The 115343-nt window shown below is 67.2% G+C and carries 98 protein-coding genes (2 of these 98 cut by a window edge); 47 read left to right on the forward strand and 51 right to left on the reverse strand.

Annotated elements, in window-relative coordinates; genetic code table 11:
* Both L1O03_RS08305 and L1O03_RS08310 read left to right on the forward strand, forming a co-directional pair.
* On the forward strand, nt 1-1043 hold the 3' portion of the coding sequence (locus L1O03_RS08305; protein ID WP_236119315.1) for an NAD(P)/FAD-dependent oxidoreductase. Its footprint begins 73 nt before the window's first position; 1043 of the gene's 1116 nt are visible here — the last part of the coding sequence; its start codon lies beyond the left edge, outside the window; it ends in the stop codon at nt 1041-1043.
* Complete coding sequence (locus L1O03_RS08310; RefSeq protein ID WP_236119316.1) at nt 1037-2023, forward strand: arsenic resistance protein; 987 nt, start codon at nt 1037-1039, stop codon at nt 2021-2023. The genes L1O03_RS08305 and L1O03_RS08310 overlap by 7 nt, the downstream gene beginning before the upstream one ends.
* On the opposite strand, the gene L1O03_RS08315 is transcribed toward L1O03_RS08310, so the two are convergent.
* Nucleotides 2020-3465 carry a DHA2 family efflux MFS transporter permease subunit gene (locus L1O03_RS08315; protein ID WP_236119317.1) on the reverse strand — a complete coding sequence of 482 codons (1446 nt, stop codon included), beginning with the start codon at nt 3463-3465 and terminating at the stop codon, nt 2020-2022. The two genes, L1O03_RS08310 and L1O03_RS08315, sit on opposite strands and share 4 nt — an antisense overlap.
* A gap of 137 nt (nt 3466-3602) precedes the next feature.
* Nucleotides 3603-4568 carry a pantoate--beta-alanine ligase gene (locus tag L1O03_RS08320; RefSeq protein ID WP_236119318.1) on the reverse strand — a complete coding sequence of 322 codons (966 nt, stop codon included), beginning with the start codon at nt 4566-4568 and terminating at the stop codon, nt 3603-3605.
* Nucleotides 4569-4597: 29 nt separating this feature from the next.
* Here L1O03_RS08320 and hypE point away from each other — a divergent pair, with 29 nt between their 5' ends.
* Nucleotides 4598-5710, forward strand: coding sequence for a hydrogenase expression/formation protein HypE (gene hypE, locus L1O03_RS08325; protein WP_236119319.1), 1113 nt, complete (start codon nt 4598-4600; stop codon nt 5708-5710).
* Nucleotides 5711-5755: 45 nt separating this feature from the next.
* On the opposite strand, the gene hypF is transcribed toward hypE, so the two are convergent.
* Entirely contained in the window at nt 5756-8119 is a 2364-nt protein-coding gene (gene hypF / locus L1O03_RS08330; protein ID WP_236119320.1) for a carbamoyltransferase HypF, read from the reverse strand.
* Nucleotides 8120-8147: 28 nt separating this feature from the next.
* Between hypF and L1O03_RS08335 the strand changes: the two genes are divergently transcribed.
* The 6 genes from L1O03_RS08335 to L1O03_RS08360 all read left to right on the forward strand — a co-directional run bounded on the left by L1O03_RS08335 (nt 8148) and on the right by L1O03_RS08360 (nt 14145).
* Nucleotides 8148-8531, forward strand: a complete 384-nt coding sequence (locus L1O03_RS08335) for a hydrogenase maturation nickel metallochaperone HypA (RefSeq protein ID WP_236119321.1) — start codon at nt 8148-8150, stop codon at nt 8529-8531.
* A 14-nt stretch (nt 8532-8545) separates the two neighbouring features.
* The gene (hypB, locus tag L1O03_RS08340) at nt 8546-9340 is read left to right on the forward strand and encodes a hydrogenase nickel incorporation protein HypB (protein ID WP_236119322.1); all 795 of its coding nucleotides are present in this window, start codon (nt 8546-8548) and stop codon (nt 9338-9340) included.
* Between the two features lie 117 nt (nt 9341-9457).
* Nucleotides 9458-10666, forward strand: a complete 1209-nt coding sequence (locus tag L1O03_RS08345) for a hydrogenase small subunit (protein ID WP_236119323.1) — start codon at nt 9458-9460, stop codon at nt 10664-10666.
* A gap of 2 nt (nt 10667-10668) precedes the next feature.
* Complete coding sequence (locus L1O03_RS08350) at nt 10669-12414, forward strand: nickel-dependent hydrogenase large subunit (RefSeq protein ID WP_236119324.1); 1746 nt, start codon at nt 10669-10671, stop codon at nt 12412-12414.
* Nucleotides 12411-13580: a Ni/Fe-hydrogenase, b-type cytochrome subunit gene (cybH, locus tag L1O03_RS08355; RefSeq protein ID WP_236119325.1), complete on the forward strand. Its 1170-nt coding sequence runs from the start codon at nt 12411-12413 to the stop codon at nt 13578-13580. Before L1O03_RS08350 ends, cybH begins: the two co-directional genes overlap by 4 nt.
* The gene (locus tag L1O03_RS08360) at nt 13561-14145 is read left to right on the forward strand and encodes a HyaD/HybD family hydrogenase maturation endopeptidase (RefSeq protein ID WP_420830321.1); all 585 of its coding nucleotides are present in this window, start codon (nt 13561-13563) and stop codon (nt 14143-14145) included. Before cybH ends, L1O03_RS08360 begins: the two co-directional genes overlap by 20 nt.
* A 42-nt stretch (nt 14146-14187) precedes the next feature.
* Here the strand turns inward: L1O03_RS08360 and L1O03_RS08365 are convergent, their stop codons facing one another.
* From L1O03_RS08365 to L1O03_RS08380, 4 genes are all read right to left on the reverse strand, one after another.
* Nucleotides 14188-14997: a hypothetical protein gene (locus L1O03_RS08365; RefSeq protein WP_236119327.1), complete on the reverse strand. Its 810-nt coding sequence runs from the start codon at nt 14995-14997 to the stop codon at nt 14188-14190.
* Nucleotides 14997-17579 carry a TNT domain-containing protein gene (locus L1O03_RS08370; protein WP_236119328.1) on the reverse strand — a complete coding sequence of 861 codons (2583 nt, stop codon included), beginning with the start codon at nt 17577-17579 and terminating at the stop codon, nt 14997-14999. Before L1O03_RS08370 ends, L1O03_RS08365 begins: the two co-directional genes overlap by 1 nt.
* Nucleotides 17580-17644: 65 nt before the next feature.
* The gene (locus L1O03_RS08375; protein WP_236119329.1) at nt 17645-18412 is read right to left on the reverse strand and encodes an MspA family porin; all 768 of its coding nucleotides are present in this window, start codon (nt 18410-18412) and stop codon (nt 17645-17647) included.
* Nucleotides 18413-18554: 142 nt separating this feature from the next.
* Complete coding sequence (locus L1O03_RS08380; protein ID WP_236119330.1) at nt 18555-18890, reverse strand: hydrogenase maturation nickel metallochaperone HypA/HybF; 336 nt, start codon at nt 18888-18890, stop codon at nt 18555-18557.
* Between the two features lie 87 nt (nt 18891-18977).
* Between L1O03_RS08380 and L1O03_RS08385 the strand changes: the two genes are divergently transcribed.
* The 4 genes from L1O03_RS08385 to hypD are packed head-to-tail and all read left to right on the forward strand — an operon-like array spanning nt 18978 to nt 21778.
* Complete coding sequence (locus L1O03_RS08385; RefSeq protein ID WP_236119331.1) at nt 18978-20111, forward strand: nickel-dependent hydrogenase large subunit; 1134 nt, start codon at nt 18978-18980, stop codon at nt 20109-20111.
* Between the two features lie 14 nt (nt 20112-20125).
* Nucleotides 20126-20419, forward strand: coding sequence for a HypC/HybG/HupF family hydrogenase formation chaperone (locus L1O03_RS08390; RefSeq protein WP_236119332.1), 294 nt, complete (start codon nt 20126-20128; stop codon nt 20417-20419).
* Nucleotides 20382-20648, forward strand: coding sequence for a HypC/HybG/HupF family hydrogenase formation chaperone (locus tag L1O03_RS08395; protein ID WP_236119333.1), 267 nt, complete (start codon nt 20382-20384; stop codon nt 20646-20648). The genes L1O03_RS08390 and L1O03_RS08395 overlap by 38 nt, the downstream gene beginning before the upstream one ends.
* Nucleotides 20645-21778 carry a hydrogenase formation protein HypD gene (hypD, locus tag L1O03_RS08400; protein WP_236119334.1) on the forward strand — a complete coding sequence of 378 codons (1134 nt, stop codon included), beginning with the start codon at nt 20645-20647 and terminating at the stop codon, nt 21776-21778. The genes L1O03_RS08395 and hypD overlap by 4 nt, the downstream gene beginning before the upstream one ends.
* A 99-nt stretch (nt 21779-21877) precedes the next feature.
* Here hypD and L1O03_RS08405 read toward each other — a convergent pair whose 3' ends face one another.
* The 5 genes from L1O03_RS08405 to L1O03_RS08425 form a co-directional block, all read right to left on the reverse strand.
* Complete coding sequence (locus L1O03_RS08405; RefSeq protein WP_236119335.1) at nt 21878-22357, reverse strand: DUF6985 domain-containing protein; 480 nt, start codon at nt 22355-22357, stop codon at nt 21878-21880.
* A 486-nt stretch (nt 22358-22843) separates the two neighbouring features.
* Entirely contained in the window at nt 22844-23698 is an 855-nt protein-coding gene (locus L1O03_RS08410; protein ID WP_236119336.1) for a hypothetical protein, read from the reverse strand.
* Between the two features lie 255 nt (nt 23699-23953).
* Nucleotides 23954-25534: a lysine--tRNA ligase gene (lysS, locus tag L1O03_RS08415; RefSeq protein WP_236119337.1), complete on the reverse strand. Its 1581-nt coding sequence runs from the start codon at nt 25532-25534 to the stop codon at nt 23954-23956.
* A gap of 44 nt (nt 25535-25578) precedes the next feature.
* The gene (locus tag L1O03_RS08420) at nt 25579-26751 is read right to left on the reverse strand and encodes an aminotransferase class I/II-fold pyridoxal phosphate-dependent enzyme (RefSeq protein ID WP_236119338.1); all 1173 of its coding nucleotides are present in this window, start codon (nt 26749-26751) and stop codon (nt 25579-25581) included.
* Nucleotides 26748-27458, reverse strand: a complete 711-nt coding sequence (locus L1O03_RS08425) for a 6-carboxyhexanoate--CoA ligase (protein WP_236119339.1) — start codon at nt 27456-27458, stop codon at nt 26748-26750. The genes L1O03_RS08420 and L1O03_RS08425 overlap by 4 nt, the downstream gene beginning before the upstream one ends.
* A 164-nt stretch (nt 27459-27622) precedes the next feature.
* Here L1O03_RS08425 and L1O03_RS08430 point away from each other — a divergent pair, with 164 nt between their 5' ends.
* The 4 genes from L1O03_RS08430 (at nt 27623) to L1O03_RS08445 (ending at nt 31051) form a co-directional block, all read left to right on the forward strand.
* Nucleotides 27623-29368: a carbon starvation CstA family protein gene (locus L1O03_RS08430; RefSeq protein WP_236119340.1), complete on the forward strand. Its 1746-nt coding sequence runs from the start codon at nt 27623-27625 to the stop codon at nt 29366-29368.
* A gap of 3 nt (nt 29369-29371) precedes the next feature.
* Nucleotides 29372-29635: a cory-CC-star protein gene (locus tag L1O03_RS08435; RefSeq protein ID WP_236119341.1), complete on the forward strand. Its 264-nt coding sequence runs from the start codon at nt 29372-29374 to the stop codon at nt 29633-29635.
* Nucleotides 29626-30606: an ArsA family ATPase gene (locus tag L1O03_RS08440; protein ID WP_236119342.1), complete on the forward strand. Its 981-nt coding sequence runs from the start codon at nt 29626-29628 to the stop codon at nt 30604-30606. The genes L1O03_RS08435 and L1O03_RS08440 overlap by 10 nt, the downstream gene beginning before the upstream one ends.
* Nucleotides 30607-30835: 229 nt before the next feature.
* The gene (locus L1O03_RS08445) at nt 30836-31051 is read left to right on the forward strand and encodes a hypothetical protein (RefSeq protein ID WP_236119343.1); all 216 of its coding nucleotides are present in this window, start codon (nt 30836-30838) and stop codon (nt 31049-31051) included.
* A gap of 50 nt (nt 31052-31101) precedes the next feature.
* Here L1O03_RS08445 and L1O03_RS08450 read toward each other — a convergent pair whose 3' ends face one another.
* The 11 genes from L1O03_RS08450 to dacB all read right to left on the reverse strand — a co-directional run bounded on the left by L1O03_RS08450 (nt 31102) and on the right by dacB (nt 40833).
* Nucleotides 31102-31731 carry a hypothetical protein gene (locus tag L1O03_RS08450; RefSeq protein ID WP_236119344.1) on the reverse strand — a complete coding sequence of 210 codons (630 nt, stop codon included), beginning with the start codon at nt 31729-31731 and terminating at the stop codon, nt 31102-31104.
* A complete protein-coding gene (locus L1O03_RS08455) occupies nt 31728-32714 on the reverse strand; it encodes a DUF6779 domain-containing protein (protein WP_236119345.1) in 987 nt (328 codons plus the stop codon). Before L1O03_RS08455 ends, L1O03_RS08450 begins: the two co-directional genes overlap by 4 nt.
* A gap of 79 nt (nt 32715-32793) precedes the next feature.
* Nucleotides 32794-33261: a DUF3180 domain-containing protein gene (locus tag L1O03_RS08460; RefSeq protein ID WP_236119346.1), complete on the reverse strand. Its 468-nt coding sequence runs from the start codon at nt 33259-33261 to the stop codon at nt 32794-32796.
* Nucleotides 33258-33743 carry a 2-amino-4-hydroxy-6-hydroxymethyldihydropteridine diphosphokinase gene (gene folK / locus L1O03_RS08465; protein ID WP_236119538.1) on the reverse strand — a complete coding sequence of 162 codons (486 nt, stop codon included), beginning with the start codon at nt 33741-33743 and terminating at the stop codon, nt 33258-33260. The genes L1O03_RS08460 and folK overlap by 4 nt, the downstream gene beginning before the upstream one ends.
* Nucleotides 33743-34120 (reverse strand): dihydroneopterin aldolase, encoded by a 378-nt coding sequence (gene folB / locus L1O03_RS08470; protein WP_236119347.1) that lies wholly within the window; start codon nt 34118-34120, stop codon nt 33743-33745. The genes folK and folB overlap by 1 nt, the downstream gene beginning before the upstream one ends.
* Complete coding sequence (gene folP, locus L1O03_RS08475; RefSeq protein ID WP_236119348.1) at nt 34113-35009, reverse strand: dihydropteroate synthase; 897 nt, start codon at nt 35007-35009, stop codon at nt 34113-34115. Before folP ends, folB begins: the two co-directional genes overlap by 8 nt.
* Nucleotides 35006-35581, reverse strand: coding sequence for a GTP cyclohydrolase I FolE (gene folE, locus L1O03_RS08480; protein WP_236119349.1), 576 nt, complete (start codon nt 35579-35581; stop codon nt 35006-35008). The genes folP and folE overlap by 4 nt, the downstream gene beginning before the upstream one ends.
* Nucleotides 35574-37931 carry an ATP-dependent zinc metalloprotease FtsH gene (gene ftsH / locus L1O03_RS08485; protein WP_236119350.1) on the reverse strand — a complete coding sequence of 786 codons (2358 nt, stop codon included), beginning with the start codon at nt 37929-37931 and terminating at the stop codon, nt 35574-35576. Before ftsH ends, folE begins: the two co-directional genes overlap by 8 nt.
* A 12-nt stretch (nt 37932-37943) precedes the next feature.
* The gene (hpt, locus tag L1O03_RS08490; protein ID WP_236119351.1) at nt 37944-38531 is read right to left on the reverse strand and encodes a hypoxanthine phosphoribosyltransferase; all 588 of its coding nucleotides are present in this window, start codon (nt 38529-38531) and stop codon (nt 37944-37946) included.
* Between the two features lie 44 nt (nt 38532-38575).
* The gene (gene tilS / locus L1O03_RS08495; RefSeq protein ID WP_236119352.1) at nt 38576-39502 is read right to left on the reverse strand and encodes a tRNA lysidine(34) synthetase TilS; all 927 of its coding nucleotides are present in this window, start codon (nt 39500-39502) and stop codon (nt 38576-38578) included.
* A 5-nt stretch (nt 39503-39507) separates the two neighbouring features.
* Nucleotides 39508-40833: a D-alanyl-D-alanine carboxypeptidase/D-alanyl-D-alanine endopeptidase gene (gene dacB / locus L1O03_RS08500; RefSeq protein WP_236119353.1), complete on the reverse strand. Its 1326-nt coding sequence runs from the start codon at nt 40831-40833 to the stop codon at nt 39508-39510.
* A 133-nt stretch (nt 40834-40966) separates the two neighbouring features.
* Here dacB and L1O03_RS08505 point away from each other — a divergent pair, with 133 nt between their 5' ends.
* Nucleotides 40967-41443 carry an inorganic diphosphatase gene (locus tag L1O03_RS08505; protein WP_236119354.1) on the forward strand — a complete coding sequence of 159 codons (477 nt, stop codon included), beginning with the start codon at nt 40967-40969 and terminating at the stop codon, nt 41441-41443.
* 40 nt (nt 41444-41483) lie between these two features.
* Here the strand turns inward: L1O03_RS08505 and L1O03_RS08510 are convergent, their stop codons facing one another.
* Both L1O03_RS08510 and L1O03_RS08515 read right to left on the reverse strand, forming a co-directional pair.
* A complete protein-coding gene (locus L1O03_RS08510; RefSeq protein WP_236119355.1) occupies nt 41484-42488 on the reverse strand; it encodes a hypothetical protein in 1005 nt (334 codons plus the stop codon).
* Nucleotides 42489-42525: 37 nt separating this feature from the next.
* Nucleotides 42526-43347 (reverse strand): hypothetical protein, encoded by an 822-nt coding sequence (locus tag L1O03_RS08515; RefSeq protein WP_236119356.1) that lies wholly within the window; start codon nt 43345-43347, stop codon nt 42526-42528.
* Between the two features lie 495 nt (nt 43348-43842).
* Here L1O03_RS08515 and L1O03_RS08520 point away from each other — a divergent pair, with 495 nt between their 5' ends.
* The 3 genes from L1O03_RS08520 to L1O03_RS08530 all read left to right on the forward strand — a co-directional run bounded on the left by L1O03_RS08520 (nt 43843) and on the right by L1O03_RS08530 (nt 45890).
* Complete coding sequence (locus L1O03_RS08520) at nt 43843-44430, forward strand: GNAT family N-acetyltransferase (protein WP_236119357.1); 588 nt, start codon at nt 43843-43845, stop codon at nt 44428-44430.
* Between the two features lie 45 nt (nt 44431-44475).
* A complete protein-coding gene (locus L1O03_RS08525; RefSeq protein ID WP_236119358.1) occupies nt 44476-44775 on the forward strand; it encodes a rhodanese-like domain-containing protein in 300 nt (99 codons plus the stop codon).
* 122 nt (nt 44776-44897) lie between these two features.
* Complete coding sequence (locus L1O03_RS08530; RefSeq protein WP_236119359.1) at nt 44898-45890, forward strand: Abi family protein; 993 nt, start codon at nt 44898-44900, stop codon at nt 45888-45890.
* A 279-nt stretch (nt 45891-46169) separates the two neighbouring features.
* Here the strand turns inward: L1O03_RS08530 and L1O03_RS08535 are convergent, their stop codons facing one another.
* Genes L1O03_RS08535 through L1O03_RS08550 form a run of 4 tightly spaced genes read right to left on the reverse strand, consistent with a single transcriptional unit; the run spans nt 46170 to nt 62285 of the window.
* The gene (locus L1O03_RS08535) at nt 46170-48479 is read right to left on the reverse strand and encodes a 3'-5' exonuclease (protein ID WP_236119360.1); all 2310 of its coding nucleotides are present in this window, start codon (nt 48477-48479) and stop codon (nt 46170-46172) included.
* The gene (locus L1O03_RS08540; RefSeq protein WP_236119361.1) at nt 48480-54746 is read right to left on the reverse strand and encodes a DEAD/DEAH box helicase; all 6267 of its coding nucleotides are present in this window, start codon (nt 54744-54746) and stop codon (nt 48480-48482) included.
* A 12-nt stretch (nt 54747-54758) separates the two neighbouring features.
* Nucleotides 54759-59309, reverse strand: a complete 4551-nt coding sequence (locus L1O03_RS08545; protein ID WP_236119362.1) for an Eco57I restriction-modification methylase domain-containing protein — start codon at nt 59307-59309, stop codon at nt 54759-54761.
* A 3-nt stretch (nt 59310-59312) separates the two neighbouring features.
* Entirely contained in the window at nt 59313-62285 is a 2973-nt protein-coding gene (locus L1O03_RS08550; protein ID WP_236119363.1) for a DEAD/DEAH box helicase, read from the reverse strand.
* Between the two features lie 1012 nt (nt 62286-63297).
* Between L1O03_RS08550 and L1O03_RS08555 the strand changes: the two genes are divergently transcribed.
* Nucleotides 63298-63567: a hypothetical protein gene (locus L1O03_RS08555; RefSeq protein WP_236119364.1), complete on the forward strand. Its 270-nt coding sequence runs from the start codon at nt 63298-63300 to the stop codon at nt 63565-63567.
* Between the two features lie 11 nt (nt 63568-63578).
* Here the strand turns inward: L1O03_RS08555 and L1O03_RS08560 are convergent, their stop codons facing one another.
* Nucleotides 63579-63935 (reverse strand): hypothetical protein, encoded by a 357-nt coding sequence (locus tag L1O03_RS08560; protein WP_236119365.1) that lies wholly within the window; start codon nt 63933-63935, stop codon nt 63579-63581.
* Between the two features lie 321 nt (nt 63936-64256).
* On the opposite strand from L1O03_RS08560, the gene L1O03_RS08565 reads away from it, so the two are divergent.
* Nucleotides 64257-68198 (forward strand): Pls/PosA family non-ribosomal peptide synthetase, encoded by a 3942-nt coding sequence (locus L1O03_RS08565; protein WP_236119366.1) that lies wholly within the window; start codon nt 64257-64259, stop codon nt 68196-68198.
* A gap of 65 nt (nt 68199-68263) precedes the next feature.
* Here the strand turns inward: L1O03_RS08565 and ppk2 are convergent, their stop codons facing one another.
* The 4 genes from ppk2 to groL all read right to left on the reverse strand — a co-directional run bounded on the left by ppk2 (nt 68264) and on the right by groL (nt 72016).
* Nucleotides 68264-69163, reverse strand: a complete 900-nt coding sequence (ppk2, locus tag L1O03_RS08570; protein WP_236119367.1) for a polyphosphate kinase 2 — start codon at nt 69161-69163, stop codon at nt 68264-68266.
* 190 nt (nt 69164-69353) lie between these two features.
* On the reverse strand, nt 69354-69590 hold the full coding sequence (locus L1O03_RS08575) for a hypothetical protein (RefSeq protein ID WP_236119368.1): 237 nt from the start codon (nt 69588-69590) through the stop codon (nt 69354-69356).
* A gap of 40 nt (nt 69591-69630) precedes the next feature.
* On the reverse strand, nt 69631-69885 hold the full coding sequence (locus tag L1O03_RS08580) for a hypothetical protein (protein ID WP_236119369.1): 255 nt from the start codon (nt 69883-69885) through the stop codon (nt 69631-69633).
* Between the two features lie 487 nt (nt 69886-70372).
* Nucleotides 70373-72016: a chaperonin GroEL gene (gene groL, locus L1O03_RS08585; protein ID WP_236119370.1), complete on the reverse strand. Its 1644-nt coding sequence runs from the start codon at nt 72014-72016 to the stop codon at nt 70373-70375.
* A 207-nt stretch (nt 72017-72223) separates the two neighbouring features.
* Here groL and L1O03_RS08590 point away from each other — a divergent pair, with 207 nt between their 5' ends.
* From L1O03_RS08590 to L1O03_RS08625, 8 genes are all read left to right on the forward strand, one after another.
* Nucleotides 72224-73549 (forward strand): dipeptidase, encoded by a 1326-nt coding sequence (locus L1O03_RS08590; RefSeq protein WP_236119371.1) that lies wholly within the window; start codon nt 72224-72226, stop codon nt 73547-73549.
* 197 nt (nt 73550-73746) lie between these two features.
* On the forward strand, nt 73747-74253 hold the full coding sequence (locus L1O03_RS08595; protein WP_236119372.1) for an acetyl-CoA acetyltransferase: 507 nt from the start codon (nt 73747-73749) through the stop codon (nt 74251-74253).
* 69 nt (nt 74254-74322) lie between these two features.
* Nucleotides 74323-77247 (forward strand): Na+/H+ antiporter subunit A, encoded by a 2925-nt coding sequence (locus L1O03_RS08600; RefSeq protein ID WP_236119373.1) that lies wholly within the window; start codon nt 74323-74325, stop codon nt 77245-77247.
* Entirely contained in the window at nt 77241-77735 is a 495-nt protein-coding gene (locus tag L1O03_RS08605; RefSeq protein ID WP_236119374.1) for a Na(+)/H(+) antiporter subunit C, read from the forward strand. Before L1O03_RS08600 ends, L1O03_RS08605 begins: the two co-directional genes overlap by 7 nt.
* On the forward strand, nt 77728-79302 hold the full coding sequence (locus tag L1O03_RS08610) for a Na+/H+ antiporter subunit D (RefSeq protein ID WP_420830323.1): 1575 nt from the start codon (nt 77728-77730) through the stop codon (nt 79300-79302). The genes L1O03_RS08605 and L1O03_RS08610 overlap by 8 nt, the downstream gene beginning before the upstream one ends.
* Nucleotides 79299-79799, forward strand: coding sequence for a Na+/H+ antiporter subunit E (locus tag L1O03_RS08615; protein WP_236119376.1), 501 nt, complete (start codon nt 79299-79301; stop codon nt 79797-79799). Before L1O03_RS08610 ends, L1O03_RS08615 begins: the two co-directional genes overlap by 4 nt.
* A gap of 5 nt (nt 79800-79804) precedes the next feature.
* The gene (locus L1O03_RS08620; protein ID WP_236119377.1) at nt 79805-80080 is read left to right on the forward strand and encodes a monovalent cation/H+ antiporter complex subunit F; all 276 of its coding nucleotides are present in this window, start codon (nt 79805-79807) and stop codon (nt 80078-80080) included.
* Nucleotides 80077-80445: a monovalent cation/H(+) antiporter subunit G gene (locus L1O03_RS08625; RefSeq protein WP_236119378.1), complete on the forward strand. Its 369-nt coding sequence runs from the start codon at nt 80077-80079 to the stop codon at nt 80443-80445. The genes L1O03_RS08620 and L1O03_RS08625 overlap by 4 nt, the downstream gene beginning before the upstream one ends.
* Here the strand turns inward: L1O03_RS08625 and L1O03_RS08630 are convergent.
* Genes L1O03_RS08630 through L1O03_RS08640 form a run of 3 tightly spaced genes read right to left on the reverse strand, consistent with a single transcriptional unit; the run spans nt 80428 to nt 82522 of the window.
* The gene (locus L1O03_RS08630) at nt 80428-81546 is read right to left on the reverse strand and encodes a glutamate--cysteine ligase (RefSeq protein WP_236119379.1); all 1119 of its coding nucleotides are present in this window, start codon (nt 81544-81546) and stop codon (nt 80428-80430) included. The two genes, L1O03_RS08625 and L1O03_RS08630, sit on opposite strands and share 18 nt — an antisense overlap.
* A complete protein-coding gene (locus L1O03_RS08635) occupies nt 81543-82298 on the reverse strand; it encodes a LytR C-terminal domain-containing protein (RefSeq protein WP_236119380.1) in 756 nt (251 codons plus the stop codon). The genes L1O03_RS08630 and L1O03_RS08635 overlap by 4 nt, the downstream gene beginning before the upstream one ends.
* A 5-nt stretch (nt 82299-82303) precedes the next feature.
* Complete coding sequence (locus tag L1O03_RS08640; RefSeq protein ID WP_236119381.1) at nt 82304-82522, reverse strand: DUF3263 domain-containing protein; 219 nt, start codon at nt 82520-82522, stop codon at nt 82304-82306.
* A gap of 15 nt (nt 82523-82537) precedes the next feature.
* On the opposite strand from L1O03_RS08640, the gene L1O03_RS08645 reads away from it, so the two are divergent.
* Genes L1O03_RS08645 through cls form a run of 3 tightly spaced genes read left to right on the forward strand, consistent with a single transcriptional unit; the run spans nt 82538 to nt 85746 of the window.
* Complete coding sequence (locus L1O03_RS08645; protein WP_236119382.1) at nt 82538-83491, forward strand: N-acetylglutamate synthase, CG3035 family; 954 nt, start codon at nt 82538-82540, stop codon at nt 83489-83491.
* A 10-nt stretch (nt 83492-83501) separates the two neighbouring features.
* Complete coding sequence (locus L1O03_RS08650; RefSeq protein ID WP_236119383.1) at nt 83502-84266, forward strand: exodeoxyribonuclease III; 765 nt, start codon at nt 83502-83504, stop codon at nt 84264-84266.
* 7 nt (nt 84267-84273) lie between these two features.
* Nucleotides 84274-85746 carry a cardiolipin synthase gene (gene cls / locus L1O03_RS08655; protein ID WP_236119384.1) on the forward strand — a complete coding sequence of 491 codons (1473 nt, stop codon included), beginning with the start codon at nt 84274-84276 and terminating at the stop codon, nt 85744-85746.
* On the opposite strand, the gene L1O03_RS08660 is transcribed toward cls, so the two are convergent.
* Nucleotides 85735-86886: a multidrug effflux MFS transporter gene (locus tag L1O03_RS08660; RefSeq protein ID WP_420830327.1), complete on the reverse strand. Its 1152-nt coding sequence runs from the start codon at nt 86884-86886 to the stop codon at nt 85735-85737. The two genes, cls and L1O03_RS08660, sit on opposite strands and share 12 nt — an antisense overlap.
* A gap of 179 nt (nt 86887-87065) precedes the next feature.
* Between L1O03_RS08660 and L1O03_RS08665 the strand changes: the two genes are divergently transcribed.
* The gene (locus L1O03_RS08665; protein ID WP_236119385.1) at nt 87066-88187 is read left to right on the forward strand and encodes a Na/Pi symporter; all 1122 of its coding nucleotides are present in this window, start codon (nt 87066-87068) and stop codon (nt 88185-88187) included.
* Here L1O03_RS08665 and L1O03_RS08670 read toward each other — a convergent pair.
* Genes L1O03_RS08670 through L1O03_RS08680 form a run of 3 tightly spaced genes read right to left on the reverse strand, consistent with a single transcriptional unit; the run spans nt 88184 to nt 90362 of the window.
* The gene (locus tag L1O03_RS08670; RefSeq protein ID WP_236119386.1) at nt 88184-88933 is read right to left on the reverse strand and encodes an ABC transporter permease; all 750 of its coding nucleotides are present in this window, start codon (nt 88931-88933) and stop codon (nt 88184-88186) included. The two genes, L1O03_RS08665 and L1O03_RS08670, sit on opposite strands and share 4 nt — an antisense overlap.
* On the reverse strand, nt 88933-89853 hold the full coding sequence (locus L1O03_RS08675; RefSeq protein ID WP_236119387.1) for an ABC transporter ATP-binding protein: 921 nt from the start codon (nt 89851-89853) through the stop codon (nt 88933-88935). The genes L1O03_RS08670 and L1O03_RS08675 overlap by 1 nt, the downstream gene beginning before the upstream one ends.
* Nucleotides 89850-90362, reverse strand: coding sequence for an NUDIX domain-containing protein (locus L1O03_RS08680; protein ID WP_236119388.1), 513 nt, complete (start codon nt 90360-90362; stop codon nt 89850-89852). Before L1O03_RS08680 ends, L1O03_RS08675 begins: the two co-directional genes overlap by 4 nt.
* 36 nt (nt 90363-90398) lie before the next feature.
* On the opposite strand from L1O03_RS08680, the gene L1O03_RS08685 reads away from it, so the two are divergent.
* From L1O03_RS08685 to L1O03_RS08700, 4 genes are read left to right on the forward strand one after another with little or no spacing between them, the layout of a single operon-like run.
* Nucleotides 90399-91691 carry an MCP four helix bundle domain-containing protein gene (locus L1O03_RS08685; RefSeq protein WP_236119389.1) on the forward strand — a complete coding sequence of 431 codons (1293 nt, stop codon included), beginning with the start codon at nt 90399-90401 and terminating at the stop codon, nt 91689-91691.
* Entirely contained in the window at nt 91691-92638 is a 948-nt protein-coding gene (locus L1O03_RS08690) for a glutamate ABC transporter substrate-binding protein (protein ID WP_236119390.1), read from the forward strand. Before L1O03_RS08685 ends, L1O03_RS08690 begins: the two co-directional genes overlap by 1 nt.
* On the forward strand, nt 92635-94860 hold the full coding sequence (locus tag L1O03_RS08695; protein ID WP_236119391.1) for a serine/threonine protein kinase: 2226 nt from the start codon (nt 92635-92637) through the stop codon (nt 94858-94860). Before L1O03_RS08690 ends, L1O03_RS08695 begins: the two co-directional genes overlap by 4 nt.
* An 11-nt stretch (nt 94861-94871) precedes the next feature.
* A complete protein-coding gene (locus tag L1O03_RS08700) occupies nt 94872-95852 on the forward strand; it encodes a YeiH family protein (RefSeq protein WP_236119392.1) in 981 nt (326 codons plus the stop codon).
* Here L1O03_RS08700 and L1O03_RS08705 read toward each other — a convergent pair.
* The 6 genes from L1O03_RS08705 to pta form a co-directional block, all read right to left on the reverse strand.
* Entirely contained in the window at nt 95849-97531 is a 1683-nt protein-coding gene (locus tag L1O03_RS08705; RefSeq protein ID WP_236119393.1) for an AMP-binding protein, read from the reverse strand. The two genes, L1O03_RS08700 and L1O03_RS08705, sit on opposite strands and share 4 nt — an antisense overlap.
* 28 nt (nt 97532-97559) lie before the next feature.
* Nucleotides 97560-100673, reverse strand: a complete 3114-nt coding sequence (locus L1O03_RS11620) for a cytochrome P450 (RefSeq protein WP_236119394.1) — start codon at nt 100671-100673, stop codon at nt 97560-97562.
* Nucleotides 100674-100694: 21 nt separating this feature from the next.
* A complete protein-coding gene (locus L1O03_RS08715) occupies nt 100695-100865 on the reverse strand; it encodes a hypothetical protein (protein WP_236119395.1) in 171 nt (56 codons plus the stop codon).
* Between the two features lie 27 nt (nt 100866-100892).
* Nucleotides 100893-101798 carry a GDSL-type esterase/lipase family protein gene (locus L1O03_RS08720; RefSeq protein WP_236119396.1) on the reverse strand — a complete coding sequence of 302 codons (906 nt, stop codon included), beginning with the start codon at nt 101796-101798 and terminating at the stop codon, nt 100893-100895.
* A gap of 386 nt (nt 101799-102184) precedes the next feature.
* On the reverse strand, nt 102185-103387 hold the full coding sequence (locus L1O03_RS08725) for an acetate kinase (RefSeq protein ID WP_236119397.1): 1203 nt from the start codon (nt 103385-103387) through the stop codon (nt 102185-102187).
* Nucleotides 103384-104772 (reverse strand): phosphate acetyltransferase, encoded by a 1389-nt coding sequence (gene pta, locus L1O03_RS08730; RefSeq protein WP_236119398.1) that lies wholly within the window; start codon nt 104770-104772, stop codon nt 103384-103386. Before pta ends, L1O03_RS08725 begins: the two co-directional genes overlap by 4 nt.
* A gap of 181 nt (nt 104773-104953) precedes the next feature.
* Here pta and L1O03_RS08735 point away from each other — a divergent pair, with 181 nt between their 5' ends.
* Both L1O03_RS08735 and L1O03_RS08740 read left to right on the forward strand, forming a co-directional pair.
* Complete coding sequence (locus L1O03_RS08735; RefSeq protein ID WP_236119399.1) at nt 104954-106321, forward strand: FAD-dependent oxidoreductase; 1368 nt, start codon at nt 104954-104956, stop codon at nt 106319-106321.
* A 34-nt stretch (nt 106322-106355) separates the two neighbouring features.
* On the forward strand, nt 106356-106823 hold the full coding sequence (locus tag L1O03_RS08740) for a GNAT family N-acetyltransferase (protein WP_236119400.1): 468 nt from the start codon (nt 106356-106358) through the stop codon (nt 106821-106823).
* Here the strand turns inward: L1O03_RS08740 and purT are convergent.
* The 3 genes from purT to thiE are packed head-to-tail and all read right to left on the reverse strand — an operon-like array spanning nt 106780 to nt 110080.
* Nucleotides 106780-108000, reverse strand: coding sequence for a formate-dependent phosphoribosylglycinamide formyltransferase (gene purT / locus L1O03_RS08745; protein ID WP_236119401.1), 1221 nt, complete (start codon nt 107998-108000; stop codon nt 106780-106782). The two genes, L1O03_RS08740 and purT, sit on opposite strands and share 44 nt — an antisense overlap.
* A 6-nt stretch (nt 108001-108006) precedes the next feature.
* On the reverse strand, nt 108007-109296 hold the full coding sequence (locus L1O03_RS08750) for an adenylosuccinate synthase (protein ID WP_236119402.1): 1290 nt from the start codon (nt 109294-109296) through the stop codon (nt 108007-108009).
* 49 nt (nt 109297-109345) lie between these two features.
* The gene (gene thiE / locus L1O03_RS08755; RefSeq protein ID WP_236119403.1) at nt 109346-110080 is read right to left on the reverse strand and encodes a thiamine phosphate synthase; all 735 of its coding nucleotides are present in this window, start codon (nt 110078-110080) and stop codon (nt 109346-109348) included.
* 69 nt (nt 110081-110149) lie between these two features.
* Between thiE and thiO the strand changes: the two genes are divergently transcribed.
* Genes thiO through L1O03_RS08785 form a run of 6 tightly spaced genes read left to right on the forward strand, consistent with a single transcriptional unit; the run spans nt 110150 to nt 114889 of the window.
* Nucleotides 110150-111331, forward strand: coding sequence for a glycine oxidase ThiO (gene thiO / locus L1O03_RS08760; protein ID WP_236119404.1), 1182 nt, complete (start codon nt 110150-110152; stop codon nt 111329-111331).
* Nucleotides 111332-111344: 13 nt separating this feature from the next.
* Nucleotides 111345-111557, forward strand: coding sequence for a sulfur carrier protein ThiS (gene thiS / locus L1O03_RS08765; protein ID WP_236119405.1), 213 nt, complete (start codon nt 111345-111347; stop codon nt 111555-111557).
* Nucleotides 111558-111559: 2 nt separating this feature from the next.
* A complete protein-coding gene (locus L1O03_RS08770) occupies nt 111560-112363 on the forward strand; it encodes a thiazole synthase (protein ID WP_236119406.1) in 804 nt (267 codons plus the stop codon).
* Nucleotides 112360-113550 (forward strand): molybdopterin-synthase adenylyltransferase MoeB, encoded by a 1191-nt coding sequence (gene moeB, locus L1O03_RS08775; protein ID WP_236119407.1) that lies wholly within the window; start codon nt 112360-112362, stop codon nt 113548-113550. The genes L1O03_RS08770 and moeB overlap by 4 nt, the downstream gene beginning before the upstream one ends.
* Nucleotides 113551-113560: 10 nt before the next feature.
* Nucleotides 113561-114484: a diacylglycerol kinase catalytic domain-containing protein gene (locus tag L1O03_RS11540; protein ID WP_268914227.1), complete on the forward strand. Its 924-nt coding sequence runs from the start codon at nt 113561-113563 to the stop codon at nt 114482-114484.
* A gap of 33 nt (nt 114485-114517) precedes the next feature.
* On the forward strand, nt 114518-114889 hold the full coding sequence (locus L1O03_RS08785) for a PRC-barrel domain-containing protein (protein WP_236119408.1): 372 nt from the start codon (nt 114518-114520) through the stop codon (nt 114887-114889).
* Here the strand turns inward: L1O03_RS08785 and L1O03_RS08790 are convergent.
* A protein-coding gene (locus tag L1O03_RS08790) for an FUSC family protein (protein ID WP_236119409.1) crosses the window boundary here: on the reverse strand, nt 114886-115343 show its 3' end. The gene runs 724 nt beyond the window's last position; only the last 458 of its 1182 coding nucleotides appear in the window; the start codon falls outside the window, past its right edge — the gene reads right to left on this strand; it ends in the stop codon at nt 114886-114888. The two genes, L1O03_RS08785 and L1O03_RS08790, sit on opposite strands and share 4 nt — an antisense overlap.

Raw genomic sequence — 115343 nt, forward strand, 5'->3', positions numbered from 1 at the left:
GCCAGGCCGTCGAGGATATGACGGTCGGCGTCGTCGAAGCCGGGGAGATCGGGGAGAGCTTCACCCGCTGGCATCACTCGCAGTCCATGCTCACCCCGTCCTTCACGACGAATGGCTACGGCGCGGTGGACCTCAACTCCATCCACCCCCTCACCTCCCCTGCCCATACCCTCCACACGGATTACCCGAGCGGGGAGGAATACGCCCTCTACCTGCGCTCCCTCGCGAATTACTTCGAGGTGCCCGTCCTCACCCAGACAGAGGTCACCGGCGTGGAGGTCGATGAGGATGGCATCTTCCGGCTGAGCACCTCCCGGGGGCCTGCCGCCTCCCGGCACCTCGTGTGGGCGGCCGGGGAGTACCACCAGCCGCTGCTGCCCGGCATCCCCGGCCGGGACCTCTGCCACCACTCCTCCACCCTGCACGCGTGGCGACGCCACTCGGGCCGGGTCGCGGTGATCGGCGGCTACGAGTCCGGCGTAGAGTTGGCCTGCCATCACGTCGCCCAGGGCGCAGAGGTGTGGCTTCTCGACGCCCACCGCCCCTGGGAGGACCAGACGGCCGACCCTTCGATCTCCCTCGCGCCGCGCAGCCGCCGGCGTCTGGCCGAGGCCTCCCACACCGGGCTCCTCCACCCCATCCCCCACGACGCGGAGCTGGTCAGCCGCGCCGACGAGGGCTATGAGCTGCAGCTCGATGATGGCTCCACCCTCCGCGTGGACAACCCGCCCATCGCGGCGACGGGTTATGGGGCGGGGCTGGGGCCCATCGCGCGGCTCTGCGAGCGTCGAGAGGACGGATGGCCGCTACTCACCGAGGATGACGAGTCGACCATCACCCCGAATCTCTTTATCAGCGGCCCGATGGTCCGCCACGGCAACCGGCGCTTCTGCTTCATCTATAAGTTCCGCCAGCGCTTCGCGTACATCGCGGGGATCATCGCCGGGCGGCTCGGCCGCGACGCCAGCGGGCTGGACCTCTGGCGGGAGCACGGGATGATTATCGATGACCTCAACTGCTGCGGGACGGAGTGCGCGTGCTAGCTCTCCTCCAGCCGCTCGCCATGGTCCTCGGCTGCCTGGTGGGCTGGTTCTCCCCGGCCGCGGCGGGGGTGGCCGGCAAGCTCGTTGATCCGCTCATTCTGCTGCTCGTGCTCAGCCTCTTCGCCTGCCTCCCCCGGCGCCCGCGCGACGACGCCTCGCCCGCCGCCCATCGGCCGCGGCCCCGGATCATGCTCATCGCGTGGGTGGGCAACTTCGTGCTCATCCCGATCGTCGCGGCGCTGGCAAGCCTCGCGCTGTGGCGGGCGGAGGCGGACATTCGCCTGGGCGTGGCCATCTACATGCTGAGCCCCTGCACGGATTGGTTTCTCGGCTACACGCGGCTCGCTCGCGGGGACACGGCCACGGGCGCGGCGCTCATCCCGATCAACATGGTCACCCAGCTGCTGCTCTACCCCGTGTGGCTGTTCCTCTTCGGCGGGTTGAGCGTCGGGACCATCCTCGGGGAGATCCTTCCCACGCTGGGGGAATGGTTCGTCCTGCCCGCGGTGATCGGGTTGGGGCTGCGGCTCATCCCGGGGGTCGGGCGTGTGGCGGACCGGCTGGTGCCGTGGATTCTCGCGGCGCTCGTGTGCTGCGTCATCGCCGCAAATGCGGAGATCATCCTTCAGCATCCCGCGCTCTTCGGGCTCGTGCTGGGCGTGGTGTTCTGCTTCTTCGTGCTCATGTACCAGCTGGGGAAGGCGAGCTTCCGGGCGCTGCGCGTCGACTACCCGGCGGAAGCCCTGCTCACCATGACGACCTCTGCCCGCAACGCCCCACTCATGTTGGGGCTCACGACGGCGCTCCTCCCCGACCGCCCCCTCGCCCACGCGGCGCTCATCCTCGGCATGCTCGTCGAGTTCCCCCACCTGGCCGTCATCACGCGGCTCCTCCTGCGCCGCCGGCCCGGCTCAGAAGCACGAAGCGCCGCGGAGAACCTCCCCCGCGGCGGCATCAGCGCAGCTCAGGCGCCCCGCTAGGCGGGGGTGTTCGCCGCCTCCTCCTGGTCCTCCGGGCGGCGCACCCAGAGGGTCAGCAGCAGCACCACCACGGTGAGGCCCCCGCCCACCGTGAAGGCCATCTGCGTTCCGAAGGAGAGGAGCCCGGCCGGGTCCTCGATCCCCCGGTTCGCGGCCATGGACTGGCCCAGGGTCATCATCGCGATGAGCAGCGCCGTGCCGGCCGCGCCGGCCAGCTGCTGCAGTGTGTTGAGCACCGCGGAGCCGTGGGAGTAGAGCTTCTCGGGCAGCACGCCGAGGGCGGCGCTCATCATCGGGGTCATGACGAAGCCCATGCCCACCGCCATGATGACGTGCGCCACCACCACGAGGGGCACACTCCCCAGCGGCGCGACCAGCACAAACGCCCACACACCGAGGCAGAGCAGCACCGCGCCCGGGATGGCAATCGGCCGCGGGCCGCAGCGGTCATAGAGCCGCCCGATGAACGGGGAGACCACGCCCTGCAGCAGGCCGCCGGGAAGCACCACCAGCCCGGTGACGAACTCCGACACACCCAGCGCGCCCTGAAGATAGAGCGGGATGACCATCGCCGCGCCGATCAGCACGCCGAACCCGCAGAGAATCGCAGTGAGCCCCAGCGCGAAGTTGCGGTACGTGAGCACGCGGAGGTCAAGGAGCGGGCCGCGGCCGTCGAGAAGGCGACGCTGCCACCACGCAAACACCGCGAGCGCGAGGACCCCCACCACAGCGCACACGATGGGCGTCGGGTTGCCGGACTGGAGCGCCGCGCTCATGGAGGACAGCGCGTACACGAGCCCGCCGAAGCCCACGGCTGAGAGCAGCACGGAGAGGATGTCGAGGGGCGCGCGCTCGGTCTCGCCGACGTTGATGAGCAGCTTCGCGCCACCCACCCCCACGATGAGCGAGAGCACCACCATGATCCAGAACAGCCAGTGCCACGTCGCAAAGGACAACACAAAGCCGGAAAGGGTGGGGCCGACGGTCGGCGCGACGGCAATCGCCACGGAGATGATCCCCATCATGGCGCCGCGTCGGGCGGGCTCCACCACCGTGAGCACCACCGTCATGAGCAGGGGCATCATCATCGCGGTGCCGCAGGCCTGGAGAATACGGCCGGCCAGCACGACGCCAAAGGCCGGGGCCAGCGCCGCCACGAGAGAGCCGATGAGGAAGAGCCCCATCGAGAGGAAGAAGATGGTACGCGTGGGCAGTACCTTCTGGATATAGCCGGTGACCGGGATGATCACCGACATCGTGAGCATGAAGCCGGTGCTCAGCCACTGGGCGACATCCGCCGTGATGGAGAAGTCTGACATCATCGCCGGGAGGGCGACGGAGAGGACAGTCTCGTTGAGAATCATGACCGTCGTGGCCACCACGAGGCAGCCAATCAAAGAATTCGCATGCCGCTGGTCATAGGCGGTGTGTGCATTCCCCATGCGATCCCCTTTCCACTATTCAGGTATCAGCTTCTCCCCGCCGCCGGGCGAGGAAACTTGCTTAGTGTAGAGGATTTATCGGGGCGCTCGTAAATCGGCGATGCGCCAGGCGACTCCGCACCAGCCCGCGCCGGCCCCTAGCGGCCTTCCCGCTCCTCCCGCTCGGCCTTGGCGGCGCGCACTCGCCCCTGGAGGGAGCGCAATTCCGCCCACTCCTCATCAGAGATCTCCGGGTCCAGGCCCGCGGCCTCCAGTGCGGTGCGGGCAATCTCCCGCTCCCGATCCATCAGAAGGATGCCGACGCTATCCTCCACCCGCTCCCCCGAGGCGCTGAGCTCCACCTCGGCGAGGAGCCGACCCTCCGTGGCCCCCTCTGCCAGCGGGCCCAGCATGGGGTCCAAAAGTAGGAGCGAGCAGAGTTCCACCCCGGGCGCCGCCTCCACCGTCTCCTCCACGGTGCGCAGGACGGCGTCTGCGCCCTCGCTCGCCACGAAGGCCCCCGCCGTGAGGGCAGCCGACAGCGCCACCGCCGCCTCCCGTTCAGCCGGGTCCAGGCCCATGAGCGTGGTGCTGAAGGGCAGGCCGTCGCGATCCCGAATGACGGGGATGGCGTGGAGAGTCACGGGGATAGCGAGATCCGTGATCATGGCCTGCGCCGCGATGAGCAGGCGATAGTCCCGCTCCCCCAGCACCAGGTCCGTGCACCCGCTGCCCAGCACCAGCCGCGCCAGCGCGGTGAGCTGCGAACGCCCCACCCCCTCGAGCGGGCTGTGCACCTCGGTGCGCGGCTCCCGCGCGGGGGCGCTGAGCAGCACCTCGACGCCCGCGCGGGACAGGGCCTGGGCCGCGTCCTCGATGGCGCTGTCTGAGCTGTCGTCGTCGAGCCCCCGCCACAGCGCGGCGATGACGAGCGCGCGGGGAAGGGAGGCGGCGGCGCGCACGGCCTCGATGTTTCCCGCGTGGCACGGCAGGCCGAGGGGCACGAGCACGACGGGCCGCCCGGTGGAGCGGATGGCGTGGCTCAGCTTCGCGACCTCCGTGAGGGAGGAGTAGCGGTTGAGCTCGCCGGGGCGGAAGGCGTTGGGGTTCTCATTCTCACTCACGCGGCCAGCATAGCGATAGGCTCGGGGGCATGGATCCGAAGAATCGCCTCAACGAGGACGTCCACCGCGTGCACAGCAACATCGAACGGGTGCGCAGCCGCGCGCCGCGCCTCAAGGATGAGCGGGTCACGCTGGCCCACGGCGCGGGCGGAAAGGCCTCGGCAGCCCTCGTTGAGCAGGTGTTTGTCTCCGCCTACGAGTCGGCGGAGCTGCGGCAGGCGGAGGACGCCGCCCTCCTCACGTTCCCAGGCAGCCCCGGGGAGGGGGACGACGGCAGCCGCATCGCCTTTTCCACGGATTCCTATGTTGTTGACCCCCTGGAATTCCCGGGCGGATCCATCGGGGACCTGGCGGTGAACGGGACGGTCAATGACCTCGCGGTGTCGGGGGCGCTGCCGGAGGTGATCTCCGCGGCGTTCATCCTCGAGGAGGGCCTGGAGATCGCAGTGCTGCGCCGCATCGTGGCGGATATGCACGCCGCCGCGGAGAAGGCCGGGGTGCGGATCGTCACGGGGGACACGAAGGTCGTGCCGCGCGGGCATGGGGACGGCGTGTACATCACTACTGCGGGGATGGGGCGGATTCCCGCCTCGGTGCAGCTCGACGCCCACGGGCTCCAGCCGGGCGACCGGATCCTCTGCTCCGGCCCCATCGCGGACCACGGCATGGCCGTCATGATGGCCCGCGGGGACCTGGCGATCTCGGCACCCATCGAGTCCGACACCCGCGCGATCAACGGGCTCACCGCCGCGCTGCTCGACGCCGCCCCGCACACCCGCTGGATGCGCGATGCCACCCGCGGCGGGGTGGCCACCGTCATGAACGAGTGCGCGCAGCTCTCGGGCCTAGGCATCGTGCTGGAGGACCAGCACCTTCCCGTCCGCGACATGACCCGCGCGGCCTGTGACATGCTGGGCATCGACCCGCTCTACGTCGCCAACGAGGGCACCTTCCTCGCGGTGGTCCCCGCGGAGGAGGCCGACGCCGGCCTCGACGCCCTCCACGCCGCCGGTGCCCCCGAGGCCTGCGCGGTGGGGCGCGTGGCGGAGTCCCCGGCGGCGCAGGTGGCCCTGGTCACGGGATTCGGTGGGACGCGGATGGTCGACATGCTGGTGGGTGACCCCCTCCCCCGCATCTGCTAGCTGCGCGGCTGCGCGGCCGCGCACCTCAGCGCACCTCAGCGCACCTCAGCGCAGCGCCGCCCGCCCGGCGAGCACCTGCCCCAGGCTCAGCCCGCCATCGTTGGGCGGCACCACGCGGTGGGTGAGAAGCTCGATCCCGTGGCGGCCCAGGACCTCCCCCAACAGCCCGATGAACAGCACATTCACCGCGCAGCCGCCGCTCACCCCCACCACACGGAGCCCGGCGCGCCGGGCTGCCTCCTCCAGCTCCCGGGCGCAGTGCGCGGCGATCCCGTGGAGGAACGTCCACGCCCGCTCTGGCGCCGGGGTGCTGGGGGGCTGCTCGTGGAGAAGCTCGCGGAGGGCGTCGGGGATGGAGCGGGCGCGGCTCGGGCGGCGTTCGCGCGCGGCCGCCGCCTGGGCTTCGAGGAGCATGGGCGCCTGTCCTTCGAAGGTTTGCTCGTCGACGAGGCCCAGTGCCACGGCCGCGGCGTCGAGAACCCTGCCCAGGGAGGTGCAGGCCACGGCCCCCGGCGGCCAGCGCTGCCCCACTCGGGGTGGGGCGTCGAGCTGCGCGCGGAGGAGTTCGGCTTCGGGGCGGCGGAGGACGTCGAGCGGGGGCGGCTCGATCCCCCACGCACGGCACTGCGCGAGCAGGAGTCGCCAGGGTTGGCGGATCGCGCGATCCCCGCCGAGCAGCGGAAACTCCGGGATGAGGGGCTGGCGCTCGCAGCCGCGCCGGGAGGGTTCGACGCGGAGAAGCTCGGCGCCCCAGATCGCGCCGTCGGTACCATAGCCGGTCCCGTCGAGGACGGCCACCACCGCGGGCTCCTCCCCACGCCCGTGCTCGGCGAGGAGGCTGAGCGCGTGGGCGAGGTGATGCTGGACGCGCAGGAGGGGGACGTCGTGTTCGGCGCAGTAGCGCTCCGCCCAGGTGGTGGTGGCGTAGCCGGGGTGGAGGTCACAGACGAGGAGCTCGGGGCGTTCGCCGCGCAGCTGCTCGTAGACGCGCACGGAGCGCTCGAAGGACTCCTGCGTCCGCAGCGAGCCCATGTCCCCATGATGGGAGGAGAGGTGTGCAAGATCATCGATGGCCAGCGCACACGTGTTCTTCAGCTCCCCGCCCACGCCGAGCACCACCGGCCCGCTGTCCCAGGGCTCCGGCAGGGGGACGGGCAGCGGGGCATAGCCGCGGGCTCGACGGACGGGAATCGGCTGCCCACCCGGCCCGCCGGCGCGGAGCACCGAGTCCTCCACGGGCAGGTGGATGCCGCGGTCGTGGAGGAGGAAGCCATCGCAGAAGGGGCGCAGGCTCGTGCGCGCGCGCTGCTCATCGAACTCGATGGGCTCCCCGCCCGGGTTGCCGGAGGTGACGACGAGCGGCCGGTCAAGCGGCGGGTCCAGGAGAAGATGGTGGATGGGGGTGTAAGGCAGCATGATGCCCCACTCGCGCAGGCCCGGGGCGATCTGCGCGGCGGCCTGGGCCTTCCCCGTCGTGGCGCCGGCGATTCGCTCCAGGACCTCCGGGCGCAGCGGGGCGAGGAGGATGGGGTGCGCCGGGGAGATGAGCAGCTGCGCGTCGGCCTCGCTGAGCTGGGTCAGGGCGCGGGCACCCTCGACGTCCGGGACCATGAGCGCGAGGGGCTTATCGGGCCGGCGCTTGAGGCGGCGCAGGCGCGCGATGGCCTCGGGGCGGGCGGCATCGCAGAGGAGGTGGAAGCCGCCCAGCCCTTTGAGAGCCAGGATGCCGCCGTCCTCGAGGAGCCGGCGGGCCGCGGCGAGGGCCGGCTCGGTGCCTTCGATGACGCCGCCGGGCTCCCCCGGCTCCCCGCCCGGCTCCCCCGGCGCCTCAAACCACAGCCGCGGCCCGCAGTCCGGGCAGCTGATCGGCTGGGCGTGATAGCGGCGGTCCTCCGGGTCGGTGTATTCGCGCTGGCAGGAGGGGCAGAGCGGGAAGACGCGGAGGGTGGTGTTCGGCCGGTCATAGGGCAGCGCCTCAATGATGGATAGCCGCGGGCCGCAGTGCGTGCACGTGGTGAAGGGGTAGCGGTAGCGCCGGTTGGTGGGGTCGCGCATCTCGGCGAGGCACTCCGGGCACGTGGCCACGTCCGGGGGAATCAGGGTGCGCTGGCCCGGCGCGTGCGCGGAGGCCAGGATGCGGAAGCCCTCCGGGGCGGGGCCGGGCGGGGGCGCGATGGGGTGCTCGTCGGCGGACAGGACGTGAGCTAATGGGGGGAGCTCGCCGAGGAGGTCGCGGCGGAAGGCGTCGAGCTGCGCGGGCGTGCCCCAGGCGAGGATCTGCACCCCGGTGTCGTCGTTGAGGCAGGTGCCGCGGATCCCGTGGCGACGGGCGATGCGCGCGACGTGCGGCCGAAAGCCCACCCCCTGGACCACCCCGCGCAGCCGCAGCTCACGCACTTCCCGACACATGCCCCCGATGATAGTTAGGCTCGACACCGTGCATGAAGTGGCGCTCTCCGAGCAGGTGGCGGCGGTGGCCCGGCGGGCGGCCGGGGGCCGTCGGGTTCACAGCGTGCGGCTGCGGATCGGGGCGCTGCGGCAGGTAGTGCCGGAGCCCCTCGCCTATGCGTGGGAGTTCACCACCGCGGGCACGAGCCTCGATGGCGCCACCCTCGATGTGGAGTGGGTGCCCGGGCGGCTGCGCTGCCCCGCCGGGCATGAGTCCCTCATGCAGGGGGAGTTCGACGTCCACTGCCCCCGGTGTGGGGAGGTCGCTCGTATCATCGGCGGCGAAGAGTTCACCGTGGTGGATCTCTCCGTATCAGACAGCTCGGGCAGCCCCGACAGCACAGGCAGACCGGCCCCCGAGGAAGACGCATAGGAAAGGCAGGCGCCATGGGACGCTTCCATCGGCACGACGACGGCACAGTGCACGAGCACCATCACCACGATCACGAGCACCATCACCACCCCGAGCACGATCACGGGGACCACTCGGGCTATGAGACCGGCCGCGAACGCATCAGCGTGCTGGAGGACATCTTCCACGAAAATGACCACCGCGCCGCCGAAAACCGCGCGGCCTTCGACGCCCACGGGATTCACTGCGTCAACCTCATGAGCTCCCCGGGCGCGGGGAAGACGGAGCTCCTCGCGCGCACGCTCGACGCCCTGCGAGGGCGGGTGCGCGTCGGCGTCGTCGAGGGTGATATTGAAACCTCCATGGACGCGGACCGCCTGGCCGGCCTGGGCGCCCAGATTTCGCTGCTCAACACGGGGAATGGCTTTGGCGGGGAGTGCCACCTCGACGCCCCGATGGTGCACCGCGCGCTCGAGGGGCTTGACCTGGACACGCTGGACCTCGTGCTCATCGAGAATGTCGGGAACCTCGTGTGCCCGGCGGAGTTTGAGGTCGGCGAGCACCGCAAGGCCATGGTCTACTCCCTCACCGAGGGCGAGGACAAGCCGCTCAAGTACCCGGTGATGTTCCGCTCGGTGGGGGCCGTCGTCATCAACAAGATGGACCTGCTGCCCTACGTCGGCGCGGACCTCGAGCTCTTCACCGCGAACCTCCGCAAGGTGAACCCCGAGTGCGCGATCATTCCGCTCTCCGCGAAGACCGGCGAGGGGCTCGACGCCTGGCTCTCCTGGCTCACCGGCCCGCTGGAGGTGACCCAGGCCGCTCAGTGAAGCCTCGCCTCCCCTTCCCGAATATGGGGATAACCAGGAGTTTTATCGGGATTTAAGAAACTCTCAGGCTGTTAGGCTGAGCGGTGTATCACCCATCTGTCAGAGGGATGCCGAGCTATGAGCCTGGGAGAATATTGGAGGTCCGGGAACCTCCGGGATAACCTCATTGCCCGCGGAGTTTCCCGCCGCGATTTTATGAAAATGTGCGGGGCGTTGGCCTCGGTCTATGCGGTGGGATCGCCCGCGCTCGCGGGGGGCTTTGAGGCCCAAGCCGAGGAGATCGAGCAGAAGCTCGGGGACGTCAGGAAGCCGAACGTCGTGTGGCTGCAGCTCCAGGAATGCACGGGCTGCATGGAGTCGGTGCTTCGCTCGGGGGGAACGACCATCGAGGAGCTCGTCCTCAACCTGCTGAGCGTGAACTACAACGAGCTCGTCATGGCGGCCGCCGGGCACGCGGCAGATCACGCGATGGAGGAGATCAACGCCGCCGAGCATATCCTCGTCGTCAATGGCTCGGTGCCCGTGAAGGAGAACGGGATTTACTGCATGATCGGCGGAAAGACGGCGGAGCAGGTGCTCCGGGAGGCCGCCGAGCACGCGAGCGTCATCCTCGCGGTGGGGGCGTGCGCCGTGTACGGCTCGGTGCAGGCCGCGAAGCCCAATCCCACCGGGGCCGTGGGCGTGGATGAGATCATCACCGACAAGCCGGTCATCAATGTCTCGGGGTGCCCGCCCATCGGGGATGTCATCACCGCCACCATCACCTACCTCCTCACCCACGGCAAGCCGCCGGAGGTGGACGCCGAGGGCCGCCCGCTCTTCGCCTACGACCAGCGCATTCACGATTCCTGCCCGCGCCGCGCCCACTTCGACGCCGGCCAGTTCGTCCGCTCCTTCGACGACGAGGGCGCCCGCAATGGCTGGTGCCTCTACAAGGTGGGCTGCAAGGGGCCCTCGACGTTCAGCCCCTGCCCCATCATCCAGTGGAACCTGCGCAGCGGCTGGCCGATCGGGCAGGGCCACCCGTGCATCGGCTGCACGGAGAAGGACTTCTTCGATCGCTTCACCCCCTTCTACGATGTGCTCCCGCACGTCCGAGGTATCGGCATTGAGTCCACCGCGGAGAAGGTGGGCTGGGGGCTGCTCGGCACGGCAGCGGCCGGCGTCACCGCGCACGGTGTGGTGACGCTCGGGCGCACGATCCCGGTGCGCGGCCGCAGACACGAGGATGAATCGGGGGCGCTGCTCGCCGCCTTCGGCGATGAGGTACCGACGGCCCAGGAGAACGGGGAGCAGCACCCCGCCCCGCGGAAGGAAGAGGACTGATCATGGCTGAGCGTCTTGTCGTCGACCCCATCACCCGCATCGAGGGCCACCTGCGCATCGAGGTGGAGCACGAGAACGGAACCATCACGGACGCCTGGTCCGAGACCACCCAGTACCGCGGGATTGAGACCATCGTGGAGGGCCGCGACCCGCGCGATGTGTGGGCCTTCGTGGGCCGGATCTGCGGCGTGTGCACCGGCACGCACTCGGTGGCCAGCGTCACCGCGGTGGAGGATGCCATCGGCTCGGAGCCGCCGCGGCAGGCGCGGCTCATCCGGGACATCGTCAACGCCGCGCAGGAGAGCCACGACCACGTCGTGCACTTCTACCACCTCCACGCCCTCGACTGGGTCAATGTGGTCTCCGCGGCGAAGGCGGACCCACAGAAGGCCGTCGAGTTCGCCCATTCGATCGGCTCGAAGTGGAAGGGCAATAGCGTCGAGCGCTTCACGGAGGTGAAGAAGACGGTCGAGGGGCTCCTTGACTCGGGGCAGCTGTCCATCTTCACGGGCGGCTACTGGGATCACCCGGATTATCGGCTTCCCCCGGAGGCCAACCTCATGGCAGTGTCCCACTACTTGGACGCCCTCCAATTCCAGCGCAGCATCATCCGCATTGTCACGGTGTTCGGCGGGAAGAATCCGCACCCGAATTACCTTGTGGGCGGGATGGCCTGCTCCATCGACCCCGATAAGTCGGAGACGTTTAACCAGGTCAACCTCGATAACATCCAGGCCTGGGCGAAGGAAATCCGCGAGTTCATCGAGGGCTGCTACCTCCCCGACGCCCTCGCCATCATGGGGGTCTACAAGGATTACTTCGATATCGGCCGCTCCTCGGACACCTTCCTCGCCGTCGGCATGGCCGGCGCTACCTACGCGGGCAGCCCGTCTGGCCAGCCCGTCTCCCGCGTCCACCCGGAGGTCCGCCCCGGGGTCATTCTCGACGGCGACTACTCCGCCCTCCACGAGGTGGATGCCGAGAAGATCCGCGAGTACATCTCCTCCGCGTGGTTCAGCTATGGCGAGGGCAAGGACTCCGAGGGCCTGCACCCCTCCGTCGGGGAGACCACCCCCACCTACACCGGCCCGCAGCCGCCCTACACCTGGCTCGGCGACGCGAAGGACGGCCGCTACACCTGGTCCAAGGCCCCGCGCTACGACGGGCGGGCCACGCAGGTGGGGCCGCTCGCGCGGGTGCTCGTCGCGTATCTCCAGAAGGAGAAGACGACGAAGAAGCTCGTCGATAAGGCGCTGGCCTCGTTGAAGATTTCCGTCCCCCAGCTCAACTCGACGGGCGGGCGCACCCTCGCCCGCGCGGTGGAGGCCGTCACGACGGCGGAGGCCCTCTGCGATCACCTCCTCCCCGAGTTCATCGAGAACCTCGCCCAGGGGGACATCGACGTCTTTGACCCCAACCGCTGGGAGCCGGACTCCTGGCCCGAGGACTGCGAGGGCTTCTCCATGATCGAGGTGGCCCGCGGCTGCCTCAGCCACTGGATCCACATCACCGACGGCGCGGTCTCCAACTACCAGGCAGTGGTGCCCACCACCTGGCTGGCCGGCGGCCGGGACCCCCAGGGCCAGCGCGGCCCCTATGAGGAGGCGCTGCGCCAGCATCCGCTCGTCGACCCTGATCAGCCGCTCGAAATCCTGCGAACCATCCACTCCTTCGACCCGTGCATGTCCTGCGCGGTCCACGTCCTCAACCCGGAGGGCGAGAAGGTGTACGAGGTGATGACCCCATGACAGCCCCGGTCGACGCCCTCGTCGTGCGCCCCGTCCGCGCCTACTCCGCGAGCCGCCTGAGCTCCGGGGAGTTGCTGCGGCTGGCGGCCGCCGTCCCGGACGCTGAGAGCACAGACCCCGTCGATTCCGCCCTCCGCGCCTCCCTCCGCGCGAACGCGCCGGACCTCTCCCCGGCGGTCCCCTCGGAGTTCTCCCCGGCGAGCGCGGAGCGCCGCTACTCGCTGGCCCTCGCCGAGGGGCAGCGCATCATGCGCGGAGAACTCGAGGATGTGCTCGAGCGCTCCACGCTCAACGCGAAGGAAAGGTCCGCGCTGGTGCGCCACGCGCGAAGCCATCGCCGACGCGGGCAGCGCCTGCTCGGGGTGGCCACCGCGCCCGAGGGCAGCGAGGAGTTCACCCTCCAGGGCTTCATCGCCCTCGCCGTGGAGAGCCGCGCGAAGGCGGAGCGTCGAGCCTCCCACAACCCCACCCAGTGGGTGCGCGTGCCCCTGTGGCCGCTCTCCATCCGCATCCTCCACTGGCTCAACGTGTTCTTCATCGTGACGCTGTCGGTGAGCGGCTACTACATCATGAACCCCTCGTGGTTGCCGGCGCCGGCCCCTATTCCCGACGGCAGCGGCTACTTCTTCGGCTGGGTGCGGCTCATCCACGTGATCGCCGCGGTGGGCTGGCTGGCGATGGGAGCCGTCCGCGTGTGGCTGTGGATCTTCTCCCGCCACAAGCAGCTGCGATGGCGAGCCATGTGGCCCCTCGATTCCCGGGAGTCCTTCCGCGGCCTGTGGGGAACCATCCGCCACTACGCCTTCCTGGACCGCGAGGGCCCGCTCTACATCACCCACAACCCGCTCCAGCAGCTCTCCTACACGGGGCTCTACGCCTTGTGCATCATCCAGATGGGCACCGGCCTGGCACTCTACGGACTGTCGAACCAGTACAGCGGTTTCTGGCGGGTGCTGTCCTTCCCGGTGCACTGGATCGGGGTGCCGGACACCCGGCTCATTCACGCCCTGCTCATGTACGTGATCTGGGCTTTCGTCATCATCCACATCTACCTGGCAGTGCGCGCCGACACCCTCGAACGCCACGGCGGCGTCTCCTCCATGATTAACGGCGCGGTCTGGCTGCGCCGAGGCGCCCAGCCGCTCGATGGGCCGCGCATTGACTGAGCCGCACACCCCCGGGTCCGGGGGCCGGCGCCATATCACGGTGCTGGCCGTCGGCAACCCGATCCTTCACGACGACGGCACCGGCCAGGCCATCCTCGCCGCACTCCGCGGCCAGCCGGAGGACACATGGATGCCCGACGCCGCCGGCCGCCGAGATGGTACCGCGCGGGAGGCGGGTGTGGCTGATTCCCTGCCGGCGGGGGTCCAGTGCGTGGACGGGGGAATCTCCGGGATGGAGCTCCTTCCCGTGCTCGAGGACGCCACCCACCTGCTCCTCCTCGACGCCATCGCGGGAAAGGAACCGGGCGAGGTGGTGGTTCTCACCGGCGATCAGCTGCCGAGGCTGCGCGAGGCCTCCCTCTCCCCGCATCAAGTGGGGCTGCTTGACCTGCTTTCTGCGGCACGGCTGCTCGGGGCGGAGCCGGAGGAGGTGGCCGCGGTGGGGATCGTCCCCGAGCGCGTGGACCCCGGAGTGGGGCTCAGCCCAGCGGTGGCCGCCCGCGTCCCTGAAGCTGCCGCCCGAGCCCAAGAGATCCTCACTGAGTGGGCAGGGGACGGGGAGTAGACCTGCTGGGGGGCGGCTGCGGATGGATCTTCGGGGCGAAAGCTACCGCTCCTTCTTGCGCTCAGCGATGGCCACGGCAACCTTGTCCATGAATGTGAAGATATCAACGTTCAATCCATGTGCCAAATTCTTAAAATAAGGAGCATCGTAGCCAATAAACCAGGCATCATCATTAACGGTAGACCTGAAAATAGTCCAATCGTGCGTGATATACTTGTTTATATTTTCCCGCGTGCGAGGCAGTCCTCTGGAATCTATGAAAGCCAAAGAAGTCTCTTCCAGATACCGTTGCTGTTCCGGTTTATATAATGACTTATGCACGTTCCAGTTATACGGCTGCATATCCAACCCACCGGGACACATTCCAGAGGACAATACATCGCAATCTAAGACGCGACCAATACTTAACAACCAGTCGAAAACGATTTCCTTCAGTGCATCCTCAAAACGGCTATACGCACCAGAACCCACAACTTCCTCTTCCCAGTCACTCAACTCATGAGCTCCAAAAAGACCGACCGGCCCAGGACGAATCGCATAATACGAACCACACACAGGACCAGTTGCCCCAATCGCCAAACAATCCGGCTCCGGAAAAATCTGAAAACCAGGAATAGTCTCCAACCGAAACGCACTCGCAGGCAGATGATCCCGCAAATACTCACACGTTCGAACCACCAAAGACAAATCCTCCGACGTCCATGCTACCTGAAAATCAGGTACAGTTCGGCCCTCATCACGATAATTCTCAAACCTAGCAAGTCTCGCCTGAGTGTTCTTATCCAGCACCGGATTACTTCCCGGCAACATAATTTCAATCTTTCGCGGATCAAAGTCATTACACACCATCATCACTTACCGCCTTTCATCTGCTTCCATATGGTTTCTAATACACCAGCAATTTCACGATCATCAAGCTCGCGGAATATCTTAAAATTAAATATTTCCTTAGCAGATCGTATACCAATCTCTCCTGTCATGGGGTGCGGCCCTTCGAAAAGGTACTGCGGGCCACCACCAGGCTGAGCATGATCTTTCGCCACCTTACCCTCGATAATCACCCAATCATCGTCCAACTTTGACGGATCCACCAACTCATACACATGATACTCCTGCGCCAAATTATGGGCAGGCATCGCCAGATCCTTAAAAGGCACACCAGGATCCGTAAAATTTGTGCCACCAGGATACCCAATCCGAGCAAACAACTTCCCCGCAGGAACCTCAGACAACAACCTCCTCACCGGAGGCGGATCAGCAGCAAAACCACGATCCACATCTTCTCGCCACCGCGGCACAACCTTCTCGCCTTCATCAAAGGCAAGAGGATACCGAGCCAGCGGATCACGCCTCAAATACGTCTGCGCATACTCAAGCTCGCTCAAAGCACGCCCATGCTCATCCACCCCAAACGGCTTAGACCCAGGAGGAAGAAACAAATCATTACGCAAAAAATGATCTACAGCTTGCGGATTAGGGTACTCCTTCCACACACCACTATCCGGAATAGTTAACACCACACCCCGAACTGGCGCAGGCTTTTTATCAACAGGCACCGGCACAGTTCGCGGCACATCCCCACCGGGCGCTTCAACATCCGTGACCGGATGCTCCCGTACAGGACCACTATGCTCGTGGCGACTAGGCGCAACTTTATCACCAGAAACAGGCCGCGTCGGCTCTAGTCGCTCAACACGCCGTGCTCCACCTTCCAAGCGATCAGTCTCACGAAGCGACCGCCCAACACGCCTGCCAACACGCCCTACACGCGATACAGACTGAACACCTTTACCCCCATACACCAAACCAAGGATGTTCGTGCCCGCCTTGCCAACACCTTTGGCATACTCACCACGAGCAAACTCATCCCACGCAACAGTGTCTTTACCTAACTGTTTCCACGCCTGACCAACACTGACCGTGTCACTAGCCCCCACCAAAGCACCCGGACCCTCTTTCCACGATTCCGCCACACCAGGACCATCATCAGCACCCATCCCCACTAACGGAGCCGTGCCCTCAACAGTCTGCTCACCGACTTCATACACACCGTCCCCAACATGCATCCCCACCTGGCCGGTCCTCGCTACACCACGAACAACCTTGCTATCCGACTTGGAGTAATGATCAACAGCAACCTGTGACGCAACACGCGCCTGGGTATGCTTCCGCCCAACCCAGCCGGCCCCCTTTCGCACACTGGTTTTCACACCATGGGCCACACGCTTCGTACCATGCCACGTCTTCTTCGCAACGTTTTTCGTTCCACCCCATACCTTCGAACCAGCATTCTTCGTCTTCTGCCACCACGAAGGCTTCTCCTCATCCGGATCCGCCAGCACAGGGAACACCGTCTTCTCGGTAGGCACGATGACCTGGGTGATACCACCACGGGCATCGTCAACAACATAATGAGTCTCCACCAGACGGCCGGCAGCATCCACCGCCCACGGCGCCTTGATTTCCGACACCACCTCACCAGCAGCATCAACAACAACCACCCCACCCTCAGGAGTGGATTTCATCTGCCCACCAACAGGGACATCCACCTTGAAAAACTGTTCCCGATCAGAATCTGAATCCTCTAAAAGCACCAGGCTCTGCCGACGCCGATTCGACCACGGAATCACCATCCGCCACACCCGGCCCCGCCGGGCACCGACCACACCAATCCCACACATCACCGCCGCAACAGCAAAAAGCGCCGCCACAATACCAAGCAAAGCTTTCTTCCACCCAGAAAAACGCGCACTCCCAACAACCCGGCTCTCATCATTGTTGCTGTCCCCACCGGGAGGGGAAGGCACCTCTCCTTGCTTAGAATCCGGCGCATTTTCTAACGAGGAAGAACCACTCTCCCTACTATCAGCACCCACACTATCGTCATCACGCCTGGAATCACCGGATACGACAACATCATCAGCACCTTGATCCTGAGATGAATGTTCCCCTAAAGGCGCAGGGGACTCTTCTCTGCGCATTTCAGGTTCCGCCGCCGGCGAAGGCGCATGAGTGCTGACACCAGAACCATACTTTTCCTGATTCGCCTCAACACGCCGCCGCCGCTCTTCCTGCCTTTCACGAAGCCCCGTCCGTGGAGACCCGACCCGCATATCATCGGCATAACGATTCGGGACATCAAACCCGTGATACTCCCGCCTCGCCCCACCAGCATCCGGCAGATCAACTTGCGGGGGATCATCAGGGACAGGACCACAAATATACGGCGCTGGATTCGGCGGGATCGCACCAACATGGCCCGGATGGGTTGCAAGATAAAGATCTTGCCATTGCTTCTCCCTGGCAGCTTTCTCCCTCTCACACCGGGCAATATCCTCCGCAGTAGGCTCCTTTGCCTCTACAACCTCGGCACCAATACCGCCGACAAAAACAAGCCCAGCAATCCAAGCCAACTCCAGACACCGGATACACAATCTCGTCCGCACGATGACCCTCTACAACCACCAACTACCGTGAAACCACCCCGTTACTGCACCACTTAACGAATCCGCTGCGGATCCCCGTACACAGTGATCGCATCCATCGAGGTCGCAGACGCCGTGTGAACAGTCGCATAAGAACGAACACTCACCGGCCCAAGGCACCCATGAATCTGGATGTCCGCCCCTTCAAAACCACCAGCAACACGCTTATACCCCGGATCGATTTGCTTATCCACCAACACCACATTGGTAATCGCACCCGGCTCAAGATGAGCAGACACCGTAGGGGCAACCTCAGCCTTCCCATCTACCCCCACTTCAGCCTTCCCGCGAGCATCAGCAGAAACATCAACACCCTGCACATTCGGAAGCTTCACGCTCACACTCGGACCAGCTTCCCCACCCAACCGCATCGTCGGCGAGGAGCCCAACGCCCCAGCAAGCTCCGCATCAACACCACCAGGAATACTCACCCCACAACCGATCTGATACCCAGCCTCAAACGACATCGCATCAAGTTCAGGCTCACCTTGACCATCAATCCACGCACGGAAATTCATACTCCCATACGTTTGCCCAGTCGTGACAGAACCATCCAACGCCGGAGCAAGAAAAACACGCTCCCCCGACTTTTCCACATGCAACCCCCACCCATCACTCGTCGTCTTATGCACCCCACGATCAGGCTGAGAAACCTCGCCACCCCACACCGGCAACGGCCACGGCAAAAAATCAACCCCGGCAGCACCCGCCACCGGCAACCCACTCACACACACTCCCGCAGCAACACCCACAGCCACCAAAGCACGAGCAAACGACTTCACAACACATACCCTTCTCTCAGAATCCAAACAGACCCCGATTAAGGTACTCTCATTTTCAACTTAAAGAGAAACTACATGACTGTCATTCTCATCACACCATTGGTGATAGTCTGGCTCCCAGTCGCAGTCTTCTCAAACCCCCTCATTCCACATCCACGAAGGTCACCTGGAATTCCCTCCCGTGCCGAAGGTCGGCGGTCGGCGTCCCGCAGACGGGGCAGGTGAGCGCAAAGAATTCGTCGATCTCGCGCTCGCAGCCGCAGCTCGGGCACCAGACGGCCGCGGGGATCTCCGTGACCTGGAGCTCCGCACCCTCGCAGACGCTGTTCTGCCGAGCCACCGGCCACGCCCCGTCGAGGGCCTCGGGGATGACTCCGCTGCGGCTGCCGACGTCGAGCCCCACACGCAGCACGGTGCGCCCCTGCGCGACCCCCTCGACGGCGTCCACCACGCCCCGGAGCAGGCTCAGTTCATGCATGCCCCTATTATGCGCGCCCCTCCCTTCCACGTATACTGAGCTGCGAAAACACCGTGGTGAGCGGGCCGAGAGGACAGTGATGAGGCCATGCCAACCGTCAGCGTCGGGCAGAGTATCAACCCCTTCGGGGTGGACGTGTGCGTGGAGCCGGGGCCGCGGGCCTACCTGGATCTCGGGGCGCTGCCGCGGCTGGAGCCTTCCCTTCTGGGTTCGCCGGTGGCGGAGGTGCCGACGATCGTCAAGCGCCTCTGCGGCATTTGCCCCACCCCACACCACCTCGCGGGCATTCGCGCGCTGGAGTCCCTGCTCGGCGGCGTGGAGCTGACCCCCACCGCGCACGCCGTCCGGGAGCTTCTCCACCACGGCAGTGTCATCGACACGTTCGCCCCGCGCCTGGTGGGCGTGGACCGTGAGCTCGCGATCCTCGCCCGCCGCACCGGCACGCTGCTGCTTCGGGCCGCCGGCTGCCCGGGCCACTTCCCGGATGTGGCCGTCGTGGGCGGGGTGCGCGCTCCCGCCGACTCCGCCCTGCTCAAGGAGGCCGCTCCCCTTCTCGACGAGCTCACCTCCGCGCTCTCCGCCCCCGGCGTCTCCGCTGAGCCGCTGCGCGCTGAGCCCTGGCCCGAGGGAGTGGACCTCAACCTGGAGCCGGGTCCGCTCGGCACGGAGGTGGTCGTGCGCGGGGCACCGGAGCCGCTCCGTTTCCCCGTCGAGGAGTGGCCGGAGCGCGTCCGCGAGTCCCGCCCGGGCTCCGCGGACTGCCGCCCCGATGTGCGGGTGGGCTCCTGGTACTACCCGTGGCGCACGGGCCCGGCGCTCAGCGAGGCGGGCGCAGGCTTGGGTGCGGTGCGCGCCAGCTGCGAGGCGCTCCGGGGTCTTCTCGCGCGCGCGGAGCTGTATGGGGATGAGGTGGGTGTCGCCCGGGATGTCGCGGAGATTCGGCCGAGTGGCGTGGGGGTGGGCGTCGTCGAGGGCCCGCGGGGTCTTCTCGCGCACGTGTATGAGGCCGAGGAGGGCACGCTCGTGGGGTGCCAGATTCTCACGCCGACGGCGCAGAACGCCGCGTGGCTGGAGTCCCTGCTCACGCAGGCGGTGGCCGCGGGGGCGGAGCCGGCGGCGCTCGAGCGGGCGATCAGGTTAGTGGACCCTTGTCTGCCGTGCACGCATGCCCCGGCTGGCATGATGGAGGTACACATCCACGAACAATCTGGGAGGCGTTGACGATGTGCCTCGGCGTGCCAGGAAAGGTGCTGCGCTGCCAGCCGGCGGGCGGCCCGCTCGGCATGGCTGAGGTGGATGTTGAGGGGGAACATCGCAGCGTGTGCACGGCCTACACCCCGGAGGTGGGGGTGGGTGACTGGGTGCTCATCTCTCACGGTTTCATCATGGACGTGCTGTCCGAGGAGGACGCCCAGGAGGTCCTCCGCACCATGAAGGAGCATCGGGTGCTGCGCCCGGAGCTTCTACCCCAGGGAAAGGAAAGGCTGCAGGATGTGTCTCGGCGTTCCCGCTCAGATCACGAGCGTTGATAGCCCCGGCCGCGCCACGGTCACGATCAGCGGCGTGAGCAGGGAAATCTCCACGGATCTTCTCCCTGTGGAGGCGGTGTCTCCCGGGCAGTGGGTGCTCGTTCACGTGGGTTTCGCACTCTCTCTCATCGACGAGGAGGAGGCGGCCATCACCCTCCAGCAGATCCGCCAGTTGGGCGGCGGCACTTTCGAGGATGAGCTCGATTCCTTCAAGGGGTCCCGGATATGAAGTTCGTCGACGAGTTCCGCGACCCCGACGCCGCCCGCGCCCTCATCCACCAAATCTCCGCCGACGCCGAGCGCCTCGGCCGGCCCATCGCCCTCATGGAGATCTGCGGCGGCCACACCCACACGATTTACCGCTACGGCCTGGAGAATCTCCTCCCGGAGTCGGTGGAACTCGTCCACGGTCCCGGCTGCCCGGTGTGCGTCATCCCCATGGGAAGGATCGACGACGCCATCTGGTTGGCCCAACAGCCCGGCGTAACGTTCTGCACGTTCGGCGACATGATGCGCGTCCCCGGGTCCGAGAAGTCCCTGCTGGACGCCCGCGCCGATGGTGCCGACGTCCAGTTCGTCTATTCCCCCTTGGATGCGCTGCGTATCGCTGAGGAGCGCCCGGATCGGGAGGTGGTCTTCTTTGCCGTGGGCTTTGAGACCACCGCGCCGTCGACGGCCGCGACCCTCGCCGCCGCGCGGACCCGAGGCATCCGGAATTTCAGCGTCTTCTCCAATCACGTGTTCACGGAGCCCCCGCTGCGCGCGATCGTCGATGAGGGGCGTACTCGCATCGATGGATTCATCGGGCCGGGTCACGTTTCGGCGGTGACGGGCTCGGCGCGCTTCGAGTTCCTGGCCCGCGAGTCTGACCGGCCGGTGGCGGTGTGCGGCTTCGAGCCCCTCGACATTCTCCAGGGTGTGGCGCTGCTGCTTCGGCAGTTCCTCTCCGGAGAGCCGGCCCGCGTGGACAACCAGTATTCGCGGGTGGTCCTGCCGCAGGGGAATCTGATCGCCCAGCGCCTCATGGACGAGGCCTTCGAGGTGCGCGACACCTTCGAATGGCGGGGCCTCGGCTGGCTTCCCCGCTCGGGGATGGCGATCAGCGAGGCCTTCGCCGAGTGGGATGCCGAGCGCCGCTTCGACGTGCCCGGCCGGCGGGTGGCCGACCCCGTGGCCTGCGAGTGCGGCTCCGTCCTCACCGGGCGGATTAAGCCCTGGCAGTGCCGGGTCTTTGGGACCGCGTGCACGCCCGCCACGCCGATCGGCACGTGCATGGTCTCCCCGGAGGGAGCCTGCGCCGCGTATTACAACTTCGGCCGGCTTGATCGGGAGGCCAGCCAGGGGATTAGCGCGGGCTAGCTGGGGTGGAGTTCACGCAGCTGAGCGGAGGACATACGCGGCCATGCGGCCTGCCAGGTACGACGCAAGCCGTGCGAGCGCCTGGGCTCGAGGCAGCGTTCAAAAGACTTCCTCGCACGGGCCAGCCTCGATGAGGGTGGTGCCGTCGAGGAAAGCGAAGGCCAGGCCGTGCTCCTCCTCCCACTCACACTCGCACTCGAGGTAGATGACCGCATGGCGCTCTTTATCCCGTTCCTCGACCTGGACAATGGGCTCGCACCGGCCCATGGTCACGTGGTTCCACACGTCCTCGGGATTCTCGATGACAGGCAGCCACTCCATGACTTCTTCGTCATCGCACTGGTCATCATAAAAATCCTTGTAGTAGCGGTAGACCGGGTCCGTAGCGGGCAGGAGGTCGCTGTGCTCGAGCGCTCGAAAGGCCTGGATAGCCTTCACGATGAGGTCGTTATCCGCGGGGTCGTAGTCCTCAATGCGGAAGGGGATGTCTGCTTCAAAGAGGGTGACGTCCAGTGCGGGCGTGATGACTTCATCAGGGAATTCGCCTTCGCTGAGCTCTCCGATACCTGGAAGTGACATGGTCATGGGGTGCCTTTCTCTTGAGAGGGTGTCGGGCTTTCCCAGGGGGGGGTTGTTTCCCCCACAAGGTTTTCTTGAGGATACCAGATGCGAGCGTGCTGCACGGCGGAAGCGAATCTCGCTGGTCACCGGGGCACCGCAGCAACTTCACCCGGGCCAAGAGGGTGACAGCAGAGAGAACCTCGCGAGCACCTGCGGCCGTGAGACGGACTTTGCCCCCCAGCGACTGGGCAAAAAGCACAATCCACGCGAGTTTGGATGGGCCAATCATTTTCGCTGAGCTGTCCGATACCGGGAAGTGACATAGTCATGGGGCGCCTCTCTCTTGGAGGCTCGCAGAGTCTTCCCCTGAGATTGTATCCCCTAGGGCACGGTTTACTTAATGAAACCTGTTGGGTCGCGACAAGACGGACCCGAGATACCTATGCCAAGACCAACATAAATCCACTGCCGACCCCGTGCCTCGGAGGACCTACTTGAAGCAGTCTACAGGCTTCTCCTGTATCTGTCCATAGCGACAATTAACATATTCATGAATGTGTAAATATCCGTATTTAGACCATGGGAAATGTTATTAAAGTATGGACAATGATTTCCCACATACCAGGCATTCTCGTTGGTTGTAGACCTATAAATCATATCCCCTTTGGTTATGGCCGTATTTATATTTTCGGGCGTCATATCCTTCCCAAATAATTGAAGTGTCTCGCGTGCGATTTCTTCTAAATAGTGTTGCTGCCCTGCTGTGAACAATGACTTATGCTCATCCCAGTCGAAGGGAACCATCTCCACCCCCTCCGCACATACCCCGAAATCAAAATCCTCACCCTTCTGCACGCCCCCAACAGTTACCAGCCAGCTATAAACAAACTCCTTTAGCGCATCTTCAAATCGGCTGAAATTACCCGAGGGTATCCATTCTTCTTCAAGGTCAAGTGCCAGTGGATACGTGGCATAAAGTCCAACAGGGCCCGGACGAATAACCCGATACGAAGAATAATCAGGCCCCATCGCGCCTATTGCCAAACAATCTGGCTCTGGGAAAATCTGAAAACCGGGAATAGTCCTCGGACCATACACACCTTCTGGAAGACAATCCCGCAGATACTCACACACTCCGACCACCAAAGATAAGTCTTTTGACGTCCATGCAACAGGAAATTCAGGAGCAGCCCCTCCCCTCTTAACATTTGCGTCAAACTGTGCTTGCCTAATCGCAGAATTCTTAATGAGTTTATCATTCTGGCCGGGCATCATGATTTCAACCTTCCGGGGATCAAAAACCGGAGGGCAAGTCTCCTTCTTGCCACTCTTCCCCGACCACAGGCGCTTCCCTAACACGTCAATATCTCCCTACAGACCCATTTCATTGATTGAGGTAATACCAAACAGCATATCACCATCGCCCCCACTAATTCTCTCTCCCAGGCTGTATCCCTACCGTCTGTGCTCCCCACACGGGGCAAGGCGGTGCGAAGCTCTCGTCACTCCCCCTTGTAGATGCCGCAACAAGGGCCAGCCTCGCAAGTAAGAAAGCATAAGAATGCCCGCGGCACTCATGCCGCGGGCTCATCAAGGCTCACTCAGCGCCCCACCTTAGCGCTCCGGCTTCACCATGGGGAAGAGCACGGTCTCGCGGATGCCCAGGCCGGTCAGCGCCATGAGGAGGCGGTCGATGCCCATGCCGTTCCCGGACGTCGGAGGCATTCCCTGCTCCATGGCGGCCAGGAAGTCTTCGTCGAGAACCATGGCCTCATCGTCGCCGCCGGCAGCCAAGCGCGCCTGGTCCTCGAAGCGCTCGCGCTGGATGACCGGGTCGACGAGCTCGGAGTAGCCCGTCGCGAGCTCGAATCCACGCACGTAGAGGTCCCACTTCTCGGTGACGCCGCGCTGCGAGCGGTGCTGGCGGGTGAGCGGGGACGTCTCGACGGGGAAGTTCTTCACGAATACGGGGCCGTAGAGCTGGTCCTCGCAGAGGTGCTCCCACAGCTCCTCGACGAGCTTGCCGTGGCCCCAGCCGGCGTTCTCGGGCACCTCGAGGCCCACGACCTCGGCGATCGCCTTGAGCTCCTCCACCGTGGAGTCGACGGTCACCTCGGGCTGCTCCGGGTGGGCGGCGTGCAGGGCCTCGTTGAGGGAGGGGTACATTTCCATCTCCCGCCACTCGCCGGAGAAGTCGTAGGTGCTGCCATCGGCGAGGGTGACCACCTGGCTGCCGAAGACCTCCTCGGCCACCGACTGAATGAGACGACGAATCAGGTCCGCCCCGTCCTCGTAAGTGCCCCACGCCTGGTAGGTCTCCAGCATGGCGAACTCCGGCGAGTGCGAGGAGTCCACGCCCTCGTTGCGGAAGTTGCGGTTGACCTCGAACACGCGATCAATGCCGCCCACCACGCAGCGCTTGAGGTAGAGCTCGGGGGCAATGCGCAGGTAGAGGTCAATGTCGAGGGCGTTGGAGTGGGTCTCGAAGGGGCGTGCCGCAGCGCCGCCGTGAAGCGTCTGGAGCATCGGGGTCTCCACCTCGAGGAAGCCTTCGCCCTCCAGGAAGTTGCGCAGCGCGCGCATCACCTTGATGCGGGTGAGCGCGTTCGTCCGCGCCTGTTCCCGCATGATGAGATCGGTGTAGCGCTGACGGATGCGCGTGTCCTCGGCCATCTCAGCGAAGCTCACCGGCAGGGGCCGCAGGGCCTTCGACGCCATCTCCCAGCTCGTCGCCATGACGGAGAGCTCACCCCGACGCGAGGCCACCACGCGCCCCGTCACCGAGATGAAATCCCCCATATCCACGTCACTCTTCCACGCGGCGAGGGACTCCTCCCCCACCTCGCGGAGCGAGAGCATCGCCTGTACCTGGGTCCCGTCCCCATCCTGCAGGGTGGCGAAGCACAGCTTGCCCGTATTCCGCATGAAGATGAGGCGCCCGGCGATGGAGACGATCTCCTCGGTTTCCTCACCGGGCCGCAGGACGGTCACGCCCTCGGCCTCCGGCGCGTCCTCCCCCTCGGGGACAACCTGGTAGAGCGCCCGCAGCGCGGCCAGCGAGGTGCTCCGCGGAACGCGGACGGGATAAGGCTCCCTCCCCTCGTCCAGCAGACGCTGACGCTTGTCACGCCGAATACGAAGCTGTTCGGGCAGGTCCTGCTGTGTCGTGTCGTTCTTCTGCTGAGCCTTAGTCACGCTAGCTAGGTTAGCCGACCAGCACGGGCAGGGAACAGTTGGAGTCACGCGTCCTCCGCCATCGCCTCCACCACCGCCTCCGCGCACCGGCGGATGTGCTCCTCGGTGTGGGTGGCCATGACGGTGGCCCGGAGGATGGCCTCGCCCTCTTTCACCGTTGGGTAGCGGATAGCCGGGATCAGCACCCCGGCGTCCTCAAGCCGCGCGGCAATGCGCATCGCCCGCCGACTGTCCCCCACGGGCACCGGGATGATCGGTGTGGAAAGGGCGTGGGGGATGAGGTGGGCGTCGGCAAGGAGGGTGCTGAGGAGCCGGGCGTTGCGCTGGAGGGCGCGGACGGGGCTCGGGTCCTCGCGGAGGAGGGTGATCGCGGCGTGGACGGCGGCGACGGTGGCGGGCGTCGGGGCGGTGCTGAACATATAGGAGCGGGCGCGGTGGCGGAGGAATCGGATGATGTCGCTGCGTGCGGCCACAAAACCGCCCTCCACGCCGAGGGCTTTCGACGCCGTCCCGATGAGGAGGTCGGGGTGCTGCCCGTGGACCTCGACGCTGCCCCGGCCCTCCTCACCGAGCGTGCCGATGGCGTGGGCGTCATCGATCATCGTCCAGGCGCCGTGCTGCCGCGCGATGGTGCTCAGCCCGGGGAGGTCCGCGACGGCGGCGTGCATGCTGAACAAGCCATCGCTCACCACGAGCGCGTGGGGCTCCGGGCGGCTGGCGAGGATGCGTTCGGCGGCGTCGAGGTCACCGTGCGGGAAGACGGCCACGCGCGCGCGGGCGAGCCGGGCACCGTCGATGATGGAGGCGTGGTTGAGCTCGTCGGAGAGGATGAGGACGTCGGGGCCGCCGATCGCGGCGAGGGTGGAGAGGTTGGCTTGGTAGCCGGTGGCGAAGAAGATGGCGTCCTCGGTGCCGAGCCACTCGGCGATGCTGCGCTCGAGCTCCCGGTGGAGGGCCGTGGTCCCGGTGGTGAGCCTGCTCCCGCCGCTGCCGGCGCCGAAGCGGCGGGTGGCCTCGGTGGCGGCGGCGAGGAGCCGCGGGTGCTGGGCCAGGCCCAAGTAGTTGGAGCTGGAGAAGAGGAGCACGCGGCGGCCGTCGACGAGCGCCTCCGGCTCCTGCCCGGAACCGAACTCCCGCTCGTGGCGCTCGAGGCCCTGGGCGCGCCAGGCCTCGTTGAGGGCGGCGGCGTGCTGGGCGAGGCTCTCGGTGCTGCTCATCGGACGATCACCGGGATGTCGCGCAGGTAGTGGCCGAGCGCTTCGAGGTCCGTGCCCCGGCGGACGAGGATGATGCGCGTGCCCACGGGCTCACCCTCCTCCTTGAGGGGGCTCACCCGGTGGTAGGTGCCCGCGCAGGCGACGTATCCGCGCAGGTAAGAGGGGTCATCGCTGATGCAAAGCTCGGCCAGCACCCCCGGCGCGCTAGCCACCTTCGTGGCGAGGGTGAGGGCCTCGAGAAAATGGTTCTTCTGCGGGTCGCTGAGGGAGGAGCCCACGTGATCGAGCCGCCGCGCCCGCACGACCACGCCCGTGTCCCGGCCGTCCTCGTCGAGGACCTGCGCCCCGGGCACGCCGGTGATGGTGCAGAGGGTGTGGAGGGCCCGATCGGCGGCGCGCTCGCTGATGCCGGCGCTGCGGAGGATGCGCGCGAGAGTGTGCCGGGCGTCGGCCACGCTGGGGAGCTCGTGGCTCTCCTGCTTGAGCTCGGGCAGCACGCGGATGTCCTCCGGGCGTAGGGCGTGGGCGGCGATGTGCATCTCGTCGGGCGGGCCGAGGGGGTGGCGGGCGGCCCGCGTGGCCAGAAGTGCGCTGGCGGCGGGGACGTCGCGGGCGTCAACGATTCGCTCGGCGCCGGAGATGTGCCGGCCCTCGCGGGAGGCCCGCATGGTGACGCTCGTGGGGGCGCGGAATGGGTGGGTGTTCACTCATCACAGGGTAGTTGAACACCGTTCAGGAGCACCGTTCTGGCGCGCGCACGGCTCCCCCTCATCCCCCTCTCATGGACCCCTCAGTGTCGCCTCCCCTGCGAACGTGTCATGATAGAGACCACAGTGACCTGGATAACAAATAACCTGGAAAGGCCACCACCATGAACTCCTTGGTCCTCGCGATCATCGGGATTGCCATGATGACCTGCGGTTACCTCATCTATTCGAGGTTCTTGGGGAAGAAGATCTTCCGCCTCAGCGAGCACTATCGCACCCCTGCCCACACCCTCAATGATGGGGTCGATTACGTCCCCACCAACAAGTACGTCCTCTGGGGCCACCACTTCACCTCCGTCGCGGGGGCAGCGCCCATCGTAGGCCCGGCGGTCGCTGTGATCTGGGGGTGGCTGCCGGCTTTCCTCTGGGTGACGCTCGGCACGGTCTTCATCGCGGGCATGCATGACCTCGGCGCACTGTGGGCCTCGCAGCGCCACCGCGGCCAGTCGATCGGCACACTGTCTGGCCGCTACATCGGGTCTCGGGGGCGCAACCTCTTCCTCGTGGTGATCTTCCTCCTTCTCCTCATGGTGGTGACGGCCTTCGCCGTGGTCATCTCCAGTCTTTTGGTCTCGACGCCCACCGCGGTCATCCCCACCTGGGGCGCGATCCTCGTCGCCGTGCTGGTGGGGCAGGCGATTTACCGCCTGAAGTGGAATCTCCCCATCGTGTCGGTGGTGGGCGTGGTGGCGCTCTACGCGCTCATCATCCTCGGCGATCGCTTCCCCATCACCCTGCCGGACAGCCTCTTCGGGCTGAGCCCCAACGCGGTGTGGATCCTCCTGCTCTTCATCTACGGCGGCATCGCCTCCCTGCTGCCCGTGTGGGTTCTGCTTCAGCCCCGCGACTACATCAATGGCCTCCAGCTCTTCGTGGGCCTGGGCATCCTCTACCTCTCCGTGCTCATTTCGGCGCCGGCCGTCGTCGCCCCCGCACTCAACGCGGAGATGCCGGCGAACTCGCCCTCGATGGTGCCGCTCCTCTTCGTCACGATCGCCTGCGGCGCGATTTCCGGCTTCCACGGAACGGTCGCCTCGGGCACGACGTCCAAGCAGCTGGATAAGGAGACCGACGCCCGCTTTGTCGGCTACTTCGGGGCGGTGGGCGAGGGCCTGCTCTCCCTCGGCGCGATCATCGCGACGACGGCCGGCTTCCGCTCCCTCACCCAGTGGAAGGAGATCTACACGGCCTTCAACGAGGGCGGGGTGGGCGCCTTCGTGAAGGGCGGCGGCGCGCTGGTCAACACCGGGCTGGGGATTCCCACCTCCCTCTCGGCGACGATCCTCGCGACCATGGCGGTGCTCTTCGCCGCCACCACCATGGACACCGGCCTGCGCCTCAAGCGCATGGTGGTCCAGGAGATCGGGGAGATCATGGGCGTGCGCCTGGGCGCCGGAGTTGCGACGGCCATCGCGCTGCTCATCGCCCTGGGACTCACCTTCTCCGCCGGCGGCGACGGCTCCGGCGGCATGACCATCTGGCCGCTCTTCGGCACGACGAACCAGCTCATGGCCGCGCTGACGCTCTCCATCGTCTGCGTGATCCTCACCCGGCTGCGCCGGCCCATCTGGCCCATTGTCATCCCGCTGCTTTTCGTGCTCATCATGTCCTTCTGGGCGGCGATCCTCCAGGTGGGCCAGTTCTACGCGGCCGGCAAGTGGCTGCTGCTGGTGCTCGACGTCATCATCATCGTCGCGGCGCTGTGGGTGTCCATCGAGGCGATCGGCGCTCTCCGCCGCGCCCGCCGCGACCCGCCCACGGTGTGGAGCGACGACGACCTCGACGCCCCCGCACCCGCCGGCGAGGACACCTCCGCCGAGCCCTCCGCGGCCACCCGCAGCGAGGCCTAACCCATGTCATGGAAAGAGAAGTGGTCCTCCTTCCAAGCGGGGCTCTCCGAGTTCTACATGGCCCCCTACCGGCGGGAATTCCTCCGGGCCGCCCGCGAGGAGGACGACCTCTTCCTCCTCCTCGTTCTCTCCGAGGCGCTCGGCCTCCCCAACCCCGCCGCCTATCACACGATGGAGCTCCTCCCCGTCGTCTACGAGGAGTTCCACGAGTGGCACCAACGCATGGGGATGGATCACTCCCCCATTGAAGGAATCCGATGCTGCTAGACCACCTCGATGACCAGCAACTTCTCTTCTTCGGCGGCAAGGGCGGCGTAGGCAAAACCACCTGCGCCGCCGCCACCGCCCTCTCCTGCGCCCAGCGCGGCGAGCGCGTCCTGCTCATCTCCACCGACCCCGCGCACAACCTCGGCCACCTCTTCGAGCACAGCATCGGCGACGACGGCCACTCCCTCAGCGAGACACTCGACGTCATCGAGATCGACGCCGCCCGCACCACCGCCGCCCACCTTAAGCAGGTGGAGGCCACCATGCGCCGGCTCAGCCCGCCCCGCCTGCACAAGGAAATCGAGCGCCACGTGCAGCTGGCCGCCCACGCCCCCGGCACCCACGAGGCCGCGATCCTCGAGCGCATCGCCCAGCTCGTCGACGTCCACCGGACGACGCACGACCGGATCGTCGTCGACACCGCCCCCTCCGGGCACACCGCGCGCCTCCTCGCGCTGCCTGAGCTCATGTCCGCGTGGACCGACGGCCTGCTGCGCCGCCGCGACACCGCCGACCGCCTCTCCGCCGCCGCCCGGGGGCTCAGCGCCAAGGATGCGGCCGTCGCCGCAGCCAGCCCCCTGGAGCAGCGAAACCAGGAGCTGCGGCACATTCTCCACGAGCGCCGCGAGCTCTTCGCCCGCCTCCGCGACCTCCTTAGCGACGCCCACCGCTGCGCCTTCATCCTCGTCCTCACCGCGGAGGCCCTGCCCGTCGCGGAGACCATCGAGTTCCACCACGAACTCACCTGCCACCAGGGCCTGCGCGTGCCGGCTCTCGTGGTGAACCGGCGCTCCCCCGTGGATCAGGGCGAGTTCCTCGCCAGGCGCCACGAGGTGGAGGAGCAGCACCTGGCCACCCTGCGGGAGGCGCTCCCCGATGTTCCGCTCGTCCAGATCCCGCTCCTCGAACACGACATCGTAGGAACCGAGCAGCTCCACGACTTCGCGCGCCACACCGCGGGGGAGCGCTAGCGCGGGGGAAAGCGCAGGTCAGAAACCTATTTCGGCGTGGAGGCGGCAGGAGTAATCACCCTTCGTCTCTACGGATGGTCACTTTCGTCTACTTCCGCATGGTCGTTCGTTCGCACTCATGCGGAGGTACTTTTTTCGTTGATCTATCACTTATCATTGACATTCAAGTGTCTCCCCCCTACGGTGAAAACAGAAACCGATAGCACACAACTACTAAGAAAGGAAGACAATGACCAAGAGCGAACACTATGTGTCCCTATTCGGTATCGTCGCAGCGCTTATCGCTGTGCATATCATCCGTGGGCACACACACTGGCCCTTCTTAGGACAAATCGCTGCCGCACTAGGAATTGGGGTGCTTGTGGCGGTGATACTCGTGGGCATACTCGGCGCGCTGGGAATCATCAAACCGGAGACAAAACACGACGATTCACCCACCGCGTAGAGAATGTAGGCGGGCAAATCCCCTCTTTTTAGCTTTCCCCCCCGGCCGCCTTATTTCCCGTATTGTTCTAGCGCGCGCAGGTGCGCGAGGGTGGTCTCATCTCCTCGCCGTTCCGCCTCGGCGCGAAGGCGCCGCAGGAGCTCCTGCTTCCCCTGGGGATCGGCCGTGCCCGCTGCCTCCCAGAGTTCCAGGAGCCAGTCGGGAACCGGAGACTTATCGGGGCCTGCCGACAGGGTGTCGGCATCATCGTGAAAGACTTTCGCCCCCACGTCGAGAACAAGGATTTCGAGTGAGGCCCGGGCCAGGTCGTCGGCCCCCTCGACGCGAAACACAGCCTCCGGGCCTGCCACGGGGATAATCCTCCCCGTCACCGCCCCCTTGAGGTAGAGGCCGTTGAGTGCGATGGCCCCGTGCGTCGGGCTCGTGTGCGCGATGATCTGCCGCGGGCGCACGTACGGCGTGATGGTTGTAATAAGGGCGCTGAGTTCCCCCTTGGCGGGGTTGAGGAGGATCATCTCGGCCTCCTCGATGAGCCGGACCCACTCGTCCCACGGACGCGGCGTCTCTGGGATGGGCAGGATGCGGTGCCCGCGGCGCTCGAGGGCCTCGAGGAGCAGTCTGGTCTCCTCCTCCTCGCCGCTGCCCATCCTGAAGATACTCAGCCGGGGCGCCGGGTTCACTCCTCCTCCTGGATCTCCCGGGCGCGGGCCAGGAGTTCCGCGACAGTGAAGCTACCGGCGCGCTTATCGTCGGCCCGGCGGCGGCCGCGGCGTTCGGTGCTCGGGGCCTCGGGGCGCTCGTGGGCGCCGCGGTGCTCCTTATTGTCCCAGCTCACGGCGGAGAAGGAGCCGGTGTCGAAGTGGATGGTGGCGGTCTCATCCGCGCTGGGACCGCTCTGGGAGGTCTGAGCGGAACCGGCACCGGCAGCACCGGCGGCGCTGCCGTGCCCGCTGGGCCGCCGGCTCCCCTGCTCCTCGGCTTCTTCGGTCTCCGCGTCCTCGGGCTCCTCCGGCTTCGTCGGCCGGGTGCTCGTGCGGGGCTGCGCAGGCTGTTCGCTGCGCGGGCCCTCGGCTCGGCTCGGCGCGGCGTCCTCGTCCGTGCGCTGGTCGCGGGGGTTGTGGCCGTCCTCGGCGGGTTCGCCCTGCGCCCAGGGGTAGCGGATGGGGTGGCTGGGCTGCTGCCCGATGCGCCCCGCCACGGCGTCGGCCGAGGGGGCGCGGTGGCCGTCCTGGGGTTCGGGATCCGGGACGCGGGCCTCCTGCTCGATTTCGAGGACCCGGCGGGCCTCGGCGCGCAGTGCCGCCGGCTCGTATTCGAAGGTCTGCCCGGCGATGTCCTCCAGCTGCCCGCGGAGGGCGCCCAATTGTTCGTGAATGCGTTCCAGGGTGTCGGCGTGCTGATCGCGCTGCTTCTCGGCGTATTCGCGGGCGAAGCGTTCCTGCTCCACTTCCATCTCCGCCTCGGCGCACTCCATCTCGGCGTGGTAGAGGTCCCGGGCGTATTCGAGTTCGCGACGGGACTCGTCGGCTTGGCGTCGGTAGCGCGTCACCAGGAAGAACCCGATGATCGCAGCCCACAGCGCCGCCAATAACGCCAGTTTGAGAGCACCAGAGGAGTTGGTGACCAGCATGATCACGCTCGCCACGAGAGCGAGAACGATCAAGAGGATCAGCAGAACCAGACCGCGGTCTACTGATCCTTTCCGTTCATTATCCGGGGACTGAGCACTCATGGAATAGAATCTACCCGACAGGCTCGCCATCTGTGGGAGGTGGCAGGTGGCAGGAGTTTTCCAAGTACGCGCCCGCCAGGGCGAGGAGGATGCCCGCCCCCGCGGCGAGCAGCACCGGGGTGAGGTCCTCCGCGGCGGCGAGAAGCCAGCGCGAGGCCGGCACCACATAGAACGCCAGGCCGACGTATCCCCCGCCGAGGATCGACCCGGTCCACTCCGCCGCCTTCCCCATGATGAGGAACTGGGAGGCGGTCACCGGGTTGAGTTGGCTGCGGTCCTGGCCGATGCCGCCATCGTTCACCCGGCTGCGGACCACATAGCCCAGGATCGCGCAGATGAGCGCCAGCGCCCCGAGGGTGAGGCTGGCGCTCAGCGGGATGCTGGGAAAGCGGCCGTAGAAGCCCCATGCGAGGATCGCTCCGGCGGCGGCGCAGAAGACGGCGGTGCCCACGAGCATCCAGGGGGAGGTCTTATTCATGGGGGGGTCACCGCCTGGACGTCGTCGTCGGGGAGGGCGGCGATGAGCTCGGCGATGGGCTGGCCGCGCAGCTGGGCCTCTGGCTCGATCTCCGCCCAGGGGATGAGGACGAAGGCGCGCGCGTGGGCCCACGGGTGCGGGAGGGTGAGGGTGGGGTCCTCGCTGAGGAGTTCGTGGCCGTCGCGGCGGATCTGGATGATGTCGACGTCCAGGGTGCGCGGGCCCCAGCGGCGCTCGCGGACCCGGTGCGCGGCGTTCTCCAGCGCCTGGCAGCGTCGCAGGAGCTCGAGGGGCTCGTCGGGGACCTCGACGAGGAGCGTGGCGTTGAGGAAATCCTCCTGGTCGGTGACGCCCCACGGCGGGGTGGCATAGGTGCGCGAGGCGGCGCGGAGCTGCTCGGCCTCGGCGAAGTGCTCGATGACCCCGTCCAGGAGGGCCTGCCGGTCCGCCATGTTGGACCCGATGGACAGCACCGCCTCGATCATGCGCGCATCCCCTTCCGGGAGCGGCGGGCCACCACGGCCACGTCCGCGAACTCCCGCGGGATGGGGGCCTGCGGCTTGTGGACGGTGATCTCAATGGCGTGGAGCTGCGGGAATGCGCGCATGGCGGTGTCGGCGATCTCCCCGGCGACGGCCTCGATGAGGTCGCGCGGCGGGCCCGTCACGATGCCGTAGATGATCTCCGCCAGCTCCGCGTAGTTGATGGTCTGGGAGAGGTCATCGCTCTCCGCGGCGGGGCGGAGGTCAGCCCAGCAGGTGGCGTCGACAATAAACGCCTGCCCCGTGCGCTTCTCCTCCTCGAACACCCCGTGGTAGCCGAAGCAGCGCAGCCCCTTCAACTCGATTCTGTCAGCCATGATCGCTCTCCTTCCCCGCGCGACCGCCCGCGGCCCAGGCGGCGGCGACGTCGACGGCATCCCGGGACACGGCCACGTCGTGGACGCGCACCCCCCAGGCGCCGAGGTGGGCCGAGAGCGTCGTCACCGCGGCGGTGGCCGGATCGGCGTCGATAGGTGTGTGGGCCAGGCCGCGCTCGGCGCGGACGGCCGTGAGGAAACGCTTGCGGGATGCACCCACGAGCAGCGGAAACTCGCCGGCCACGAAGGTGGGGAGGGCGTGGAGGAGGGCCCAGTTGTCCTCGGCGGACTTCGCGAAGCCCAGCCCCGGGTCCAGCACGATCGCCTCGGGCGGCACGCCGGCCTCGACGGCATGCTCGACGAGGCAGCCCAGCGCCCGCTGGACGCTCGCCACGATGTCCTCCCCCTCCCGGGCGGCGCGGCCACTCGCGTCCCCGAAGCGGACGGTCTCCCAGTGCATGAGGCAGACGGTGCGGCCGCTCTCGGCCATGACGCGGAGCATGTCGGGGTCCGCCTGGCCGCCGGAGACGTCGTTAATCATGTCCACGCCCGCCTCGACGGCCGCCGCGGCGACGCTCGCGCGCATCGTATCGACGCTCGTGCGGATGCCTTCCTCATGGAGCGCCCGGATCACCGGGGTGACGCGCTGGCGCTCGAGCTCCCCGTCCACGCGCGTGGCCCCCGGCCGGGTGGACTCCCCGCCCACGTCGATGATGTCCGCCCCCTGGTGGATGAGCTCGCGCGCGTGACGCAGCGCCACATCCGGGTCGAGGTAGCGGCCGCCGTCGGAAAAGGAGTCCTCAGTGACGTTGAGGATGCCCATGACGAGGGTGCGCCCGGGCACGCTGAGCTCGGCCACACGCCGGGCCGGGGTGATCGGGGCCGTCATGAGGTCCCCCGGATGAGCGCGAGGACCTCGGCCCGGGAGGTCGCGGAGGTGCGGAAGCCTCCGCGCACGGCGGAGGTCGTGGTGACGGCGCCGGGCTTACGGATGCCGCGCATGGCCATGCAGAGGTGCTCGCATTCGATGACGACGATCACCGCCCGCGCGTCGAGCTTCTCCACGAGCGCGTCGGCCACCTGCCGGGTGAGCCGCTCCTGCACCTGGGGCCGCTTGGCGTAGAGGTCCACGAGCCGGGCGAGCTTGGACAGCCCGGTGACGGCGCCGTCGGGCCCCGGGATGTATCCGATGTGCGCCTTCCCGAAGAAGGGCACGAGGTGGTGCTCGCACATGGAGTAGATGGGGATGTCGCGGACGAGGACGAGCTCCTCGTGGCTCTCATCGAAGGTGGTGCCGAGGACCTCCGCCGGGTCGCAGTGGAGCCCGGCGCACGTCTCGGCGTAGGAGCGGGCCACGCGCGCGGGGGTGTTCTTCAGGCCCTCGCGGTCCGGGTCCTCGCCGATGGCGTAGAGGATCTCACGCACTGCCTTCTCAATGCGCGGCTGGTCCACCTCAGTCATTGTCTCCCCTGTCTGTGTTCTCGGCCTCGGGGCGCTCGGGGTGATCGGGCTGCTCATTATCCGGGAGGCGGAATCCGCGCAGCTCCCCGCGCTCGCCACGCTCGCCGCGATCCCCGCGTTCCCCGCGCTCGCGTCGCCACTCGCGCGCGGGCTCCTCGGAGCGGCGCGGTGCGGGCGGCCAGCCGGGGGCGGTCCAATCCTTGGGCGGCGGGGTGGTGCCGTAGTAGTCCTCGTAGTCCGCGGGGCCGCTGCCCGGGTAGCGGTGGCGGCCGCGCTCCTCGCCGGGGTGGCCCGGCTGGTAGCGGGCGGGCGGGCGGTATTCGCCGCGGGCCTCGGCTTCCCGACGCTCAGCCAGACGCTTCTCGCGCGCGGCACGGGAGGCTTCGAGGAGGGAGAAGCGCTTGGGCGGTTCTTCGCCGCGCTCCTTGGCGATCTCGACGGGAGTCTGGACGGGTTCGCGCCCGGCCATCCGGGGGAAGCGCTCGTTCTCGCCGGGGAAGACGTCCTCCGGCTCGGCGGGGACGATGTCCTTGAACAGGGCCTCGAGGTCCGGCCGGCGCAGGGTTTCCTTCTCCAGCAGCTTCTCGGCGAGTTTGTCGAGGTAGTCGCGGTATTGGTAGAGCAGCGAGTAGGCCTTCTCGTGCGCGGTGTCGAGGAGGTAGTGGACTTGCTGGTCGATCTTGGCCGCGATCTCCGGGGAGTAGTCGAGGGATCCGCCGCCGCCCCGCATGGAGAAGGGGTCGCCTTGCTCCTCGCCGTACTTCACGGTGCCGAGCGCCGGGGACATGCCGTACTCCGTGACCATGGCGCGGGCGATCTTGGTGGCCTGCTCGATGTCGGCGCTCGCGCCCGTGGTGGGCTCGCCGAAGACGAGCTCCTCCGCGGCGCGCCCGCCCATGGCGAAGACGAGGCGCGCGAAGAGCTCGTCGCGGTTGTACATGCCCTTGTCGTCTTCCTGGGCGGTCATGGCGTGCCCGCCCGTGCGGCCGCGCGCGAGGATGGTGACCTTGTAGACGCGCTCGATGTCCTTCATCGCCCAGGCGGCGAGCGTGTGCCCGCCCTCGTGGTAGGCGGTGATCTTCTTCTCCTTCTCGGAGATGATCTTGGAGGAGCGGCGCGGGCCGCCGATCACGCGGTCCGTCGCCTCCTCGAGGGCGTCCGCGGTGATGATGTTGCCTCCAATGCGCGCGGTGAGCAGCGCCGCCTCGTTGAGGACGTTCGCCAGGTCCGCGCCCGACATGCCGGCGGTGCGCTTGGCCAGCGCCTTGAGGTCCGCGTCGGGGCCGAGCGGCTTGCCCTCCGCGTGGACTTCGAGGATCTTCTCTCGCCCGGCGAGGTCCGGGTTGGAAACCGGAATCTGCCGGTCAAAGCGGCCGGGGCGCAGCAGCGCGGGGTCCAAGATGTCCGGCCGGTTGGTTGCCGCCATGATGATGACGCCCTCCCGGTCACCGAAGCCGTCCATCTCCACGAGCAGCTGGTTGAGGGTCTGCTCCCGCTCGTCGTGGCCGCCGCCCATGCCGGAGCCGCGCTGGCGGCCGACGGCGTCGATCTCATCGACGAAGATGATGCACGGGCTGTTCTGGCGGGCCTGCTTGAAGAGGTCACGCACGCGGGAGGCGCCCACGCCCACGAACATCTCCACGAAGTCCGAGCCGGAAATGGAGTAGAAGGGCACGCCGGCCTCGCCGGCAACGGCCCTGGCCAGCAGCGTTTTACCCGTGCCGGGCGGGCCGTAGAGGAGGACGCCGCGCGGGATCTTCGCGCCGAGCTCGTGGTAGCGCGTCGGGTCGTCGAGGAAGTCCTTGATTTCGTGGAGTTCGTCCACGGCTTCGTCGGCGCCGGCGACGTCGGCGAAGGTGTTGGTGGGCATGTCCTTGGTGAGTTCCTTGGCGCGGTTCCCGCCGAAGGGGAACATGCCCATGCCGCCGCCTTGCATCCTCGAGAAGAAGAACATGAGGATGCCGAAGAAGATGACCGTCGAGATGACGAAGGTGAAGGTGGAAGCTAAGAAGCTCTCCCGGGTGACGTGGGTGTCATAGGAGTCGGCCCCCGAGTTGGTGACGGCGTCGAGGATCGGCTGGGATGCCCGGGCGGGGTATTGGGTGATGATCTGGGAGACGTCCTTCTGCTGCTCCACCTCGATGGGGTGGCGGAGCGTGAGGCGGAGGCGCTGCTCCCGGTCATCAATCTGCGCCTTCTCGACGTTCTTCTCCTGCAACTCCTTCATGGCCACCGAGGTGTCCACTTTCTGGAAGTCGCGGGTGTCATCGCTCAGCAGACCGAAAACGAAGAGGCCGACGAGCACAATGGCCGCGATCAGCCCAATCTGGAGGATCTTCTTAGTCTTCATAAAAACCGTTCATTATTTTCCGGAGTACACGCGGGGGTGGAGCGTTCCCACGAAGGGCAGGTCACGGTAGCGCTCGACGTAGTCGAGCCCGTAGCCGATGACAAATTCGTTGGGAATCTCAAAGCCGCAGTCGAAGAGCTCAATGTTCGCCTTCTGGACGTCCGGCTTCCGCAAGAGGGTAACGACTCGCAGGCTCTTCGGGTTCCGGTTCGTGAGGTTCCGCAGCAGCCAGGAGAGGGTGAGCCCCGAGTCAATGATGTCTTCCACAATGACGACGTCCCGCCCCGTAATGTCCCTGTCCAGATCCTTGAGGATGCGCACCACCCCGGAGGAGGTCGTGGAGCTGCCGTAGCTGGACACGGCCATGAACTCGATCTGGGAGGGGATGGAGAGTGCGCGGGCGAAGTCGGTGAGGAAGAGGACGGCCCCCTTGAGGACGCAGATGAGGATGAGGTCATCCTCGGCGTCGGCGTATTCCTCCGAGACCCGCGCGGCCATCTCTTTGATCCGCGTTTGCAGCTCCTCCTCGGAAATGAGGATTGCTTCCACGTCCTCGCCGTAGCGGTTGGCGGGAACGTCGTAGTCCTTCGTGTCGTGCATCCTTTGGCCCTTTCTGCTTAGACACGGACAGTTTGCCACATCCCTCAGCGGGGCTCGGCCGAGGTCTCGAGTCTCCCACCCCGCCGCCGCACCACGATGCGCCTGCTCCGGTCTCCTCCCACGGCGACGGGCCCCTGCCCTCGCCACTGGGTACACAACCGTTCTACCCCCTCGATGGCAGCCTGGGTCACGTCAATTCCCTGGTCGCGCAACCAGTCCGCGAGGGCTCGACGACGCACAGCCGGCGCCAACTCCGCCAGATCCTCGCAGCTCAGCCCCCGCGCGTCGGGGGTGATGCCCTGAAGGAAGGCGTCATCCTCCGCAATCTTGGCGGCCGCCCGGGCGAGCGCCGGGATGGGGTCCCCTCCGGTGATCTCCCCGAGGAGCGGGAGCACCCGCTGGCGCAGCGCCACCCGACGGTAGGCGGGGTCACCATTGTGGGGGTCCCGCCACCACGAGACGCCGAGTTCCCGGCAGGCGCCCTCGGTGTCCGCGCGGCGCAGGGCGAGCAGCGGCCGGACCACACTCCCCCGCCGCACGGCCATGCCCGCCGGGTTGCCGCGCAGGGCCCCGAGCAGCAGCGTCTCGGCGTTGTCTTCCGCGGTGTGGGCCACCCAGATCTCGCCGCCGCCGGCGGCCTGGGCGAGCGCCTGGTAGCGGGCGTCGCGCGCGCGGGCTTCCATGTTGGGCCCAGCGGGGAGGTCGAGGGTGCGGATGCTGCCGTCGAGACCCCACTCGCGGGCGCGGCGGAGGGCCTCGCGCGCGATGGCGTCGCTGCCGCCTTGGAGGCCGTGGTCGACGCAGAGGACCTGGGCGGGGAGGCCCTCGGCGGCGATGGCTGCGCTGAGCGCGAGGGAGTCCGGCCCGCCCGAGAGCCCGACGGTAATGCGCCCGCCGGCGTAGGCGCGGCGCACGGCCTGGCGGCAGGCCAAAAGGTGCGGGGAGCGCGCGGGCGGACGCAGGCGGCTCATGCCGGCTAGTCCTCGGCGCCGGCTTCGCGGAGGGCGGAGGCGAGGGCGTCGACGCCCGCCCGCTGCCCGGTGATCTCGGCTCCGTTGCTCATGAAGGCGAAGGTGTAGATGTGGTTGTTTTCGCCGGTCACGGTGCCCACCAGGGCGGAGGTCTCGGTGAGGGTGCCGGTCTTCGCGCGGACAAAGCCGCGCCCGGCCGCCTTAACGTAGCGGTTCTGGAGGGTCCCCTCCCCGCCGGCGACGGGCAGGGCGCCCAGGAGGTCGCGCAGCTCGCGCTCGGTGGCGGCGCGGGCGATGATGGCGTCGAGGAGCTTCGGCGTGATGCGGTTCTCCGGGGAGAGGCCGGAGTTGTCGTGGATGCTCACCCCGGAGGTGTCGAAGCCGTGCTGGCTGAGGATCTCCAGCGTCGCGGCAGTGGCGCCCTCCGCGGTGGGGGCCTTGCCGCGGGAGGTGGCGATCTCCCGGCCGATGGCCTCCGCCATGATGTTGTCCGAGTGCAGCATCATCGTGTGCAGCCGCTGGACGAGGGTATCGGAGGAGGTTCGTGCGAGGACCTGGGCGTCGGCCGGGGCGTCGTCGGCCCTCGCCGTCCCGGAGGAGCTGGCGCCCACGGCCTGCGCGAGGGCGGCCGCCACGTCCTTCGCGGGCGTGTGGGAGCGCGGGACATCGCCGGTGGTGGCCCCCAGGCGCGCCCCGTAGAGCATGGCGGGCTCCATCGGAGCGATGAATCCGGCGTCAATGTCCGCCGCGTCCCACCCTGGGAGGAGGGTTTCGCCTAGCCACGCGGAGGTGTCGACGAGCACCCTGTCGATCTCCTGCCCGCTGCCTCCGAGCTGCTCGGCGAGGTCCGCGATGCTCTCCTTCGTGAGCCCCACGTCCCCCGCCGCCCGGATGACGACGGTCCCCGGCTCCGCGCCGGCCACGACCTGGGTCTCGATCCGGTCGTCCGGCCCCAGCGAGAGGATCGCCGCCGCGGCGGTGAGCACCTTCGTGGAGGAGGCGGGGCGCAGCGCCTGGTCAGCGGAGTGATCCCAGACGGTCTCGCCCGTGCTGACGTCGGTCACGTGCCCACCGAAACGGGCGAGCGCCCCGGCGTGCTGCGCGGCGAGGGCGTCGAGAGCCTCGGGCAGGTCGGGGTCGGAGGTGGCCTCGCTGCCGGGGGCCGCCGCGGGCACGACGAGCTGCTGCCCACTTCCCGCAGGCAGTCGATAGGGCTCCCCGTACTGCAGGCCCGAGTACTGCACCTGTACGTACGTACCCGCGCTGATCACTCCGATGACGACGACGGCAGCCCCAGCAATGCTGGCCCACCACATTCTTGACTTGCTCATCGCCCCTTAGAGTAGCGCGGGGCAGCCCGGGCGCCGCGGCCAGGCCTGTCCGCGAACCGGGAGGCGGGTACACTGTGGGGCAAGTTTGTGACTACTCACAAGACATAGAGGAAAAAGAAGGAGACATCGACGCATGAGCGTGGAAGTGACCATCGAAATCCCGAAGGGCTCCCGCAACAAGTACGAGGTGGACCACGAGACCGGCAAGGTCTACCTCGACCGCTACCTCTTCACCCCCATGGCCTACCCGGCCGACTACGGCTTCATCGACCACACCCTCGGCGAGGACGGCGACCCCATGGACGCCCTCGTCATCCTCCCCGAGCCGCTCTTCCCCGGCGTCATCGTCAAGGCCCGCCCGGTGGGCGTGTTCAAGATGACCGACGAGGCCGGCGGCGATGACAAGCTCCTCTGCGTCATCGACGACGTCCGCTACGAGCACATCCAGGACATCGACGACGTCCAGCAGCACATCAAGGACGAAATCGAGCACTTCTTCGTCCACTACAAGGACCTCGAGCCCGGCAAGTCCGTCAACGGTTCCGGCTGGGCCGGCAAGGAGGACGCCGAGCGCATCCTCCAGGAAGCGATTGACCGCTACCAGGACTAAGAGCGTTTCGACGACGTCCGGCGCCGCCTCAGCAGCATTGCTAAAAGAGGCGGCGCCCTTTTTGGCGCAAGCGAATGATCGGGTTCTTCTGCCCCGCCCCGACCGCGATGATCTTCTCGCTCACGGCGCGCGCCACCTGAAGGTCCCGCTCCGTGGGGGCCTCGTCGGCGAATCTGGTTGTGGGGAGCCATTGGTTATTCGGATCGGGCTCCCCGAGTTCCACCAGCCACTCATTCTCTAGGTCAATGAAGTATCCCCGCTCGGCGATATAACGGTCACGCCCGTGCTCGAAAGATTCACGGCGCCACGCCCCCGGCGGAATTTTAAACACGAAGGGGCAATAACCAAATCGGGAGGGGACAATATAGCGCGTATCGGCGCTCACGCTCCAGTGCCCCCTGGCCGAGCTCCAGACCTGTAGATAATCATCCGCCAAGGACATGCCGAGCCGCAGCCTGCGGTAGCTGTCATCGCTCTCCCAGGGGATACCCGGCACCTGGGTGGGAAGAGAGCTGAGGTCAACGGCGTCCACCACGCGTTCGCCAAGCCAGGCCGTCGTCGGCCCCGTAATGGGCTCGCTGGGATCGCCGCGTTCTTTATCCGACATCGCGAGGTGCGCATCCTTGGGCAGCCGCTGGTCAATGGAATAGGACCACAGCCGGGGTGCTCCCATCCGAAAGAGCACGACGGTTTCCGGCGGGAGTTCGTCGTGAATCTGTCGGCGGGTCACAATGTCCCCCTGCGCTATTCGACGCAACACCTCCGCGGCCAGTTTGCCTTCCTGTTTCCGATTTCCCGGCGGGTTAATTTCCAGCTGCCCGAGCTGCGCGGTGAGCATTAATTCAAGAACATCGCCCACGTCCATGACGTCTGTTAATGAGGTCGCATGTCCGTCCTCAAATGCGGGGTAACGGTCATATCCTGCTAGTGTCGCCGCACGGCGCATGAGATCGGAGGATAGGGTGACGCGGTTCCTCGCGCCCTGGAGCTGCGCGGCTGTGAGCGGTACGTCGTTGACCGGCGGGTGGTAGTCATGAGCGGGCATCGTCGTGGGGGATCTCCAGGGCCGAGGACATGTGAGGTTAGCAGGGATCGGTGAAGTCGCCGTTGTTATTTAGCGTGCGGCCATTACCGCCTTCACGTTGCTTGGCGGCACACATCGCCTGCAAGTTCGTACCGTAGTCCGTGTAGACAGGGTAGACATCCACGCCATCGACCTGCGCCCGCAGCGAGCTGCACTGCCCCGGGTAGGTGTATTCCCTGTCTGGGTGACCCATGATGGCCGTAGCGAGCTCGTCATTGACTTGGTCAGCATCCCCAAGGACGGACTGGTGGATGAGGATATAGCGGCCATCGCAGGGAGGAGTGGACACATCGGCCACCCTGGATTCACCCAAACCGACGACGCTCCTATAACGGTTCGATTTCTGCGGGGCGGCGGGGGCCGCCTCATTGCACGTAGTGACCTTGGTCACGATAGCATCCGGGAAACCCATCGCCTTCAGGTCATCAGTGTTGTAACAGGGGAAGTCAGTTTCAGTCCTCCCCGCTGCCTGGACTTCTTTCCAGCTATTCCCTTCCCACACAGCGAGCGCCAAAGTGCCGCTATTGGGTATGCCTGCGCGCAAATGGGTGCCATCGCAGTAGATCGCGGTCATTCTGGCGAATGTTGGGGTCTTCTGGATAACCGACGGTTCACAGCGCTTCTGCAGATCGGCCTCCGATTCCTTCTCTTCCTTCCTCTCCTTCGACGCAGGAATGCGTTCATCACTCACCGTTGTCGTGGCCGATGCCGACCCCTCCTTCGCTACCGGATCAGCAGCGTGGTCCCGGGAGGAGTACCAAAACGCCCCCGTCACGGCAGCAGCCGCGACCACCACGATGACGCCGAGGATAACAAGCATCACTTTCATAGTTTTTGACATCACGTTCGCCTCTCGGGATGGAAGGCGCATGGCACACACCGTGCACTGCGCAGGTTATTACCCTTAGCATGACGAGCCGCAGGAAGGGGATCAATCACCCTCTTGAGGGCAACCCATCACCCGTCATGTTTAGTCCTGTAACTTGGCATGTCCACGGTGCGGTCGCGCTGCCACTAGAGGCCGCGCACGGTAGCTGCGCGACGCTCTCTGCAGCCCGTCGCCACGCTTGTGGCCAGGCCAAGACGCTCAGTTGCCCGCCACACGGCTGCGCTGACCGATACCCTGCCAGCACGACGCGCGGGATTGGATAAACGATCGCTCCCCCGATAGCGGGTAGCACACTCACGCCGTCAAGGTGGCGTCCAGCGCGGGGCGCAGGGCGACCCGCCCACAATGGGGCTTTCGCATGAGCTTCTCTCTTCACTCAGGCTGCTACACTTATCGCGAATCCCTCCCTACCCTTTGGAGCGCTCCATGCTCAGCCCCGCTTTCGCCTGGCTTCGCCTCTACTCCGGCCCGCTGCGCCTGGAGGTGATGGACGAAGCCGCCGCCGAGGCCCTCAGCCTGCGCTCCCGCCCGGAGGACATCTTCCGCGACCCCACGGTGAGCTACCGTTTCGCCTGGCTAGGAGGCTCCCCCGAGGAGTTCCTGGCCGTCCAGCATGAGCTCATCCGCGCCCTGCCTACGCGCCCCTCGACGCGCTGGTGCGTGAAGTTCGTCGCCTGGCGCGGGGAGGAGCTCATCGGGTGCATTGACCTGCGCCGCGGGGAGCGCTTCTCCACGGGTTCCTACGTCCTCGCCGAGCACCAAGGCCAGGGCCTGGGCACCCGCATGAGACTCATGGTGGCGGACTTCGCTGTCCGTCACCTCGACGCCCCCGCCCTGTACTCCCTCACCCAGTCGGGAAACTCGGCCAGCGAGGCAGTCTCGCGCCGCTGCGGGTACGCCAGGGTGGGCGTCGAGCCCAACGGAGCAACCCTCTGGTGCCTGAGCCCGGAGCACCTTCCCCCGACACACACCCGCGCCTACCACGTGCGGGGCGCTGCGGAGCTGCTGCGCTGAAACTCGGCGCCCTCCCCCTGCCGGGCCAGTAGGTAGGGTGGTCGCATGAAGATCTGCACTGTTCACGATGTTCCCGCCGACGCCCAGCTCATCGACGTCCGCGAGCCCGACGAGTTCCAGGGTGGCCACGCCAAGGGTGCCCGCAACCTCCCGATGAGCGAGTTCACCGCCCACGTCAAGGACGTGGACACCAGCCGCGACGTCTACGTCATCTGCCACCTCGGCGGGCGCTCCGCGCAAGTTGCGGAGTACCTCAGCCAGGTTGCCGGCGATGACGCCGCGGAGATCTACAGCGTCGACGGCGGCACGGACGCATGGAAGTCCGCTGGTCTCCCCATGGAATAACGAGAGACTAGCGCGGCTTTGCGGCGCCTGCTAGGATGACATGTAACAAGACCGGTTCCGCCGCCCGTCACGTACGGGAGCCCAGGGCCGGTCCCTTTTTACATCTCGGGGGGAATACAACAATGGTCAAACCTTTCTCGACCTACGAAGAACAGATCAATATCCTCCGCTCACGCGGCATGGAATTCCACGATCCCGAATTAGCATTAAAAATGCTCCATACCCACAATTACTACCGTCTCTCAGGCTACTGGCATTCCATGCGCGAGCTGGATACAAAAACTCATGCCCCGCTCGATAAATTTCGCGAGGGAACCAGTTTTGAGCTGGTTGCTGACCTCTATCATTTCGATTCTCTCATTCGGAGTTCAATAATTTCTTGCCTATCTCCAATTGAGATCGCCTTCCGATCGCTCCTGAGTTATCATTTAGGAAAGATCGATCCACTCATTCACCTGAATGAACAAAAGCTGTCTATTGCTCCCGATAAACAAGCAAAGAAGAGAATCAGAACATATCAGGAGTGGAGGAACAAGTATCACAGCTCCCTGGCCGTCTCACGCGAAGACTTTATTGTTCATTATCGCAGGAAATACAACTCTATCCTACCCATCTGGGTCGCGGTAGAAATCATGGATTGGGGCATGCTCTCACGCCTTTACCAATTCAGTCCGCGGCAACCCCGTGAAGAAATAGCTCAAATCTGTTCAATGACCGCCCCTCAGCTTGAATCATGGCTGAGGTCACTCAATGTACTAAGAAATCATGCGGCGCATCAAGCGAGGATTTTTACTCGAGTGTTCAGCATGAAGCCGAAGCCGATTAATGACCACCGAATGCGAGAGGCTAATCGCCAGTTACATAAACTGTTCGGTCAATTATGCCTCATACGGTACCTGCAATTACAGCTTGGTCTCCAGGAGGGGCTCGCCCTCATACCGGAAGCGCTCCGCACATACCCCACCAACTCTCTCATCCCACTCGAAAGGACCGGAACCCCACACAATTGGCGCGAGCTTGAATTGTGGTCGCCGAAAATCTCACGCCATAATGCCCACCACGGCCACGCCACTGCGCCACCACAGGAGCTGCCGGCCACTGGCAGCCACCGATAACCCCCAGCCCTTAGTATGACATATCCCACCCCACCGCTCCTTGTGGACACGGATCACTCCCCCTAGACTGAAGGCAGTTTCGTCAGGGTTGTTATTCCTGCCTGATTCTGGAAGCAAAACCTGGCTGCGTGTGATGGACACACACCGTTTTCGGATCGTGTGTGCCCAGAGTCTCCTCACTCGCAGCCAGGTTTTTCGTGTTCTTAAGGACCAATGAGGAGGTTCCCATGCCCACGGCTGTGGGCCGGGAGTGCTCCTGGGAGGAGCGCACCTACCTCATCATGCACTGCGCTCGGGTGCTGCAGGCAGCAGCTCCGAGCACTCCCCCATCACGCTGACAATGAGCTGGTCCCGCGCGCGGGAGGCCGCCACGTAGAGCAGGGCGCGCTCGCGCTGGAGGGCGTCCTCACGCTCGGCGGGGGCCAGGCCGCTCAGCTGGTAGCTGGGCGGGAGGCTCTCGCGGCCCAGGCCCAGGAGGATGACGTGGGTGAACTCCAGCCCCTTGGCGTTGTGCATGGTCATGGCGGTGATGGGGTGGGAGGCGGCGGAGTTGGCGTCGTGAAGGATGCTGACATCGATGCCCTTCTCCCCGAGGGCGTTGGCGACGTCGGCGCAGCGGTTGTTGGTGCGGCAGAGGATGCCGATGCTCACCTCCGGTTCATCGCGCCATTGCTCCAGGTAGGGGAGGATTTTTTCGTATTCCTCGGCGGGGGTCTGGGAGGTGAGGAGGATGGGCTCGGGGCCGCTGCGCAGGGAGCGGTAGCCGTTCATGGTGTCGGTGTCGCCCTCGGCGTTGACCCACTCGGTGCCGTCGAGGATGGCGGAGGCGTAGCGGAGGGTCTGCGCGGTGGTGCGGTAGTTGACGGTGAGCCGGCAGGTGGCGCGCCCGCGCGTGGAGATCCCGTAGTGGGAGAGCTTGAGCTGCTGGCCGTAGATGCGCTGGTGGGAGTCCTCGGCGAGGTAGATGTCGTTGGGGCCCTGCGCGGTGGCTGCGCGGAGGAAGCGCCAGTGCCCGGGGTGGAAGTCCTGGGCTTCGTCGACGAGCACGTGGTCGAAGATCGGCATGCCGCGCTGGGTGAGGATCTCGGCGGCGATGCTCGCGAGCTGCGGGTACGTGTACTGGCCACGCTCGAGGCAGCGGCGCACGAACACGCTCACGGCCCGCCACACTTCCTTGCGCTCGGCGCGGTTGAGCGAGGTGCCGCGCCCGGGCCGCTTGGCCCGCAGGTACTCCTTTTCCGAGCTCAGCCCCTGCCCCAGCACCACCGCCTTGTACTCCTGGGAGAGGAAGGTGGGGTGCGCTTTCTCGCGGGCCAGCGACTCAGGGTTCACGACGTCCAGCGCGTCCAACCACAGGCGTTCTTCCTCGCGGTCCTTGAGGGCGCCCCACGTATCCCGCGCCGGTTCCCCGCCGAGGACCTTCGCGATCGCCTGGGGCCGCTCCACCGGGTTCGCGTTGGTGATAACCCGCCACACGGTGGCGTCGATCCCGCTGATCCACAGCCCCGGCATCCCCGGCTGGCTGGCCTCATTGAACGTGCCATTCAGCAGGTTGAGCTGGGATTTCAGGGAGTTGGCGAGCTTCCTCGTGAACGTGGTGAGGAACATCCGGGAGGTGGGGTTCTCTCCGAGGAGCCGGTTCGTCCGGTGGATGAGGACCACGGTCTTGCCCGTCCCCGCCCCGCCGATCAGCCGCCCGGAGCCGCTGTAGTTAGCCTCGACGGCCTTCCGCTGGCTGGGGTGCAGGTAGATGCGCCACTGGTTGAAGGAGCCCTCGTCGATGATGTCGGCGAGCTCCTTCTCATTCTCCGCAACCTTGAAGAGGTCCTTGTTTGCCCGCCGCTGGAGGGCCTCGACGATCGCCTCGTCGCTCTCGGGGTCGGACTCGGGGCGCTGCAGGTCCAGATCATCCTTGACCTCCTCGAGGGTCAATCCCGCGAGGAGCCCGCTCACCGCGTCGTTTTCCCACTCCAGTGCGCTGCGGTTGCCCTTGGTGGCTTCGTCCTCGGTGCTCGCGCGGAACACGGCCTCCGCTGCCTCGAGGGAGATGCCCAGCTCCGTGACCAGGGTTTCTTCGGTGATGCCGGCGTCGAGGAGCACCTCCGCGGGGGTGCGCTTCTTCTCTGCGGCAGCAGCCGCAGCCCGCTTCTCCTCCTCCTTCGCCTGCCGCTCTGCCTCCCGCTGCGCGGCGATCGCCTGGGCGCGGGACTCGATTTCTTCTCGGCTGAGCTTGGTGGCGCTGGTGGGGGAGTCCAGGACCTCCATCATGCCGGAGACCGGGTTGAGGCGAAGCTGCGCGCGGGGGGCCACGCGATAGGCCTCATCATGGTGGTAGAAGCCGATGATGAGGAAGTGCTTCCCCACGGCGCTGTCCACTTCGAAGAGGACGGCGCGGTATTTGTCATTCACGCGGGCGGTGCGGACGCGCTTGTCGCGGGCGGCGTTGATGCGCTCGACGTGGAGGGAGGAGCTCGTGGGGTTGGTGCTGAGCTTCTCCATGAAGGCCATGACTTCGGAGCGGATGCCCGGCGGGACGGGGGTCTTCGCCTTGAGGGAGACGAGGGCGACGGGTGTGGACGTGGGGCTCATTTATGCGGTCAACTCCTCAATGCTTGCGGGGGTGGCGGCCAGGATGCGCCAGCCGGGGCGGGTGATGGCCCCGCTGTCTTCGGAATACACGAGGTAGGTGGGGCCGTCCTCCCACCCCGCGATGGTCATGACGCCGTCGATCTCCTCGCCCAGGCTCGTGGGGGCGGGGTGGCCGCGCCGGGCGAGCTCGGTGAGGATGGGTTCGGCGTCCTCGTCGCCGGCGTAGTCCTCGAGGGCTGCCTGCCACTCGCTCGGAAGGGCGTCCCCGGGTTCCTGGGCCTCCGGGGTCTCTGGGGTCTCGACGCCCACCTCGGGCGCGCTCGGCTCCGCGCTCTCCCCCACCCCGGTGACGCGGATGTCGATGGAGTAGTCCTTTCCCTCGGGGGAGAGATAGAAGTGGTCGGTGAGGTGGAGGAATGCTCGCCAGGCCTCGGGGTCGACGGTGCTCGCGCCGGTGTCGAGCACCAGGTCCAGGCCGTTCTCTCCGCGGCGTTCGGCGTGAATGGAGCTGGGCAGCTGCGGTGGGCGCTGCGAGGTGAAGAGGAAGCTGCAGACGGCCAGTTTGTCCCAGCGGTCGGTGGGGCGCTGGAGGAGTTCGAGGAGGTGGGTGAAGGGGTCCAGGCACATGTCGTGCTCGGTGATTCCCTGCACCAGGGACAGTTTGGAGCCGAGGACGGCGTCGTACCACAGGGGCGGGTCGATGGGCTCACCGCGCCTGACGCGCTGGCGCACCGTGGTGTCCTCCCAGGTGATGGACCAGGGGAGGACGTTCTTGTCCCGGTAGAGGCGGTTGCGCTTGTCGATGTCCCCGGCGAAGCGGTTGTGTTCCTCGCTGATGTGGTAGGCGGCGCCGTCGAGGTAGACGGCGATGTCCCGGATGTCGGGGCTTTGGGTGCTGAAGTAGTAGTCGGGGCGGGTGAAGCCGAATTCCTCCTGCTCACGCATGGTCCACTCGTGGGGGGAGTTGGGGAAGGAGATGGTCCAGGAGCGGATGTTCTTGGAGGTCGACGGCGTGATGGTGGCCCCGGCCTCGGTGAGGTCATCGATGAGGAGTTCGCGGAAGCGGACCTCGAGCTCGCTTTCCGTGCTGGTGTGCGGTTGGGTCACGATGCGTTCTTTCCATGGGCTGTCGAGGGGCTCGCAGTCCTCCCCGGGGTGTTCCTGGTCAGCGAGGATCCGGGTGAGCGTGGCCAGCGCGCTCTCCTGGGAGACCTCCGTGGTGTCCAGGCCGTGCGCAAAGGGGAGGAGGCAGTTGCGGTAGACGCCGGCGCGCGGCCCGCCGGAGTCGATGCTCGCGCGCAAGCGGCGGTAGGTCTTCTCCAGCATGGAGCGGATGTCCTCCGGGGAGGCGAAGGAGGCCAGGTAGCCGGTGCCGCCGGGAATGGCGTCGTGGAGGAGAAGCATGGTGGTGACGGTGCCGGCGCTGGGGGCGCGGACCTCGGACACATCGAGGTGGCTGGGGTCCCCGCCCAGGTGCTCTTTGAATCCCATGCGGATCGCTGCGATGAGGCTGGGGAGGCTGGAGCTATCAGCAGCGACGAGGCTGCGCGGCAGGTGGAGGAGCACGCCCTGGGTGCTCATGCGCCGGCCGAGGGCGAAGGTGGTGGAGTCCTCCTGGGCGGCGTGGCGGTGGGAGCACCAGCGCTGGTGGTCGCGCCAATCGTTGCTGCCCGCCTGGGAGTCGATGTGCCCGCAGTGGCGGCACACGCGGAAGAGCGGGGCCTCCACCTTCTGCCCGGCCATGCGGCGCTCCGGGCCGTGCGTGCGGGGCCCTAGGTTGAGCCAGCGCAGCTCGACGGAGGAGAGGTATTCCACGCCAAAGCCCGTGCCCTCCAGGAACCAGGGGTTTCTCTCGACGTTCTCGGGGACGTCAAAGCTCAGCATGCTCTGGTAGACCGCGGTGGCGCGCTCGTCGTGGGAGCCGTCGATGGCGGAGCGGTTTTCGTCGACGGAGGCGTACACCTTGGTCATCTCCACCACGTCGATGACCTGCGCAACGTCCCCGTATTCGGCGCAGCCGCAGCGGGGGCAGGCGTCGGGGGCCCAGCGTTCCTCGCCGGTGATGACCTCCGAGTAGGAGCACTCGGGACACAGCCGCCACTGGGTGATGGCCTCCCCGTGGGAGCCGATCTCGACGCTATCCACCATGGCCGCCACACCCTGGACGTAGAAGGTGGAGCCGGGCGCGAATTCGAAGAGCGCGGTGGCGGAGGAGCGCTCATAGCTGCGGACTTCGTGGGTGAGGTGGTCGGCTTCGGTGTAGCGCGCGATGGAGAGGTCAAACTCCACGGCGTCATCGAAGAGGGTGAAGTTGGGCAGCAGCCCGTAGCGTTCCAGCGCGGAGATCCAGTAGCTGCTGCGGGTGTCCTCGAGTTGTTTATTCACCAGCCGGATGGCTGCGCGGGTGGAGCGGTATTGCTCTTTGGTGTCGTCGTCGGCGGCGGGGGTGTCGACGAGCGCCCGGAGTGTCGCCTCGGCGTCGTCGAGTTCGCGGCGGCGTTCGAGGAGCTGGATGATCTGCTGCCGCCACTGGGCGCGCACCGCCCGAAGCGTGGGCACGAGTTCCTGGGTGGCCCAGTGCTCGAGCTCATCGAGGACATCGGTGGGGGTGTGCGCGGCGAGCGTCCCGCGGAAGGCGGCCAGTTCTTCGGCGATGCCCTCCTCCACCCACTGGGCGATGAGGTCGAGGAGGGTGGAGCCGCGGTCGGTGAAGATGGATTGGGCGTCCTGGGGTGGGCGGATGGACTCGGGGATCGGGTGGCTATCGATGAGGTAGGCCAGGAATTGCCGGTGAAGGATCTCCCGCGCGGAGAGGTAGGCGGCGGGCGCGCTCACGGCCCCGCCGATGGTCTCCAGCGGCTCAGCGAGTTTGAGCAGCGAGGCCCCGCGCCCCCGAACAAACGCCATGACCAGGGAGTTTCCGCTGAGTCGCCCGGCGCGCCCCACGCGCTGGACGTAGTTGGCCACGGAGCGCGGCAGGGAGGAGAGCATCACGGTGGAGAGGCTGCCGATGTCAATGCCCATCTCCAGGGTGGGCGTGGCCACGAGCACGTTCGGCGCGTTGGCGGCCTGATCCTCCACGTCTTTCTTGAACTCTTCTTCGATCTCGCGGCGCTGTTCGTCTTCGAGGAGGCTCGTGTGCTCCTTGGCCACCACCCCGCGCGCGTGGGTGGATTCATAGAGCGTGCGGTAGTAGTTGGTGGGAATGTCCTCCAGGTGGAATCTCTCGACGTCCTCGCCGGCCTCCGATGGGCGCTCGGCGGCAAAGCTGGGCTGGCCGTCCAGGGCCTCCCGCGCCGGTCCGCCGACGCCCAGGCGGAAGCCTGAGTTCGCGGCGTCGAGGGCGCGCGGGTGGGCGTCGACGTCCACCCAGACCCGCTCGGCCGGGATGGCGTAGATAATGCCGTCGTCGTGTGCGGCGGGGATGGCGTGGAGGACTCCCTGGTGGGCGAGTTCCTGGAGGAGTTCGCGCACGGTGCGGGCGCGCTCGTGGGTGCTGCCGCCCAGGACGTGGCGGGTCCAGCGGGCGAACCAGCTGTTGCGGCTTTCGGGGAGGAGGAGCCCGTCCCAGGAGTCGCGCGATGGGCGTGTTCCGCCCAGGCGCGGGAAGCGGGGCGTGCCGCCGCGGGGGAAGGCGGGGACGCCGCGGGCGCGGGCTTCTCGCCGGTTGAGGAGGTAGGGGTTGCAGCTGTGCCTGATGTAGCTGCGCAGGAGCGGGTGCTCGATGGACCCTTGGGTCCTCATGTACTCGAGGATGCCGTGGACCCAGGCGCGGGTGGCCGGGTCTTCCGTGAGGTTGAGGGTCTGGAGGGTCTCGCGGAGCTCGTCCTCGCTGATGTGGACGTAGGGGCTCGCGGCCCCGGAGGAGGTGAGGCTGCGGGGGAGATCGGCGCGGTCCCCGAATTCCAGCGCGATGTCCAGGCTGAGCCGCTCCCTCGCCGCCTTCTGCGCCGCCTTCGCGGCCGCACTCCGCGGGCTGGCGCCATTCCAGAAGGGGGCAAAGAGCGTGCGCTCGGCGAGTTCTGGCGGGAGGAGCTCGTAGCGGGCGCGCTCCGGGCGGGGGTCTTCCTCAGCGGCGCGGAGGACGGCCTCGGTGATCTCGGGGAGGCTGCGCGGGCCCTCGCCGAGTGCCTGGCGTAGCCGCGTGCGCAGGGCGAATGTCCTGGCCCTGGCCTGCACAAACCCGGCGCGGTGGGCGGCATCTTGGACGCTATCAGCGAAGACGAGGGTCTTCTTTTCCTCCTCCCCGAGCTCATCCATGCCAAACAGGTTGGCTGTTGCTACGGAGAGAAGTGTGCTAATGGAGGACCCCAGGTAGCGGATCCCGTCCCGCTCCCCGCACGCCGGGCAGGTCTGCTGCGTGGCCAGCTCCTCGGCCTTCTCCGCCGGGTAGGTGAGCACGGGCACTACTCCCCCGCGCTCGCGGGCCTCCTCCGAGGGCTCATCCCTCACGAGCCCGGGCATTTCCAGGTCCAACCAGCGGAAACGGGCGTCCGCCTTCTCCGCCGTGCCTTCCGCCGCGCGCTCCTCGTTGCTCGCGTGGATGAGCGGCCGCTGCCGCGAGCGCGCGCTCATGGATCCGCGCCGGATCTTCTGCGGGTCGGTCACCAGCCCGGCATCGCCCGGCTGCGCGGCGAGCATCCACCCCGAGCGCCCACAGTGCCGGCAGTAGATGGCGGGCAGCCAGTGTTCTTCGGCGCTGGTGTCGTCGCTCTGGGTGGCCCAGCGGAAGGGGTGGCCGTCGGCGCGGTTCCCCACATAGCGGTCTACCTGGGAGAGTTCGCGCACCCACAGTTGGGTCTCGACGCCCGGCAGCCGCTTCCCTTCCCAGCCGTGGAGCGCACCGTAGCGGGCGCGGAGGCTCGCAATCTCGGTGAGCAGGTGCACGAGGAAGTCGATGGCGCCCTCGTTGAGGCGGATCACCTCCAGGCTGAGGACCTTCTTGTAGAGCGGGAGGTCCTCGGGGTCGGCCGCGCCATCGATCTGCGTGATGTCCCGGGCGTCCCCCAGCCGGCAGGGCGTGGCGGTGGTGCGGAGGATCTCTTTGACCACCTCATTGTGCGCGGCGGCGCCGATGGCGGACTCCAGGTCCGTTTTACAGTCAAAGAGCTCCGTGCAGAGCACCTGGTGGACGGCCGCCTCATAGTCCTCGCCCTTCTTCTGGGCGGCAGTGATGGCCGCGTTGATCTTCTGCACCTGTTCCGCGCTGGGCATCTTCGTGTCCTTAGCGCGTGACCCCACCAGCTCATCGATGCTCGCCACCCATTGCTCCAGGCTGAGGGTGGTCTCCCCCACGAGCGCGCTGCGGTCCATCTTTTCCCCGAAGATGGTGTAGGCGAAGTCGAGCATGTCCTGCACCCCGTCGCCGGCGCCCTGGCCCCCTCCCCCGCCGAGGGTGGCCGACGTCGCCACGGGCGTGATCCGCCCGAGCGGCCGCTCCTGATCCTCCGCGCTGAGGAAGCCCTCGGGGAGCTGCGCTTTCACGCTGAGTCCGAGGCGCCGGAGCAGCATGGCCACGTCCGTGCCCTGCGCGGCGTCATAGGTGTGGAACTCATCGAGCACGAGGTATTGGAGGCTCGCCGCAGATTTCTGCCAAATGTGTTTGTCATTCTCGCGGAGAAGCAGCTGGTCGAGCATCTTGTAGTTGGTGAGCAGAATGTCCGGCGACGCCTGGCGGATGGTGTCCCGGTCGGTGATCAGCCCGGCCTCGCTCACCGAGGTGCGCGCGCTGGCCCGCTGCTCCCCCGTGTAGATCGCCGCTCGCACCTTCCGGTACGCCGGCTCTTCAAGAATGAGCTCCGCGAGCCGCCGCTCCTGGTCATTGGCCAGCGCGTTCATGGGGTAGAGGATGAGCGCTTTCACCCCGAATTGCCCGCGCTCCCGCATCCGCGCGCAGTGATCGAGGATGGGAAAGAGGAAGGACTCCGTCTTCCCCGAGCCCGTGCCCGTCACCACCAGCGTGGGCTCCGGCCGTCGCGCCTTTCCGTCCCGCTCGGAGGCGAGCCGCCGGAAGGCCTCCGCCTGGTGGTGATAGGGCCGGAAGTACCCGGGCAGGTGCCCCAGCACGCCCTCCCAGTCCTCGGCGGGGGCGAAGGGCAGCCGCGTGCGAATGTACGGCCCGGAGAACATGGAGGATTCCGACGACGTCAGAAACTCCCTCAACTGCTGCGCGGTGGCAGCCTCCGCGAGGGAGAAACTGGTGGCCACATACTCACTCAGCCCCCGAGCAAGGTGCCGAGCGGTATACGCGGGATTGAGCGCGGACATGATTCCTGTCTCCTACAGTTCTTCCTGAAAACGCTGGTACGCCCGGGTGAGGCTGGCCTCTCGGTCCCAGGGTGCGAAGGGATACTCCGCCACATACTCGACGTCCGACTGCGGATGCACCCACGTGCGATCCTCCACCGGGAGCTCTACCCCGGGCCCGGCCGCTTCCTGCTTCTTGGCGATGTCCTTGGGCACCAGCCGACCTTCAGCATCATAAAGATTCTCCCGGTCATAGCGCCGCATCACTGGGAACTGTGTTCGATAAATCATCAGCAGCTCCTCCAGGCTCACCCCCAGAGACAGCGCGACGATCGCATCAATCTCATCCTGCACCGCCATCCTCTCCGTGGCGACGCGCACCGGGGAGTCCACCGTCCACACCTCCCCCATGACCTCCTCCCACAAGGGGGCGTAGGCCTCGGTCAAGCAGTTGAGACGAAGGAATCGGGACGCGAGGAGGGACCCGGCGCGGGGATCGGTGACGGTGGGGAGATTAGATACCGTCGATCCGCCAATATTAGCAATTGCCGTTGACCTTATATAGAAATCCGACAAAATTGAGCTCATTGCCGCACCTGAAACCAGGAGTTCTTTGCTTTCCTGAATCCATATGGATACAATTCCATTAATGTGATTACAGCCTCGAGGAATCAGGGAAGGATAGAGGGTCCTAAAACCGGTTGTCGCTGCCATTCGCCGCCACGCCACTCGGTATGTACTATTCACCAGAACTTGCGAGGACCCCTCACCCCACACTCCATAGTCGAGGTCATAGTCTTTCTTCTCTACTCGGTCAGGGAAGTAGGCCGTGGCGGGGATGAAGTCACGCGGCATGGCCTCGAGGTCCACCTCAGACCAATCCTGGTTGTGTTTCATCGTGCGGTTGGGCTGTTTGATCATCGGGGTGGACACACCCAGGTGCGGCCCCTGAAGGATGACGTCCTTCCAAGAATCCGGGTGCTGCCAGGAGGTATCAAAGTACCCCTTCTTCTTTCCCGCTCCTTCATCCCAGCCATACGAACACTCCGGGTCAAAACTCCCAATACGTGGTGCAGCTGCAAGCTTCTCCAGGACAGCGGCCGCCTCCGTGTTCACCGTGTACACCATGCGGCTGTGCAGAATCGGGGTTCCGGGCTCCTCCAGGATGGAATTCCACACCCTAAGGGTGTCATTCGTAACGTGCTGGATACGGTCGCGATGCGGGCGGAGATCCCACTTATTGTTCTCATCCCTAAAACCAGGAAGAGCCCCAGAACCATCGTGTTTGAGGGAATCCTCCGCGGAGGAAGGATGGTACAAACTACACGCCATGAGGAAATCGGCATGATCACGCGGGTCTCCATAAATATGGACCCCGTACGACACCAAATGATGAACATCGAAAAGACTGAGCTCATTAATAAACTGCCAATGCCTCCGCAGTCGCCGATAGGCGCCCTCACGAAGGGTGACCGCTTTCTTCTCTGTGAAGTGGGACTCCGGGTGGACCAGGACCGTCACACCATGCTCGTGCATGTGATTCCACGTCGTGTTCATGAATCCGCGGTAAAGATCGGGGCGCTGATCCTTGAGATACGGATAGCGTGTGACATCTCCCAGGACCTCGGCGAGGACCACGTTCTCCGTGATGCCGCTCGTTACGGTCTGAAGAACCTCCGGTTGCTCAAGCAACGGCTCCCGCCGTGCATTCTTCGCCGCCTGGGTGGGCTTGGTGGCGAGGACGAACCACGGGTCGTGCTCGGCGAGCAACTGGTCCACCTTCACGTCTGGCCGCACCCACGGCGGGTTCCCCACCTGGAGGTCAAAGCCGCCGGTAGAAAGGACGGCGGCAAAGTCGAGGTCCCAGTGGAAGAAGGCCTGCTCGGCGGCGATGTCCTGGGCGATCCTCACCCAGGGGTGTTTCTCCAGGAGTCGCTCGTGGCTCTGCGCACTGGCCCCGAAGGCCTCCATTCCCTCGATGGCGTTGAGCTCCTCCCACGGGAGGGAGGCCGTGAGGCGCTGGGTGGACTCGTTCTTCTTCTCACGGTCGCGGCCGATGAGGTCGCTGAGCGTGGCGATCCATTCGTCCAGGTTGGGGGCCTCCGCGGCGCGGGTGACGGGCCAGAACCACAGGGCGTTCCACAGGTCCATCGCCAGGCGAAGGCGCCGGTACGCGCTGTCCGGGTTGTGGAGGAGATCCCGCTCGATGTCCGCGCGGCGCACGTTTCGGGAGGTGGGGTGGAAGTCCTGGCCGAAGATCGGGATGTCCCGGCGCACGGCCTCCTCGGCGGTGCGCAGCCGGATGAGGGAGATCTGCCAGAGGCGTTCCACCTCGGCGGCGATCTCCTGGAGGGTGCGGATCTGCTGTGATCCCAGGCCGTGCTGGACAGACTTTCGCCAGGTGGTGAGGGCCTTGACGTCGTCGGGAACCAACTCTTTGAGGTCCTTAGACTCCGCGGCGGAGCCCCATCCCATCGAGGGCAGAAGGAAGTGGTGGATGCGGCCGGTTGTGGCGGGGTCGGGTTGCTGCTCCTCCACGGCGCGGGCCACGCCCATCACGCCGTGGCGGGTGGGCGATTCCTTGAGGTAGTCCTTCTTCCGCAGTGCCTTGGCCGGGAGCGTGGCGCGCGCGGCCCCGATGAGCGAGTTTCCTCGGCGCAGGTGGAGACCGAACCAGGGGGCCTTGAGGTCCGCGGTCATCGTGTTGAGCCAGAGGGAGATTTCCGCCAGCTCCACCGCGGTGGCGTTGAGGTCCACGCCGTACACCTGGTGGAGGGCCAGGTAGGCCTTCACGCGCTGCACCTCCTGGGCGCGGCGCTCCGGGGCGATGCTGCGGCCCAGCTCCTCCTGCTTCTTCTGGATGTAGAGCTCGGCGAGCTGGTTGACTGTCTCCACCGCGAAGGCGCCCGATCCCATGGCGGGCTCACAGATGGAGAGGCGGAGGACGTCGTCGGCACAGGAGATGCGGCCGGAGGCCTCGAGTTCCTCGATGGCCTGGCGGACCGTGAACTCCGTGATGACCGGCGGGGTGTAGAAGGAGGCGGAGCGCTCGCGGTCCCGGGAGGACTGGCGGTAGACGAAGGAGCCGCGCGGCAGCGAGCGTTTCTGGCGTCGGTAGCCGCCGGCGGGATCCACGACGTCCTCCGTGATGAAGGAATCCTCCGGGACAACCTGGGGATTCTCCCTTACTGCGCGCTGGGGCAGCACCCACGATCCCTTCTCCGGGTTGCCCTTGGGGGCTACCTCAAAGAGGTCTTCTTCTGCGAGGAAGCCCGTGTAGGACATGAGGCCCTCGTAGACCTGCCCCAGCTCAGAGACGCCGAGCGTGGCATAGGAGATGAAGCCGCGGTCCCGGCCGCGCTGCTCCTTGCTGAGCAGGAGGTTGCGCAGCACGGTGGTGAGCGCCTGGTTGGAGAGCTTCACCCGGTCGATGTCCCGGGTGGCCTGCGGCTGGAAGAGGTCCGCCGAGAGGGAGCGGAAGGTGAGGCCGGGCTCGGCGGTCTCATCGCCGCCGTCGAGGGGGTCGTGGCCGTGGTCGATGAGGTGGAAGAGCAGCTGCACGGACTCGTAGAGGTGGGTGCCCTGCTGCTCGCGGACGGTGGTGGGGTCGGTGAGGATGAGGTCGCGGAGGCGGGTCAGCCCATAGCCCTCGTCATAGTCCGCGTCCCCGGTGGGGAGAATCTCCAGCTCCGGGGAGGCCTCCGCGAAGAGGAGGAAGAGGATGCGGTAGAGGTAGCGAAGAGCCTGGTGGGCCAGCTCGTTGCCGTCGAGCCCCTCCACCCCGAGCCCCTGGGCGCGGTGACGGTTGACCACATCATTGCCGATGACCTCGATGGACTGCTTGATCGCCTCCCGCAGGTCCGCCGAAACCTTCACGGAGTGGTTGCGGGCCTCCTCGCGGACACCCAGCCACCAGGTGGAATGATCCGCCGCGCGCTCGAGGTTCTCCCGGGCCAGCATCACCGCCACGCGGGCGAGCTCGCCGCTCTTGCGCTTGTCATTGCGCTCCACCGCGAGGCTCACATTCACCGCGAGGAAACGGCCAAGCGGCCAGGACTCCCGCTCCGCGATGATCGCCCAATTCCCCGCCCACACGAGGATGAACTGGGGGCTCGGCTCCGAGAGGAAGAGCTCCCCCACCGTCTGGTGGAGCGACCATCCCTCATCCTTCCCGCGCACCGTGGCCGGGCGGAGCAGCCGAATATCCTGCAGGCCCTCCACGGTGTCCAGCGGCTGGGCGCGCAGCACCAGCAGCGAACCCTCCGCGCCGCGCGAGGCCTCCACCAGGAGCTCAGCGCCGCCATGCTCGAGGGAACAGGGCTCCGGGGTGGGGTGCGCGAAGACGGCGTCGAGCTGATCATACAAGGAGTTGAGTGCGTCCTCGCGGGAAAGATCCGCGCTGAACGCCAGCTGGAGCGCGGAGACCTGCGCTTTGAGAAGCGTCCACGGCGAGGACTCCTCCTTGTCCCACTCCTTCAGCCGGTCCGCGACGCACTTGGTGAACGTCGAGCCCTTCTCATCGCTGGTGAGGAAGTAGTCACTGATCCACTCCTCGACGTTGACAATCGAATCAAAAGAGGCCATGGCTTAGAGTTCCTTCCCCTCGTGCGAATCACGGCTGAGCACCAGCACCACCGGGCGGACCATGCTGCGCGCCGGCATCGACGAGCGCAGGATCTCCTTCTCCTGCGCGATCATTTCCTTCCCCCGCAGCATCGTGCGCGAGTTCATCTGCCCCTGGGCGGCGGCCTCCCACTCGGCCGCCCTGTCCGACCAGCGCTGCGTGCGCTCCTGCGCGTACTGCGCGGCCGAGATGCGGATCATCTCCACATCCTGGCTCACCTGCTGTACCGCCTGTCGCAACAGCTCCGGGCACTCCGCGGGAAGATCGATACGGCCCGTAGAGATGGCCGTCGTGCCCAAACCCGCAGCTCGGAGCCACTCGCAGGGGTCCTCGATGGTGGTGGTCTCGACGCCCGAGACACCCACCGGCACGTCGAGGCCCAGCGGTCCCGGGCGCACCACGTGGAAGGAGCGGGTGACCACCTGGCCGCGATCATTCGTCAGCGTGCCCATGAGGAGGACGGTGGGGGCGTCGACCTCGCCCACGAAGGCGGGGATCGTGTCATGCGACAAATGCGAGAGCGCCCGATCCACCGCCCACTCCGTCACCGGGTGCAGCGGGCCCAGGTAGTGCGCGTTCGGCCACGTCTTCTCCGAATCACCGCTGCGCGCCGCCTCCAACTGGGCCGCGCCCATCGCCTTCGTGGTGGCTAAAACCACCTTCTGGCGAACCTCCCGATACTCCACATAATCCCTGGGCAGCACATCAAAACGGTGCTGCAAATCCGCCGGCGGAACAAACTCCACAATGCCGTTGCCCTCCGAGCGGAAGGACACCCCGCCCGCCTCCGGCCTGTCCTGCTTGACGTTGAGGAACGCCTCGTCCAGCGCCGCCGTGAGGTAATCCACCTCGTGGGTGTAGAGGCTACGGGCGGCGCGGCGGGAGGGGGTGGGGGTAGGCGCGGCGGGCGCGGTGTTGGCGCTGGCGGCGGGGGCGGCGGGGGCGCCGCTCCCACTGAGGCCGACCATGGCCATGAGCGCGTCGAGGTCCGTGATGCCCGCATCCTGCGGGGAGCCCGCGGCGGCCTCGGCCTCGTGGAGCACATCCTCCGGGCTGGCCACCACATCATCGAAGGCCCGCGCCCCGGCAAGGACGTCGCGAATGGAGTTCTCCTCCGCCGCCACGGAGTGCACGCCCATGAGCGAGGACACGTCTCCCAGCATCTCCTGCGCCGCGTGCTCGCGATCAATAAGCCTGCTCAGCACGTGAATTTCGCTGGTGCCGCTGAGCTCCTCGCCGGTGTCGAGGATGAGCGTGGTGATCTGCGGGCTGTGCCGCTGCCCATAGCGATCAATCCGGCCGTTGCGCTGCTGAATCCTGATCAGCGACCACGGGATGTCATAGTGCACCAGGTGGTGACACTGCGCGTGGAGGTTCACACCCTCGCTGGCCACATCGCCCGTGACGAGCACCCGCAGCTTCGTATTCTCGCGCTTGAACTCGTCGATCAGCGCCATCTGCTCCACATCGGACAGCCCGCCGTGCATGATTTTCACCGCCCCACGCGGGAGCTTGAGCGCCGCCTCGAGGTTCTCCTGCAGCCACCCCAGGGTGTCCACGCGCTCCGAAAAGACGACGACGCGCGTCTCCCCGCCCTTCTTCACCCCGATCCCGCGCACATAGCGGACGAGCTCCTGGAACTTCGCGGATCGCGCGGCCGTGACCTGGGAGTTCAGCTCCTGCAGGCGGCGAAGCTTCACGCTCTCCTCCGCGCCGGCCTTGCGCAGGCGCTCGGTGATCGTGTGCTCCAGCGCCGCCGGCGAGGACAAGAACGCCTTAAAGAGCGTCCACGGGAAGAGGTGATCGGCTCCCTTCCGGCTGCTGCTTCTGGCGTTGCCGCTGGCCGAGGCGGGTTTGATCCACGCCTCCCGCAGCTCCCGGGCCACGGCCTTCTCCTCCGCCGAGGCCGGCACCCCAATATTCCGGGGTTCCAGGCGCTCCGCCCACATATCCCCCACCTTGGAGGCCACCTCCGGGGAATGCCGATGCCGCCGAATAATCAAATTCTGCGCAGCCTCCCGATCAATAGACCCATCCGGCCGCACCGAGAGCGGATCCAACAGCCGCAGAATCTCCTTAAAGGACTCCGGGTTCCCATTATGTGGCGTTGCCGACGCCACAATGAGCGACTCCGTCCGGGGCGCAAGCGTTCTGGCTAGCGCATTATTATGCGAGCCAGCGTTAGTCGCATTATGGATTTCATCAATCACCACCGCATCCCAGCGCACCTTTTCCAGCTGCGCCCGGTATTTCGGCGATTTCAACGTATCCATAGAAACAATCACCCGCGGGAAATACGTAAACGGGTTCTTGGACGCCGGCAGTTTCTGACGAACATTCTGAATCCCCTGCGAATCCAAACGCACCAACGGGATCGCGCACCGCGTCCACAGCTCCTGCTGGAACTGCTCCAAGACGTGCCGAGGAGTGACGACGAGGATCCGCTCACCCCGCCCCCGGCGCACAAGTTCCGCCAGAATCATGCCGATTTCCAGGGTTTTTCCTAAGCCGACGGCGTCGGCAAGCAAAATGCGAGGCCGCGTGCGCGAGGGGTTGAGGGATTTGCGGACGGCGTCGAGCTGGTACTCCAAGGGGTCCAGCAGGAGGCGATCCGCCACCTCCAGGCTCTCCTGGTAGAGCGGCACGGGCGTGGAACGCAGGATGGATTCCACCCACAGCGAGGTCTGCCGAAAGCGCGGCGAGGCATCCGGCTCCACCGTGACCTTGGTGGGATCAAGGACGGACAGGCTGGGCTCAAGCGCCGTAAAGAACGTGGCCGTGGTGTCCCGAACAAAATCCGAGAGGCCCCGAACTCGAAGGCGCCACCCATCGGACACCTGCGTGACCTGGGTAATCAGCCACACTTCATCGCGGCACGTGATGGTCACCCCGGGCGCGAGCTTCGAAGAATCAGCGGTGGAGGAAACAATCGCCATGTCCTCATAGTATGCAGAGGGGCTACTGAAAGGGGGTGACACGAGGGGCGGGGAGAAAAAGGAAGCGTCTGTATTGCTGTTCCCTATCTCTCCCTTCTGGGGTAATGGCCATAACCCGGTTGCGGGAGAGCACAGGCTTGTAGTCACTACGATGAAGCCCGCTCGTCAGCCACGCGCTCAAAGAGTATCCGGGGCCGTCCACAAGTGAGCGGCCCTTGCTCTTTCAGTGCTCTGGCATGTTGCTTGGTGATTACTCGTGGAGGCCGGCACTTCGCTTGTCTGGCTAGTTTTATAGACTCTGCTCACTTTTATTTTTTGTGGAAGGTTCAACCCTGGATAAATCAATAATCCTCGGGCATTCTTCGCACCTCTCCCCGCCCTCAATTTTTACCGCCAGGCGGGGTGTTTCACACCTTTTCCTCGGAGCATCATTGTTCCACTACATAGCACGGAAAAACAACCGAATCTGCCCCACTTTTCCACGCCCCGGACCCCTTGACACCCACGCCGCCCGCACCCCCACCACCCACAGCGCGCGGGGAGGCGGCCGGGCGTCGGCAACCCTTCAACGCCACCCGCCAACGCCTCCCCACCCCGCTGTGACGCACGAGACTTTACTCTCTATCTCCGCAGGTCAATGCGCCATTCACCTCCCACCCACAACCCCATTCATTAAAAATTTTCTGTCGGGGTATTGACACGGTGCCCGGACAGGGCCAATATCAGGTTTAGCGCCGTTCCCCTTCAACATTTCCCCTCCGCCCCACGTAGGGCAGAGAGACGGACGCACCCCCTCACTTCAGAAACAGTCGGTGCGCACGGACGCGAAAATATCTCCCACATCCCGTGACGGCGTTATCTGTGATCCAGTTCCCTTTTTCTGCAGCTCACCTCAATGAGCACACCATTTGACACCGGGACCTGCTCCGACCATGCTCGGAGGGGCGCTTGCAAAGACTATGCACCCGCTTGATCCGCACATCATCTCAACGCAAAGGAAGTGACCAGCCCCATGGCTAAGTCAAAGTCGACGTCTCGTATCGTCCTCACCAGCGTGCTGTCTGCGCTTGCACTCGTGATCGCTTTCGTCTGCGCCTTCAACCAGAGCCTGACGCTCGCGGTGACGTTCTTCATCATCTCGGCGGTCGTCATCTCCACCCTGTGGTGGCAGAACCCCGAGGCCCTCAAGGCCCACCGCCACGAGCACCGCGGCACCTCCATGGAGGACGAGGTCATCGCCAAGGAGCAGCAGAAGCAGCTGCAGATGGAGCAGGCCCGCTAGCCACGCACTGGCTAGCCGTCGGCCGCCTCCCCGTCGAGGTCATCGCGGCTCCACATCGTCCACCCAAAGTCAGCGTCCTCCATGACGCTGTCCTTCCCGGGGATCGACCCGTGAATCCGGTAATACACCGGCCACTGGTACCCATCCATCTCCTGGGGCATCACCAGAAAAGTCCCCGACGACCGCCCCATCGCATACTCCATTTCCCAGCGAATCACTTGCCGGGCGGAGCTCGCCCCCTCAATCTCAAAGCAGGCGAGCGACCCACCGCGCTTCTCATCCCAGAACAGCACGACATACCGGGGCATTGGCGCATACGTAGCGCCCAGAACATCCGGGCGTCGGACGTCGAGTTCTCTCGCTCTCATCGGTTGTCTTTCCTCCTCTGGGTCGAGGGCAATCCTCCCCCATGCTACGGGGAAGCGCCTCACAGACACACGCGGCGTACCGATTCCGCTATCACTCTTCGCCAACACTGACCGCCACATCGGCAGCGTCATAGACCGGCGAACCCACTCAAGGAGTCGACCATTGTTCTCGCACTCATTTTCCTTGCAGTTGTCGCCCAGCACGAGCTCTTCGCCTAGCCACTCTCCCCCACCCTCCCGCATGTCTCCGCCCTGCTCAGCGGCTCGCTTTGTACACTGACCAGGACACCAGCACGTTCGAGGGATCTCACGGGGACACTCATGACACCCATGACGCCTGTGGCGTTGCTGCGCGGGGAGGAAGCCGCCCAGCCGCGCACGCTCATTGACATTCTCTATTCCACTGCAGAGCTCCACCCGGAGGCTGCCGCCATCGACGACGGCCGGGAGGTCCTCACCTATACGGAGCTCGTCGAGCAGGTGCGGGCCGCGGCCGAGCGCCTCGCTGAGCAGGGCGTGGGCCGCGGGGACCGGGTCGGCATCCGCATGAGCTCGGGCCGCCGGGAGCTGTACATCTCTATCCTCGGCGTGCTCGCGGCCGGCGCCGCCTACGTGCCCGTCGACGCCGATGACCCGGAGGAGCGCGCCCGCCTCGTGTTCGGCGAGGCCGACGTCTGCGGCATCCTCACCGACGACGGCTTCCGCCCCCGCCGCGCCACAAGCACCGCTCGCCCCGCGCGCCCCAGCAGCCCCGCGCGCCCCGCCACTGCCCCCACCCCGGAGGACGACGCCTGGATCATCTTCACCTCGGGCTCCACGGGCAAGCCGAAGGGCGTGGCCATCACGCATCGCAGCGCCGCGGCCTTCGTCGACGGCGAAGCGAGCTGGTTCCTCCTCTCCTCCCCGGGCGGCCCGCTGGGCCCGGATGATCGGGTGCTCGCGGGCCTTTCGGTGGCTTTCGACGCCTCCTGCGAAGAAATGTGGCTGGCCTGGGGAAACGGGGCGTGCCTGGTGCCGGCGCCGCGGGAGCTCGTGCGCTCCGGGATGGACCTCGGGCCCTGGCTGATCCGCCAGGGGATCACGGTGGTCTCGACGGTCCCGACCCTCGTGGGCTTGTGGCCGGATGAGGCGCTCGCGCAGGTGCGACTCCTCATCCTGGGCGGGGAGGCCTGCCCCCAGGCGATCGCGGACCGCCTCGCCACCGAGGAGCGAGAGGTATGGAACACCTATGGCCCCACCGAGGCAACCGTCGTGAGCTGCGGCGCTCGCCTGGAGGCGGACTCTCCCGTGACGATCGGCAGCGCGCTGGCCGGCTGGGACCTCGCGGTCACGAACCCGGAGGGCCGCCCCGTCCCCGAGGGCGAGGTGGGCGAGCTGGTCATCGGCGGCGTCGGGCTGGGCCGCTACCTCGACCCCGCGAAGGACGCCGAGAAGTACGCCCCCGCCCCGCACCTCGGCTGGGAGCGGGCCTACCGCTCGGGCGATCACGTGCGGGTGGGGCCGGCGGGCATCGAGTTCGTCGGCCGCATCGATGACCAGGTGAAGATCGGCGGCCGGCGCATCGAGCTCGGCGAGGTGGACGCGCACGTCGCCGCCCTCACCGAGGTCCGCTCCTCCGCCGTCGTCGTCCGCCAGACCCCGAGCGGCGAGAACATCCTCGTCGCCTACGTCTCCCTCCGCGACCCCGCCGCCCCCTTCGACCCGCGCGTCGCCCGCGCCACCCTCGCCGAGCGCATGCCCGCCCCCATGGTGCCGCGCCTCGCAGTCCTCGACGCCCTCCCCGTCACCACCAGCGGCAAAGTCGACGCCCGCGCACTCCCCTGGCCCCTCCCCGAGAGCACCACCCCCAGTGCCGACGACGCCACCCCGCTCACCCCCACCGAGTCCTGGCTTTCCACCCTGTGGGCCGAGGTCCTCTCCTGCCCCACCCCCACCCCGGAGGATGACTTCTTCTCCCTCGGCGGGACCTCGCTGGCGGCCGCGGGGCTCATCGCCCGCATCCGCGAGCGCTACCCCACCGTCTCCGTCCGGGACCTCTATGACCGGCCGCGACTGGGCGCGCTCGCCGAGCACCTCGCCGGCCCCGAGGAACGCGCGGCCGGGGCACGCGGCGCGGCCACCGCGAACACGGGCAACGCTGCCGCCCCTGCCGCCCCCGCCTCCCCCGTCCCCGCTCGCACGCGCGCGATCCAGACCCTCCTCCAGATCCCCTTCATGACGCTGCGCGGCCTCTCGCTCCTCGCCTGGCTGCTCCTCATTTCCCAGGTGGGGGCGCTCCTGGGCCTCCCCGGCGCCATTCACTTCCCGTGGTGGCTCATCGTGGTGGGCCTGCTGCTCTTCGCCACCCCGCTCGGCCGCGTCCCCATCGGCGCCCTCGGCGCCCGCCTTCTCACCCGCGGTATCACCCCGGGCACTTACCCGCGCGGCGGCCGCACCCACCTGCGCATCTGGGCCGCCGAGCGCTGGGCCGACGCCTCCGGCTCCCGCAGCATCGCCGGCGCCACGTGGGTGAACTACTATGCGAAGCTCCTCGGCGCCCGGGTGGGCAAGGGCGTGGACCTGCACTCGCTCCCGCCGGTCACGGGGATGCTGAGCTTGGGCAAGCACTGCTCCGTCGAACCCGAAGTCGACCTCCGCGACTACTGGCTGGACGGCGATGAGCTGCACGTCGGCCCCATCACCATCGGCACGAACGCCCGCGTGGGCACCCGCTGCACGCTCCTTCCCCATGCGGTCATCGGCGCCGACGCTCACCTGGAGGCCGGCTCCACCCTCACCGGCGAGAAGCCGATGAAGAAGGGGGCCCGGTGGGCGGGGTCACCAGCCCGGAAGGTGGGCCGCTCGCGGCATCGTTTCCCGGAGGAGCACCCACCCCGGCGCACCGCCTGGGTCTGGGCTTATGGGGTGACCTCGGTGGCACTCGCGGTGCAACCGCTGGTGGCCATAGGTGTGGGCGTGGCGGTGACTCTGTGGCTGGCGGGCGGACTGTCAGCGTCGACACTTTTCTGGGCCCCCGTGGGGGCACTCTGCACATTCTGTGTCTACGCGCTGCAAACTCTGGTGGGCATTCGGCTCCTCTCGATTGGTCTTGAACCAGGCGTATCGCCCGTGCGCTCACTGCGCGGCTGGCGTCTATGGGCCATCCAACGCCTCATGGACGAAGCCCGCACCACGCTCTTCCCCCTGTACGCCGGCATGCTCACCCCCTGGTGGATGCGTGCGCTGGGCGCCAAAGTGGGCCGCAACGTGGAGGTGTCCACCGCGGTGCTCATCCCAGCACTCACGGAGGTCAAAGATGGCGCCTTCCTCGCCGATGACACTCTCATCGGCGGCTACGAGCTGGGCGGCGGTTGGATCCTCGCCGGTGACACGACCATCGGCAAACGCTCCTTTGTGGGCAACTCCGGCATCACGCTCCCCGGCCGTAAGCTGCGCAAGAACTCGCTGGTTGCCGTCCAATCCTCTACGCCCCGCAAAGCGAAGGCCGGCACCAATTGGTGGGGATCCCCTCCCGAGCGGATGCGCCGCGTCGAGGTCTGCGCCGACGACGGCCACCAGCGCACCTATCAGCCCTCGCTGGGCCTGCGCGTGGCACGAGGAGCGATCGAGACGCTGCGCCTCCTGGCGATCATGGCTTCCGGCTGCTGCCTGGCCTTGGCGATGCTCCTCCTCTTCTGGATCCTGAGCAGCTGGGGTGTGCTTGCGGCTGCGCTGCTCAGCGGTGTGGTGCTCATGCTGGTGGGGGCCGTGGCGATGGCTCTCACCGTCCTCATAAAGTGGGTGTGCGTGGGCCGGCACCGCCCCGGCGAGCACCCGCTCTATAGCCCCTTCGTGTGGCTCAATGAGCTGCAGGATACGTTCGTGGAGACGGTGGCCGCTCTGTGGTTTTTCCAGCACACGACGGGCACCGAGGAGCACAATGTAGCGTTGCGTGCCCTGGGCGCCACGGTGGGGAAGGGCGCCTGGGTGGAGAGTTACTGGCTGCCGGAGACGGACTTGTGTGTGGTGGGCGCAGGGGCCACCATTGGCCCTGGCACCGTGGTGCAGACGCATCTTTTCCAGGATCGGGTGATGAGTGTGGACACGGTGTGCGTCGAAGAGGGCGCGACACTGGGGGCGCATTCGGTGGCATTGCCGGCGTCGAGGCTGGGGCGGGGGGCAACGATTATGCCCGGTTCCTTGGTAATGCGGGGAGATCAGGTGCCGGCGGGTTCGCGCTGGCAGGGGAACCCGATTGAGCCCGTGGTGAGGCCGGAGGCATAGGAGAAGCCCCGCGCCGGAGCTGACCACCAGTGCTGGGCGCGGGGCAAAAAATGGGTGGGGCGGGGCTAGTCCCCAATTTGGTCGATGCCCCTCATGACGATCTTGGGGTCGGGCTCGCCGACCAGCTCATGATCCTTGTCCGTGTATTCGAACTTGCTGAGCACGTAGCGCATGGCGTTGATGCGGGCGCGCTTCTTGTCATTGGACTTGATGGTGATCCAGGGGGACTCGTCGGTGTCCGTGTAGCGGAACTGTTCTTCCTTGGCCCGGGTGTAGTCCTCCCACTTGTCGAGGGAGGCGAGGTCCATCGGGGAGAGCTTCCACTGGCGGACGGGGTCCACCTGGCGGATGGCGAAGCGTGTGCGCTGCTCCTTCTGCGTGACGGAGAACCAGAACTTGGTGAGCGAAATCCCCGAGCCCAGGATCATGTTCTCCAGCATGGGCACCTCGCGGAGGAACTCCGCGTGCTGGGATTCGGTGCAGAAGCCCATGACGCGCTCGACGCCCGAGCGGTTGTACCAGGAGCGATCGAAGAACACGATCTCCCCGGCGCACGGGAAGTGCTCGATGTAACGCTGGAAATACCAGGAGGTGGATTCCCGAGGGCTGGGCTTCTCCAGAGCGACGGTGCGCGCCCCACGCGGGTTGAGGTGCTCATTGAAGCGTTTGATGGTGCCGCCCTTGCCGGCGGCGTCGCGACCCTCGAAGAGGATGATGTGCTTCTGGCCGGTGTCCTTGGTCCAGTTCTGCCACTTGAGGAGCTCGATCTGCAGTGCCCGCTTCACGTGCTCATACTCATCGCGGCTCATCCGCTCATCGTAGGGATAGTTTTCCCGCCACGTCTGGACGGGCGATCCATCGGGCCGGACAAGGACGGGATCATCCTCGTCGCTATCGTCCACGACGTAGCCCTCAGTCTTGGTCAAATCAATGACGGGGAGTTCTTCATCCTTGTGGTCAGCCATAACCTGATTCTACTGCGCAGGCCGCATTTTTCACCCCCATTAACCCCCGCTCTTGAGGATCGACGCCCACCCCCTCCCCCGCTTCCCCACGCGGGCCTTCCCCCACACGCGAAAACCGGCTAGGCGCAATGCCTAGCCGGTTACAATCCGCACATCCTGAGTGAGTGCTCAGCTCCTCAGGTGGAGGATATTAGGCCTTGGGCTTGTCGGAGGAGCCAGCGCCGTCAGTGGCAGGGGTGGGGTCGGTGCTAGCGTCGGAAGACCCGAAGACGTTGACGAGCTCCGGGTTGTCCTTGGTGCCGATGTCGAGGTGCGTACCGCCGAGGAACCAGCGGACACCGGAGAAGAACTTCTCAACGCCGCCGAAGAAGTCAGCCATGCGGGAGAGGCCGAGCAGGAAGTCAGAGAACAGCTGTGCAACGTCCATGGAATTACTCCTTTAAGTTTCTGGAAGCTTCAGGGATGGATTAGTGGAAGATGTTCGGGATCTGGAGCTGGTGGGACCACTCGAGAGCCGTCTGGATGATCGGCTTGAGAGCGTCGCCCAGACCCTCGAAGAGCTGCTGCGCGGCCCAGAAGATGGAGTGCTTCTCCGTGTTACCGGTGGGGAGGAAGAACTCCAGCTTGTCAGCGCTGCCAGCCGGCTTGATCTCAGTGGGCTTCACGGCCTCAGAGGGGTCCACGGTCGGCTTCTCTTCTTCCGCCAGGAAATTAAGGATCATGTGAGTCTCCTTGGAGAGTCGGTGTCCCCGGCCCAAAACCGGGGACAGTGTCAACTGTCAAGTGAAACTGCGGCCATCCGCATGAAGGGGGACCAACCCGTTTCACCGATAGAGTAAAGCAGCTTCACGGCGGGATGTCTACTGTTTTCATCACATTCTTCCAAGGAACTTTCTAAAAATCTCACCATATGGGACAAAGACCCACCTCTCCCCCGCGGATTATGTTCAACGCGCTGCTCCTATGTTCAATTCGCTAATCATGTATTTGTCTAGACCGCTTAAAAGGAACACCAAACGAAACTCCGAAGGGTACCCACTTCCGGGGGTAGTTGCGTGCGCTGAGGGAACCAATGGGAGCCTGAACACTGTCTCATCTGCCCTGCTCCTGGCGCTGCGGACCCCACAAGAGCACGCATGGCAAAGGGCCGCAGAACCCCCGCTCGGGAGTCCTGCGGCCCTCAGGCTGCGTCTAAGACGCTCTTATGGTTTAGAAGCCGCCCATGCCGCCCATCTCGTCGGCACCCGGGGTGGCCGCACCAGCGGGCTGCGGCTTGTCCGCCACGACGGCTTCCGTCGTGAGGAACAGCGCGGCGATGGAGGCCGCGTTCTGCAGCGCGGAGCGGGTGACCTTCACCGGGTCGGTGATGCCGGCCTCCATGAGGTTGACGTACTCGCCCGTCGCGGCGTTGAGGCCCTCGCCCGCGGAGAGCGAGGAGACCTTGTCCGCCACCACGCCGGGCTCGAGGCCGGCGTTCGCAGCGATCTGCTTGAGCGGGGCGGAGAGGGCCTCGCGGACGATCTTCACGCCCGTGGCCTCGTCGCCGCTGAGGTCGAGGTCATTCTCCAGCACAGCAGCCGCCTGGAGCAGGGCCACGCCGCCGCCGGCGAGCAGGCCCTCGTCCACCGCAGCCTTGGCGTTGCGGACGGCGTCCTCGATGCGGTGCTTGCGCTCCTTGAGCTCCACCTCGGTGGCAGCGCCGACCTTGAGGACGGCCACACCGCCGGCGAGCTTCGCCAGGCGCTCCTGGAGCTTCTCGCGGTCATAGTCGGAGTCGGAGTTCTCGATCTCGGCGCGGATCTGGTTGACGCGGCCCTCGATCTGCTCGGCGGAGCCGGCGCCCTCGACGATGGTGGTGTCATCCTTGGTCACCACAACCTTGCGGGCGCGGCCCAGCAGCGGGAGGTCAGCGGTCTCGAGGGAGAGGCCCACCTCTTCCGCGATGACCTGGCCGCCGGTGAGGATGGCCATGTCCTGCAGCTGAGCCTTGCGGCGGTCACCGAAGCCCGGAGCCTTCACGGCCACGGACTTGAAGGTGCCGCGGATCTTGTTCACCACGAGGGTGGACAGGGCCTCGCCCTCCACGTCCTCAGCCACGATGAGCAGCGGCTTGCCGGACTGCATGACCTTCTCCAGCAGCGGGAGGAGGTCCTTGATGTTGGAAATCTTGGAGGAGACCAGGAGGATGTAGGGATCCTCGAGGACAGCTTCCAGGCGCTCGGTGTCCGTCGCGAAGTAACCGGAGATGTAGCCCTTGTCGAAGCGCATACCTTCCGTGACCTCGAGGTCCACACCGAAGGTGTTGGACTCCTCGACGGTGATGACGGACTCCTTGTTGAGCTTCCCGCCGCCCACGGCGTACATGGCGCGGGCGATCTGCTTGCCGATCTCCGGGTCCGCGGCGGAAATGCCGGCGGTGGCGGCGATCTGCTCCTCGGTCTCCACTTCCTTAGCCTCGGAGTGGAGCTTCTCAGTCACAGCGGCGACAGCCTTCTCGATGCCGCGCTTGATGCCCATCGGGTTGGAGCCGGCGGCCACGTTGCGCAGGCCCTCCTTGACGAGGGACTGGGCGAGGACGGTCGCGGTGGTGGTGCCGTCACCTGCGACGTCGTCGGTCTTCTTGGCGACCTCCTTGACCAGCTCAGCGCCGATCTTCTCGTAGGGGTCCTCCAGCTCGATCTCCCGGGCGATGGACACACCGTCATTGGTGATCGTCGGCGCACCCCAGGACTTCTCCAACACAACGTTGCGGCCCTTGGGCCCGAGGGTGACCTTCACGGCGTCGGCCAGCGTGTTCAGGCCCTTTTCCAGGCCGCGGCGTGCCTCTTCATCGAAAGCGATGATCTTTGCCATCTTCTGTGGTTCTCCTTATTAACTCACTGTTGATAGCGACGACACTCAAACGTCTCGGCAACAAGCAGGCGCCCGCGACGGCATGGTCGGTGAGTGTGATCCAACCTCACCCGCTTTTAGCACTCTCCGTTAGTCAGTGCTAGACCCTGTTTTAGCAGTCGAGTACAGAGAGTGCAAGATTGGCGAACGGCAGTACACTGGGGCGCCATGACACGAGAGACCATCTTCCGCCAACTTCACGACCTCGTTTCCTTTAACTCTGTCCACAGCGTGCCGGAGCTCAAAGAGGAGCACGCCGGCGCCTGCCAGTGGGTAGAAAACGCCCTCCGAGAGGCGGAGCTCGACGTCCAGGTGTACCCCACCGCGGACGATGCCCCGGCCATCATCGGCACCAAGCCCGCCGAGGACGGCTACCCCACCATCCTCCTCTACTCCCACTACGACGTCGTCCCCGCCGGGGACCCCGCCAAGTGGGAGTCCGACCCCTTCACCCTCACCGAGCGCAACGGCCGCTGGTACGGCCGCGGCGCCGCCGACTGCAAAGGCAACCTCGTCATGCACCTCGAGGCGCTGCGCCAGGTCAAGGAGGCCGGCGGCACGAAGCTGGGCATCAAGGTTGTCATCGAGGGCTCCGAGGAGATGGGCGGCGAGGGCCTGGACACCCTCATCGAGGAGAAGCCCGAACTCTTCGCCGCTGACATCATCTTCATCGCGGACTCCGGCAATGCTGCCGTCGGGACCCCCACCCTCACCACGAGCCTCCGCGGCGGCGCCCAGGTGACCGTCACCGTGGACACCCTCGCCACCCCGGTCCACTCCGGGAGCTTCGGCGGGGCGGCGCCGGATGCCGTCGCCATCCTCGTGCGCCTCCTCGATACCCTCCGCGACCAGCAGGGACGCACCGTCATCGAGGGCGTGGACTGCTCCGCCACCTGGGAGGGCCAGCCCTACACCGCGGAGGAATTCCGCGCCGACGCCGGCATCCTCGACGGCGTGGACATCATGGGCGCCGAGACCGACCAGCCCAGCGACATGGTGTGGGCGCGCCCGGCCGTCACCATCACCGGGTTCACCTCCACCCCCGTCGCCGAGGCCGTCAACGCCGTTCCCGCCACCGCGAGCGCCCGGCTCAACCTCCGCGTCCCCGCCGGAATGAGCTCCGCGGACACCGCCGCCAAGCTCGCCGAGCACCTGAAGAACCACGTGAGCTTCGGTGCGCACGTCACGGTGGACGTCGAGGACGTCAACGAGCCCTTCGCCACCGACACCACCGGCCCCGGGCTCACCGCCTTCGCCGCGAGCCTGGCCAAGGCCTACGGCCAGGAGGAGTGCGCGCTCATCGGATCCGGCGGATCCATCCCGCTCACCTGCGCCCTCCAGGCGATTCAGCCGGAGGCGGAGATCGCGCTCTTCGGCGTGGAGGAGCCGCAGTGCACCATCCACTCCCCCAACGAGTCCGTGGACCCCACGGAGATCGAGCGCATCGCCGCCGCGGAGGCCGACTTCCTGCTCACCTACACCGGGAAGAACTAGGACTTGCGTCACACTCTGGAGTCATCTAGGGTGTGTCCCATGGCACACTTCAGCATTGCTCTTCGTCGAGTAGCCGAGGCTACGTACCCCGGCGCGGGATAGGGACTGACCCCCGCGCACGGGGTAGTAGTCGTTAATCCCCCAGAACTCGACGGAGTCGGTCCACCCCCATCCCCCTCCCCGGAAAGGACCGAGCAATGCTCAGCACAACCACCACCAGCACCGATCCCCTCCAGCGCCGCTTCGGCACCAGCCACCGCCTCCCCCGCGCACTGCGGCTCGAGGCCGAAGGCATGGAATGGGAGCTCTTCAGCACCATCTACTGCCCCACCCCCGACATCCGCATCAGCCAGCTCCAGGGGCACGGGCCGCGGACCGAAAGGCTCGGGGCGGAAAGACTCGGCGCGGAGGAGTTCGGGGCGGAGCTCCTCATCACTTCCAAAACCCAGCCGCCGCAGCATCGCCACCACACCGTCCGCGCGCACGGGGCGGTCTCCGCGTGCAGCCAGATCCTCGCGGCGCACGGGCGCTACGTCGAAGTCCGCAGCTTCCACCAGATGGACATCTTCGAGGCCACCTGCACGATTGTCCAGGTCAGCCACCAATATCTCCCCCGCAGCGCGTGGGCGTGCGGCTTCGGATCCACCCCGGAGAACTCCATCGCGGCGGCCATGAGCAGCGCGGCGCAGCGGATCCACGGCTGAGGGGCCCCTCACCCCGACATGTAGACTGGTCAACGTTCGTGTGACTTACCGTAGGGGAGAACTCCATCCGTGACGATTCTGCTCGGCGCCCTCGCCCTCAGCGCGATTGTGGCGCCCCTTCTGATTCGCACGTGTGGCAGGCCAGCATTTGCCCTCCTCGCTCTCGTCCCCGCCGGCGGCTTCGTGTGGGTGCTTCGCCACATCCTCGCCGGCACATTCGCCGACGGCCAGAGCATCCGCGCGCACTACCGCTGGCTGCCGCACTACCACCTTGACCTTGACTTCCGCCTCGATTCCCTCTCTGCGCTGTTCAGCCTCATCATCCTGGGGATCGGGGCGCTCGTGCTCCTGTACTGCTGGGGGTACTTTGACTCCAACCCGTACCGCCTCTCCCTCTTCGGCGGGCAGATGGTGGCGTTCGCAACCGCCATGTACGGGCTGGTGACGTCGAACTCCTTCCTCCTCATGTACATCTTCTGGGAGATCACCTCGGTGCTCTCCTTCCTGCTCGTGGGCTATTACGGCGAGCGGGCCAGCTCCCGGCGCTCCGCCGCGCAGGCGCTCATGATTACGGGGCTGGGCGGGCTCATCATGCTCGTGGGCATCATCCTCCTCGGGCGGCAGACCGGGGTGTGGTACCTCTCCGACATCCCCACCTACACCACCTGGGAGCAGACGCCGCGGATCGGGGCGGCCGTGGCGCTCATCCTCTGCGGCGCGATCAGCAAGTCCGCCATCGCGCCCGCGCACTTCTGGCTGCCTGGCGCCATGGCCGCGCCAACACCCGTCAGTGCGTACCTCCACTCGGCGGCAATGGTGAAAGCCGGGATCTACCTCGTGGCCCGGCTGGCGCCGGACTTCCACGTGGTGGCCACCTGGTACCTCGTGCTCATCCCGCTGGGGGTGTTCACCATGCTCCTCGGCGGGTGGATGGCGCTGAAGCAGCGAGACCTCAAGCTGGTCCTCGCCTACGGCACCGTCTCCCAGCTGGGATTCATCACGACGGTCATGGCCATCGGCTCCCCCGACGCACTCCACGCCGGGCTGGCGCTCACCTTCGCCCACTCCCTGTTCAAGGCCACGCTCTTCATGATCGTGGGCGCCATCGACCACACCACAGGCACCCGCGACATCACGGACCTCGCCGGGCTGGGGAGGGCCCAGCCGCTCATCGCAGGGACCGCGATCCTCGCGGCCGCCTCCATGGCCGGCGTCCCCCTCCTCTTCGGGTTTATCGCCAAGGAGACGGCTCTCGACGCCGTCCTGCACGAAGGGCTGCTGGCCGGGATGCCCGGGCAGTTGACGCTGGTGGGGCTCGTCGTCGGCTCCATCCTCACGATGGCCTACTCCCTCTACTTCCTCTACGGGGCGTTCTCCGCCAAAGGGCAGCCGGAACCCAGCGAGGCCGTGCGGGGAATGCACCGGATCGGGCCGCTGCTCTGGGGGCCGCCGGTGGTACTCACCGCGCTCACGCTGCTTCTCGGGCTGTGGCCAAAGCCCCTGGGGGCGGCGATCGGGATGCACGTGCACAACGTGGAGCCCGGGGCACACGTGGAGGAGCTGGCGCTCTGGCACGGGTTCACCATTCCGCTGGCGCTTTCGGCCGTCATCATCGCAGGTGGGGCCATCATGTTCTGGCAGCGCGACTTCCTGCGCCGCTTCCACTTTGATGTGCCCGGGCTCGGTAGCGCGGACTCCGCCTATGACGCCACCCTGGACTTCCTGCGCAACATCTCGCTGCGGATGACCGCCTCCACCCAGCGCGGCTCCCTGGCGATCAACCTCGGGATCATCTTCGCCGTGCTCACCCTGCTTCCGGTGGGGGCGCTGCTCATGGGCGAGCGGCCCGACATCCGCATGGAGCTCTGGGACACCCCGTGGCAGGCGATCCCCTGCTTCACGATTGTGGTGGTGTCCATCGGGGCGGCCGTGAGCAAGAACCGGCTGAGCGGCGTGATCCTCGTCGGGGTGACCGGCTACTGCATGGCCATCCTCTTCGCCCTCCACGGGGCGCCGGACCTGGCGCTCACCCAGACGCTCGTCGAGACCATCGTCATGGTCGTGTTCATGCTGGTCTTGAGGAAACTCCCCACCGAGACCCACTGGAACGCCACCCCCAAGAAGAACCGGCTGCGGGCGTGGCTGTCCATCGCGGTGGGGCTGGCCGTCACGACGGTGGGCCTCCACGCCATGAACTCCCGCAGCGCCGATCCCATCTCGCTCACCATCCCGGAGCTCGCGAAGGAGCAGGGCCACGGCAACAACGCCGTCAACGTGCTGCTCGTGGATATTCGCAGCTGGGACACCTTCGGTGAGATCACCGTGCTCATCATCGCGGCCATCGGCGTGGCCTCCCTCATCTACCGGGGCCGCTCCTTCGCCCGCCCCTCCCGGCGCCCCACCCTCCGCGTTGCCGGGCGGCGCTGGCTGGCCGGGCAGATCGGTGGGGAGCGGGCACGCAACCGCTCGCTCATGGTGGACGTGGCCACCCGCCTCCTCTTCCCCGCGATGATGGTGCTCTCCGTGTACTTCTTCTTCGCCGGCCACAACGCGCCGGGCGGGGGCTTCGCCGGTGGGCTTGTGGCCTCCCTCGCCTTCACCCTGCGCTACCTCGCCGGCGGGCGGGAGGAACTCGAGGAGACGCTGCCCGTCGACGCCGGGAAGCTCCTCGGCGCGGGGCTGCTCGCCTCCGCGGCGGCGGCCGTCGTGCCCCTCTTCTTCGGGAAAGCGCCGCTCAGCTCCGCGCTGTGGGACCTCCACCTCCCGCTCATTGGCGACGTTCACGTGGTCTCCCCGCTGGTGTTCGACGCCGGCGTCTACCTCATCGTCATCGGACTGACACTGCACATCCTCCGCTCCCTCGGAGGCCAACTCGACCGCGACGAAGCCATGCGTAAACAACGCGCCCGGGACAAGGCGCGCGCGATGCGGCGGCGTCACGCCGCGCGGGCGGCCGGAAACGCCGGACACGTCGGAAAGGAGAAGACATGGTAGCCAACCTCGTGCTGCTCATCGCCGCGGGGGCCATGATCTCCGCCGGGGTCTACCTCATGCTCGACCGCGCGATGACCAAAATGATGCTCGGGCTGCTCATCCTGGGCAACGGCGCGAACCTGCTGCTCCTCCAATCCGGGGGCGCGGCTGGGAACCCGCCCATCATCGGGCAGGGGCACAACGCCATCGGGGAGCACACCAGCGACCCGCTTGCGCAGGCGATGATCCTCACCGCCATCGTCATCTCCATGGCGATGACCGCCTTCATCCTCACCCTCGCCTACCGGCAATACCGCTACCGCACCGCCGACCTCATCGAGGACGACACCGAGGATGCCGCCAACGCCGCCCGCCCCACCGCGGCCAGCGCCCAACCCGACCACGACGCCTCCGACGACCCCAAGACCGGCAAGAACACCTCCCACGGCGATAGCTTCGGGCCCGCCAGCTTCGAAGCCCCCGTCAAGGAGGCCGATGACCATGACTAACCTCATGTCCTACCTCATCCCCCTGCCGATCATCCTCCCCGCCGTGGCCGCCGCCCTCGCACTCCTCCTCGGCCGGCACCCGCTCGCCCAGCGGCTCACCGCCTTCTTCACCCTGCTCGCGCTCATCGCGCTCAACGGGACCATGGTGTGGGTCGTGGACCACGAGGGCTCCCACACCCTCCAAATCGGCGGGTGGGACGCGCCCATCGGCATCACGCTCGTCGCGGATAGGCTCTCCACGATCATGCTCACCGTCAGCGCGATCGTGCTCTTCTGCGTGGTGTGGTACGCCATCTCCCAGGGCATCCGCGACGGCGGGGACGACGAACCCGTCGCCGTCTTCCTCCCCACCTATCTGCTGCTCAGCATGGGTGTCAACGTCTCCTTCCTAGCCGGCGACCTCTTCAACCTCTACGTCGGCTTCGAAATCTTCCTCGTCGCCAGCTACGTGCTGCTCACCCTCGGGGCCTCGCCCTCGCGGGTGCGCGCCGGGGTCGGCTACGTCATGGTGTCCATGGCCAGCTCGCTTGTCTTCCTCTTCGCGCTGGCCTTCGTCTATGCCTCCGTCGGCACCATCAACATGGCGCAGATCGGCGAGCGCATGGGCGACATCCCCGACGGCACCCGCGCCGCCATCTTCGGGGTGGTGCTCGTGGCCTTCGGGATCAAGGCGGCCGTCTTCCCGCTCGACGCCTGGCTGCCCGACAGCTACCCCACCGCCCCCTCCCTGGTCACGGCGGTGTTTGCGGGGCTGCTCACCAAGGTGGGCGTCTACGCGATCATCCGGGTGCGCAGCGTGATCTTCTCCGATGGGAGCCTGGACACGCTGCTCATGGTGGTGGGGCTCGCGACGATGGTCATGGGTATCCTCGGCGCGATGGCGCAGGCCGACATCAAGCGACTCCTCTCCTTCACGCTGGTCAGCCACATCGGCTACATGATCTTTGGTGTGGCGCTCGGGACCGCGGAGGGTCTCAGCGGCGCGATCTTCTACGCCATCCACCACATCCTCGTGCAGACGGCGCTCTTCCTCGTCGTGGGGCTCATCGAGAGGCAGGCGGGCACCTCCTCGCTGCGGCGGCTCGGATCCCTCGCCTACATCTCCCCCGTCATCGCGATCCTCTACTTCATCCCCGCGATCAACCTGGGCGGCATCCCGCCCTTCTCTGGGTTCATCGGGAAGGTCATGCTCATCCAGGCCGGCGCCCACGAGGGCGGCTGGCTACCCTGGCTGCTCATCGGCGGGGCCATCGCCACCTCGCTGCTCACGCTGTACACCATGATCCTCGTGTGGTCCAAGGGCTTCTGGCGCGACCGCCGCGACGCCCCCGAGGGCGCCCTCGCGCTCGCCCGGCCGGCGCCCCTCGCCGATGTCACCGATGAGGTCGCCTTCACGGATCGCGACGACGTCGGCCGCATGCCCTTCGGGATGGTGGCCTCCACCGCGACGCTCATCGCCGCCTCCGTCGCGGTGACGATCTTCGCCGGCCCGCTCACCGACATCACCAGCCGCAGCGCCGAGGCCCTCAGCGATCCCGCCATCTACCGCGAGGAGGTTCTCCCATGATCTCCGGCCTCCGCCGACGCTTCCAGCCCTGGACCGTCCTCCTGCTCACCGCCATGTGGGTCTTCCTCATGGGCCAGCTGGCCTGGGGGAACGTGCTGGCTGGGCTGGTGGTGGCGCTCGTCGTGGTCCTCGGGCTGCCGCTGCCGGCCATGCCGGTGGACGGCATCACCCTCAACCTGCGGCCGGGGCTCAAGCTCTTTGTCAGCTGGTGGGCGAGCCTCTTCCACGCCTCCTTCAGCGTGGCGTGGCTGGCGCTGCGCCCCCAGGCGCCGCCGCCCACCGCCATCATCAAGGCCCCCATGCGCGTCCAGAGCGACGCCATCCTCGCGCTCGCCGCGATGATGTACAACCTGCAGCCCGGCGGCACGATCACCGACATCGACATCGCCAACCGCATGCTCACTATCCACCTGCTCGATGGGCGCGACCTCGAGGGCGAGCGCCAGCGCGTCGCCCGCCTCGAACGCGCGCTCATCGCCACGTTTGAGAAAGTGTGACGCCCATGCCTGAATCACTCTTCAACGCCGTCCTGCTCATCGCGGGACTCATGTTCGCGGTGGCGTTCATCCTCACCATGTGGCGGATCCTCATCGGGCCGAACTCCCTCGACCGGCTCATTGGGCTCGACGGGCTCGTCGCGATGATCCAATGCATGTTCGCCACCCTCATCTGCTGGACCATGGACACCACCATCGCCAACGCCATGATGGTGGTGGCGCTCCTCGGGTTCATCAGCTCCGTGTCCGTCGCCCGATTCCGAAAGCGAGACGGCTCATGATTATCGACATCATCTCCGCCATCCTCATCCTCTGCGGGGCGTTCTTCTGCCTCTCCGCGGCCATCGGCATCCACCGCTTCCACGACACCCTCTCCACCGTCCACGCGGTGACCAAGCCCCAAACCACGGGGCTCGTACTCACCATCGTGGGATCCGTGCTGCACATCATCGGGCACCCCGACTTCTCCCTCGCCCAGCGCAGCGACGTGGGCATCATGGTGCTCCTCGTGCTCTTCGCCATGCTCACCAACCCCGTCACCGGGCAACGCGTCGGGCGCATCACCCGCCGCGAAGGCCTCTACGGCCCCATGGAGCACAACGAGGCGCCCGCCGAGCGCCCCGTCCGCTCACATCGACGCAGCTAGCTCCTCACACGTGCGATCGACGACGGGCAACCAGCTGCCCGTCTCCTGGAGCAACTCCCGCTGCCGGGCGTAGGGGGCGCCACGGTCGAGGATCTGCTCCATGAGGCGCAGCTCCCGGACGCAGCCCAGCTCCCGGGCCACCGGCTCCAGGCGGTCGAGGAGAAGCGCCAGCTCATCGCGCACCCAGGCCTCATCCGTGGAGCGGGTGGTGATGATGAGGGCGTCGAGACCATAGCGCGCCGCCCGCCACTTGTTCTCCGCGAGGTGCCACTGCTGGAGGGTCGGGAGGGCGGCGGGGCCCTCGGCGGCGCAGAGCCGGTCGAAGTAGACGACAAGGCAGTGGGTGAGCGCCACGAGCGCGGCGAGCTCATCGAGGGTGGTGGGGGCGTCGGAGACGCGCACCTCGATGGTTCCCCACTTGCCGGCCGGCCGCACATCCAGGTGCATACTGCCGGTATGGTTGATGACCCCGCTCACCGACTGGTCATGCATATAGGCCTCCCACTCCTCCCAGGAGTGAAGGATGGGCGGCATGCCCGCCGTGGGAAGCTGCTGGTAGAGCATGGTGCGGTTGGAGGCATAGCCCGTATCCAGGCCATCCCAGCCCGGGGAGCTCGCCGAGGGGGCGAGGAGGTGCGGGTAGTAGGTCATGAGAGCATTAATCACCGGCCACACGCGATCGCGATCACTGATCCCCACGTGGCAGTGCAGCCCCCAAATGAGCATCTGATTGCCCCAGTAGCGGGTGCGCTCGATGATCTCCGCGTAGTGGCCCTTCTCCGAGACCGGGTTCTCCCGAAAATCCGAGAACGGGTGCGAACCCGAGGACCACAGGCGCACCCCGGCGCGCTCCGCCGACTCGCTCAGAGCCCGCGCCCCGCGGCGCAGTTCCTCGACGGCCTCGCCTGTGTTCTGGCAGACGCCCGTGACGAGCTCGACGGTGTTCTGGAGGAACTCGCGCTCGAGCTGGACGTCGGTCTCGGCGCCGTCGATGACCTCCGCGGCGCGCGGCACGAGGTCCCGGGACTCCGGGTCAATCAGCGCGACCTCCCACTCCACCCCCAGGGAAGGTCCCGCCGAGGCCCGGAACTCCTGCCTCACAACGCCGGCCTCTCCACCAGGACAAGCGTGAGGGCATCGGCCGCGCGGACGTTGCCGGGCAGGGCCTCATCGAAGGGGCGCACATCCGCGCCGCCGATCTGATCCGCCAACTCGTGGGCGCGGCGCTCCAGATCCGCGTTCCCGCCCTGGAAGAAGACGGTGGTGCGGCCAAGCTGGAGCTGCTCACCGGGGAGGTTGCCGACCTCACCCGGGTCAAAGCCGCGGTCCTTGAGGGTCCCCGAGACATCCTTGGCCAGCCCGCTCACCGTGGAGTTGTTGAGCACGTTGAGGCGCACCGGGCCCTCTGGGGCCGGGGCGGGGGCGGGGGCCTCCGAGGGCTTCTCGGAGGGGGCCGGGGATTCCTGGCTGCTCTCCGAGGGCGCCGGGGAGGCGGAGTCCGAGGAGGTGGGCTTCTCCCCCTGAGCGGGGGCAGAGGCGTCCGCCGGCGCGGAGGCTGCGGGGGCGGAGGAGGGCGTCGAGCCCTTGTCCTCATCCGAGCCGGACATCACGGCGTAGATCCCCCAGAGAGCGAGGATGATCGCGATGGCAATGAACACCATGGCGAGCCCGCGGAGCGGAAGGCCGCGGCCCTCCTCCTCGGCCGGAGGCTGGTTGACCTGGGCCGGAGCGTCCTCGTAGGGGTCGTAGGTGCGGGCGGCCTCGGGGTACTCGTGGGGCTCAGGGGCCTCGTGCTGGCCGTGAGGCTCGTGGGGCACCTGGGGGTCGTGGGGGTCATGGTGATTTCGCTTCACACTACCTACCTTAAACGGTCTCGAATACGACGCAGCCGCCCCACCACAAGCGGGTACGCGGCCAGCGCCGCCGGATCATCTACCAGCTGATTGAGGCGCTGGTGATATCGTACCGGGGACATCCCCAGGCTCCGGCGAATTGCCTCCTCCTTGGCCCCCCGCTGACGCGGAGCCTGGAGCTCAAATTCCAGGATGCGGCGCTCATCCTCACGCAATTCCCTCATGCCTAGACTGTATCCATGCACACTCCGCGCCCCGACATCGGCGACCGCGTCGTCGTGCGCCGCCGCAACGGCAACCATCTCAGCGACATCATCGGCCACGTCCTCAGCCTCCACCCGCTCATCGTCCGGCCGCAGAAGGTCGGGGGGCTTCCCTCCTCCGCGCCGGCCATCACCATCCCTGACGAGGACATCCAGGTAGTCCGCCGGCTCTCACCCCGGCGCATCCGCAACTCCGACATCCGCACCCTCGAGCGGATCGCCGCCGCGGCCTTCCCCGGCACCCGCCACGAATGGAGCAGCAACGGCCAATGGCTGCTCCGCGCTGGGCACGGGATCACCGAACGCTCCAACTCCGCCGCCCCGCTCGGCCCCAGCGCCCTCTACGATCCACTCCCCGTAGCGGAAATCCTCCGCTTCTACGACGACGCCCAGCTCCCCGCCCAGATCCTGGTCCCCGACCGGATCGGGCCGCGGCTCACCCACCCCCGCTGGGAGATGGGTCCCGACATCCTCGTCATGACGCGGGAGGTGCCGTCGAGCCCCGAAGCGCTCGAGGACCTCCCCGCCCCCGGCCCCGGCGAGGAGCTCCACGCCGCCTCGGAACCCAGCGAGGACTGGCTCTCCCTCTACGCCTTCCGCGGCACCCCGCTCCCCGCCGACGACGGCATCCTCGACGGCCACTGCGCCTATGTCCACCTGGGCGAACCGCTGCGGGCTATCGCTCGCCTCCACCTCACCGAGGGCTACATCGGGATCTCCGGCGTGGCCGTGCACCCGGAGTATCGCGGGCGGGGCCTCGGGCGGGCGCTCGGGCGGGGGATCCTGCGCTGGGCGGCGGAGCAGAAGGGCGTCGAGCCCCCGCACACCCTGTACCTTCACGTGCAGGAGAAGAACACCGCGGGACGGCGGCTCTACTCCTCGCTGGGGTTCATCGAACACCACCGACACCGCTACGCGCGATGGCGCTAAGGTAGTGCCCATGCGCATCGCCACCTGGAACGTCAACTCCGCGCGGGCTCGGGTCCAGCGGATCGAGGATTTCCTCACCCGGCAGGACATCGACGTCCTGCTGCTCCAGGAAACCAAGTGCACCGATGCCCAATTCCCCCGCGAGCCCCTCGAGGCGGCCGGCTACGAGGTCGCCCACCACGGGCTCAACCAGTGGAACGGGGTGGCGATCCTCTCCCGCATCGGCCTTCGCGACCCGCAGGCCGGATTCCCCGGGCAGCCCGGCGGGGAGGCCCGCGCCCTCGGCGCCACGTGCGGCCCGCTGCGCTGCTGGAGCCTCTACATCCCCAACGGGCGCGGCATCACCGACCCCCACTACGCCTACAAGCTCCACTGGCTCGACGAGCTCGCGCACGCCGTGGCCGATAGCCTCCGCGCGGACCCCGAGCAGGCGCTGCTGCTCAGCGGGGACTTCAACATCGCGCCCCGGGACGAGGACGTGTGGGACCCCGCCCTCTTCGACGGGCGCACCCACGTCACCGCGCCCGAGCGCGCGGCCCTCCAGACACTCCTGGACGCCGGCCTCCACGACCTCACCGAGGAGCACCCCGCCGGCTGGACCTACTGGGACTACAAGGCCGGCCGCTTCCAGAACGACGAGGGCATGCGCATCGACCTCCACCTGGGCAGCCGCACCCTCCGGGAGGCGTGCCGCGGGGCGCGCGTCGACAAGGAGGAACGTGTCGGACGCGGCGCCAGCGACCACGCCCCTCTCATCATCGACGTCGACCTGTGACGAAGCCGTGGCAATAAACATCGATACGTGGCAGGCGATCGGCCTCGTCCTCGACTACAGCATCAAGATCCTCGCGATCGGATTCGTGCCCGAGGGCCGGCGCCCCAGCTCGTCCACCGCGTGGCTGCTGGCGATCCTCCTCATCCCGCTCGTCGGCCTCCCCCTCTTCCTGCTCATGGGCAGCCCCTACATCAACCGGCGGCGCCACCGCATCCAGCAGGAAGCCACCCTCATGATCGAGAACGTCCAGGCGGACATCCCCGATCACCCCGCCAAACCGGAACTCAGCCCCGAGATCGCCAGCATCCTTCGCCTCAACCGGCGGCTCACCGGCATGCCCGCCGTCCCCTGCTTCAGCCACGGGCTCCACACCGACTACGACGCCACCCTCCGGGCCATCGCCGCGGCCATCGACGAGGCCGAAGAGTACGTTCACCTGCAGATTTACATCACCTCCTGGGACTCCGCCACCGACGTCGTCTTCCGCGCCATCAAACGGGCCGTCGAGCGCGGCGTCACCGTCCGCATCCTCTTCGACCACGTGGGCAGCTGGAAATACCCCGGCTACTGGCGGATCGGGCGGAGGCTCACGCGGATCGGCGTGGACTGGCACGTCATGCTCCCCCTCCAGCCGTGGAAGGGGCGCTTCCGCCGCCCTGACCTGCGCAATCACCGGAAGATCGTCATTATCGACGGGAAAGTCGCGTTCATGGGGAGCCTCAACCTCATTGATCGCACCTATCTGACCCGCACCAACCTGCGCAACAACCGGCAGTGGGTGGACATCATGGCGGAGGTGAGCGGGCCCATCGTCACCTCGATGGAGGCGATCTTCGCCGTGGACTGGTACACCGAGACCGGCGAGACCATCGCCATCAACCCCCTCGCCGCGATCAGCTCCCCACCCCAGGGCAGCCCCAACATCGCGCAGGCAGTGCCCTCCGGCCCCGGCTACACCACCGAGCCCAACCTCCGCATGTTCACCTCCATCGCGCACCACGCGAAAGAGCGGCTCGTGCTCTGCTCCCCCTACTTTGTGCCCGACGAGTCCCTGCTCGAAGCCGTCACCAGCGCGAGCTACCGGGGGGTGCGCGTCGAGCTCTTTGTCTCTGAGCGGGCCGACCAATTCGTCGTCCACCACGCCCAATCGAGCTACTACCAGGCGCTCCTCGAGGCCGGGGTGCACATCTATCTCTTCCCCCGGCCCTTCGTCCTCCACACCAAGTACATCGTGGCGGATCCCGAGGGGGAGAATCCCCTCGCCATCCTCGGCTCCTCCAACATGGACTTCCGCAGCTTCGGACTCAACTACGAGGTCTCCCTCATGGTTCCCTCCGGGTCCCTCATCCGGGACCTCACCGAGCTCACCGACGTCTACCTGCGGGTGTCACGGGAGCTCAACCTCGATACGTGGAACCAGCGCAGCCTCGTGCGCCGCTACATCGACAACGCGATGAAGCTCACCTCGTCACTCCAGTGACACGTGGTGGCGGCGCGCCCACCCGAAGGCACCCAGCGCGATGAGCGTCGAGATCACCATGCCGGCGCCCATCGTCACCGCGCCCTCCGAGCCCAGGCCCATGAGCGGGCTCACCAGCGCGGCCACGCCGAACTGGAGGAAGCCCATCACCGCGGAGCCCGAGCCCGCGCGCTCGCGCACCTCGCCCGTGCCCAGCGCCGTCGCATTCCCCATGATGAGCGCGCACTGCGAGACCGCAACAAACAGCAGCGGCAGGATCACCCACGGGGAGGTGGAGATCATCGCCGCGCCCGTGAGCAGCACCGACGCCACCAGCATGATGATGAGAGCGATCCCCAGGATCCGCGCCGTGTCCATCACGTCGATCAGCCGCGAGTTGAGGTAGTTCCCGCCAATGAGGCCCAGCGCGTTCACCGCGAAGACCACCGAGAAAGCCGTGGCGGAGAAGCCCATCCCCTCCTGCACGACGAAGGGCGAGGCGGAGATGTAGCAGAACATCGCCCCGAAGGTGAACGCGAACGTCACCGCGAAACCGCAATAAGCCTTGTTGCGCAGCACGAAGAGGTAGTTCTGGCCCAGGCCCCGGAGGGAGGAGCGCTCCTCCTTCGGCTTCGTCTCCGGGACGAGCAGCAGCGCCACCACCAGCTGTACCGCGTTAATCGCCGAGAGCACCCAGAACAGGCCGCGCCAGCCGATCGGCTCCGCCAGCAGGCCGCCCACCACCGGCGCGAGCACCGGAGCCACGCCCTGGATCGTCATCATGAGCGCGAAGGCCTTCGCCGCCTTCTTCCCCCGCTCCAAGTCCGGGATCACCGCACGGGAAATGACAATGCACGCGCCCGCGCCCACACCCTGGAGGAGGCGCGCCCCAATGAGGACACCAATCCCCGGGGCCATCGCCGCCATCACCGAGGACACCAGCGCCACGACCGCCCCCGCCAGCAGCAGGAGGCGGCGGCCCACCGCATCCGAAATCGGGCCGATGATGAGCTGCCCCACCGCCATACCGGCCATGAAGCCGGACAAGGTGAGCTGCACCGAGGCGGGCGTCGAGGACAAATCCTCAGCAATGTGGGGGAGGGCCGGCAGGTAGAGGTCGGTCGCAAAAGGGGCCGACGCTGAGAGCAGCGCCAACCCCATCAACAGAGGCACCGTCAAACCCTTATGACGAGAAACCACGAAAAAACCCTTCAGTTGTACTCCCGGTCGCAAGCCGAGCTGCACATACCCTACTGGACGGCGCCCGAGGCGCTACCATTCGGTGTAGGTTCTACTCAGCCCGTCATCAGCTTCGAGGAGGTTCGCGAGGGCCCGTGACTATGTCCTCACCCAGTCCCGGCACGCACCAGTTCATCAACCCTCGCCGCATTCCCGAGGACCGGGATGCCGTCGTCATCTCCGGCCTGGGCGCCGCCCTGCGCATCGGCGGGCTCATCCTCGCGATCCTCGCCGTCCTCCTGGGGCTCAACCTCATCGTCAGCGGCGTGGAGGACCTCGGCACCCAGCACTTCGCCTCCCTCCTGGAGAAGGCGCACAACCCCATCGTGGGGCTCGCCGTGGGGATCCTCATCACCGCGGTGGTGCAATCCTCCTCCGCGAGCACCGCGCTCACCGTCACCGCGGTGGGCGCCGGGGTCATCCCCCTACCCGCCGCCGTGCCCGTCATCATGGGCGCAAACATTGGGACGACGTTCACCGCCTCCCTCGTGGCCTTCAGCTACGCCGATGACCGGGAGCAATTCCGCCGCGCCGTCCACACCGCCGGCATGCACATGTGGTTCAACCTGCTGCTCGTGGCGATGCTGCTCCCCCTCGAGCTGCTGGCCCAACCCCTCCAGCGGCTCACCCGGCTCATCGTGGACAGCGATGACCTCAGCGACCACACCGCCCACGGGCTCCACCTCCTCGACCCCGTGAGCAGCGTCATCCTCGGGGCGCTGCTCATCCTCATCGCCGTGCGGCTCATCTCGACGCTCCTGCGCACCCTCATGGCCACCACCACGCGCACCATCCTCCGCCGCCACTCCCGGCGCCAGTTCAGCCTCAGCGTCCTGGCGGGGATGCTCGTGACCATCGCGGTGCAGGCCTCCACGGTGACGGTCTGCTCGCTGCTGCCCTTCACCGCCTCCCGGACCATGCGGCAGCGGGAGGCGCTCGGCGTCATCACCGGGGCGAACGTAGGGACCACGCTGCTGGCCCTCATCATCGCGATCATCGCCCCCTCCTCCCTCGGGGGCGTGGCCTTCCAAGCGGCGCTCATCCACCTCGCGTTCAACCTCGTCGGGGCGGTTCTGCTCCTGCTCATCCGCCCGCTGCGCAGCGTGCTTCTGCGCCTGGGGACGCTCAACTCTCATGTTGCCGACGCCGGCTACGTCGTCAGCTTCATCGGGCTCATCGCCGGCTACATCATCCTGCCGGCGATCATCGCGGTTCTGGCCTAGGCGTCGCGCTTTTCTAGGACCACCACGCCGGCGATCCACAGCACCGCCGCCCAGGCCAGGAAGTACCAGGCCGCAGCGCCGAAGGGCACGCCGAGCTCCGCGCTGTCATTGTTCAGGATGAAGGCGCTGAGGTGGCTAAACGGACCCCACTCGGAGATGTACGTGCCCACCTTGGGCAGCATGCCGGCCACATCTTCCAGCAGGAGCATCCACACGAGCGTGAGGGACACCGAGCCCGCCGTCTGCCGGATGAGCAGCCCCACCCCCTGGGAGAAGATGACGATGAGCGCCGCGGTAACCGGGTAGGCCCACAGCACGCGGCGGGTGTCATCCTGGGTGAAGACGGAGAAGTCCACGCGGCCTGCGGCGATCTGGGCCACGATGATCGTCAGCACCACGGTGACTAGGGTGAGCAGCACCGCGATGACGAGGTAGAGGATGAGCTTGGCCAGCGCCACGCGCCAGCGCTTCGGCTCGGCCGAATAGAGCACCGAGGGGATGTGGTAGCGGTATTCCGTCGTGACCACCATGACCGCCTGGATGGCGAGGACCACCATCGCGAAGGGATAGATCCCCGAGACGAGCAGCTCGGTGGGCATCTCGAGCGTGAGGCCGTCGAACATCCCGCCGAAAGCACCCATGAGGGCGCCCATGCCGATCCCGAACACGAGGGTGAGCGCCGACGTCCACCACAGGGAGGCCGTGGTGCTCAGTTTGATCCATTCCGCCTGAATAAGTCTCAGCATCACTTCTCCTCCGCCTGGTACTGCACGGCCTGGCCAGTGGTCTCGATGAACGCATCCTCCAGGGAGGCGCGCTGCTCCGACAGCTCCTCGACGAGCACCCCCACCGAGTAGGCGAGCGCGCCCACTTCATCGCTGCTCGTGTTCGGCACGACGATGGTGGGCCGGCCCTCGGCGTCGGTGTCCCGGTGGGCCTCGATCTTCTCCTCCTCCAGCGCGGAGAGGAACTCCTCATAGTGCGGGGTGCGGACCACCACCGAGCGGGCGGAGTGGTTCTTGATGAAGTCCTCCGTGGAGGTATCGGCGATGAGCTGGCCCCGCCCGATGACGACCAGGCGATCCGCCGTCTGCGCCATCTCGCTCAGCAGGTGGGAGCTCACCAGCACCGTGCGCCCCTCCGCCGCGAGCGAGCGGACGAACGTGCGCACCCAGCGGATCCCCTCCGGGTCCAGGCCGTTCACCGGCTCATCGAGGAGCAGCACCTCCGGGTCCCCCAGCAGGGCCGTCGCGAGCCCCAGGCGCTGCCCCATGCCCAGCGAGAAACCCCCGGCGCGCTTCTTGGCCACATCGCTGAGGCCGACGAGCGCGAGGACTTCGTCGACCCTGTTCTTGCCGATCCCATTCGACGCCGCGATCCAGCGCAGGTGCTGGTAGGCGCTGCGGTTGGGGTGGCGGGCGGTGGCGTCGAGGAGGGCGCCGACGTGGTGGAGGGGGCGCGAGAGCTGCCGATAGGGGCTGCCGTTGATGAGCGCGGTGCCGGCCGTCGGCCGATCTAGCCCGAGGATCATCCGCATCGTCGTGGACTTTCCTGCGCCGTTGGGTCCCAAGAATCCCGTCACATGCCCTGGCTGGACAGAGAAACTGAGGTCCTCGACGGCGTGGACCTTCCCATAGTGTTTCGTGAGTCCTTCGACCTCGATCATGGTTCCACACTGCCATACGCGGCGAGCTCGCGACACACCTCGGGATAGGAGGCGGCGAAGGCCGGCAGCAGCGGGAAGCCCGGGACGGCGTCACGCGGCACCCAGCGCAGCTCGAGGGATTCATCATTCGCGCTGGTGGGGAGGGTGAGGCCGGAGCGCGTGGCCGCGATGACCGTCGTGTACGTCCACCCGCCGGCGAGCTCCGGGCGCCCCGGGTCCGCCTCAAAGGGGCCCGCGGTGACGACGGCTGTCAGGACGCGGCACTCCTTCGCCTCAATCCCCGTCTCCTCGAAGGCCTCGCGCAGGGCGGCGGCCGTCGCGTCCTCGTGGGAGTCCCGGGCGCCGCCGGGCAGGGCCCATGTGCCGCCCTCGTTGGTCCACTCGGCGCGGTGCTGGAGGAGCAGCTCCCGCGTGCGTGGGGCGTAGAGGAGCAGACCCGCCGCCCCGTAGCGTCCCCAGACTTTTCCCCCATTGGGGGCTGCTGCCCATCCGTTTCCGTCGCCCTTCATGCCCTCGAGGCTAGCCGGGGGCGCTATTCTAGAGCAATGGACACCGCTGACCACTGGCTGGACTCGCTGCCTGCCGATCATGGCCATGAACAGCGGCATCGTGTGCTGGACACGTTCTCCCGCCCGCTGGTGAAGGTGCGGCGGATCCTGTCCTACATCACGACGTCACCGGGGAAGATACTCACGCTCACGCTGGTCCTCTGCATCGCGATCGGCGCGGCGGGCTTCTCTGTTTCCCGTTCGAGCGCCGAGCGCCAGGATCAGCTCAACGTCCTCCTCAACGTCACGGAGCCGCGCTCGGATGCGGCCCACAACCTCTACACCTCGCTCTCCCTGGCGGATGCGCTCGCCACCACGGGCTTTGTCCAGGGCGGCGCCGAGGACCCCGAGACCCGCGCCCACTATGACGAGGCCATCGACCGCGCCGCGCTCGCCATGGGCGAGGGGGACCGGGACATCCGCCGCCAGCTGCCCATCTACACGGGGCTCGTGGAAACCGCCCGGACGCACAACCGATTGGGCAATCCCGTCGGCGCCGCCTACCTTGCCAACGCCTCCTCGCTCATGCGCGAGCAGATCCTCCCCGACGCCCGGCAGCGCTTCACCTCCAGCGCCACCACCCTCACCGAGCAGCAGCGACAGCTCCCCCGCCCCCAGTGGGTGCCGCTCTCCGGGCTGGTCGCCGCGGTGCTGCTTCTCCTCGTCGCCCAGTGGTGGTTGTGGCGGCTCACCCGTCGTCGCCTCAACAGTGGCTTCCTCGCGGCCACCGCCTTCATGCTCATCGCCTTCCTGTGGATGGGGATCTCCAACTACGCCACGTGGGCCGCGGGTTCCCGCAGCTTCGAGCAGGCCACCCAGCCGTGGGAGCAGCTCACGACGGCGCGGATCGCCGTCCACCAGGCCCGCACGGATGAGACCCTCGCCCTTGTTCGACGCCAACCCGCCGGGGACTTCGACCAGGCGGTCACCTCCCTCCACTGGGCGCTCGACTCGGTGGAGAAGGTCCGCGACGCCGACGCCGCCGCCCCCGCCCGGGCGGCCCTGGAGAAGTGGCAGACCGCCCACCACCAGCTCAACGAGGCCATCGACGAGGGGGACTTCGACCGCGCCGTCGAGCTGGCCACCCGCTCGGACTCGGCGGACTCCTATGCCCAGCTCGATGCCTCCCTCGAGGCGCTCATCGAGGACTCGCGGGCGTCGATGCGCACCCTCCTCTCCGAGGGGATGGCGGCCTCCCAGCTCGTCGCCTCCGCGGTGGCGGTGCTCTCCCTCTGCGCGGTGCTCTCCGTCCTCCTCGGCATGCGCCCCCGGCTCCAGGAGTACCTCTGATGCGCCGCCGACTCGCCCGACTCCGCCCCGCCGCGCGCCTATGCGTGGGCCTCTGCCTGGGGCTCAGCGCCACCCTCGCCGGGTGCGCCGCCGAGCAGCCCGCGCCCCCGGCCGAGGACGCCGCCCCGCTCCACAAGCAGCTACCCCCCGGCGCGATCCTCGAGGAGCCACGCTCCCAGCCGCCGCGCGACGTGGACACCGAGGACCTCGCGCCCAGCGTCCCCGCGGATGACTCCGCCCCTATCCCGCGGATCGAGAAGCGCGGGCGGCTCATCGTGGGCGTGGACCAGGCCCAATACCTCCTCTCCTTCCAGGACCCGGTGCACGGGGAGCAGCGGGGCTTTGAGGTGGACATCGCCCGGGAGATCGCCCGGGACATCTTCGGGGACCCGCAGGCCGTCGAGTTCCGCTACGTCGACTCCACCAATCGCATGGTGGCCCTCCAGAACGGGACTGTGGACATTGTCATTCGTTCCGTCTCCATCACGCGGAACCGCCAGGAGCAGACGCTCTTTTCCACCCCCTACCTCGACACGTACACGCGGCTCGCGGTGCGCCGCGGCTCCGGGATCACCAGCCCCGATGACGTCGGCGAGCGCACCATCTGCACCACGGGGAACTCCATCTCTGTGGAGGAGGCTCGACGCCACGCCCCCGACGCCCCCAAGCTCGTCGCCCGGAACTGGACCGACTGCCTCCTCGCCCTCCAGCAGCACCAGGCGGACGCGATCATCGGGGATGATCGGATCCTCGCCGGGATCCGCGCCCAGGATCCTTTCGTCGAGGTCCTCCCGGACACGATGCACCACGATCACTACGGCGTGGCCGCCGCCCGGGAGAACGAGGGCATCATCAAGCGGGTGAACGCTACCCTCGAGCGCATCCACGCCGACGGGACGTGGCAGAACATCTACTCCACCTGGTTCGTCGAAAGGGTCTCCCGATGAGCACTGATCATGGCACCGAGGCCGTCCACTTCGATCCCTTCGCCGATGACGACGAGGACATGTCGGAGATCACCGACATCTCGGCACTGCTCGGGGTGGACACGAGCCGCCGCGCCCGCGAGGAAGCCATCAGCACCTTCCGCCGCAACCGCACCGTCAAGCGGCTTGGCCGCACCGTGGCGGACGGGATGGTGCACCTGCCCTTCGTCGGGCTCACCCAGCCGCAGGCCGCGCTCATGGACCCGAGCACCGCGAAGGCCCCGGCGCCCAAGCTCAGCACCGGCGACGTCGTGGCGGATCAGTACGAGATCCTCGGGGTCATCGCGCACGGGGGGATGGGGTGGATTTACCTCGCCAATGACCGGAACGTGTCGGGGCGGCTCGTCGTTCTCAAGGGGATGCAGGGGATGGATTCCGGCGCCGCGGAAGCCGAGCGGGAGTTCCTCGCCGACATCACCCACCCCGGGATCGTGAAGATTTATAACTTCATTGATGATCCGCGGCAGCCCGGGGGATTCATCGTCATGGAATATGTTGGCGGGCCGAGCCTGCGCAGCCGCCGCAACGTCATGCCGGATAAGGTCTTCCCCCTCGACATCGCGATCGGCTACATCCTGGAGATCCTCCCCGCCCTCGAGTACCTCCACTCCCGCGGGGTGGTCTACAACGACCTCAAGCCGGACAACATCATCGTCACCGAGGAGCAGGTGAAGCTCATCGACCTCGGCGCGGTCTCCGGGATCGGGGCCTTCGGCTACATCTACGGCACCCGCGGCTTCCAGGCCCCCGAGGTGGCGACGGAAGGCCCGAGCGTCGCCTCCGACATTTACACGGTGGGCCGGACGCTCGCCGCGCTCACGCTCCACCTGCCCGTCGTCGACGGCGCCTACGCGGACCTCCCCTCCCCCACCGAGGAACCCCTGCTCCGCCACCACCTCAGCTACTACCGCCTCCTCCAGCACTGCACCCACCCCGACCCCACCCAGCGCTTCCGCAGCATCGCCGAGCTGCGCACCCAGCTCTTCGGGGTGCTCCGGGAGATCCTCGCCGTACGCGACGGGAAGCAATTCCCCGCGCAGCACTCCCTGTTTTCCCCGCAGCGCTCGACGTTTGGGACCAAGCACCTGGTTTTCCGGACGGACCAGCTCATCGACGGCATCGACCGCACCGCGCGGATCACCGCCTCCGAGGTCGTGCCCGCCCTCGCCTCCCCGCTCATCGACCGGGAGGACGTGGGCGCCAACATGCTCTCCGGCTCCTCCTACGCGGAGCCGCAGGAGGCCCTGGAGACCCTCCGCCAGGCGATGGGCACCGAGGAGTACGCGCACTCCGCGGAGATCCCCCTCGGGGTGGTCCGCGCGCTGCTCGACCTCGGCTACACCGGGGACGCGCGCTCCTGGCTGGCCAAGCTCGAGCCGCAGCTCGGGGAGGACTGGCGCTTCCAGTGGTACTCCGGCGTGACCGACCTGCTCCTGGAGGACTACCCGGCCGCCCAGGACCACTTCAACGACGTCCTCGACATCCTCCCCGGGGAGTCGGCCCCGAAGCTCGCCATGGCGGCCGTCGCGGAGCTGCGCTTGCAGAACTTCGGGCTCTCCGCCACCCCCCTCCTCCCCCCAGAAGTGACCCACGCCACGGGCGACCTCGAGGGGAGCCTCGCGGACCTCGACGAGGAGACCTTCGACCGGCTCGCCTCCATCAAGGACGAACCCGAGCGCCTCCGCTTCAACGCCCTCCTCCTCTACGGGCTCGTCTGGCGAACCAACCCCACCACCGTCTCCTCCGCCTTCGGGCTCGCCCGGATGCTCATGGCGGAGAACCAGGTGGAGATGGCCGTCGCCGCGCTTGACCGCGTCCCCCAGGCCTCCCGCCACCACCGGATGGCCCAGCTCACGACCATTTTGCACCTCATCTCCGGGACGCTCACCGAGTCGCGGGTGCGCCGCGCTGCGCGTCGTCTTGAGGAGATTCCCACCAACGAACCGCGCTTCTACCAGATCAAAATCGCGGTCCTCTCCGCGGCGCTCACCTTCCTCCGCGAGAGCGGCCTGCGCGCCGCCGCCAGCCCCAACGAGCTCTTCGAGTACCCCTTCACCCAGCGGGGTTTGAGGATCGGGCTCGCGGAAACGCTCCGCCTCCAGGCCCGGATGGCCCCCTTCCCCCGGCACCGCTATGCGCTCGTGGACATGGCGAATCAGGTTCGGCCTGCCACCTGGTTCTAGAATGCACTGCTATGACAACGAAAATTCCTGGACTTGCCATGGCCGCAGTGGGCGCGGTCATCGCCATTGTCCTCGATATGCTGCTGAAAAGCGTGACGGGGATTTCGCTCAGCATCATGCTCGCCATCGTGCTGGGCATGCTCGTGGGCAACTTCGTCACCCTTCCGGAAAAGACGAAGCCCGGCCTGTCTTTCGCCTCCGGCCCGGTCCTCAAGTTCGGCGTCGCACTGCTCGGCCTGTCCATCTCCATCACTGAGGTGCTTCAGCTCGGCTGGCGGGCGCTCATTACCATCTTCGCCGTCGTGGCGGCGGGCTTCGCAGCGACGGTCCTCCTCGGCCGTGTCATGGGGCTGAGCCGGGAGCACTCGCTGCTCATCGGCGCAGGCTGCTCCATCTGCGGCGCGGCGGCCATCAGCGCCGTGCAGGGGGTGCTGCCCCGCCGGAAGGAGCATGAGTTTGTCACCGCGGTGGCGGTCATCGTCATCCTGGGCACCATCATGATCGCGCTGGGGCCGACGATCACGGCGGCCGTCGGCTGGGATCCGGTGTCCTCGGGCATCTTCCTCGGTGGCTCGATCCACGAGGTCGGTCAGGTCGTCGCCGCCGGCGGGATCGCCGGGGCCGCGGTGCTCCCCATTGCCGCGACGGTGAAGGTGGGCCGCGTCCTGCTCCTCGCCCCCGTGATGGCGCTGCTCAGCAGCATTGAGCGCCGACGCGCGGCCGGCACGGACACCCACCTGCCCCCGCTCGTGCCCACGTTCATTATCGGCTTCATCGTCCTCGTGCTCGTGCGCACCTTCCTCCCGGTGCCGGAGCTGCTGCTCCACACGGTGGACACCATCCGCGGCTGGCTCTTTGCCGCCGCGATGTTCGCCCTCGGCACCGGCGCAACGGTCCGCACCGTGAAGACGGCCGGGCTCAAGCCCTTCGCCTTCGGCGGTGCGGTGAGCCTCGTTGTGCTCGTCGTCGCGGCGATCGGCGCGGCCGTTTAGCTGGAGGCCAGGGTGGACTTCCCGGGCAGGTAGCGCTTCATGACCTTGCCCATCGGGTTGCGGGGGAAGTCCTCCACAAAGAACACGTCGCGGGGGACGTGCGCGTCGGAGAGGTGCTCCTGGATGAAGGACTGGGCCTGCTCGGCGCTTGGGGGATTCGCGGGGTCCTCGGGGATGATGTAGGCGCGGAGGGCCTGGCCATAGGCCGGGTCGCTCACGCCGTGGACGTAGACGTCGTGGACCCCGGCCATCCGCATGAGGCAATCCTCCAGCTCCGCGGGGAAGATCTTCTCCCCGAACTGGGTGATGACGAGGTCATCGGCGCGGCCCAGCACGTGGAGCATCCGGCCGCCGTCGGAGAGGTAGCCGCGGTCCCCCATGTTGATGAGGCCGTTCTTCGTGGGGATCTCGATGTCCGCGTCCGTGTAGCCGACGAACATGTCGTAGCAGCCAGCCCAGATGCGGCCGATCTCCCCCTCGGGAAGCAGGTTGCCCTCCTCGTCGCGGATCTCGATGACTTCACCGGGGTAGACCTCGCCGGTGAGGCTCGGGTCCGCGGCGAGCTGCTCCGGGCGGGCGGCTGCGAGGCAGGCGGTCTCCGTCGAGCCATAAAAATTGCAGAGGACCTGGCCGAAGAGCTCGTTGGTATGCTCCACCTCGTAGGGGGTGAGCGGGCTGCCGGAGGAGACGATGAACTTCATCCCCGGCACCGAGGTCACCCCGTGCTCCGTGAAGTAGGAGTGCAGGGCGCGGATGCGGGAGGCGGAGGTGGCCATCGCGTTGATGTGATAGTGGCGGATGTCCTCCAGGGCCTGTTCGGGCTCGAAGCCGCGGCGGGCGATGACCGTCGACGAGGTCTGCAGCGCCATCATGAGGTTCGCCCACCCGAAGGCGTGGAAGAGCACCGCGGTGAGCATCACGGTGAGCCCCTGCTCCCACGGCACGCCCGAGAGCACCGAGGCCAACCCCTGCGGGGAGGCCACCGTCCGGCGGATCACGCCCTTCGGGGTGCCGGAGGTGCCCGAGGTCATGACGATGTGCTTGCCGCGCGGCGGGCGCGAGGGCAGGGTGTCGGTCACCCGCGCGGAGTCGATGACCTCCCGCAGCGTCTCATACTCCGGGTGCTCGCCCTCCGTGTAGCCCACGATGATGCGCCGGTGGGCGGCCGCGCGCTCGGTGACGCGGTCGAGGAATTCCTCGTCGACAATGAAGCAATCAATGTGGTGGAACTCCAGGAGGTGCTCAATCTGCGCCGCCGAGGAGTTGGCATTCACCATGAAGATGTGGAATCCCAGCAGGTGGCGGCACGTGAGCGGCAGGATCGAGGAGCGGCCATTGCGCGCGAGCACCGCCACGTGCTTGCCGCCGCCGATGCCCCGGGCCTGCAGCCCGAGCGCGAGGCGCACGCTCTCCTCCCAGAAGTCGGCGTAGGTGAGCTCGCCTTCATCGTCGACGAGCCCCAGCCGATCCGGGTGGCGCCGCGCCGCGTTGGCCAGCGCGGCCGTCTCCATAGCACCCCAGCGGTAGAGCACCTTCGCGGCCGCCGCCTGGTCCTTCGGGCCCTGGCTCTCCAGCAGGTCCGCCTGGCGGAAGACCTTCAGAAAGTAACGGAACTGGGCAAGAACATCTTTCCGCGACACCCCGTGCTGGGTGTCCGGGTTGAGGGTAAAGGTTCCCATCTGAGTCGGGTTCTCCTGTGAGCAAGTATTACGTAAAGGATTCGACGGCCACCTGGCCGCTTTCTTCTCGTTCGCGCAGGTCACCGAGGATGTCCTCGAGGACGGTGCGGGTCTCCGCGGCCACGGTCACCGCGCTGCCGCAGATGAGGACCTTCGCGCCGGCCTCCACGCGCGCGCGGAGAGCCTCCGCGTCCTCGCGCAGCAGGTGCTGGGCGTAGCGCACCTCCCCGCGCGGGTGCCGGGAGTAGGCGATGTGGGTGTGGAGCCAGCCGGCGTCGACCATGCGCTGGAAGTCCTCGGCGAAGAGGTCGTCCGAGTCCGGCCCGTGACAGCCGAAGTAGAGGTGGCTGGGCGCGGGGGTGCGGCCCTCGGCCTCGGCGCGCAGCTCGACGTCGCGGAGGAAGGCCTTGAGCGGGGCGATGCCCGAGCCCGCCCCCACGAGCACCATCGGGGTGTCGAGGTCCGCCGGGGCGCGGAACTGCTCCCGCCCGGCGCGCACCCGGACGGGGATGTCCTCGCCGGGGTGGCGGCCGGCCAGCCACGTCGAGGCCACACCCCGGTACGTGCCGCTGCCCGACCAGGCGGGGGCGCGCACCTCGGAGAGCGTGAGCTCCACCTGGTGCGGGGCCTCCAGCGGCGTGGAGGAGATGGAGTACTCCCGGGAACGCAGCGGCGGCACGCAGCCGGCGATGATGCTCAAGGTCAGCGGCACGGCGTGGAGGGACTCCGCCACGTCGAGGAGGGAGCGCCGCGGGGTGATGATCTCCGCCTCGTGGGCCTCGGGCTCCCGCCAGTGGCGCAGGGCCTCCGCGTCGGGCGGGCAGGCGCCGGCGCCGTCGAGGAGCGCCTCGATGCCGCGGACCGTGGCCGGGGCGTTGAGGTCCACGGCGGTAGCCAGCCACTCGCCGGCGTAGACGGAGTCCGAGGCGCCGGGGAGGGAGATCGGGTCATAGTAGGAGACCCCGCAGGCGCGCAGGGCCCGGCGGATGTTCTCCTCGCTGTTGCGCGGGAGGACGTCGAGGTAGTCGCCGGTTTCGTAGGTGACGTCCTCGGGGAGGTCGATGGTGATGCGGAACTTGCGGCGGATATCGCCGTCGGCGTCGGTGCTGAGGAGCTCGACGTCGCGGACGCGGCCCGTGCCGAACTCCTTGCTGTGGAGCACGGCCACCTCCGGGAGCGGGTCCGCGGCGGCGCCGGCCACCGTGAAGCCATAGGTCTCGGAGAGCGCCTCCCACAGGGACTCCGACCACTCCGCGAAGGAGGCCTCGAAGTCCCCGAGGGCGTCCGCCGCCCCGCGCGCGCAGATGCGGGTGGCGCCCAGCGCGGCGAGGCGCTCATCGCACAGGGTGGGGATGCGCTGGAAGGTGTTGGCCCACTGGCGGTTCCCGCAGCCGAAGACCGCGTAGCTCACCCCGCTGAGGTCAGGCTCCGAGTTCTCCACCCAGTCCACAAAGGCCTTCGCGTTGTCCGGCGGGAGCCCCTCATAGGAGCTCGTGCACACGATGACGGGCCCCTCCGTCTGCAGGTTCTCCACGCCCTCATCGAGCGGAGCCATCGACGGCTCAAAGCCCGCAGCCCGGGCGCGCTCCGCCACCCGCTGGCCGAAGCTGCGGGCGGTGTCCGCGTTGGATCCGTAGAGGATCTGCATGGGGGTGTGGTGCTCCGGCACGTCGGTGAAGGGGCTGGCCTCCGCCTGGGCGGGGTCCTCCTGCGCCGGGTCGGGCGTCGTCGACGCGGGGGCGCCGGGGAGGATGAGCTCGGGGTGCCGGCGGCGCACCGTGATGCGGAAGTCCTCCGGCTTGATGGTGAGCGTCTCCTTGATGTGCAGCTCATAGGACGGATCCGCGAACTCCATGTCAAAGTTCTGGAGGAGGATGGTGAGCATGAGCGTCGCCTCTTGGAGGGCGAAGCCGCGCCCGATACACGAGCGCTGCCCATTCCCAAACGGCTTCCACGCGTGCGGGGGCAGGGCGTTGGCCTTCTCGAACTCGAAGCGGCTGGGGTCGAAGCGCTCCGGGTTCTCCCACACCTCCGGGTCTCGGTGCATGAGCGGCAGGAGGACGAGGATGCTGTCGCCAGGATGGACCTCGTAGCCGTCGGGGCCGCCGATGGTCGTCGTCTCAAAGGGGGTGACGCCGAAGGCCGGGGCCGGCGGGTGAAGGCGCAGCGTCTCGCGGAGAATGTGGTCAATGTGGTCGAGGCGCGGGAGGTCCTCGCGCCGGGGGAAGCGCCCCTCCAGGGTGGTGTCGACGAAAGCCTGGGCCTCCCGGAGCGCCTCCTTATTATTGAGCAGTTCGTAGACGGCGAAGCTGAGCAGGCCGGACGTCGTCTCATGCCCGGCGATGAGCAGGCTCACCAGCTGGTAGCGGACGTTCTCATCGGAGAGGTGCTCGCCGGTCTCGGGGTCCTTGGCATCGAGCATGACGTCGAGGAGATCCCGCTCCCGATCGGGGTCCGCGTTGCGGCGCCGCTGGGCGATGAGCTCATCGACGATGGAGTGCATGGTCTTCACGCTCTCCTCGAGCCGCTGGGAGGAGCCGCGCATGGCGGTCTTCTTCACAACATCCGGCTTGTGGGCCTGGCGGCTCGACTCGCGCAGGCCGCTCACCATGGCCTCCACGAAGTCATGCATCCGCTCCGAGTAGAAGGAGTTGAAGCGGTAGCGCAGGGCGCACAGCGCGATGGTGTCCAGGGTAAGGCGGGTGAAGTCATCCGTCACGAGGATGGACTCCCCCTCGTTGAGCCGCGCCCACTTGAGCAGCAGCTGCTGGGCGATGTCCACCATCGCGTCGTACATGGTGGCCAGCGCCATCGGGGAGAAGGCCGGCATGAGGATGCGGTGGGCCTTCTGCCACTCGGGGTCGGGGGTGTCCGCGGTGAAGAGGCCGTTGCCGGCGAAGGCGCGAACATTCTCGATCGCCGGGTGGACCTGCTTATCGAAGCGGGTTTCATCGCAGAGTTCCGCCACGAGCCGACGCGAACTGACGAAGATCACCGGGCTGCGCCCCGGGAAACGTTGGACGAAGATTTCTCCGTACTGTTCGGCGAGTTTCATATCCGATTGGACCAGGCGCTGGGGATCAATACTCCACGCCGTTCCAATCACCGGGTAGGGGCGAGGTCCGGGGATCTCAGTAGTCACGATGCAGAAAGACCTGATTTCCTAGAAGGGTAAGGATGCGCGGGCGGCCTCCACCATGCGGAGGACCTGACCCACGCTCGGGTACACATTGATGACGCGGGCACCGAAGTCCCAGAGGGCGTTGATGTCCAGCTGGCCGGTGATGAAGACCAGGGGTCCGCTGGGCGGGTACATCTGGATGAGCTCAAGCATGTTCATTGCGGGGGATCCTGTCTGGGATTAGTGCTGGTAGAAGCTGGAAATGCGCTCGGCGTAGTACTCGTTGCCCGGCCCCGTGAGGTGGCCGGCCAGGTTGTGCAGGCCGCTGTCGTCGAAAATGGCGGCGTTGAGGCGCTGGCCCGGGTCGATGTTGAGGCAGCCGGAGTTGTTCTTCTCGATGTTGATCTCGTCTGCCATGTCGAGGTAGGGCAGGCCCTTCTCCTCCGCAACGGCGCGCTGCTCCGTGCGCAGCTCCTCCTGGTAGTAGCGGACGGCCGGGAAGTACCAGTGGCTCGTCTGCCCGAGGAGGTTCGTGGCGCAGGTGTAGTTGCCGCCGTCGGTCTCATCGGGGTAGCCCACCATGACGACCGTGGCGTTCGGCGCGGCCTCGCGGATCCGGTCGATCTGCGCGCTGACCTCCTTGTGGTAGAGGTCCAGCCGCTCCTCCTGCGGGCGCTGGAGGTTGCTCTTCTGGTAGGTGTCATTAACACCGATGACCACGCTCACCAGCTTGGTGTCCGGGGTGAGCGCCCCGTCACCCAGCGCGCGGTCGACCTGCTGGGAGAACATGTTGTGCGGGATGGGATCCTGCGGCGAGGGCGGGGTGTAGGCCGTCGCGCCCGGGCAGGAGTAATCGCTCAGCGTGAGCCCCGTCTTCGCGGCCACTCGCTTGCCGACGTTGTCCCCACCGTGCGCGCACCCGTCCACGGCTTCAACCTGGATAGGAAGTTCGGGGTGGGTGCCCTTCACCTTGGCCATGACGACGTCCAAGACCGTGGGGTTGGAGGGGATGGAATCACCAAAGCTCACATAGTTTCCGCTCGGCGCGGCGTCCTCCGCCTGCGCGGCCGTGGTCCCCAGCACGCCGCCGCCCAGGACGAGCGCGGAGGCGGCCACGGAGGCGACAACCCGAGATAACCGGCTCATTCTTTTTCCTTTCTGACAACACGAAACTCGCCGACACGTGCGGCGGTTCTTATTCGAAAGTATCAGAGTTGAGCGGAACTAGTTAGTGTTGCGATATGGTCTATTCCATGGTGTACGGTATAGTCCTTTAAACTCCCCCGAGCCCCTCTCGATACCCGTTCCCACCTGCGGTGTTACACAACTTCCTGAGTGCCCAATGAGCTGCCCATTAATCCCCTAAAAAGAAACAGAAAATGCTACCAATCCCACGCCGCTCTAAAAGACTAGACGTTTATTATCCGGTGAGAAATGTCACGGGAACCCTCCCGTGTGAGGGCACAAAAAAGGGGGCCGAGGGCGCGCACTTCGCGCATCCTCGGCCCGCGTCGGCGGGACAGCCCCGCCCGCTAGTTCCCGTGGGCCAGCTCCACCGCATATCGGGCGATCGCTAGCTCCTCGTTAGTGGGAACGACGAAGACCTTGATCGCCGAGTCATCAGTCGAAATTTCCCGGGGGCCGTCGTTGGGGGCGGCGTTCCGCTCAGCGTCGATCTTGATGCCATAGGGCTCCAGACCCGCCATTGCGTCCGCGCGGACGAAGCGATCATTCTCCCCCACGCCCGCGGTGAAGGTGATGGCGTTCACGCGGCCGAGCGCGATCATGTAGGAGCCGATGTAACGGCGCAGCTGGTGGATGTAGACGTTGTAGGCCAGCCAGGCGTCCTGGTTTTCCTCGTCGATCATGGCGCGCAGCTCGCGGAAGTCATTGACCCCGGAGAGGCCCTTCACACCCGACTGCTTGTTGAGCAGCGTGTCGAGCTCATCGATGCTCATGCCCGCGTTGCGCGCGAGGTGGAAGACGATGCCCGGGTCAATGTCACCCGAGCGGGTCCCCATGACGAGGCCGCTCAGCGGGGTCATACCCATGGAGGTGTCGACGGCCTCCCCGCCGCGGATCGCCGCACAGGAGGCGCCATTGCCCAGGTGCAGGGTGATCTGGTTGACGGCCTTGGCCGGCAGCCCGAGGAGCTCCGGCACCTGCTGGGAGACGTACTCGTGACTCGTGCCGTGGAAGCCGTAGCGGCGCACCCCGTTGTCCATGGCGACCTGCGCGTTGATGGCGTAGAGGGCGGCGGCCGGCGGCATGGAGTGGAAGAAGCCGGTGTCGAAGACCGCGACGTGCGGGACGTCCGGCAGGATGCGCCGGGCGACCTCGATGCCGTCGAGGTTCGCGGGGTTGTGCAGCGGGGCTAGCGGGATGAGGTCCCGGATCATGCCGATGATCTCATCCGTGATGATCTCCGGGTGGGAGAAGAGCATGCCGCCGTGAACGACGCGGTGCCCCACCGCGGAAATGTCCAGCTGCTCGGGGCCCACCCCGTGCTCGGCCATGAGCTCGAAGGCCATCGTGAGGCCGACGGAGTGGTCCGGGATCTCCGCCTGGACGGAGTACTTCTCCCCGCCCGTCTTCAGGGTGATCTGCCCGCGCGGCTCGCCGATCTGCTCGACGAGGCCGCTGGCCTTCGGATCCTCGGTGGCCTCCGCCTTTGGGTCGATGACCTGGAACTTGATCGACGAGGATCCAGAGTTCAGGACCAGTGCATAGGTCATTTCGCGGGCTTCTCCCCTCCAGCCTGGATGGCGGTGACCGCCACCGTGTTAACAATATCCGGCACCGTCGCGCCGCGGGACAGGTCATTGACCGGCTTGTTCAGCCCCTGCAGCACCGGGCCCACCGCGAGCGCCGCGCCCGTGCGCTGCGCCGTCTTGTAGCCGATATTCCCCGCCTCAAGGTCCGGGAACACGAAGACGGTCGCCTTGCCGGCCACCTCCGAGTCGGGCATCTTCTTCTTCGCGACACCCGCGTCCACCGCGGCGTCGAACTGGAGCGGCCCATCCACCTTGAGGCTGGGGTCCAAGCTCCGTGCCTTCTCGACGGCGGCCACCGCGCGGTCCACGTCCGGGCCCGCCCCGGAGCTGCCCGTCGAGTAGGACAGGATGGCCACGCGCGGGTCGATGCCAAACTGCGCGGCGGTGTGAGCGGAGACCACGGCGATCTCGCCGAGCTGATCCGCCGTCGGGTTGGGATTCACGGCGCAATCGCCGAAGGCCCACAGGCGCCCGCGCATGACCATGAGGAAGATGGAGGAGACCACGGAGGCCTCGGGGCGGGTCTTGATGATCTGGAAGGAGGGGCGGATGGTGTGGGCCGTCGTGTGGGCGGCGCCGGAGACCATGCCGTCGGCCATACCCTTGTAGATCATCATCGTGGCGAAGTAGGAGATGTCCTCCATGGTCTCGCGGGCCTGCTCGAGGGTGACGCCCTTCTTCTTCCGCAGCTCGGCGAAGGTCTGGGCGAAGTCCTCGCGGTGCGGGGAGGAGAGGTGGTCGATGATGGTGGCATCGCGCAGGTCAAGGCCCAGCTCCTCTTCGCGGCTGTGGATCTCCTCCGGCTTGCCGAGGATCGTCAGGCGGCAGATCTTCTCCCGCAGGAGGCGATCCGCGGCGATGAGGATGCGGTCATCGTCGCCCTCGGGGAGGATGATGTGCGCCTGCGCGGCGCGCGCCTGGGAGAGCAGCTGGTACTCAAAGACCGGGGCGGAGATGACCTTCTCCGCCGGTGTCTCGATGGCTGCACGCACGGCCTCGGTGTTCTCCAGCTCCTCGGCGGTGAAGGCCCCGCCCACGGTGGCCGCCAGCCGGCCGGCCTGCGCCTTGGCGAGGGAGACCGTGGCGTCGTGACGATCGACCACGAGGATGAGCGGGACGCCCAGCGCCGCCGCCATCTCCGCATCAAAGCTCACATTTTCCGTACCCCGGATGAGCGCAGGCCCCGCACCCAAGGGATCCTCAGAGACCACGGCCCCCAACTCGGGCTCCAGCCCGTCGAAGGAATGATGGAGTAGGCCCAGCCGATTGGCCAGCTCCTGAGTGTCAACGCCAGCAAAGCTGCGGCTCACCGTGGTCAGTACCGCGGAGCCGTTCCGGTCCGTCATAAAACTTGAGCCTTTCTGCATGGAGAGCTTCGGTGATTCACCACTGACAAACGACACCTAGTTTATCCCCTCGCCTGCTCCGGCGCGCGGCTTTTCGGGTGGAATCTTCCGACAACCTCGGAGAGCACGTATGATAAAGGGCCGATTGAGCCCAAACCCGTGGAAAAGGATGATCTTCTCTATGTCCCGACCTTTGCGTGTCGCTGTGATTGGCGCCGGCCCCGCCGGCATTTACGCCTCTGACCTGCTCATTAAGTCCGGCGAGGCCGTGAGCGTCGACCTCTATGAGAAGATGCCCGCGCCCTTCGGCCTCATCCGCTACGGCGTCGCCCCGGACCACCCCCGTATTAAAGGAATCGTCACCTCGCTGCACCGGGTGCTCGACAAGCCGGAGATCCGCCTCCTCGGCAACATCACCATCGGCGAGGACGTCACGGTCGAGGAGCTGCGCCCCTACTACGACGCCATCATCTTCTCCACCGGCGCCACCGGGGACCGCGACCTCCCCATCCCCGGCTCCGACCTGCCCGAGTCCATCGGCGCCGGCGAGTTCGTCGGCTTCTACGACGGCAACCCCCTCTTCGAGCGCGGCTGGAACCTCCAGGCCCAGAAGGTGGCCGTCGTCGGCGTGGGCAACGTGGCCCTCGACGTCTCCCGCGTCCTCGCGAAGACGGCCGATGAGCTCAAGGTCACGGAGATCCCGGACAACGTCTACGAGAACCTCTCGCAGAACCAGGCCACCGAGGTCCACGTCTTTGGCCGCCGCGGGCCCGCCCAGTGCAAGTTCACCCCGAAGGAGCTCAAGGAGGTGGACGAGTCGCCGACTATCGAGGTGATCGTCGACCCCGAGGACATCGACTACGACGCCGCCTCCGAGGAGGCCCGCCGCGCCTCGAAGTCCCAGGACCTCGTCTGCCAGACCCTCGAGGGCTACGCCCTGCGCGAGCCGCAGAACGCGCCGCACAAGATCTACATGCACTTCTTCGAGTCCCCCGTGGAGATCCTCGGTGAGGACGGGCACGTCGTAGGCTTCCGCACCGAGCGCACCCGCCTCAACGGCGACGGCACCGTGAGCGGCACCGGCGAGTACCGCACCTGGGACGTCCAGGCCGTCTACCACGCCGTCGGCTACCGCTCCGACGCCGTGAACGGGGTGCCCTTCGACGCCGAGCGGGCCGTCATCCCCAACGACGGCGGGCACGTCCTCGACCCGGAGACGGGCGAGCCCATCACCGCCCTCTACACCACGGGCTGGATCAAGCGCGGCCCGGTGGGGCTCATCGGTAACACGAAGTCCGATGCCAAGGAGACCACCGACATGCTCCTCAGCGACTGGCGCGAGGGCCGCTTGCCCGAGCCCGCCCAGCCCGGCCAGGAGGAGGTGCTCGAATTCCTCGAAAAGGACAAGGGCCTCGCCATCACCACCTGGGAGGGCTGGTACCGCCTCGACGCCGCCGAGCGCGCCGCCGGCGAGGGCGAGGGCCGCGAGCGCAAGAAGATCGTCGAGTGGGACGAGATGCTCAAGCACGCCGGCCCGCAGGCCGACTAATCACGGGCCGCGGGGGCTCGCGTAGTTTATGGCTATGACCATCTTCTACGCCGCCTCGCATATCGGGGCGCTGAGCCCCCAGGAACTCCACGCGCTGTACAAACTGCGCGTGGATGTTTTTGTGCACGAGCAGCAGTGCCCCTACCAGGAGATCGACGACATCGACGCCCTGGATACCACCACACACATCCTCGTGTGGCGCACCGATCCGCAGCGCCACCTCGTCGGCTGCGCGCGCGTCTACCCCGAGGGGGATCACATCATGATGGGCCGCATCATCACGGCCCCCGAGGAGCGCGGGAACGGCCAGGCCTCCGAGATGATCCACCAGACGCTGCGCATGATCGAGCACCGCTACCCCGGCCAGCCCGTGGAGCTTCACGCCCAAACGCGGCTCACCGGGTTCTATGAGCGCTTCGGATTCACCGTGAGCGGGGATCCCTTCCTGGAGGAGGGGATCAGCCACACGCCGATGCGTCGTCTCCCAGACGCACCTCAATAGCGCGCACCGCGGCCGAGGAGGCCGAGCGCGCCTCCTCCGTGCTCTCTCCCGTCGCGAGCGCCACGCCCATCCGCCGCCGCGGGTAGGCCTGGGGCTTGCCGAAGAAGCGCAGGTCCACCTCCGGGTAGGACAGGGCCGCCGCGATGCCCGTGTAGGACACCCGCTCCGAGTCCCCCGCCGCGTGGATGACCGAGCAGGAGCCCGGGGAGGTGAGGGTGACGTCGATCGGGAGGCCGAGGATCGCGCGGGCGTGGAGATCAAACTGGGAGAGCCGCTGGGTTGCGAGCGTCACCATGCCCGTGTCGTGGGGCCGCGGGGAGACGCCGGAGAAGTACACGTCATCGCCGGCGACGAAGAGCTCCACCCCGAAGAGCCCCTGGCCTCCCAGGTAGTTCGTGATGCGGGCCGCCACCGAGCGCGCATTGTCCAGGGCCCGCTCGGACATCGCAAGCGGCTGCCAGGACTCGATGAGGTCCCCGCCGCGCTGCACGTGCCCGATGGGCTCGCAGAACCACGTCGCCGGCTTTTCCGTCTCCGGGTCGATGGAGCGCACCGTGAGCATGGTCATCTCGCAATCGAAGTTGACGAAGCGCTCGACGATGACGCGCCCGCCCACCTCCTGGGCCAGCTCCCACGCCCGCTCGACGTCCTCCTCGCTGCGCAGAATCATGTGCCCGCGCCCCGCCGAGCCGCGCACCGGCTTCACCACGCAGGGGTAGCCCATCTGGCCGACGGCCACCTCATACTCCTCGAACGTGGAGGCAAAAGCATAACGCGAGGTCGGGAGGCCCAGTTCCTCGCTGGCCGCGCGTCGAATCCCCTCGCGCTCCACCGTGAGCTCGATCGCGTGGGCCGTGGGCACGACGGCCGCGAGCCCCGATTCCTCAATCTCCTTGAGGGCGGAGATGCTCGCCGCATCGCACTCGGGGACCACGACGTCCGGGCGCACCCGCCGAACGAGGTCGACGAGGGCCGCGTGGTCGCTGAGGTCCACGAGGTGCGAGCCGTGGGCCAGCTGCAGCGCCGGAGCATTGGCATAGTTATCGGCCGCGTGCACCTCCACGCCGAAGCGGTGGAAGGAGCTCACCATCTCCCGGCCGAGCTCCCCCGCCCCGAGGAGCAGGACGCGGGTGGCCGTCTCAGAGAGCGGGGTGCCAAGGCGATCCGGACACAGCACGATGCGTTAATCCTCCAGCACGTCGTGGACAACGATGGTCTGATCCCGGCCCGGGCCCACGCCGATGTAGGAGATCCGGCAGCCGGAGAGCTCCTCCAGGCGGCGCACATAGTCCTGGGCGCGCTGCGGGAGCTCCTCGAAGGTGCGGCAGTGGGTGATGTCCTCCTCCCAGGCGGGCATGGTCTCGAAGATCGGCTCCGCGTGGTGGAACTGGGACTGGGTGAGCGGCATCTCGTCGAAGCGCTCCCCGTCGACGTCATAGGCGACGCAGATCGGGATCTCCCCGATCCCGGTGAGGACGTCGAGCTTGGTGAGGAAGAGATCCGTGAAGCCGTTGACGCGGCTCGCGTAGCGGGCGATCACCGAGTCATACCAGCCGCAGCGGCGCTTGCGGCCGGTGTTCACGCCGATCTCCCCGCCGGTGGTCTGGAGGTACTCGCCCCACTTGTCGAAGAGCTCCGTCGGGAAGGGGCCGGCGCCCACGCGGGTGGTGTACGCCTTGATGATGCCCAGGGAGCTCGTGATCTTCGTCGGGCCGATGCCGGAGCCCACGCAGGCCCCGCCGGCCGTCGGGTTGGAGGAGGTGACGAAGGGGTAGGTGCCGTGGTCGACGTCGAGCATGGTGGCCTGGCCGCCCTCCATGAGAACGTGCTTGCCCTCGTCGAGGGCCTTGTTGAGCACGTACTCGGCGTCGATGACCATGGGGCGCAGGCGCTCCCGGTAGCCGAGGAAGTACTGGACGATCTCCTCGGGGTCGATGGCGCGGCGGTTGTACATCTTCACCAGCGTCTGGTTCTTCACGTCGAGCGCGGACTCGATCTTCTGCCGCAGGATCGACTCATCGAAGACGTCCTGGACGCGCAGGCCGATGCGGGAGACCTTGTCCGCGTAGGTCGGGCCGATGCCGCGCCCCGTCGTGCCGATGGCCCGCTTGCCGAGGAAGCGCTCCTGCACGCGGTCGAGGACCTGGTGGTACGGGGCCACGAGGTGCGCATTGCTGCTGATGCGGAGGCGGGAGGCGTCGGCGCCGCGGGCCTCCAGCCCGTCAATCTCGGAGAAGAGCGCCTCGAGGTTGATCACCACGCCGTTGCCGAGGATCGGGGTCGCATTCTCCGAGAGCAGGCCCGCGGGGAGGAGCTTGAGCTCGTACTTCTCGCCTCCCACCACGACGGTGTGCCCGGCGTTGTTCCCGCCATTCGGCTTCACCACGTAATCCACGCGGCCACCGAGGATGTCGGTGGCCTTGCCCTTGCCCTCGTCGCCCCACTGGGCGCCAACAATGACGATCGCAGCCATGTCTCTTCTACTTCCGTTGTTGAGGGGAGTTGATGCGCACAGGATTTTACTACGTACCCTCCGCGGCGCTGAGCATGCGCCGCATGTGGTGCGCCGTGGCGGCCGGGTCCGCCGCCTCGGTGAGAGCCCGCACGACGACCACCCGCCGCGCCCCCACCTCCTGCACCTCCGGGAGCGTCTCCGGGTTGATCCCGCCGATCGCGAACCAGGGCTTCCCCGCCGGGTTCGACGACGACCCCTCCGCGAGCTCCCGGGCGCGGGCAATGAGCGGGAGGCCGACGGGGTCCCGGCCCGGCTTCGTCGGGGTGCGCCACACGGGGCCCATGCAGGCGTAGTCCAGGCCGTCGTCGGCGAGGGAGTCCCGGAACATGGCCTCGCTGCGGTTCGAGCGGCCCAGGAGGATGTCTGTGCCGAGGAGCGATCGGGCCTGCGCGGTGCTCAGGTCCCCCTGGCCGAGGTGGAGGATGTCCGCCCCGACCAGCGCCGCCACATCCGCCCGATCATTGACCGCGAAGAGTGTGCCCTGCTCGTGGGCGATCTCGGCGAGGGTGGCGAGGGCCTCGATCTCCGCCCGGGCCTCGAGCTTCTTGTCGCGCAGCTGGATGATGTCCACCCCGCCCTCGTAGCAGGAGCGGAGGAAGGAGGGCAGGTCACCCTGGGCGCGGCGGGCGTCGGTACACAGGTAGAGGCGGGCCTGCCGCAGGAGGGCGAGGCGCTCCTCCCGGGTGCGGCGCGGGTGGGGCTCGCGGGGGAAAAGCTGGCGGGGACTGTACGTGCTCGACATGGGCCCTATAGTAGGGGCCCAGAACACCGACGAGAGGGCCAGCGGGCCCGAAAGGGACAGGCAGCGAAGATGGGCCAGCCAGAGCAGGTCATCATTGTGGGCGGCGGAATTATTGGGCTCGGGACGGCGCTGGAGCTGCGCCGGCGTGGGCTCCGCGTTCGGGTTTATGATCCCGAGCCCGCCTCGGGAGCCTCGCGGGCGGCGGCCGGGATGCTCGCTCCCGTCGCGGAGGTCGTGTGGGATCAGCCGGGGCTCTACCCGCTCATGGTGGAATCCGGGCGGATCTACCCGGAGTTCGTCGAGGCGATCGCCGGGGAGAGCGGGGCGACGGACCCCGCGGAGGTGGGCTACCTGCCGATGGAGACCCTCGTCTGCGCGGGCGACGCGGCGGACCGCCGCACCCTCGCCGAACTCATGGAGCTCCAGCACGAGCTGGACATGGAGGTCTCCCTGCTCAGCGCCCGGGAGGCCAGGCGGCGGGAGCCGGAGCTCGGGCCGGGAGTGGTAGGCGCCGTGCACATTCCCGGCGACCACCAGGTGAACCCGCGGCGCCTCACCGCCGCCATGCTCCGCGCGCTGGGCGAGGATGTTCACCGGGCGCGCGTCCGCGGCCTGCACTGGGAGGAGGGCCGGGTGGCCGGCGTGTTCCTCAAGGGGGAGGAGGCGCCCGTGCGGGCCGATCACGTCCTCCTCGCGGCCGGCCTGGGGTGCGCCGGGATCGAGGGGCTCCCCTCCGAGCTCAGCCTGCCCGTCCGGCCGGTCTTTGGGGAGGTCCTGCGCCTGCGCGCCCCGGAAGGCCGCGTGCCGCTGGCCCGGCACGTCATCCGGGGGATCGTCCGCGGGCGGCCGGTCTATGTGGTGCCGCGCTCCGATGAGGAAGTGGTCCTGGGGGCCACCACCCGGGAGGATGAGCGGGAGGGCGTCGTCGTCGAGGGCGTCTACCAGCTCCTTCGCGACGCCAGCCGGCTCGTCCCCGCGGTGCTCGACTGCGAACTCACCGAGGCCATCGCCCGGGCGCGGCCCGGCTCCCCCGACGACGTCCCGATGATCGGGCGCGTCGCGGAGGGGCTCAGCGTGTCCACCGGATACTTCCGGCACGGGATTCTCCTCGCCGCGCTGGGTGCCCGCCTCGGAGCCAACGCCGTCTGCGGCACCCCGATGCCCGAGAACACCGCCCGGGCCGTGGACCCGTGGAGGTTTAGCGAGCACGGAGCCTACGCCGACCACACTCAGCAGAACACCCAGTTGTAAAGGAGCGCACAGCATGACGCAGGTGAGCATCAACGGCGAGCCCTACGAGCCCGCCGCGGGAGAAAGTATCCGTGACCTCGTGGAGGCCCGGACCGGGAAGCCCGTGACGGAGGGGCCGCTCGGGATCGCGGTGGCCCAGGATGGGGCCGTGGTGCCGCGCAGCCGCTGGGCTGAGACCCCGGTGGCGGGCAGCATCGAGATCGTCACGGCCGTCCAGGGAGGCTAGGCATGAGCGGATTGCAGATCGCCGGGCGGGAGTTTGCGTCGCGCCTCATCATGGGCACTGGTGGGGCGACGAGCCTCGATACCCTCGAACGCGCCCTCCTTGCTTCCGGGACGGAGCTCACGACGGTGGCCATGCGCCGCCACGCTGTGCGTCGAGATGGCGGCTCCTCGGTATTTGAGATTCTCCAGCGCTGCGGGATCGCGCCGCTGCCCAACACCGCGGGCTGCTATTCCGCGCGGGACGCGGTGCTCACCGCGGAGCTCGCCCGCGAGGCGCTACAGACTGACCTCATCAAGCTCGAGGTCATCGCGGATGAGGACACGCTCCTGCCCGACCCCGTCGAGCTCGTCGACGCCGCGGATCAGCTGGTCAGCCGCGGATTCCAGGTGCTCGCCTACACCAACGTTGACCCCGCCCTCGCGAAAAAGCTCGAGGAGCTCGGCTGCGTGGCGGTCATGCCGGCGGGCGCGCCCATCGGGACGGGGCTGGGCATCCTCAACCCGCACAATATTGCGCTCATCGTCGAGCGCGCCGAGGTGCCCATCATTCTCGACGCCGGCCTCGGCACCGCCAGCGATGCCGCCCTGGCGATGGAGCTCGGCTGCGACGGGGTGCTCCTCGCCTCCGCCGTGACGCGCGCCCATGACCCGGTGCGCATGGCCACCGCGATGAAGCTCGCCGTGGAATCCGGTGCCCTCGCCCGCGAGGCCGGGCGCATCCCCCGGCGCCACCTGGCCCTCGCGAGCTCCCCGATGGAGGGGCTCCTCCGCGTGGAGCCCGGCTCCCGGGAGGAGGAGGCGCTGTGAGCGGGGAGGACGCGGCCGGTCAGGCCGCCGCGGACCCCGCGCATTCCGCGCCGCCCATCCCCGCCGAGCGCCTGCGCCCCCTCAGCCCGGCGGAGTCCGCCCGCTATGCGCGCCACCTCACGCTCGGGGAGGTCGGGGCCCGTGGCCAGCAGGCGCTGCGGGCCGCCCGGGTGCTCGTCGTCGGCGCGGGCGGGCTGGGTGCTCCCATCATCCAGTACCTCGCGGCGGCGGGGGTGGGCCACCTCAGCATCATTGATGACGACGTGGTGGAGCTCTCCAACCTGCAGCGACAGGTGATCCACCGCGAGGAGGACCTCGGCCGCCCGAAGGCCGAGTCCGCGCGCGACGCTGTGCTGCGCCTCGACCACCGCGCGAGCGTCCGGGCCCTGCCTGAGCGGCTGGGGCCGGAGAACGCGCTGCCGCTTTTCGAGGAGCACGATGTGGTCCTCGACGGGGCGGATAATTTTGCCACCCGCTACCTCTCCAGCGATGCCGCGGAGATCACCGGCACACCGCTCGTTTGGGGGACGATTTCCCAGTTCAGTGGGCAGGTTTCGGTCTTCGCTCCCGGCCGCGGCCCCATGCTCCGCGACCTCTACCCCGACATCCCACCCGCCGACTCCGTTCCCTCCTGCGCAGCCGGCGGGGTGCTCGGCGCGGTGGTGGGCCAGGTGGGGGCGCTCATGGCGGTGGAGGCGATCAAGCTCATCACCGGCATCGGGCGGCCCGCAATCGGCCGGCTCCTTCTCCTCGACGCCCTCGCCGCCACCCAGCGGGAGCTCCGCGTGGAGCGGGATCCGGGGAGGCCTGCCGTCGAGACCCTTCACGAGGTGGCCGCGGCGTGCGGGACGGCTGCGGCGGCGGGGTCTGTACCCTCGATCAGCCTCGCGGAGCTCCTCGACGGGCCCCCTGAGCTTCTGCTCGACATCCGCGAGCCCGCCGAGCGCGCCGGCGGGCACCTCCCCGGGGACCGGGCGCTGCCGCTCGGGCGGATCCTCGAGGAGGGCTGGGCGGCCGTCGCGCCCCTCGCGCCGCAGGGCCGGATGGTGCTCTACTGCCGCTCCGGGGCGCGCTCCGAGCGGGCCGTGCGCCGCCTCCTCGCCGACCCCGCCCTCCCCGCCGGGATCGACGTGCGCAGCCTCAGCGGCGGCTACCTCGGCTACGAGGCCACCACCCTGCACCCCTAGAATCCCCCTCATGGCCCTCCTCATCCTCGCGTGCGGGCCCGAAGCCCAGCGCCTCTGCGCCGAGCACGCCCCCGACGCCCACCCCCTCCCCGCCGAGCCCACCCGCAGTGACCTGCGCTTCCTCGACGAGGAGGCCCGGCGCATCCTGCCCGTGGACCCCACCCCCTCCCTCCAGGAGATCGCGGCCCGCCCCGACGTCCCGCACCTCGGCGCGCCCGGGCCGGCGCCCCAGCAGCCGGAGGAGCCGCTGCGGGTCATCGTCGTGGGCGCCGACGCCGCGCTGAGCCTCGTCCTCACCCGGCTCATGCGCGCCGACCACCTCTGGGCCGAGATCGGCTTCGTGCCGCTGGGCCGCAGCGTCGTCGCCACCACCTGGGGGCTGCCCACCGAGCCCGCGGAGGCCCTCGCCCTCGCGCACGAGGAGGCCGTGCGCCCCGTGCCGCTCATCCGCTCCGACAAGGGCGTCGCGGTGGCCGGCTCCGCCACCCTCAGCGAGTTCTCCGAACGCGAGTACACCGGCGAGATCATCGTCGACGACGCCACCCTTCTCTTCCACGAGGCCCCCGAGGGCACCCCGCCGCTCTTCGGGCACTACGGGGCGAGGCTGGTCCCGCTGCTCGACGCGCCGGGGATTGCCGCCGCGCCGCTCATCACCCCGCTGCACGGGCGGGCCGGCCGCCGCGAGGTGGCCCCCGAGGTGCTCTACCGGCGCTGGTCCTCCCCCGGCACCCGGTGGCTCACTCGCGGCGCGACCCAGCCGGATGCGCTCGTCGAGCCCAACCCGGAGGCCGTCCTCCGCGGGCGGGCGGTGCAGACCGGGGGCGTCGGGATTCGTGTGACGATTGATGGGATCTCCGCGCCGCGGCCGCTCGAGAGGGCGACGTTCTATCGGCACCTCCGGGACCTCCAAGCGGTGCGCCCCCGCTATGCTTAAACACCGATACGTGCTGCACAAGGAAGGACAACTATGCCACGGGACATCAACGACCTCGCCCACGCCACCGCCTACGACTCAGCGGGCGAGAAGCTCGGCTCCGTCAAGGAGGTCTTCATCAACGACGCATCGGGGCAGCCCGACTTCGTCGAGGTGGGCCGCGGAATGCTGGGCCTGAAGTCCGCGATTGTGCCGCTCAAGGGCCACCGCCTGGAGGGGGACTCCCTGCACCTGTCCTTCGCGAAGGATGTCATCGCCAAGGCGCCCACCCCCGATGACGACGCCCACCTCACCCCCTGCGACCATGACGCGCTCTTCGAGCACTACGGCCTGAACTCCGGCAGCGCCCACGCCGCGGAGGAAGCCCCCACCGAGTACGTCGACACCGAGGCGGACCAGGACTAGTCCTCGTCCCACACCTCCGGGGGATAGGCGGGAGTGCGGCTCGTCGGGGCGAGCACCGCCACCGCCGATTCGCGGCGCATCCCGCACACCTGCAGCATGTCCACGATGATGCTGCGCGTCTGCGCGAGGAGCGCCACCGCCGAGAGCACCCGCCGGTCCGCCACGCCCTCGCCCGCCCGGGCGCCGAGGCGACGCAGCCGGCGCACGATCTCGGGGATCTCCTGGGCCTCCGAGAGGTCAGAGTGCTTTTCGTAGAGGTCCGCGAGGGTCTGCGCAATATCCGAGAGCTCCTCGATGAGCGCGATCTGTTCCTTCGAGACCTGGTCCCCGTCCTCGCAGAGGACGAGCCCCCGGCGCGCGAGGACCCGGGAGTTGCGGATCATGTTGTCCACGGGCCCGAGCATCCGCTCGAGGCTGCGCACCCGGCGCCGGGATCCCCAGAGCAGCGGGGAGA

The sequence above is a fragment of the Corynebacterium uropygiale genome (assembly GCF_021568315.1).
GTDB lineage: Bacteria > Actinomycetota > Actinomycetes > Mycobacteriales > Mycobacteriaceae > Corynebacterium > Corynebacterium uropygiale.

Coding starts and splice junctions, on each gene's coding strand:
- L1O03_RS08550 (WP_236119363.1), bottom strand. CDS start 62,285: ATGGCGATTGTTTCCTCCACCGCTGATTCTTCGAAGCTCGCGCCCGGG.
- L1O03_RS08460 (WP_236119346.1), bottom strand. CDS start 33,261: ATGAATAAGACCTCCCCCTGGATGCTCGTGGGCACCGCCGTCTTCTGC.
- folB (WP_236119347.1), bottom strand. CDS start 34,120: ATGGCTGACAGAATCGAGTTGAAGGGGCTGCGCTGCTTCGGCTACCAC.
- hypF (WP_236119320.1), bottom strand. CDS start 8,119: ATGTGTCGGGAAGTGCGTGAGCTGCGGCTGCGCGGGGTGGTCCAGGGG.
- L1O03_RS08420 (WP_236119338.1), bottom strand. CDS start 26,751: ATGAGCAGCACCGAGAGCCTCGCCCAGCACGCCGCCGCCCTCAACGAG.
- L1O03_RS08380 (WP_236119330.1), bottom strand. CDS start 18,890: ATGCATGAACTGAGCCTGCTCCGGGGCGTGGTGGACGCCGTCGAGGGG.
- L1O03_RS08690 (WP_236119390.1), top strand. CDS start 91,691: ATGCGCCGCCGACTCGCCCGACTCCGCCCCGCCGCGCGCCTATGCGTG.
- L1O03_RS08430 (WP_236119340.1), top strand. CDS start 27,623: ATGAACTCCTTGGTCCTCGCGATCATCGGGATTGCCATGATGACCTGC.
- L1O03_RS08605 (WP_236119374.1), top strand. CDS start 77,241: ATGGTAGCCAACCTCGTGCTGCTCATCGCCGCGGGGGCCATGATCTCC.
- hpt (WP_236119351.1), bottom strand. CDS start 38,531: ATGCACGACACGAAGGACTACGACGTTCCCGCCAACCGCTACGGCGAG.
- L1O03_RS08590 (WP_236119371.1), top strand. CDS start 72,224: ATGACACGAGAGACCATCTTCCGCCAACTTCACGACCTCGTTTCCTTT.
- L1O03_RS08700 (WP_236119392.1), top strand. CDS start 94,872: ATGACAACGAAAATTCCTGGACTTGCCATGGCCGCAGTGGGCGCGGTC.
- L1O03_RS08735 (WP_236119399.1), top strand. CDS start 104,954: ATGTCCCGACCTTTGCGTGTCGCTGTGATTGGCGCCGGCCCCGCCGGC.
- L1O03_RS08535 (WP_236119360.1), bottom strand. CDS start 48,479: ATGAGCCCCACGTCCACACCCGTCGCCCTCGTCTCCCTCAAGGCGAAG.
- L1O03_RS08695 (WP_236119391.1), top strand. CDS start 92,635: ATGAGCACTGATCATGGCACCGAGGCCGTCCACTTCGATCCCTTCGCC.
- thiO (WP_236119404.1), top strand. CDS start 110,150: ATGGGCCAGCCAGAGCAGGTCATCATTGTGGGCGGCGGAATTATTGGG.
- L1O03_RS08675 (WP_236119387.1), bottom strand. CDS start 89,853: ATGATCGAGGTCGAAGGACTCACGAAACACTATGGGAAGGTCCACGCC.
- L1O03_RS08365 (WP_236119327.1), bottom strand. CDS start 14,997: ATGATGGTGTGTAATGACTTTGATCCGCGAAAGATTGAAATTATGTTG.
- L1O03_RS08510 (WP_236119355.1), bottom strand. CDS start 42,488: ATGCCCGCTCATGACTACCACCCGCCGGTCAACGACGTACCGCTCACA.
- L1O03_RS08660 (WP_420830327.1), bottom strand. CDS start 86,886: ATGGGGTTGGCGCTGCTCTCAGCGTCGGCCCCTTTTGCGACCGACCTC.
- ftsH (WP_236119350.1), bottom strand. CDS start 37,931: ATGAAGACTAAGAAGATCCTCCAGATTGGGCTGATCGCGGCCATTGTG.
- L1O03_RS08405 (WP_236119335.1), bottom strand. CDS start 22,357: ATGTCACTTCCAGGTATCGGAGAGCTCAGCGAAGGCGAATTCCCTGAT.
- L1O03_RS08665 (WP_236119385.1), top strand. CDS start 87,066: ATGTCCTCACCCAGTCCCGGCACGCACCAGTTCATCAACCCTCGCCGC.
- L1O03_RS08610 (WP_420830323.1), top strand. CDS start 77,728: ATGACTAACCTCATGTCCTACCTCATCCCCCTGCCGATCATCCTCCCC.
- L1O03_RS08625 (WP_236119378.1), top strand. CDS start 80,077: ATGATTATCGACATCATCTCCGCCATCCTCATCCTCTGCGGGGCGTTC.
- tilS (WP_236119352.1), bottom strand. CDS start 39,502: ATGAGCCGCCTGCGTCCGCCCGCGCGCTCCCCGCACCTTTTGGCCTGC.
- L1O03_RS08360 (WP_420830321.1), top strand. CDS start 13,561: ATGGGCCGCGCATTGACTGAGCCGCACACCCCCGGGTCCGGGGGCCGG.
- L1O03_RS08395 (WP_236119333.1), top strand. CDS start 20,382: ATGTGTCTCGGCGTTCCCGCTCAGATCACGAGCGTTGATAGCCCCGGC.
- L1O03_RS08650 (WP_236119383.1), top strand. CDS start 83,502: ATGCGCATCGCCACCTGGAACGTCAACTCCGCGCGGGCTCGGGTCCAG.
- L1O03_RS08580 (WP_236119369.1), bottom strand. CDS start 69,885: ATGATCCTTAATTTCCTGGCGGAAGAAGAGAAGCCGACCGTGGACCCC.
- L1O03_RS08440 (WP_236119342.1), top strand. CDS start 29,626: ATGCTGCTAGACCACCTCGATGACCAGCAACTTCTCTTCTTCGGCGGC.
- L1O03_RS08345 (WP_236119323.1), top strand. CDS start 9,458: ATGAGCCTGGGAGAATATTGGAGGTCCGGGAACCTCCGGGATAACCTC.
- thiE (WP_236119403.1), bottom strand. CDS start 110,080: ATGTCGAGCACGTACAGTCCCCGCCAGCTTTTCCCCCGCGAGCCCCAC.
- L1O03_RS08385 (WP_236119331.1), top strand. CDS start 18,978: ATGCCAACCGTCAGCGTCGGGCAGAGTATCAACCCCTTCGGGGTGGAC.
- L1O03_RS08555 (WP_236119364.1), top strand. CDS start 63,298: ATGGCTAAGTCAAAGTCGACGTCTCGTATCGTCCTCACCAGCGTGCTG.
- L1O03_RS08770 (WP_236119406.1), top strand. CDS start 111,560: ATGAGCGGATTGCAGATCGCCGGGCGGGAGTTTGCGTCGCGCCTCATC.
- hypB (WP_236119322.1), top strand. CDS start 8,546: ATGGGACGCTTCCATCGGCACGACGACGGCACAGTGCACGAGCACCAT.
- L1O03_RS08520 (WP_236119357.1), top strand. CDS start 43,843: ATGCTCAGCCCCGCTTTCGCCTGGCTTCGCCTCTACTCCGGCCCGCTG.
- L1O03_RS08350 (WP_236119324.1), top strand. CDS start 10,669: ATGGCTGAGCGTCTTGTCGTCGACCCCATCACCCGCATCGAGGGCCAC.
- L1O03_RS08435 (WP_236119341.1), top strand. CDS start 29,372: ATGTCATGGAAAGAGAAGTGGTCCTCCTTCCAAGCGGGGCTCTCCGAG.
- dacB (WP_236119353.1), bottom strand. CDS start 40,833: ATGAGCAAGTCAAGAATGTGGTGGGCCAGCATTGCTGGGGCTGCCGTC.
- L1O03_RS08670 (WP_236119386.1), bottom strand. CDS start 88,933: ATGCTGAGACTTATTCAGGCGGAATGGATCAAACTGAGCACCACGGCC.
- thiS (WP_236119405.1), top strand. CDS start 111,345: ATGACGCAGGTGAGCATCAACGGCGAGCCCTACGAGCCCGCCGCGGGA.
- L1O03_RS08785 (WP_236119408.1), top strand. CDS start 114,518: ATGCCACGGGACATCAACGACCTCGCCCACGCCACCGCCTACGACTCA.
- ppk2 (WP_236119367.1), bottom strand. CDS start 69,163: ATGGCTGACCACAAGGATGAAGAACTCCCCGTCATTGATTTGACCAAG.
- folP (WP_236119348.1), bottom strand. CDS start 35,009: ATGACGGCCCCGATCACCCCGGCCCGGCGTGTGGCCGAGCTCAGCGTG.
- L1O03_RS08515 (WP_236119356.1), bottom strand. CDS start 43,347: ATGCTTGTTATCCTCGGCGTCATCGTGGTGGTCGCGGCTGCTGCCGTG.
- L1O03_RS08640 (WP_236119381.1), bottom strand. CDS start 82,522: ATGAGGGAATTGCGTGAGGATGAGCGCCGCATCCTGGAATTTGAGCTC.
- L1O03_RS08595 (WP_236119372.1), top strand. CDS start 73,747: ATGCTCAGCACAACCACCACCAGCACCGATCCCCTCCAGCGCCGCTTC.
- L1O03_RS08680 (WP_236119388.1), bottom strand. CDS start 90,362: ATGAAGGGCGACGGAAACGGATGGGCAGCAGCCCCCAATGGGGGAAAA.
- hypE (WP_236119319.1), top strand. CDS start 4,598: ATGGATCCGAAGAATCGCCTCAACGAGGACGTCCACCGCGTGCACAGC.
- pta (WP_236119398.1), bottom strand. CDS start 104,772: ATGACGGACCGGAACGGCTCCGCGGTACTGACCACGGTGAGCCGCAGC.
- hypD (WP_236119334.1), top strand. CDS start 20,645: ATGAAGTTCGTCGACGAGTTCCGCGACCCCGACGCCGCCCGCGCCCTC.
- L1O03_RS08575 (WP_236119368.1), bottom strand. CDS start 69,590: ATGGACGTTGCACAGCTGTTCTCTGACTTCCTGCTCGGCCTCTCCCGC.
- L1O03_RS11540 (WP_268914227.1), top strand. CDS start 113,561: ATGGCCCTCCTCATCCTCGCGTGCGGGCCCGAAGCCCAGCGCCTCTGC.
- L1O03_RS08715 (WP_236119395.1), bottom strand. CDS start 100,865: ATGCTTGAGCTCATCCAGATGTACCCGCCCAGCGGACCCCTGGTCTTC.
- L1O03_RS08720 (WP_236119396.1), bottom strand. CDS start 101,798: ATGAGCCGGTTATCTCGGGTTGTCGCCTCCGTGGCCGCCTCCGCGCTC.
- L1O03_RS08530 (WP_236119359.1), top strand. CDS start 44,898: ATGGTCAAACCTTTCTCGACCTACGAAGAACAGATCAATATCCTCCGC.
- L1O03_RS08545 (WP_236119362.1), bottom strand. CDS start 59,309: ATGGCCTCTTTTGATTCGATTGTCAACGTCGAGGAGTGGATCAGTGAC.
- L1O03_RS08445 (WP_236119343.1), top strand. CDS start 30,836: ATGACCAAGAGCGAACACTATGTGTCCCTATTCGGTATCGTCGCAGCG.
- L1O03_RS08725 (WP_236119397.1), bottom strand. CDS start 103,387: ATGACCTATGCACTGGTCCTGAACTCTGGATCCTCGTCGATCAAGTTC.
- L1O03_RS08705 (WP_236119393.1), bottom strand. CDS start 97,531: ATGGGAACCTTTACCCTCAACCCGGACACCCAGCACGGGGTGTCGCGG.
- L1O03_RS08525 (WP_236119358.1), top strand. CDS start 44,476: ATGAAGATCTGCACTGTTCACGATGTTCCCGCCGACGCCCAGCTCATC.
- L1O03_RS08750 (WP_236119402.1), bottom strand. CDS start 109,296: ATGGCTGCGATCGTCATTGTTGGCGCCCAGTGGGGCGACGAGGGCAAG.
- groL (WP_236119370.1), bottom strand. CDS start 72,016: ATGGCAAAGATCATCGCTTTCGATGAAGAGGCACGCCGCGGCCTGGAA.
- L1O03_RS08740 (WP_236119400.1), top strand. CDS start 106,356: ATGACCATCTTCTACGCCGCCTCGCATATCGGGGCGCTGAGCCCCCAG.
- L1O03_RS08615 (WP_236119376.1), top strand. CDS start 79,299: ATGATCTCCGGCCTCCGCCGACGCTTCCAGCCCTGGACCGTCCTCCTG.
- cybH (WP_236119325.1), top strand. CDS start 12,411: ATGACAGCCCCGGTCGACGCCCTCGTCGTGCGCCCCGTCCGCGCCTAC.
- L1O03_RS08315 (WP_236119317.1), bottom strand. CDS start 3,465: ATGGGGAATGCACACACCGCCTATGACCAGCGGCATGCGAATTCTTTG.
- L1O03_RS08685 (WP_236119389.1), top strand. CDS start 90,399: ATGGACACCGCTGACCACTGGCTGGACTCGCTGCCTGCCGATCATGGC.
- L1O03_RS08645 (WP_236119382.1), top strand. CDS start 82,538: ATGCACACTCCGCGCCCCGACATCGGCGACCGCGTCGTCGTGCGCCGC.
- folE (WP_236119349.1), bottom strand. CDS start 35,581: ATGACTGAGGTGGACCAGCCGCGCATTGAGAAGGCAGTGCGTGAGATC.
- L1O03_RS08565 (WP_236119366.1), top strand. CDS start 64,257: ATGACACCCATGACGCCTGTGGCGTTGCTGCGCGGGGAGGAAGCCGCC.
- L1O03_RS08560 (WP_236119365.1), bottom strand. CDS start 63,935: ATGAGAGCGAGAGAACTCGACGTCCGACGCCCGGATGTTCTGGGCGCT.
- L1O03_RS08620 (WP_236119377.1), top strand. CDS start 79,805: ATGCCTGAATCACTCTTCAACGCCGTCCTGCTCATCGCGGGACTCATG.
- L1O03_RS08505 (WP_236119354.1), top strand. CDS start 40,967: ATGAGCGTGGAAGTGACCATCGAAATCCCGAAGGGCTCCCGCAACAAG.
- L1O03_RS08540 (WP_236119361.1), bottom strand. CDS start 54,746: ATGTCCGCGCTCAATCCCGCGTATACCGCTCGGCACCTTGCTCGGGGG.